General features: G+C 44.2%; 70 protein-coding genes (2 of these 70 running past the window's edge). 68 read left to right on the top strand and 2 right to left on the bottom strand.

Features of this window, described 5'->3' with window-relative positions:
- The 38 genes from LKO28_RS05335 to LKO28_RS05520 all read left to right on the top strand — a co-directional run.
- Positions 1-200 carry the 3' portion of a polysaccharide lyase gene (locus LKO28_RS05335; protein WP_227693671.1) on the top strand. Its footprint begins 1,366 nt before the window's first position, so the window shows 200 of its 1,566 coding nt (coding positions 1,367-1,566); its start codon lies off the left edge, out of view; its stop codon occupies positions 198-200.
- A gap of 299 nt (positions 201-499) precedes the next feature.
- Positions 500-3,628 (top strand): DUF6298 domain-containing protein, encoded by a 3,129-nt coding sequence (locus tag LKO28_RS05340; protein ID WP_227693672.1) that lies wholly within the window; start codon positions 500-502, stop codon positions 3,626-3,628.
- 1 nt (position 3,629) lies between these two features.
- A complete protein-coding gene (locus LKO28_RS05345) occupies positions 3,630-5,048 on the top strand; it encodes a glycoside hydrolase family 140 protein (RefSeq protein WP_227693673.1) in 1,419 nt (472 codons plus the stop codon).
- Between the two features lies 1 nt (position 5,049).
- Positions 5,050-5,973: a glycoside hydrolase family 43 protein gene (locus LKO28_RS05350; RefSeq protein ID WP_227693674.1), complete on the top strand. Its 924-nt coding sequence runs from the start codon at positions 5,050-5,052 to the stop codon at positions 5,971-5,973.
- 93 nt (positions 5,974-6,066) lie between these two features.
- Positions 6,067-7,890 (top strand): exo-alpha-sialidase, encoded by a 1,824-nt coding sequence (locus LKO28_RS05355; RefSeq protein ID WP_227693675.1) that lies wholly within the window; start codon positions 6,067-6,069, stop codon positions 7,888-7,890.
- A gap of 21 nt (positions 7,891-7,911) precedes the next feature.
- On the top strand, positions 7,912-10,692 hold the full coding sequence (locus LKO28_RS05360; RefSeq protein WP_227693676.1) for a glycoside hydrolase family 2 protein: 2,781 nt from the start codon (positions 7,912-7,914) through the stop codon (positions 10,690-10,692).
- 12 nt (positions 10,693-10,704) lie between these two features.
- Positions 10,705-13,449, top strand: a complete 2,745-nt coding sequence (locus tag LKO28_RS05365; protein ID WP_227693677.1) for an alpha-L-rhamnosidase — start codon at positions 10,705-10,707, stop codon at positions 13,447-13,449.
- A gap of 13 nt (positions 13,450-13,462) precedes the next feature.
- Entirely contained in the window at positions 13,463-14,614 is a 1,152-nt protein-coding gene (locus tag LKO28_RS05370) for a sialidase family protein (RefSeq protein WP_227693678.1), read from the top strand.
- Between the two features lie 21 nt (positions 14,615-14,635).
- A complete protein-coding gene (locus tag LKO28_RS05375) occupies positions 14,636-15,787 on the top strand; it encodes an iron-containing alcohol dehydrogenase (RefSeq protein ID WP_227693679.1) in 1,152 nt (383 codons plus the stop codon).
- A 1-nt stretch (position 15,788) separates the two neighbouring features.
- A complete protein-coding gene (locus LKO28_RS05380; RefSeq protein WP_227693680.1) occupies positions 15,789-16,727 on the top strand; it encodes a dihydrodipicolinate synthase family protein in 939 nt (312 codons plus the stop codon).
- On the top strand, positions 16,720-17,748 hold the full coding sequence (pdxA, locus tag LKO28_RS05385; protein WP_227693681.1) for a 4-hydroxythreonine-4-phosphate dehydrogenase PdxA: 1,029 nt from the start codon (positions 16,720-16,722) through the stop codon (positions 17,746-17,748). Before LKO28_RS05380 ends, pdxA begins: the two co-directional genes overlap by 8 nt.
- Before the next feature lies 1 nt (position 17,749).
- Positions 17,750-18,859, top strand: a complete 1,110-nt coding sequence (locus tag LKO28_RS05390) for a four-carbon acid sugar kinase family protein (protein WP_227693682.1) — start codon at positions 17,750-17,752, stop codon at positions 18,857-18,859.
- A gap of 10 nt (positions 18,860-18,869) precedes the next feature.
- Entirely contained in the window at positions 18,870-20,432 is a 1,563-nt protein-coding gene (locus LKO28_RS05395; protein WP_227693683.1) for a sodium:solute symporter, read from the top strand.
- On the top strand, positions 20,429-21,835 hold the full coding sequence (locus LKO28_RS05400) for an alpha/beta hydrolase family protein (RefSeq protein WP_227693684.1): 1,407 nt from the start codon (positions 20,429-20,431) through the stop codon (positions 21,833-21,835). The genes LKO28_RS05395 and LKO28_RS05400 overlap by 4 nt, the downstream gene beginning before the upstream one ends.
- Complete coding sequence (locus LKO28_RS05405) at positions 21,819-22,715, top strand: sugar phosphate isomerase/epimerase family protein (protein WP_227693685.1); 897 nt, start codon at positions 21,819-21,821, stop codon at positions 22,713-22,715. Before LKO28_RS05400 ends, LKO28_RS05405 begins: the two co-directional genes overlap by 17 nt.
- Positions 22,716-22,727: 12 nt before the next feature.
- Positions 22,728-24,182 (top strand): glycoside hydrolase family 28 protein, encoded by a 1,455-nt coding sequence (locus LKO28_RS05410; RefSeq protein ID WP_227693686.1) that lies wholly within the window; start codon positions 22,728-22,730, stop codon positions 24,180-24,182.
- A 493-nt stretch (positions 24,183-24,675) separates the two neighbouring features.
- Positions 24,676-25,443 (top strand): DeoR/GlpR family DNA-binding transcription regulator, encoded by a 768-nt coding sequence (locus LKO28_RS05415; RefSeq protein ID WP_227693687.1) that lies wholly within the window; start codon positions 24,676-24,678, stop codon positions 25,441-25,443.
- Positions 25,444-25,485: 42 nt separating this feature from the next.
- Complete coding sequence (locus LKO28_RS05420; RefSeq protein ID WP_227693688.1) at positions 25,486-26,898, top strand: L-fucose/L-arabinose isomerase family protein; 1,413 nt, start codon at positions 25,486-25,488, stop codon at positions 26,896-26,898.
- The gene (locus LKO28_RS05425) at positions 26,898-27,722 is read left to right on the top strand and encodes a transketolase (protein ID WP_227693689.1); all 825 of its coding nucleotides are present in this window, start codon (positions 26,898-26,900) and stop codon (positions 27,720-27,722) included. The genes LKO28_RS05420 and LKO28_RS05425 overlap by 1 nt, the downstream gene beginning before the upstream one ends.
- Before the next feature lie 11 nt (positions 27,723-27,733).
- Positions 27,734-28,693: a transketolase family protein gene (locus LKO28_RS05430; RefSeq protein WP_227693690.1), complete on the top strand. Its 960-nt coding sequence runs from the start codon at positions 27,734-27,736 to the stop codon at positions 28,691-28,693.
- An 11-nt stretch (positions 28,694-28,704) separates the two neighbouring features.
- The gene (locus LKO28_RS05435) at positions 28,705-29,652 is read left to right on the top strand and encodes a D-ribose ABC transporter substrate-binding protein (RefSeq protein ID WP_227693691.1); all 948 of its coding nucleotides are present in this window, start codon (positions 28,705-28,707) and stop codon (positions 29,650-29,652) included.
- A complete protein-coding gene (locus LKO28_RS05440) occupies positions 29,639-30,298 on the top strand; it encodes a DUF2291 family protein (RefSeq protein WP_227693692.1) in 660 nt (219 codons plus the stop codon). Before LKO28_RS05435 ends, LKO28_RS05440 begins: the two co-directional genes overlap by 14 nt.
- Complete coding sequence (locus LKO28_RS05445) at positions 30,295-31,809, top strand: sugar ABC transporter ATP-binding protein (RefSeq protein ID WP_227693693.1); 1,515 nt, start codon at positions 30,295-30,297, stop codon at positions 31,807-31,809. Before LKO28_RS05440 ends, LKO28_RS05445 begins: the two co-directional genes overlap by 4 nt.
- Before the next feature lie 9 nt (positions 31,810-31,818).
- Complete coding sequence (locus tag LKO28_RS05450; RefSeq protein ID WP_227693694.1) at positions 31,819-32,802, top strand: ABC transporter permease; 984 nt, start codon at positions 31,819-31,821, stop codon at positions 32,800-32,802.
- A 1-nt stretch (position 32,803) separates the two neighbouring features.
- On the top strand, positions 32,804-34,294 hold the full coding sequence (locus LKO28_RS05455) for an FGGY family carbohydrate kinase (RefSeq protein ID WP_227693695.1): 1,491 nt from the start codon (positions 32,804-32,806) through the stop codon (positions 34,292-34,294).
- Between the two features lie 48 nt (positions 34,295-34,342).
- Complete coding sequence (locus tag LKO28_RS05460; RefSeq protein ID WP_227693696.1) at positions 34,343-35,005, top strand: aspartate/glutamate racemase family protein; 663 nt, start codon at positions 34,343-34,345, stop codon at positions 35,003-35,005.
- A gap of 12 nt (positions 35,006-35,017) precedes the next feature.
- Complete coding sequence (locus LKO28_RS05465) at positions 35,018-36,358, top strand: bile acid:sodium symporter family protein (protein WP_227693697.1); 1,341 nt, start codon at positions 35,018-35,020, stop codon at positions 36,356-36,358.
- Positions 36,351-37,604: a ribulose-bisphosphate carboxylase large subunit family protein gene (locus LKO28_RS05470; RefSeq protein ID WP_227693698.1), complete on the top strand. Its 1,254-nt coding sequence runs from the start codon at positions 36,351-36,353 to the stop codon at positions 37,602-37,604. The genes LKO28_RS05465 and LKO28_RS05470 overlap by 8 nt, the downstream gene beginning before the upstream one ends.
- A gap of 11 nt (positions 37,605-37,615) precedes the next feature.
- Entirely contained in the window at positions 37,616-39,001 is a 1,386-nt protein-coding gene (locus LKO28_RS05475) for a four-carbon acid sugar kinase family protein (protein ID WP_227693699.1), read from the top strand.
- 108 nt (positions 39,002-39,109) lie between these two features.
- The gene (locus LKO28_RS05480) at positions 39,110-41,872 is read left to right on the top strand and encodes a family 78 glycoside hydrolase catalytic domain (RefSeq protein ID WP_227693700.1); all 2,763 of its coding nucleotides are present in this window, start codon (positions 39,110-39,112) and stop codon (positions 41,870-41,872) included.
- 4 nt (positions 41,873-41,876) lie between these two features.
- Positions 41,877-42,971: a glycosylase gene (locus LKO28_RS05485; protein ID WP_227693701.1), complete on the top strand. Its 1,095-nt coding sequence runs from the start codon at positions 41,877-41,879 to the stop codon at positions 42,969-42,971.
- A 24-nt stretch (positions 42,972-42,995) separates the two neighbouring features.
- Positions 42,996-45,386, top strand: a complete 2,391-nt coding sequence (locus LKO28_RS05490; protein ID WP_227693702.1) for a glycoside hydrolase family 2 TIM barrel-domain containing protein — start codon at positions 42,996-42,998, stop codon at positions 45,384-45,386.
- 34 nt (positions 45,387-45,420) lie between these two features.
- The gene (locus tag LKO28_RS05495) at positions 45,421-48,537 is read left to right on the top strand and encodes a SusC/RagA family TonB-linked outer membrane protein (RefSeq protein WP_227693703.1); all 3,117 of its coding nucleotides are present in this window, start codon (positions 45,421-45,423) and stop codon (positions 48,535-48,537) included.
- Positions 48,538-48,549: 12 nt separating this feature from the next.
- Entirely contained in the window at positions 48,550-50,292 is a 1,743-nt protein-coding gene (locus LKO28_RS05500; RefSeq protein WP_227693704.1) for a RagB/SusD family nutrient uptake outer membrane protein, read from the top strand.
- Between the two features lie 8 nt (positions 50,293-50,300).
- Positions 50,301-52,808, top strand: coding sequence for an L-rhamnose mutarotase (locus tag LKO28_RS05505; RefSeq protein ID WP_227693705.1), 2,508 nt, complete (start codon positions 50,301-50,303; stop codon positions 52,806-52,808).
- Between the two features lie 7 nt (positions 52,809-52,815).
- Entirely contained in the window at positions 52,816-53,889 is a 1,074-nt protein-coding gene (locus tag LKO28_RS05510) for a Gfo/Idh/MocA family protein (protein ID WP_227693706.1), read from the top strand.
- An 8-nt stretch (positions 53,890-53,897) separates the two neighbouring features.
- A complete protein-coding gene (locus tag LKO28_RS05515; RefSeq protein WP_227693707.1) occupies positions 53,898-55,478 on the top strand; it encodes a sodium:solute symporter family transporter in 1,581 nt (526 codons plus the stop codon).
- 81 nt (positions 55,479-55,559) lie between these two features.
- Positions 55,560-56,918 (top strand): glycoside hydrolase family 105 protein, encoded by a 1,359-nt coding sequence (locus tag LKO28_RS05520; RefSeq protein WP_227693708.1) that lies wholly within the window; start codon positions 55,560-55,562, stop codon positions 56,916-56,918.
- Positions 56,919-56,924: 6 nt separating this feature from the next.
- Here the strand turns inward: LKO28_RS05520 and LKO28_RS05525 are convergent, their stop codons facing one another.
- Positions 56,925-57,716 carry an IclR family transcriptional regulator gene (locus tag LKO28_RS05525; protein WP_227693709.1) on the bottom strand — a complete coding sequence of 264 codons (792 nt, stop codon included), beginning with the start codon at positions 57,714-57,716 and terminating at the stop codon, positions 56,925-56,927.
- Between the two features lie 185 nt (positions 57,717-57,901).
- Between LKO28_RS05525 and LKO28_RS05530 the strand changes: the two genes are divergently transcribed.
- From LKO28_RS05530 to LKO28_RS05620, 19 genes are all read left to right on the top strand, one after another.
- Complete coding sequence (locus LKO28_RS05530; RefSeq protein ID WP_227693710.1) at positions 57,902-61,024, top strand: SusC/RagA family TonB-linked outer membrane protein; 3,123 nt, start codon at positions 57,902-57,904, stop codon at positions 61,022-61,024.
- Positions 61,025-61,064: 40 nt separating this feature from the next.
- A complete protein-coding gene (locus LKO28_RS05535) occupies positions 61,065-62,621 on the top strand; it encodes a RagB/SusD family nutrient uptake outer membrane protein (RefSeq protein ID WP_227693711.1) in 1,557 nt (518 codons plus the stop codon).
- Positions 62,622-62,663: 42 nt separating this feature from the next.
- Positions 62,664-63,836 (top strand): ABC transporter substrate-binding protein, encoded by a 1,173-nt coding sequence (locus LKO28_RS05540; RefSeq protein WP_227693712.1) that lies wholly within the window; start codon positions 62,664-62,666, stop codon positions 63,834-63,836.
- Positions 63,823-64,980: a CaiB/BaiF CoA transferase family protein gene (locus tag LKO28_RS05545; protein ID WP_227693713.1), complete on the top strand. Its 1,158-nt coding sequence runs from the start codon at positions 63,823-63,825 to the stop codon at positions 64,978-64,980. Before LKO28_RS05540 ends, LKO28_RS05545 begins: the two co-directional genes overlap by 14 nt.
- A gap of 1 nt (position 64,981) precedes the next feature.
- Complete coding sequence (locus LKO28_RS05550; protein WP_227693714.1) at positions 64,982-66,124, top strand: CaiB/BaiF CoA transferase family protein; 1,143 nt, start codon at positions 64,982-64,984, stop codon at positions 66,122-66,124.
- A complete protein-coding gene (locus LKO28_RS05555; protein ID WP_227693715.1) occupies positions 66,117-67,340 on the top strand; it encodes an extracellular solute-binding protein in 1,224 nt (407 codons plus the stop codon). The genes LKO28_RS05550 and LKO28_RS05555 overlap by 8 nt, the downstream gene beginning before the upstream one ends.
- Positions 67,331-68,413: a Gfo/Idh/MocA family protein gene (locus tag LKO28_RS05560; RefSeq protein ID WP_227693716.1), complete on the top strand. Its 1,083-nt coding sequence runs from the start codon at positions 67,331-67,333 to the stop codon at positions 68,411-68,413. The genes LKO28_RS05555 and LKO28_RS05560 overlap by 10 nt, the downstream gene beginning before the upstream one ends.
- Before the next feature lie 20 nt (positions 68,414-68,433).
- Positions 68,434-68,886 (top strand): MaoC/PaaZ C-terminal domain-containing protein, encoded by a 453-nt coding sequence (locus LKO28_RS05565; RefSeq protein WP_227693717.1) that lies wholly within the window; start codon positions 68,434-68,436, stop codon positions 68,884-68,886.
- 12 nt (positions 68,887-68,898) lie between these two features.
- Entirely contained in the window at positions 68,899-70,194 is a 1,296-nt protein-coding gene (gene fucP, locus LKO28_RS05570; protein WP_227693718.1) for an L-fucose:H+ symporter permease, read from the top strand.
- A gap of 147 nt (positions 70,195-70,341) precedes the next feature.
- Complete coding sequence (locus LKO28_RS05575; protein ID WP_227693719.1) at positions 70,342-72,501, top strand: alpha-rhamnosidase; 2,160 nt, start codon at positions 70,342-70,344, stop codon at positions 72,499-72,501.
- Positions 72,479-75,790, top strand: coding sequence for a glycoside hydrolase family 2 TIM barrel-domain containing protein (locus LKO28_RS05580; RefSeq protein ID WP_227693720.1), 3,312 nt, complete (start codon positions 72,479-72,481; stop codon positions 75,788-75,790). The genes LKO28_RS05575 and LKO28_RS05580 overlap by 23 nt, the downstream gene beginning before the upstream one ends.
- A 2-nt stretch (positions 75,791-75,792) precedes the next feature.
- Complete coding sequence (locus tag LKO28_RS05585; protein WP_227693721.1) at positions 75,793-79,185, top strand: glycosyl hydrolase; 3,393 nt, start codon at positions 75,793-75,795, stop codon at positions 79,183-79,185.
- A 7-nt stretch (positions 79,186-79,192) separates the two neighbouring features.
- Positions 79,193-81,214 (top strand): glycoside hydrolase family 127 protein, encoded by a 2,022-nt coding sequence (locus tag LKO28_RS05590; protein ID WP_227693722.1) that lies wholly within the window; start codon positions 79,193-79,195, stop codon positions 81,212-81,214.
- A gap of 17 nt (positions 81,215-81,231) precedes the next feature.
- Entirely contained in the window at positions 81,232-82,650 is a 1,419-nt protein-coding gene (locus LKO28_RS05595) for a sialate O-acetylesterase (protein ID WP_227693723.1), read from the top strand.
- Positions 82,651-83,167: 517 nt separating this feature from the next.
- The gene (locus LKO28_RS05600; RefSeq protein ID WP_227693724.1) at positions 83,168-85,504 is read left to right on the top strand and encodes a DUF5703 domain-containing protein; all 2,337 of its coding nucleotides are present in this window, start codon (positions 83,168-83,170) and stop codon (positions 85,502-85,504) included.
- 104 nt (positions 85,505-85,608) lie between these two features.
- A complete protein-coding gene (gene rhaT / locus LKO28_RS05605) occupies positions 85,609-86,682 on the top strand; it encodes an L-rhamnose/proton symporter RhaT (RefSeq protein ID WP_227693725.1) in 1,074 nt (357 codons plus the stop codon).
- A gap of 37 nt (positions 86,683-86,719) precedes the next feature.
- Positions 86,720-88,828, top strand: a complete 2,109-nt coding sequence (locus LKO28_RS05610) for a bifunctional aldolase/short-chain dehydrogenase (protein WP_227693726.1) — start codon at positions 86,720-86,722, stop codon at positions 88,826-88,828.
- A gap of 24 nt (positions 88,829-88,852) precedes the next feature.
- Positions 88,853-90,127, top strand: coding sequence for a TIM barrel protein (locus LKO28_RS05615; protein WP_227693727.1), 1,275 nt, complete (start codon positions 88,853-88,855; stop codon positions 90,125-90,127).
- A 75-nt stretch (positions 90,128-90,202) separates the two neighbouring features.
- Positions 90,203-91,549: an FGGY-family carbohydrate kinase gene (locus LKO28_RS05620; RefSeq protein WP_227693728.1), complete on the top strand. Its 1,347-nt coding sequence runs from the start codon at positions 90,203-90,205 to the stop codon at positions 91,547-91,549.
- Positions 91,550-91,614: 65 nt separating this feature from the next.
- Here LKO28_RS05620 and LKO28_RS05625 read toward each other — a convergent pair whose 3' ends face one another.
- Positions 91,615-95,379, bottom strand: coding sequence for a hybrid sensor histidine kinase/response regulator transcription factor (locus LKO28_RS05625; RefSeq protein WP_227693729.1), 3,765 nt, complete (start codon positions 95,377-95,379; stop codon positions 91,615-91,617).
- A gap of 224 nt (positions 95,380-95,603) precedes the next feature.
- Here LKO28_RS05625 and LKO28_RS05630 point away from each other — a divergent pair, with 224 nt between their 5' ends.
- The 11 genes from LKO28_RS05630 to LKO28_RS05680 all read left to right on the top strand — a co-directional run.
- Positions 95,604-96,668 carry a GntR family transcriptional regulator gene (locus LKO28_RS05630; RefSeq protein ID WP_227693730.1) on the top strand — a complete coding sequence of 355 codons (1,065 nt, stop codon included), beginning with the start codon at positions 95,604-95,606 and terminating at the stop codon, positions 96,666-96,668.
- A gap of 103 nt (positions 96,669-96,771) precedes the next feature.
- Positions 96,772-99,639, top strand: coding sequence for a glycoside hydrolase family 2 protein (locus LKO28_RS05635; protein WP_227693731.1), 2,868 nt, complete (start codon positions 96,772-96,774; stop codon positions 99,637-99,639).
- Positions 99,640-100,823: 1,184 nt separating this feature from the next.
- On the top strand, positions 100,824-102,161 hold the full coding sequence (locus LKO28_RS05640; protein ID WP_227693732.1) for a glycoside hydrolase family 28 protein: 1,338 nt from the start codon (positions 100,824-100,826) through the stop codon (positions 102,159-102,161).
- 8 nt (positions 102,162-102,169) lie between these two features.
- A complete protein-coding gene (locus LKO28_RS05645) occupies positions 102,170-104,056 on the top strand; it encodes a rhamnogalacturonan lyase (RefSeq protein WP_317206615.1) in 1,887 nt (628 codons plus the stop codon).
- Between the two features lie 17 nt (positions 104,057-104,073).
- Positions 104,074-104,832 carry a rhamnogalacturonan acetylesterase gene (locus LKO28_RS05650; RefSeq protein WP_227693733.1) on the top strand — a complete coding sequence of 253 codons (759 nt, stop codon included), beginning with the start codon at positions 104,074-104,076 and terminating at the stop codon, positions 104,830-104,832.
- A gap of 10 nt (positions 104,833-104,842) precedes the next feature.
- The gene (locus LKO28_RS05655; RefSeq protein WP_227693734.1) at positions 104,843-105,628 is read left to right on the top strand and encodes a rhamnogalacturonan acetylesterase; all 786 of its coding nucleotides are present in this window, start codon (positions 104,843-104,845) and stop codon (positions 105,626-105,628) included.
- 206 nt (positions 105,629-105,834) lie between these two features.
- A complete protein-coding gene (locus LKO28_RS05660) occupies positions 105,835-106,995 on the top strand; it encodes a glycoside hydrolase family 88 protein (RefSeq protein ID WP_227693735.1) in 1,161 nt (386 codons plus the stop codon).
- Between the two features lie 24 nt (positions 106,996-107,019).
- Positions 107,020-109,968 (top strand): DUF4982 domain-containing protein, encoded by a 2,949-nt coding sequence (locus tag LKO28_RS05665; protein ID WP_227693736.1) that lies wholly within the window; start codon positions 107,020-107,022, stop codon positions 109,966-109,968.
- Between the two features lie 4 nt (positions 109,969-109,972).
- Positions 109,973-110,281 carry an L-rhamnose mutarotase gene (gene rhaM, locus LKO28_RS05670; protein WP_227693737.1) on the top strand — a complete coding sequence of 103 codons (309 nt, stop codon included), beginning with the start codon at positions 109,973-109,975 and terminating at the stop codon, positions 110,279-110,281.
- Positions 110,282-110,287: 6 nt separating this feature from the next.
- Complete coding sequence (locus LKO28_RS05675; RefSeq protein WP_227693738.1) at positions 110,288-113,029, top strand: glycosyl hydrolase; 2,742 nt, start codon at positions 110,288-110,290, stop codon at positions 113,027-113,029.
- A 218-nt stretch (positions 113,030-113,247) separates the two neighbouring features.
- Positions 113,248-115,343 carry the 5' portion of a SusC/RagA family TonB-linked outer membrane protein gene (locus LKO28_RS05680; RefSeq protein WP_227693739.1) on the top strand. Its footprint extends 1,084 nt past the window's final position, so only the first 2,096 of its 3,180 coding nucleotides appear in the window; its start codon is at positions 113,248-113,250; the stop codon falls past the right edge of the window.

Below are 115,343 nucleotides of genomic sequence, written 5' to 3' on the forward strand. Positions count from 1 at the left end.
TCCCGGTGGATACGGATGGCGATGGTATGCCCGACGAGTGGGAAAAAAAATATGGTTTGAATCCGAATGATCCTACCGATGGGGCTAAGGATGCGGACGGCGATGGGTATACTAACGTCGAAGAGTATTTAAACGGGACGAATCCAACCGAAAAAATTGATTATCGGAATCTGGGTAACAACGTAGATACGATCAGTTAATTGTATCATCTTATGAGGTGTCCAAGCGAGCGCATGACTCTTGATATGAGTTGTGCGCTCTCTTTGTTTAGTCTGTTGTCGATTTGGTCACCCATTGTCGTTTGAGTCGTAAAGTGTGATTTGCCGTCCTCCGACAAAATAATACAATAGCTAGAGAAAATACTACAAACATAGCTATACCCGAATAGCTATGTTTGTATATTATAGATATAGACTAAGATACATCTACTTGCTGTTTTGGATAATTCATATAACTGCTTAGTTTCGAGCTTAGTTTGTCTCTTTTAAACGTTTGACGAGTGAATAATATAAGTACATATGCGCATTTAATTCGGAAGATATCTCCATTGGTGTGTTTCTTCCTATGCTTGAGCTATTTTGTAGGATATGCGCAAGAGGTATCAAAGCCTTTAGTTTGGAAAGATGGAAAGTTGGTTTACCAAAGCGATTCGTTAGGCAATCGTATCCCTGATTTTTCATACGCAGGTTACGCAGGTGGCAACAAGGCGATTCCAGAAGCGGTCGTGAAAATTGTGGTGCCTATTAGATCTGGCGATGCAACTGCACGTATCCAGGCAGCCATAGATTATGTTTCTAGATTACCGATGGACAAACAAGGGCTGCGAGGAGCTGTACTTTTACAGGCTGGTCAATATTTAATCGAGGGATCGTTGAAATTACATACTTCTGGAGTTGTGTTGCGGGGAAGTGGATTTACCGGACAGGGAACTGTATTGGTAGGGACAGGAACGACTCGGGAAACGCTGATTCGTGTCGCCGGGGTGCAGAATATGGTGCGCGAAGAACAGCGCAATGTAAAGGACGAATATGTGCCCGTAAATGCGAAAACGTTTCATTTGGATAAGGTAGAGGGTTTGCAGGTTGGCGATCGCATTCAGATTACGCGGCCTTCGACCGACGCGTGGATTAAGGTTTTGCAAGCGGAGGATTTTGGAGGCGAAATGTCGTTCTTAGGTTGGAAGCCGGGGTTCTGGAATAGCGCTTGGGATCGGGAGATCGTCCGTTTAGATGGGAATTTAGTGGAGGTAGATGCACCTATCACGACGGCATTAGATCAGCGTTATGGTGGAGCGACGGTCGAAAAATATACTTGGGACGGACGAATCGAACAGGTAGGCGTGGAAAACATACAGCTGGAATCGACCTATGACGTGCGTAACCCCAAGGATGAGGATCATCGTTGGATGGCCATCACAATCGGCAATGCGCAGCATGTATGGGTTCGTCGGATGCAGTTTAAGCATTTCGCCGGCTCGGCTGTATATGCCCAGGAAACGGCGAGTAAATTGACGGTGGAAGATTGTATATCCCGAGCTCCGGTGTCTGAAATTGGTGGCCAGCGTCGCTACACATTTTACACGCGCGGTCAACAAACGTTGTTTCAAAGGCTATATGCGGAAAATGGTTATCACGATTTTGCGGTTGGGTTTACCGCTGCGGGGCCGAATGCTTTCGTACAATGCCAAGCAGTAGAGCCGTATAGCTTTAGCGGCACGATCGATAGCTGGGCTTCTGGTGTGTTGTTTGATGTGGTGGATATCGATGGGCAGGCGCTGCGTTTCGGTAACCGCGGGCAAGACGGGAAGGGTGCCGGATGGACGGCTGCAAACAGTGTATTCTGGCAATCGACCGCAGCGTTGATAGAAAATGTACAGCCACCTACAGCACAAAATTGGGGATTTGGCCTTTGGGCGCAATTCCAAGGACACGCCTACTGGACAGAATCAAATAGCCATATCAATCCGAGAAGTTTATATTATGCGCAGCTTAAGGAGCGGATTGGGGATGAAGCGGATAAGAGACGCATTTTGTTGGAAATCGGTACGGAGGCATCCAGTAGTCCGTCGATAGCGGTAGCACAGGAACTCACTGAAATAGCAAAAGATCCAGCGCCTCAACTAAAAGACTTAATCGCTAATGCTTCCGAACGTAATCCTTTGCCCATTGATGTACAAAGTGCAAAGGTGTTAGCGGATAAGGACGTTCCACAGCAGCCGACACCACTGCGTATTGCGGAAATGGTGGTTTCAAACGGTTGGCTGGTCCGTGGTAAAGAAGTATTGACGGGCCGAAAAATGGATGTACAGTGGTGGAATGGGAATATAAGACCTCGTGGGCTAAAAGATGCTAAGCCCCATATCACGCGCTATGTGCCGGGTGAAATCGGAACTGGCTTAACCGATGATCTACAAGAGGTAACAGATAATATGGTCGACCGAAATGTGTTGAGCATAGATCACAATTACGGCCTTTGGTATGATAGACGTCGTGATGATCATGAACGTATCCGCCGTATGGACGGGGATGTATGGCCGCCGTTTTACGAACTGCCTTTTGCCAGAAGCGGACAGGGGCTTGCTTACGATGGCTTGTCGAAATATGATTTAACAAAATACAATCTTTTTTACTGGGATCGCCTTAAACAATTTGCAGATTTGGCAGACCAAAAGGGATTGGTGTTGCTGCATCAAAATTATTTCCAGCACAATATTCTAGAAGCAGGCGCGCATTATACCGATTCTCCATGGCGTACGGCAAACAATATCAACGATGTAGGCTTCCCGGAACCTGTGCCGTATGCGGGCGATAAGCGAATTTTTATGGCGGAACAGTTTTATGATGTTTCTCATCCGGTGCGACGTGAATTGCACCGAGCTTATATTCGTCAATGTTTAGATAATTTCAAGGGAAACACCGGCGTTATCCAGTTGATCAGTGCAGAGTATACCGGTCCTTTGCATTTCGTAGAGTTTTGGATCGATGTGATCAAAGAATGGAAAACAGAAACCGGTCTTCAACCAATTATTGGGCTTAGCACAACAAAAGATGTGCAAGATGCTATCTTAGCGGACGCTGAACGCGCGAAAGAAATCCAAGTTATCGATATCCGATATTGGTATTATCAAAAAAATGGTGAAGCATATGCACCCGAAGGAGGGAAAAATCTAGCTCCGCGTCAACATGCTCGCCAACTAAAATCAACAGGAACTTCGGCAGAACAGGTTTACCGCGCCGTGTCGGAATACCGCACGAAATTTCCAGATAAAGCAGTGGTTTATCACAGTACGAGTTATCCTGAATATGCGTGGGCCGCATTCATGGCTGGCGGATCGATGGCTAATATTCCAAAAGTGGCCCATTCCGGCTTTACCAAAGATGCTTCTGGTATGCGGGCGAAGAGTGGGGGAGAGATGTGGCTTTTGGAAGGAAAAGAATCGGCTATTATTTATAGCCCCTATAACACAGTGTCTGCGGTAGACATTCCTGCTTGGAAAGGAAACTATAAAGCGTATCATATCGATACCAAGACAGGAGAAATTCTTGGCTCAGAACGTGTGAAAACCGGACAACGTGTTACTTTAAAGAAATATAAAAAACCAGCGGTGGTCTGGATAACTAATAAATAATATGATATCTATTTGCAAAAAACTGTTACCATTAGCATTTGCAGGAGCACTTTTTTCCTGTAATTCCACTACACCAGAGGAGGGAAGAGATTCTTCTCAGATGAGTGCGCTAAGCGTATCTGAAAACGGACGATATTTAATGACCGAAGATGGCAGACCTTTTTTTTGGCTCGGCGATACGGGTTGGTTATTATTTAACAAACTAGATCGCGAAGAAGCCGATCATTATCTGGAAGACCGGCGTCAGAAAGGATTCAACGTGGTGCAGGCGATGGTTTTACATACGGTGCCTTCGGTGAATGTGTATGGTGACTCTTCTATTATAAATAAAGATATCTCTCGTCCTTGGGTGACGGAAGGAAATAATCCAGAAGTTGCGGAAGAATACGATTACTGGGATCATATTGATTATATGATTGACAAAGCGGCTGAAAAGGGGTTATATATGGCTTTGGTGCCGGTTTGGGGTACGAATGTTAAAGAGGGGAAAGTTTCTGTTGAACAGACGACGAAATACGCAACGTTTTTAGCAGAGCGTTGGAAAGATAGATCCAATATCATTTGGTTAAATGGAGGAGATATCCCGGGATCAGATTCTACAGCAGTATGGTTGGAGATGGGGAAAACGATCAAAGCCATTGATAAAAACCACTTGATGACCTACCACCCCCGCGGCAGAACAGCTTCTTCCGATTGGTTCCACAACGAACCTTGGTTGGATTTTAATATGGTGCAGTCCGGACATAGAAGATACGATCAGGACACATCGAGCAATGAAAAGAAACACTACGGTGAAGACAACTGGAAGTTTATGGAGGTGGATTGGGCATTAAATCCGGTAAAGCCGTCTATCGACGGTGAACCGTCCTACGAAGGTATTCCACAAGGACTGCACGATGTTGAAGAGCCACGCTGGCTGGATCATGATGTACGCCGTTATGGATATTGGTCCGTGTTCGCGGGTGCTTTTGGATATACCTACGGACAGAATTCGGTGATGCAGATGCATTCAGCAACGGATTCTACCACGGCTTATGGATCGTCCGAACTCTGGACAGAAGGACTCAATGCACCTGGAGCCGGACAAATGCAATACTTGAAAAAACTTATTTTATCGAGAGACGGCTATTTCGATCGCGTACCAGATCAAAGCTTAATCGCTGAAAACGGCGAAAAATATAACCGTTTGCTGGCAACCCGGACTGATGATTATGCGTTTATCTACAACTACAACGGTAGGGAGATGAAAATCAATATGGGGAAAATTAAGGGAGATAAGGTAAAAGCATCTTGGTATGATCCGCGTACGGGCGAATCGACTGTAATTGGAGAAGTGGCAAATACAGGTGTGCAGACATTCAAACCAGAAGGTGGGGAACGAGATGGGAATGACTGGGTACTGATTTTAGACAGCTTGTAAAATGACGAAAGGAAGATTAAATATTTTAGTTGTTGTGTTAATAGCATCCCTCTTGGCATCTTGCCAAAGGGATGTTTATATGTACACCTCTTTTAGAGAGCCTGCCGACGGCGGATTACAGTATCTCTACAGCGAAGATGGTTATTCCTGGACGGCGATCGATGGCATTTTTCTGAAGCCGGAACTAGGCGAGCAAAAAATTATGCGGGATCCTTCGATGGTGCGCGGTAAAGATGGCGTATACCATTTGGTGTGGACCATTGGTTGGCAAGGAAACGAGGGAATTGGCTATGCTTCTTCGAAAGACCTGATAAATTGGGAGAATAAGAAAATCGTTCCGGTCATGGCGCATGAGGAAACGACGGTAAATATCTGGGCGCCGGAGTTGTTCTATGATGAGGATGAAGACCGCTATATCATTATCTGGGCGTCTACCATTCCCGAACGCTTCCCGCGAGGAGAAGAGGAAGAACGCAACAACCATCGGATGTATTACACCAGCACAAAAGATTTTGAGACGTTTACCGAAACAAAATTATTCTCAGATCCTGGTTTCAGCATCATCGATGCGGTGATCGTAAAAAAAGATAAGAACGATTATGTATTGGTACTGAAAGATAATACGCGTCCCAACCGAAATCTGAAAGTGGCTTTCGCGGATAATCCATTAGGACCGTACGAAAACGTATCAGTACCCTATAGCGGATTTAAAACAGAGGGGCCTTCGGTCGTGAAACTCGATGGGGAATGGCTTATTTATTTTGATTCGTATGGCACGATGAGTTATGAAGCGGTATCGACCACGGATTTCAAAACGTTCAAAAACGCTAATCATAAAATTTCGGTTCCGCAAGGACATAAACACGGTACGATTTTCAAAGCTTCGAAAAAGGATTTGGAGCGATTGTTAGCGCGTGATGAGTAATAAGTGACGAGTAAAGCGTAAAAAAAATAAGCATGAAACCGATCCCGATATTATCGGGAGAGTGCTCATCGACAAATAAAATAGGATAATTAAATGAAATCAACAATATTAGGTATCGCCCTGTTATGTACGGCACAGTATGTGACGGCACAAGACACGATGACCTACGTGGGAAAGACCTTATCCAACGTGGATTATCACCATGGACAATTGAAACCTGCTGTGGGTACTCATAATATACAGACCTTTCGGGCAAACAGGGCTTTTCCGGAACGCGCCGGCGGCTTAAACTTTACCTATAATCATCAGCCGTTTCTCGCATATTGGAACGATACCTATTATCTACAATTTTTAAGTAATCCGGTGGGCGAGCACATCGCCGAAGGGATTACCTCCCTACAAACGTCGAAGGACGGTTACACCTGGTCAGATCCGGCGGAGCTGTTTCCGCCTTATCTGGTACCCGAAGGCTTTACGAAACCTGGCCGTTCCGACAAAGCAGGGAAAGATCTGTACGCTATTATGCACCAGCGTATGGGCTTTTATACCGCTAAAAACGGGAAACTCTTAACCATTGGATATTACGGCGTAGCGCTGGATGCAAAAGATAGTCCGAACGATGGGTATGGTGTTGGGCGCGTTGTGCGGGAAATTAAAAAGGACGGTTCTTTCGGACCGATTTATTTTATCCGCTTTAATGCTTCATTTGATCAGAAAAAAGCGAAATACCCCTTATACACGAAAAGTAAAGATAAGGCATTTGTAGAAGCCTGTAACGAGTTAATGAAACAGCCTTTGCAAATGATGCAGTGGGTAGAAGAGGCGGATCGGAATGATCCTTTAATCCCTTATAACCGTCCGTTAAAAGCATTTGCTTATTATACATTAGATAATGGAAATGTGGTCGGTATGTGGAAACACGCATTGACTTCTGTCAGTAAAGATCAGGGTAAAACTTGGGCATACGAGCCGTTGCGGGCGCCGGGTTTTGTCAATAGTAACGCTAAAATTTGGGGACAACGTACAGCGGATAATCGCTTTGCTACGGTTTACAATCCCTCAGAGTTTCGTTGGCCTTTAGCAGTTTCCACCAGTGATGACGGTTTGACATATACCGATTTACTGCTGATCCATGGGGAGATTACGACGATGCGTTACGGCGGAAACTATAAATCGTATGGTCCGCAGTACCCTAGAGGAATCCAGGAAGGCAATGGTGTGACCCCTGATAAAAATATGTGGGTTACCTATAGTGTCAACAAGGAGGACATGTGGGTGTCAAAAGTGCCTGTACCCGTTACGGGGACAGTTGAAGGCAATGTAAACGATGATTTCGCACAAAATGGGGTAGAGGTATTCCAACATTGGAATATCTATAGTCCGCTTTGGGCACCGGTAAAATTGGACAACAATGCCTTGTTGCTTAAAGATAAAGATCCATTTGATCATGCGAAGGCAGAACGGGTGATTCCTTCTTCTACGAGAGTAAAGGTGGCTTTCACGGTGACTCCGAAACAAACGGATCATGGTCGTTTGGAGATTGAATTGGTCAACGATCTTGGGCAAGCAGCTGCACGTCTCGTTTTTGACGAAGAAGGGCAGATCTCGAATAAAGCCGGCTACCGGATGGCGGGAGTGCAAGGCTACGAAGCAGGGAAAACGTATGATATCGTATTGACTGCAGATGTACGCACACGTTCCTATACGATCCAAATTAATGGTGCAGATAAAGGAACACGGTTGTTTTTTCAACCTGTGCACGAAATTAGTCGCGTGACGTTCCGTACAGGGGAAACGCGTCGCTACCCAGATGCGGATACGCCGACGGATCAGCATTTTGATGTGAAAGATGCCGATGGAATTGGGGAAGAAGCTGCATATGCAATCTCCACGTTTCAGGCAGAAAAATTGAATTAAAGATTAACCGAAAAAATGGATATGAAGCATAGTTTTAAATGCGTATGGATGTTGTGTTTGTGGTTGATAGGATTACCGTTATCCTATGCACAAACCACACAAACACAGTATTTATCTGGAAAAGGTAAAGATGATGGCGTGTTGTGGGATTTCTTCGTTACCGATGGAATGAATTCCGGAAAATGGTCTCAAATACCTGTTCCTTCGAATTGGGAAATGTATGGGTTTGGGAAATACAATTACGGGTTTAACAAAGAAGAGAATAAAGGCAAAGAAAAAGGCTTATATAAATATACGTTTACCGTAGACAAAGCTTGGAAAGGTCAAGTAGTTAATCTGGTCTTTGAAGGGGTTATGACCGATGCGGAAGTGAAAGTCAACGGAAAATCGGCTGGAGAAATTCACCAAGGGTCGTTTTACGTTTTTAAATACGATATATCCAAGCTGCTTAATTATAAGGGAGACAATACGCTGGAAGTTACGGTAGCTAAGCACTCGGCGAACAAATCGGTCAATGAGGCTGAGCGAGAGGCGGACTACTGGATTTTCGGAGGTATTTACCGTCCCGTTTACTTAGAGGCGTTACCGCAAAGCCATATAGATCGTGTATCGATCGATGCGAAAGCTGACGGAAAGTTTCGTAGTATAATACAGCAAAGTGGTGGTGCGGATGAAATTCACGTGCAGATAAAGGACGCGAAGGGTCAGCCGTATGGGGAAGTCCTGTCCGCACGCTTTCAGAACGATGTAGCGGAGGTGAACGGACAGTTCGCGGATCCGGCGTTATGGTCGTCGGAATTTCCTAATCTCTATCAGGCTCACATTACGCTACTGAAGAAGGGAAAGGCATTGCATAAGAAAATGCAGAGGTTTGGCTTCAGAACGGTTGAAGTACGGGAACGCGACGGGGTTTATATCAACGGAGCCAAAATAAAGTTCAAAGGTGTCAATAGGCATTCTTTCCATCCCGAATCCGGTCGTACGACGAGTAAAGACATCAGCATTCACGATGTGAAGCTGATGAAAGAAATGAATATGAATGCCGTGCGGATGGCGCATTATCCGCCTGATAACCATTTTCTAGAAGTTTGTGATTCCTTGGGCTTGTATGTAATGAATGAATTGGGGGGATGGCACGGATATTATGATACACCTACAGGCACAAAACTCTTGAAGGAGATGATGGTCGTATCGGAAAATCATCCTTCCATTATTTTTTGGGCAAATGGAAATGAGGGTGGACATAACCCCGAACTAGACAGTATATTTTTTGCTTACGACATTCAAAAACGTCCGTTAATTTATCCCTGGGCAGTATATGGTGGTTTCGAAACGACGCATTATAGGGAATTTAACTATGGTATAGGAACCTATGACCATGGTCGTAATATTGTGATGCCTACAGAGTTCTTACATGGGATGTGGGATGGAGGTCATGGAGCAGGTATTGAAGATTACTGGAAAGCAATGTGGGCGAATCCCTTGTCAGCCGGGGGATTTCTTTGGGATTTCCAAGATCAGGGATTAGTCCGGACGGATAAAAATAATATTATTGATACCGACGGTAATCACGGTGCAGATGGCATCGTTGGGCCTTATTACGAGAAGGAAGGTAGTTTCTATACGATTAAGGAAGTATGGAGCCCCATATTTTTTGAAAGAAGGGAAATGACCCCAGGCTTCGATGGAGCGTTTAATATCGAAAATCGCTATTCATTCACCAACACAAACCAATGTTCATTTAGCTATGAATTGAGAAGATTGGGCCAGTACGGAGAGGATAAAGGCAGTCACAACGGCACAATTGCCGCGCCTGATATTGAACCGTATCACCGTGGGGTCCTAAAGCTCGATTTCCCAGCAGATTGGCAGGAATATGATGTGCTTTACATAACTGCTAAGGATGTTAACGGCTTGGAAATCTTTACCTGGAGTTTCCCCATCAGTCGTCCAAATCAAATTGCGGAACTTTTAAAAGAGAAGTCGGGTTCGCGTATCGCGCTGGATGAAACAGCTTCCCACTTCGTCGTCACCGCAAATGGTGTTACCGTACGCTTTAATAAAGAAAATGGCTTGTTGGAAGAGGTTAAGAATGCCAAAGGCGTCATTCCTTTTCATAACGGTCCTACCATACAAGAGGCGGTAACGAATTTCAAAAATTTCACGGTGAAGCAGGAAGATGACAAAGTCGTTATTGCTTCTACATTCGATCGAAAAGAAAGCTATAACACGTTGACGTGGGAAGTCTATCCTTCGGGGCAGGTAAAAATGCATGTGCAATATTTCCCAGAAGCATACTTCACGAAGTTTGTAGGCGTCAATTTTTCATTTCCGGAAGAGAAGATAAAAGGGGTGGAGTACATGGGTATGGGGCCATACCGGGTATGGAAAAACCGAATGAAGGGAAATCAGTTTGGTGTGTGGAAGAAAGACTACAATGATGCAGCTACCGGCGAGATTCCATTCGAATATCCGGAGTTTAAGGGCTATCACAGTAATATGTATTGGACGAAGTTTATTACCGACGAGCAGTCATTTTTGGTGTTTACTGATCGAGAAGATGTATTCTTACGTTTGTTTACGCCGAGAGAACAAAAGGATACCGACTGGAAAAACATGGAGCCTACCTTTCCGAACGGTGATATCTCGTTCATGAACGGAATTTCCGCGATCGGTACGAAGACGCAGAAGCCGGAAACGACGGGACCCATGGGTATGAAACATGTTTATTACGATTTTGAGAAGGAGCCTTTGCGTGCACTGCATATGGTCTTGTATTTTGATTTTTCTGTTCAACAATAAAAATTGGTCATTATGAGGAGGGCTGGAAAGAGGATAATCGGTTTGCTTGTTTGGTGCTGCTTAAGCTTTGTAGCTTTTGCGCAACCAAACGTAGATATGTTGCGATGTGAGTTGCTCACTAATCCACTAGGGATTGATAAAACCAATCCGCGATTAGGTTGGCAGATACAGGCCGACGAGCGCAACGTTGTACAGACGGCTTATCATGTACTCGTGGCATCTTCAGCCGAGAAGCTTGCCCAAAATATCGGTGATCTTTGGGATTCGGGTAAGCGAATTTCTGATAATTCGATTGCGGTCTTCTACGATGGGAAAGCTTTAAAAAGTGACACCGAGGTTTACTGGAAAGTAAAAGTTTATACCAATAAGGGGGAATCGGATTGGTCCGCTCCTGCTTCTTGGCGGGTAGGATTGTTGTACTACAAGGACTGGAACCGGCGATGGATCGGCCTTGACGGATACTTCGACAGCGACAATAAAGAAGCGGGTTATCTCAGCGCTCGCTATTTCCGGAAGGAGATTTCGTTGTCGAAGAAGGTAAAACAGGCAACGGCCTATATCATGGGATTGGGGTTGTATGAGTTGTATATCGACGGTGAAAAAGTAGGCGATCAAGTATTGGCGCCAGGCTTAACAGACTACACCAAAAATGTAAAATACAACGTGTTTGATATTACGGAGTTGCTGAACGGCAATCAACATGCTTTAGGCGTGATACTTGGGAACGGACGCTACTATGCTGTGCGGCAAGAAAAGCCCTATAAGGTGAAGCATTTCGGGTTTCCGAAGATGCAGATGCAGATTCGGATCACTTATGCAGATGGAAGCCGCCAAACTATTCATACGGATGATACCTGGAAGGGTACCACCGAAGGCCCGATTATTTCCAACAATGAATATGATGGAGAGGTATATGACGCAAGAAAGGAATTGTCCGGTTGGGCGACCGTCGGCTATAACGATGCTGCGTGGATGAAGGCAGCATATGTTCAAGAACCGGGAGGGGAGTACGAGGCGCAGATTAATAGCAATATGAAGGTCATGCAGGATCTACAACCGGTTTCAATTACCCCGCGGGGAAACGGTAAGTACATTATTGACTATGGCCAAAATTTTTCAGGTTGGATCAAAATGCGTGTGCAAGGAAAAGAAGGCACGAAAGTGACCTTGCGATTTGCGGAATCGCTCAACGAGGATGGATCGCTTTTTCGAGATAACTTACGTGCGGCGATGGCCACGGATACGTATATCTTGAAAGGTGGTATGGTGGAGGAATGGGAACCACGGTTTACTTATCACGGTTTTCGATACGTAGAAGTGGATGGATATCCGGATGAGGCGGTAAACGATAATTTTATTGGACGCTTAGTTTACGATGATATGGAGACTATTGGATCATTTAGTTCCTCCAATGCGTTATTGAATCAGATATACCAAAATGCTTGGTGGGGAATTGCATCCAACTACAAAGGGATTCCAGTCGATTGTCCGCAGCGAAATGAAAGACAAGCTTGGTTGGGCGATCGGCCGGTGAGTGCTTATGGAGAAAGTTTTTTGTTCGATAATACAAACTTCTATATCAAGTGGTTAGAAGATATTCGATTATCTCAAAAAGAAGATGGTGCTATTCCGGATGTAGCCCCGGCATTCTGGCGGTATTACAGCGATAATATGACCTGGCCGGGTACTTATCTAATGGTTGCGGATATGTTATATCAGCAGACGGGTGACCGTCGGGTTTTGGAAGACCACTATCCTGCGATGAAGCGGTGGATGTATTATATGCAGGCGCAATATATGAATGAGGAAGGCATTATTACGAAGGATAGTTATGGAGATTGGTGTGCCCCGCCAGTAACGATTGAAGCGGGACGCGGCAAGAGTGCTGATAAAAAATATCCGAGTCCACTTATTTCTTCGGCCTACTATTATTACCTGTTGAACGTGATGGCTAATTTTTCGGATGTAGTAAACAATGGTCAAGATCGTGCTGCATTCGAGAAAGCTGCGGAACAGCTTAAAAAAGATTTTAATAAGCGGTTTTACCACGCGGATGGGTATTACGGTGATAATACCATGACGGAAAATATCTTGGCGATGTATTTTGGTTTGGTGGAAGAGGTAAATAAAGAAAAGCTGGCTGATCGGATTGTGACCATTATCGAAATTGAAAATAACGGACATCTAAGTACAGGTGTGGTCGGAACGCAGTGGGTAATGCGAACCTTGACCGAAATGGGACGTACGGATTTGGCGTACAAGTTGGCGACAAATACGAGCTATCCTTCGTGGGGATATATGTTGGAAAACGGTGCGACCACTATCTGGGAGCTTTGGAACGGAAATACCGCACATCCACGTATGAACTCACAGAACCACGTGATGATGCTAGGTGACCTGTTGGTTTGGTTTTATGAAAACCTGGCGGGTATCAAATCCAAAGAAAGCGGCTTCCAAACGATCGTCATGAAGCCAGAAATGATTAAAGGATTAAACGTAGTGGATGCGAGCTATCACAGTTTATTCGGTGATATAAAATCTAGCTGGACAAAGAGCGAATCTACCTTTACCTGGGCAGTTTCTGTTCCAGCGAATGCAAAAGCAGAGGTATATCTGCCCGCAAAAAATGTATCATCCATTACGGAAGGAAATAGAAAGTTAGAAGACAATAGTGATATTGAGGTGCTATCAGAAGAAGGAGGGAGAGTGCGAGTAGCAATCGGATCGGGTAGCTATCAATTCAAAACTAAATTATAAATACTTAGGGCAAATGAAAAATAAGATAAGTTTATCTGTTATTACCTGTTTTTTATTCCTTTTTGGGGCACAAGCACAGCAAAATGCGCTATACAAATGGCAAAAAGGCATCGTGAAAGACGAATTTATTTATGATAAAGCGGATTTCCCGTCCTGCCATTCGGCAAGTATAGCCGAAACAACAAACGGCAGTTTGGTTTATACTTTTTTCGGCGGAACAAGGGAACGGAATCCAGATGTAGAAATTTATATCTGCCGGTATGAAAATGGAACGTGGACTGCGCCGATGTCTGTCGCCGACGGCGTGCAGGAAGACGGAAGTAGATTGCCAACCTGGAATCCGGTACTCTATCAAATTCCTGACGGCGACTTGTTATTGTTCTATAAAGTCGGGCCGAAACCATCGGAATGGTGGGGTTTGTTAAAGCGTTCGGCTGATGGCGGAAAGACTTGGTCAGCCGCGGAGAATCTACCGGAGGGATTTCTCGGTCCGATCAAGAATAAGCCGGTGCTACTGGACAACGGAAATCTTATTTGTCCGACCAGTACGGAAGGTAACGGCTGGTATATTCATTTTGAAATAACACCCGATTTTGGAAAGACTTGGCGGAAGGTAGGACCTATTGCAACCGGAACGGATAATCTACAGGCGATCCAACCCAGCGTATTAGACCATGGGAACGGCAAATTGCAAATATTGGCGAGAAGCCGGAATTGGGCGTTGGTCGAATCTTGGTCGTATGATTATGGCGAAACTTGGACACCGCTTAACAAAACAACATTGCCTAACAATAACTCGGGTACCGATGCGGTTACGATGGAAAATGGTATGCACGTACTCGTTTACAACCACGTTTTGCCTGGTCCCGAAAATCCGAAAGGACCGCGTACGCCACTGAATGTTGCGGTGTCGAAAGACGGTAAAAAATGGGATGCGGTATTGATTTTGGAGGATTCGCCGATCAGTCAATATTCTTATCCGGCGGTTATACAAACGAAGGATGGTCTATTGCATTTCGCTTATACATGGCGGCGGCAAAAGATGAAGCATGTGGTGGTAAATCCGAAGAAATTAAAGAGAAGAGCAATCAAAGACGGCGTCTGGCCAAGTGTCAAGGGCTACGAGCTGCTTACTTTGGAAACGTACAAAGCAGAAGAAGAATAAATAGATTATCGAAATAAGAATATGTCAATAGATCGGATATTAAAGGTTAGCTTTCCGGGGGCGTTGGTTTTTGGAAATGGTGTGCTGAAGCAGCTGGCCGAAGATGTGGTGGCGCAGGGATATAAAGCGGTCGTTATCATGACAATCAAGCCATTGTTGGGTTCGTTAGCGGATTTGATGGTAGCATTGGAAAGAAATAATATAGCGTTACTGATCGATACCAGTATTGAACAGGAGCCTTCCTTTTCAGATGTGAAACAAGTGCTGGAACAACTTTCAACGTTTCCTGCAGATGCAGTCATCGGCATCGGTGGTGGCAGTGTATTAGACGTGGCAAAAGTGGTAGCTGCACAGCTGGATAATACGCAATCTCTGGAAGATATTGTCGGAAACGGGATGTTAAAGGGAAGAAACAAGGCACTTATTTGTGTGCCCACGACCTCGGGAACGGGAAGTGAGATGTCTCCAAATGCGATTTTGGTGGATGATGATAATCAGAAAAAGGGAATTATTAGTCCTTTTTTGGTGCCCGATAAAGTTTATATCGATCCGTTATTAACTATAGGAGTGCCGCCTACTGTGACCGCAGCAACAGGCTTAGATGCGCTGACACATTGTTTGGAAGCGTATACGAATAAATTTTCACAGCCTTTTATCGATATGTATGCTTTCGAGGGGATGCGGCTGATCGCAGCAAATCTGGAGGAAGCGGTACACAATGGCGCGAACGCGTCGGCGCGGTATAACGTGGCGATGGGTAGCATGTTGGGAGGATGTTGTTTGGGTCCTGTTAACACGGCTGCGGTGCATGCCTTGTCGTATCCCTTAGGCAGTATGTTTCATTTGGCACATGGACTTTCCAATGCATTGCTATTACCCTATGTGATGGAGTATAACTATGTGGCTTCTCCAAAGAAGTATGCCGAAGTGGCGATTGCTTTAGGATGTGATCGCTTAACTACGGATGAAGAGACAGCTCGTGCCGGTATTGCAAAAATAAGAACACTGATCAGCGCTTGCGGTATCCCAGCTCGTTTACGCGATGTGGAAATACCTCGAGAGGCTATTCCTCAAATGGCGGAGGATGCCATGAAGATTACACGGTTGTTGGTAAACAACCCGCGGGAAATTACCCTGCACGATGCCATATCAATATTTAATGCTGCCTATTAAAATGAAAGAAATAAGAACAAAAAAAGAAACGATTGTACCGGTGGTTGCTCCGCTGAAACAAGATTTAAGTTTGGATCAAGATGCTGTAGCCCGTATATTTTCGTATTTGTATGCCAACGGAGCCACGCCATTTATTTTAGGAACGACGGGCGAGTCGGCATCGCTCTCCAACACGTTTAAGGAGGCATATCTCAAAGCAGCCGTTGCCAATAGACCGGAGGGTGAAAAATTATATGTGGGAATTTCGTCGAATATCCTCGAGGATTCCATTTCCTTTGCCGACTTGGCGTTCGATTTAGGGGTGTCCGAGGTGGCGGCGACACTGCCAACCTATTATAAGTTGTCGGATGGACAGATGGAAAAATATTATCTGGATTTGGCTGAAGCGATTAAGCCTAATTTGATTGTCTACAATATCCCCGCAACTACACACATGTCTATACCCCTTAATCTGTTAGATAGGTTAAGTCATCACCCTAAAATTGTGGCTGCAAAGGACTCTGAGCGTAATATGGAACGTTTGGATCAGTCGCTGGAGTTATGGAGGGATCGAACAGATTTTAAACATTATATGGGGTGGGCAGGCGCTTGTGCACATTCATTAATTAATGGTAGCAGTGGGATTGTACCAAGTTCGGCTAATTTTGCGCCAGCAATTTACCGGGATATGTGTATTGCTGTAGAGCGTGGTGACTTGGAAAGTGCTTATGCATTACAAAAACAATCAGATGATTTAGGTGCTTTGTATCAGTCAAATAAATCGTTGGGTGAGTCCTTGTGGGCCCTTAAAATATTAATGAAGCAGCTGGGGCTTTGTGAATCGTATATGATGCCGCCTTTGTATACCTTAGGGCAGCAGGAAGAAGAGCATATTTTAAATGCTTATCAATCATTGATAGCAAAAGATAACATTAAACTGAATTTAATAAGTCATGCATAAACCGATTATTGGTATTACCATGGGGGATCCGGCAAGTATCGGTCCCGAAATAGCGTTGAAAGCATTGTTGGATGCTCGTGTGCAAGCTATTTGTAACCCGATTTTAGTTGGAGATGCGCAGGTTTTTCGGCAAATAGCGGACCTGCTACAGATTCCAATCCGTATTCATGCGGTAAGCCAAGTTTCCGATGCAAAATTTATAGCCGGTGAAGCGGATGTGCTGGATTTAAAAAATACAGATTTATCCAAGGTGAATTTCGGCGAAATTTCGGCAGAAGCAGGTAACGCATCGTTCGAAGCTGTTACTAAGGTGATAGATTTAGCCTTAAATGGTGAGGTAGATGCTACCGTCACCGGGCCGATAAACAAGAAGTCGGTGAACGAAGCCGGGCATCATTTCGCGGGGCATACCGAAATTTATGCGCATTATACGCAAACGAAAAAATATGCGATGCTCCTCGTGGAAGAAAACATGAAGGTTATCCACGTATCCACACATGTATCTTTACGCCAGGCCTGTGACCTTGTGAGAAAGGATCGTATTGTTGAAGTTACCGAGTTGTTACACCAAGGCTTGGTAAGCCTAGGCGAAACGAATCTTAAAATAGGTGTCGCGGGTTTGAATCCACATGCAGGTGACTCTGGATTATTTGGTACGGAAGACGATGCAGAAATTGTGCCTGCTGTTGAAGAAGCGCGCAATCGAGGATATGATGTAGAAGGACCTGTTCCAGCAGACACCCTGTTTTCTAAAGCGGCTACGGGTTACTATGGAGGAATTGTAGCGATGTACCACGACCAAGGTCATATTCCGTTCAAGTTGACGGGCTTTAAATGGAATGCGGAGAAAAAGCAAATGGATAGTGTGAAGGGAGTAAACATTACGATGGGACTCCCTATTATCCGAACTTCTGTAGATCACGGAACTGCTTTTGAAATTGCTGGAAAAGGTGTGGCCAGCCCCGACGCTATGGTGTTAGCGATCGAATCAGCGGTACAATTGGCGCAGAATAAGACATAGTATGGCGATATTGGTAATTGCGGATGACTTGACAGGCGCTGCTGAAATTGCGGGCATAGCCTGGCGGTACGGATTATCGGTGGAAATTGTTCATACTTTAGCAGAGTCGACCACAAAAAAGGTACTCGTTCTAAACACGAATACACGCTCGTTAAAGGCGGATGAGGTGCTCCCGCATCTTCGTATGTTGCTAGCTACGGGTCACGCCGAGCAGTGGGATTGGATCTATCTGAAGTTTGACTCTGCATTACGTGGACATATTGTAACAGAAATATCGTTTTATCGTTTAGCTTTTCAGAAAGATAATGTGTTCTTTTGTCCAGTAAACCTCAGTTTGGAACGTATTATACGAAATGGGGAATATTGGGTAGAAGGAAAACCCATTGCGGATACCGATTTTGCACATGATCCAGAGTTTCCTATATGGCATAGTTCGGTATTAGAAGCTATCGGGGCAATAGCATGGGAACTCGCTGAAGAGGTGCCTTCGAAGCCTGATAAGGATCAGCCGTTCACCGTTGCCGCGGTTGCAAATAAAGAGGCGCTGGATCGTTGGGCCGCTTTGCCCACAGCTTGGGGGCTTTATGCCGGAGCGGCAGCTTTTTTTGAAGCTCTATTAGATCGGCAGATGGGCGGTTTTTCCAGAGATAGGGCGGTCGGACCTCTTCCGAAGCCACCATTGCTCTATGTCTGCGGTTCGAATCATATTGATAGTGTTCAACGAGTGAAATCCTTAGATCCGGAAATGGTGGTTTATTGGCAACAGGTTGGGCAAGAAGATCGATTAGCTAATCTGATTTGCGAAAAAATGAATAAAAATGGGAAAGTCGTATTTGCGGTGGAACCGTCACAGCCCGTGAAAGCTCATACGGTTCGTCAGTCCATGGCGCAAGTGGTGGCGCATATAGAGCAGTCTTGTGTTGTGCACGAGCTGTTAATTGAAGGGGGAGCAACGGCTAGAGCGGTATTGGAGGCGTTACAAATGCATACGCTTCGGCCGGTATGGGAATACGAGCAAGGCGTTCTTCGCACCGTCGTACCGGAAAGGACGGTAACAATAACATTGAAGCCAGGAAGTTATCCTTGGGCAGAAAAATTATGGATGTTTTAGATCAATCCTTATGTTAAGCATATTTGATTACGGAATAATTATAGCTGTTTTACTGATCACCCTATATTTTGGTCTTCGGTATGCTAAAAATCAAAAATCAACGGAAGCGTACTTCTCGGCAAAGGGACGTGTGCCCTCGTGGGCAATTGGTATGTCGTTACTTGCCACCCTGATCAGTAGCGTCACTTTTTTAGGATATCCTGCCGAAGGGTATGCTAATAACTGGATTTTATTGGTGCAGGGATTAATGGTACCTATCGTGTTACTTGGTACGGTATGGTTTATTGTCCCATTGTATCGAAAGGTCATCGGGCTAAGTACCTACGAATACTTCGAAAAGCGCTTTGGTAATTTTGCACGTTATTATAGTTCCATTGCCTTCGTGTTGCGCCAATTTTCGGGTATGGGAACCGTTTTGTACCTACTGGCGGTGGCTCTATCCAGCATGACTAACATCAATACCTATTGGATTATCTTGGTCGTAGGAAGTATTATTGTGATTGTCAATTTATTAGGAGGGATTGAAGCTGTTATATGGCTAGACGTATTTCAAGGCTTTATGCTCTTTGCCAGTGGAATTCTCTGTCTACTGGTTATTATTTTTTCTGTCAACGGCGGGTTTCCGGAAGTGTGGCGGGTCGCCTCGGAAAATGGGCGGACGGGCTTCGGGCCTTATGACCTGGATTTTACCCGTCTGACCTTCGTGGTGATGGCCATTAACGGTGCGTTTTATGCTATCCAAAAATACGGAACCGACCAAACGGTAATCCAGCGTTACCTGACGGCACGCTCGGATAAATCAGCCATCCGTGCGTCTTTGATGGGTATTCTGCTAACCGTTCCGGTATGGTCGCTCTTTATGTTTATCGGTACGGCCCTTTTTGTATATTATACGCAGCAGCCCCTTCCCGATGATGTCGGGCCCAACAGTGTTTTTCCGTACTTTATCATGACGCAGCTACCTGTAGGGGTCGTGGGTTTTATCCTCTCCGCAATGATCTCGGCAGCGATATGTAGTTTGAGTGCAGACCTCAACTCATTGGCAGCGGTGGGTATCGAGGATTATTACAAAAAGCTTCGGCGGGATAAGGTGGACAACGAGTATCTGAGAGCTAGCCGTTGGATGGTCGCTATTGCAGGTGTCATATCCATGTTGATAGGCTTTATATACGTGGAGCTGGGGAGTGAAAGCATCCTGGGGATTATCTTTACACTATATGCCATATTCTCGGGAGGGATAGTAGGTATTTTCTTGTTAGGGATTTTCACCGAGCGGGCGAACCGTCAGGGTATCAATATCGCCATTGTGGTGTGTATACTTTTCACGGCCTATGCATTTTTAACCAGTACCGAGATCGAATTTGGAGGAGAATCGTTCCTTCTGCTCGACTTAGGTGAATTTAACTTTACACATAACAAAATGATGCTGGGGGTGTATAGCCACTTAGTGGTTATAATTGTGGGGTATATCGCCAGCCTGTTCTTTCCAAAGCCGGAGCTGGACTCAAATTTATATTATCGGGGTTGGAAGGCCAACCGTAAATTCGATAGAGAAAGGGGAATTGAATCATGAAAGGAATCTTAGCGATTATCGTGGCATGCTTATGTTGTTCCAGCCAGTTTAGCAGAGCACAAAATTCGGATAACAAATTCCGGATCCCCTTGGAAGACGTTATCGGCATGCTGGAAGAACGATACGACATTCAGATAAAATATGATGAGAACCAAGTTAAAGATAAATGGTTGAATTATGCGAAATGGCGTTTCCGACCAGATGTAGATGAAACCCTTCGAAATGTACTGAGTCCGTTAGATCTAAAGGTAAACAAAGAAGGAAATGGAAAGTATAAATTAAAAGAATATGAATATTATCGCTGGGAACCGCAAGATGGATGGGATTATCTCGATTATCTCGCTTCGCAATACCACGATAAAGGGAGTTGGGAAGATCGAAAGCAGGCACTCCGGGCAGATGTATACGAAGCCTTGAAACTCTCACCACTGCCGAGCCGTCCGGAATCGATGCCCTTGGTTACGAAAAAAAGAAAGTTCAAAGATTATACCGTTGAGAATTTTGCATTGGAGATCTTGCCGGGAGTCTATATCAATGGTTCTATTTATCGTCCGTTGAAGACGAAAGGAGCAGTTCCGCTAGTGATGAGTCCCGATGGACATTGGTTTGGTCATCGTTTCCGCAAAGATGCGCAGATCCGCTACGCCATGCTCGCAAAAATGGGAGCCGTGGCTGTGAGTTATGATCTCTTTGCTTGGGGAGAATCGGGGTTGCAGTTCGATTATAGTGATCACCGCAGGAGCTTAGCCGTGACCATACAAACCTTGGGAGCATTGCGGATATTGGACTGGATGTTGGCCGACAAAAATATCGATACCGAACGGGTAGGGATTTGTGGTGGATCCGGCGGCGGAAGTCAGTCGGTACTTCTAACCGCTCTGGACGATCGCATTAAACTGAGCGTACCAGTCGTGTCACTTTCCTCCTATCACTTTGGGGGATGTCCCTGTGAAAGCGGGATGCCGATACATGCGGCAGCTGGAGGAACTAATAACGTGGAATTAGCAGCTATGGCGGCGCCGAGACCACAATTGTTGATTTCAGATGGTAAAGACTGGACAGCACACATGCCGGAGCATGACTTCCCTTACCTCCAAACGATATATGGATACTATGGGAAAGCGGATCTCGTAAAGAATATACATTTGCCGGAAGATGCTCATGATTTTGGCTATTCGAAGCGGAAACCGGTTTATGATTTTATCAGTAAGCATTTTAACTTGGATACCAAAGGTTTAAAAGATGCTACCGGAGATTATGATGAATCGGGCTGCATCATCGAAGAAGAAACAGCCTTGTATGCTTTTGGGCCTCATGGAGAGAACTTGCCGTCCAACGCCATAAAGGGTTACGAAAATTTGGAAAAACTATTTAAAAAAGAAGCGTATGAATCCATTAAATAGAAGAGCATTTATCGCAACCGCCGTACTAGGCACGGCGGCTCTGATGACCCCTGATACCGTGTGGGCATGGGGCCGAAAAGAACAACGTTATAAAGTCGCAGTTATCGATCTGATGATCTTGAAACGGCAAAAGCTTGGAGCCGTGAAACTCACTCATGAGATCGGCGCAGATGGACTCGAAGTAGATATGGGCGGTTTAGGCAATCGGGATACCTTTGATAATCAGTTTTTTGACGACGCTTTTCGAGCGAACTATCTAAAAGCCTTAAAAGAATATAACATCGACGTAGCTTCCGTTGCTATGACGGGTTTTTATGCACAATCCTTTGCAACGAGGCCTACTTACAAACAAATGGTAGGTGATTGTTTGAAAACTTGTCAGTTGCTCGGTGCTAAAATCGCCTTTCTACCGCTTGGTGTACAGGGAGATTTGGTGCAAAACCCAGAATTGCGCCCAGCTATTGTAGAACGGCTCCGCGAAGTTGGAAAGATGGCTAAGAAGGCGGGTGTCATCGTAGGTATCGAAACGGCTTTAGATGCACGAGGAGACGTGGAACTTTTAAAAGAAATTGGATCGAAGCATATTCAAATCTATTTTAATTTTTCGAACCCTTTAAAAGAGGGAAGGGATTTAATAGAGGAGCTCCAGATACTCGGTAAGAAACGAATTTGTCAAATTCATTGTACGGATGAGGATGGGGTATGGTTGCAAAATAACCAGCGATTGGACATGCCAAAGGTGAAGGCGGCATTAGATAAGATGGGTTGGAAGGGCTGGCTAGTTATTGAGCGTTCGCGCGATGCGAGTTTATCGCCCCGTGCAGTAACCGAAAACTTTGGCGCGAACACAAGATATGTAAAATCAATTTTTCAAAACTAATATTACTTATAGATGAGAACGATATGGATTGGGTTGGTCGTGCTTCTATGCGCTAGTTGTGCATCGAGCTCTTTGAAGGAAAGACTAGACAGTAGCTTGCTGCAATATGATGAAGTAGGGGCCGCAGTTATGCCGGAAGCTATTGCCACCGTGCAATCACCTTTTTTTACACACGATTTCAAACGCCCGACTTTTCCCGAACGTATCGATTCACTGGCTCCTGGTGAAGATGTGATCCAAGCGGGTATCGACCGATTGGCCTCAGCAGGAGGAGGCACATTGGTGTTAACAAAGGGGGACTACTTGTCCGGAAGAATCGAGTTAAAGTCTCATATCAATCTCTATTTCGAAGACGGAGCAGTGATTACGTTCAAAAGTGAGATTGAAGATTTCTTACCCGTAGTATACACGCGAAATGAGGGGATAGAGCTCTATTCGCTAGGGGCATGTATTTATGCGAACGATGCAGTAAATATCGCGATTACAGGTAAAGGTAAACTTATTGGTCCGGGTGAAGGATCGATCCGCGAACGTACCATGACGCACGACGTTATTGAAAACATCGTCAGTAGCGATACACCGATTGGAGATCGTATATACGACGGTAAGACTGCGGAATTTATTTTTCCTCCAGCAATGATTGCGCCTATCAACTGTAAACAAGTTTTTATTGAAGGGCTGACTTTGGAGCGCTCTGCTTTTTGGAATGTGGTACCTACTTTTTGTGAAGATGTGATTATACGAGGTGTACAGGTGTATTCCAAAGGAATTCCTCGCGGGGATGGAATAGATATCGAATCATCCAAAAATGTCTTGGTGGAGTATTGTAGCCTGTATACCGGTGATGATTGTATCGCGATCAAAGCAGGCAGAGGATATGATGGATTGCGCGCAGCCAGGCCTTCAGAGAATATTGTTGTGCGCTACTGCTTAGCAGGTGAAGGCCATGGAGGGATCACCTTGGGCAGCGAAACTGCCGGTATGATTAAAAATTTATATGTGCACGACTGTGCCTTTGACGGAACAGATGTGGGGATACGTTTTAAGACACGTCGTCCACGCGGCGGTGGTGGACAGCATATAGTATTTGAAAATATTCGGATGAATATTGGAAAATCGGCGTTACGCTGGGATATGTTGGGTAGTTCAACACACGTCGGCGCGCAAGCTAGTCGCGATTTTGCCGTGGAAGTTAACGCACTAACACCGAAGTTTTCAGACGTTACCATCGATAACATCCTTATTGAATCGACACGGGATTGTATCCAGGTAGAAGGAATTCCCGAATCACGCTTGGAAAATGTAACAATCTCCAACCTTCATGCTACCGGTAAGCGTTATCTAGCAATCAAGGATGCGAAAGATTTTTTGATCAAAGACAGTGAGATATATTGTGACGACTGTGTTATAGATAGTGTAAATGTAACTGGTTTAGTGCAGCAGAATGTTAACATCATCACACAGTAGGGGCGTATTGATTACGCCCGTTTATGTGAGATATTGTCTTGCGTTTGAACTCATGATACGTAACATGCTTTAAACGAAATGTGTATTGCTTCCGAAGTAAGTGTTTTTTAACTTCAACAATAATTACGTGGATATGTAGCCGACCCGCAACGATTTTTAAACCGTTAACGATGGATTCCTAACAGAGAACTTTTTCTCGTTTTCGCATGAAGCAGCGTCGAATCGCCTTAAAATCGTGTCGTTGCTCCTTTATCCTATAAATATGTAGACGGACATCTCCTTAAATCTAATGGAATTTAAGGAGATGTTCTATTACACTGTCAGTATTCATGACGAGGCTCCTGTGAAGAACGTTGCATTTGGTTCCATGTTACGTAGCGATGAACCTACCTATAACCTGATGTTTTCTTTCGTTTTTTTTCTTTTTTCTTTGTTTGTTTCGTTTTATTTTCGATATTTAGCATATATAAACGAGCAGACTGCTATATAAATTATGTTACCCATCCAACGTAGAGAGAAAATATTAGGTCTCCTGAAGGAAGACGGCGCGGCTAAAGTCATCAGCTTAGCCACACTTTTTAAAGTGACCGAAGCAACTATTCGCCAGGATCTGGAGAAATTAGAAAAAGAGGGGCTTATCTCGCGGGATCATGGGGGAGCCTATCTGCGTAATATTGAAGATCAGGTCCGTACGTTTTCGCTCGCCCACCAACATGAAAATGTGGGCAAAAAAGAAAGGATTGCTGCAAAATGTGTCGAACTAATCGAAAATGGGGATACCATTATTCTAGACTCGGGTTCCACAACGACAGAAATCGCACAAAGGATCAAGGGAATCAAGAATTTGACCGTCATTACTAATGCGTTGAACATCGCCTTATTGCTAGGAGCAGAGCCGGGCATAGAAGTGATCATGACCGGTGGAGAATTTAAACCGCCTACTTTGTCGCTGACCGGACAAAAAGCAGCCGATTTTTTTAAAGGCATTAACGTCCAGAAGCTGTTTCTAGCGACGGCGGGCGTATCCTTGAAAGCGGGTTTGACCTATCCTAGTATTAGTGATATTGTCGTTAAAAAGGCGATGGTAGACGCGGCGGAAGTGACTTACCTCGTAGCAGACTCCACGAAGATCGGAAGAACATCGTTCGCAAGCTTGGGTGCAATGTCGTTAATTGACTTTTTGGTCACGGACGCCGAAATCGAGGAGGGGCACAAAAACGTATTCCGGGATCACGAAATTGAGATCATCATAGCGGATTGAGAGACGCTATATAACTAAAAATAATATAGAGAGAGAAAAAAAATGAATAAAGGAGTGTTAGGTGTAATATTCGGAAATCGAGATTTTTTTCCGGATCATTTAGTGGGAACAGCGAGGAGCGAGGTAATGCGCGCGTTGGAAGAAGCGGGCTTGGGCTATCGGATGCTGCAGGAATCGGATACGGAGATGGGTGGAGTGAAGACATTTGCAGATGCCCAAAAATGTGCCAATCTTTTCAAGGCGCATCGCGAAGAGATTATGGGGATATTGGTTGTATTGCCCAATTTTGGGGACGAAAGGGGAATTGCTGAAACGATTAATATGGCGGGGCTAGATGTGCCCGTACTGGTGCAGGCATATCCAGACGATCTTGATAAATTGGACGTCGCCCGTCGTCGTGATGCCTGGTGTGGTAAGATTTCCGTTTGTAATAATTTATATCAATACGGTATCAAATATAGTTTGACGGAACAACATGTTATTCGTCCAGATCATACTGATTTTGTACAAGAAGTTAAAGACTTTGCCGCGGTGTGTCGGGTAGTTCGTGGTCTGAAAGGCATGCGTATCGGCGCAGTTGGTGCTCGCCCGGGTGGTTTTAACACGGTGCGTTACAGTGAAAAAATCTTACAGCGGAACGGGATTACCGTGGTGACAGTCGATTTGTCCGAAATTTTAGGGCAGGCGAATCGCATTAAAAACGACGACAAGGTCGTGAAAGACCGTATTGATAAGATGTTGAGTTATGCAAAGCGCGGGCTAACGCCAGATGAGGCACTGATTCAGATGGCTAAATTGGACCTGGTTTTAGAAGAGTTTGTTCAGGAGAATGCGTTGGATGCTACAGCCCTACAATGTTGGACTTCCTTACAACAAAATTATGGATGCAACGTCTGTACCTCTATGAGTATGATGAGTGAAAATATGTTGCCCAGTGCTTGTGAAGTCGATGTGACAGGTACGCTGACGATGTATGCTATGCAGCTGGCCTCAGGTACTCCGAGTGCGTTGGTAGATTGGAATAATAACTACGCCGACGATCCGAATAAAACAGTACTATTCCATTGTGGAAACTGGGCAAAAGCTTTCTTGCCAGAGATCGAAATTAGCAATGCGCCAATCTTGGGATCGTCTTTGGGTGTAGAGAACACTTGGGGGGCGTTGGATGGTCGCACACCAGCTTCACCGCTGACATATGGTCGAATTAGTACCGATGATGTGCAAGGTAAGATTAAGGTCTATCTCGGCGAGGGAGAACTGACTGACGACGAGTTAAATACTTTCGGTAATCGTGCGGTAGCTCAGATACCTAATTTACAGGGCCTGATGCAATACGTATGTAGAAATGGCTTTGAGCATCATGTAGTAATGAATGCCTCAAAGACCGGTAAAATATTAGAGGAGGCGTTAGGGAATTACTTGTCCTGGGACGTCTATAATCATGATAAAGTGTAATGGAAAAATCGTTAGCAAAAAAATCTGTTGAATACCGCCAACGTATTTTGAAATATATCTACCAGGCAAAAGCCGGTCACACGGGAGGGAGTTTATCTTGCGTGGATATATTGAATGTGCTGTATAACAGCGTTATGAATGTGAGTCCCTCCAATTTTAATAGTCCCGACAGGGACCGCTATGTGCAGAGCAAAGGACATTGTGTGGAAGCTCTTTTTGTGGTGCTGGCTGATCAGGGTTTTTTCCCGGAGTCGGAACTGGAGACATTAGGGCGATATCGCTCCCATTTCATCGGGCACCCTACCCGAAAGGTTCCGGGGGTAGAACAGAATACCGGAGCATTGGGACATGGTCTTTCCCTGAGTGTAGGTATGGCGATTGCTGCGAAACTAGATCAGAAAGATTATAAAGTCTTCACGCTATTGGGTGACGGAGAACTGGCCGAAGGCTCCAATTGGGAGGCTGCGTTAACCGCAGCTCATTATGAATTGGATAATCTCTGTGCCGTATTGGACTATAACAGGATGCAAATTTCGGCTCCTACTCGTGAGGTGTGTAACACCGATCCAGTGGCTGATAAGTTCCGGAGTTTTGGATGGGATGTGATGGAGGTCGATGGGCACGATGTCGAGGAGTTAGAGCGCATCTTCAAGCAACTTCCTTTGTCGTCTGGAAAGCCCTGTTTGGTGATTGCACATACCATAAAAGGAAAAGGTATCAGCTATATGGAAAATGTATTGAAATGGCATCACGGAGTACCTAATGAAGAAGAATATGAGCAAGCACAAAAGGAATTGGAGGAATCCCTTTTGGCTTTAGATTAAAATGGCTTTAGATGATGAATAAAGAGATAAAAATGGGAAAAGCAAACTTGGAAACTTTCTCTGAAACGCTACAGGGTATAGCAGAGGAGAATAAAAGTTTGCTGGTGGTAACAAGCGATTCCCGCGGATCGGGTAAATTGGTTCCTTTTGCACAGCGTTTTCCAAAACAACTGGTAGAAGTTGGCATCGCCGAACAGAACTTGGTTGGTATATCCGCCGGATTAGCCTCTACTGGTAAACAGGTTTTTGCGGTTTCACCCGCTTGCTTTTTGACGGCAAGATCCTTAGAGCAGATAAAAAATGACGTAGCATATTCCGATAACCCGGTGACATTAGTAGGGATCAGTGCCGGAGTGAGCTATGGAGCGCTGGGTTCTACCCACCATAGTTTGCACGACTATGCGGCTTTACGCGCAATCCATAACCTAGTGGTCTGTGCACCGGCTGATAATTTTGAAACAAAGGAAGCAGTGCGACAAGCAGCCGAGGCGACGCATCCGATATATCTGCGCTTCGGTAAACGGCCGATGCCAGTGTTGAGCGAAGAGGTGCCTTTTGTATTTGGGAAAGGGCGTGTCTTGCGGGAAGGAAAAGATATTGCTATTGTGACGACTGGCGAGCTGTTGCATCCGGCCTTGGAAGCCGCCGCAAGGTTGAAGGAGTCACAGGGTATCGCCGCCACGGTTGTTAGTATGCATACTGTAAAACCGCTAGATACAGATTTGTTGACGAAGCTAGCGGCCACAGGAATGCCTATTTTAACCGTAGAAGAGCATAGTGTATACGGTGGTCTAGGGGAAGCATGTGCTTCATTTTTATTGCAAGCAGGCTTTTCTAATCGTTTCCAGATTATGGCGATTCCGGACGAATATACGGTCACCGGCGCACAACAAGAAATATTCGACCATTATGGTCTTAATGAAGAAGGGATAACGGCGGTTGCGGAACAGCTGCTGGAAATTGCTAAATAAACCTATTTATTATGTATATCATATATAGATATCTGCTTATAGGGGGATTGCTGTCGCTAATTATCGCTTGTGGTCGTGGTGAAAAGAACAACCCTTCGGAAAAACAGATTGCGATCATTGTTTCAACATTGAACAACCCTTGGTTTGTATTCCTAGCCGAAACGGCGAAGGATGAAGCAGAAAAACGGGGCTATGTCGCGCGCATTTTTGATTCCCAGAATAATACGTCTTTAGAGTCAGATCATTTTGAAAATGCGGTAGCACTAGGTTACGATGCGATACTACTTAATGCGACTGATTCAGACGGTTCTGTCGCGAATGCACGTAAAGCAATGGAAGCGGGCGTTCCAGTTTTTTGTATGGACCGAGAACTGAATGATCCGAAAGCAGCAACATCGCAAATTGTGTCGGATAGTTATTCCGGTTGTGTGGAATTAGGGGGGCTGTTCGTCCGTTCATTGGGAAAGAAAGGCAAATATGTGGAATTGTTAGGTTTAGTTGGCGATAATAATACGTGGAACAGATCGAAAGGATTTCATTATGTGGTGGATCATTTTCCAGAAATCGAGATGGTGGCGCAGCAAAGTGCGGACTTTGACAGAAACAAGGCTATGGAAGTATTGGAGTCTATTTTGCAGGCGCATCCTGATATAGATGCGGTCTTTTGTGGAAATGATGCGATGGCCATGGGGGCTTATCAAGCATTGGTAGCAGTAGGTAAAGATGAAAAGATTCAAGTTTTTGGTTTCGATGGTTCGGAAGATGCGGTAGGTTCTATCCAATCGGGTGGACTTTCAGCTACGGTGATGCAATTTCCACAAAAAATAGCAGAGACGGCTGTCGCGTTCTCTGGAGAGTTTTTTGAAGGTAAAACTACCTTTCCGCAAAAAACCTTGGTGGACGTAGAATTGGTTACTCCTGAAAATGTACGTATATATTCGAGCTATGGTAAAGAATGATAAAGGCAAACCGTCCAAAAACCGCAAAGTTTTAAAGTATGGCCTTATTGGCCTAGTCAGCATTTTTTTACTGTATAATTCCTTTTATGTGGTATCGCTGGATTCGCGTATTTCGAAGCAGGTAGATGGAGAGGCTGAGTTATTAGCAGACATGTATCTAACCGAAAGACTCCCAGAGGTGTTGGCGAGTGCGGCTGAACCCTGTGCATTATTGCAGGCATTAACCCAAGAGGATGCGGACTGGGGACAGTACGGAAAGCAGACTAATATTGGGAATCGATATTATTTTTTAGTCCGTGGTGAAGGTATAGTGGAAGAAATTAACGATAGCTTCGTGCGGATAAAATTTGGAGCAGGACCGGAAGCTTGTTCGTTGCGTTTAGCAACCGTTTATATTTTCGGTAATGAGATTCGCGACGCTTCGGGAGAGTTACGATTGGAGGATGTAGGTGAATTGGCTAAGTTTAATGCGATCTCGGAGATTATAAATAAACAAGTGCGGGAACAAGTGGTTCCGGCCTTTTTGGATGCCGTGCAAGTGGGGCAGCGAGTTAGTGTCCAGGGTGCGTTTGCACTAAACAAACGTCTGGGTATAACGGCCGATTTTGAAGTTATGCCGACACAGCTACAAATTATAACGGAATGAGAAGTATCATGGTCTCTTTAAAAAATATCACCAAGCAGTTTAACGGTGTGTATGCACTACGCGATGTTAGCATGGAGTTTCCTGCTGGAAAGGTGATTGCGTTGATTGGTGAGAATGGTGCCGGCAAATCGACGTTGATGAATATATTGAGCGGCGTGTATGGGGACTACGAAGGGGACTTGGTTTATAAAGATCAAGTAATGCATTTCCAGGGCCCTCGGGATGCACAAGATCAGGGCATTACCATTATCCACCAAGAGCTCAATCTGATACCTTATCTCAGCGTGGTGGAGAACATCTTTTTAGGTAGAGAGCTTATGACGCCATGGGGTGCTTTGGACACTGCTCAGATGAAACGGGTCGCCAAGGAACTCCTTTCGCGGCTGAAGTTAGATCTTCATTTGGATACTCCTGTGTCTCAATTGAAGGTTGGCGAATGCCAATTGATCGAAATAGCCAAAGCGTTGCTCGTTGAAAGCAATGTGGTAATTATGGATGAGCCAACGTCGGCTATCAGTGAATCGGAAGTAAACGCATTATATGACATCATCGCGGATCTCAAAGCATCGGGCAAAACAGTGGTCTATATATCCCATAAGATGAAGGAGCTATTCGCGCTTGCAGACGAGTATGTCGTATTGCGGGATGGTCAGGTGGTTAAACAAGGCTTGATGGGTGAGGTAGATGAGCAGCAACTGGTCAATATGATGGTAGGAAGAGACTTGGCAGCACGGGTTAGATGTCCCGATCGAATTACCGAAACGACAGTAATTCGGGTAGATAAATTGTCGCTTGCCCATCCGGATAAGGAGGGGATGCTACTGGATAACCTATCTTTTGATTTGGTGAAGGGCGAAATTTTGGGCGTTTTTGGTTTGATGGGGGCGGGAAGAACAGAACTGCTGGAAACATTGTTTGGTTTACGCGGAAAGCCGTTGTCGGGCAGTTTTTCTTTTGATCAGCATGAAATATCTTTTTTTAGTTCGCCTAATCAAGCGCTTCGGTACGGTCTGGCTCTTGTACCGGAAGACCGTAAAGGAGATGGATTAGTGCTGGGAATGAATGTGCGATCTAACCTATCCCTTTCGGTGTTGTCGAGTTTAGAAAACTTAGGTGTTTTAGCCGATGTGCAGGAAAAGGAACTTTGCCAGCAGTACGTGGAACGTTTGCGTATTAAAACGGCGAGCGACCAGCAGTTTGTGGGTAATTTGAGTGGAGGGAATCAGCAGAAGGTAGTGCTAGCCAAATACCTGGCTACGAATCCGAAAGTACTGATGCTGGACGAGCCTACACGGGGTATTGATGTATACGCCAAACAAGAAATTTATGATTTAATAAGAGAGCAAGCTGGTCTCGGATTGGGCGTTATCGTTGTTTCGTCGGAATTACCCGAATTATTTGCCATTACCGACCGTATTCTGGTGATGTGTGATGGCCGAATTACAAAACAGTTTAAGACAGACGAAGCTACTGAAGAAACGATTTTACAGGCAGCTTTGCCAGATAAATAAGTATACCATATGAATTTAAGTATTGCCCCATATAAAAAAAGATTACAGCAGTTGCAGCCGTTAATTGCTTTATTTTTGCTGTGTTTTATTATCGCCATCTTTTCCGATCGTTTTATGACGGTGACCAATCTTTGGAATGTGATGCGCCAAATTTCCGTGAACGTCTGCATCGCGGTCGGGATGACTTTGGTCATCATATCGGCAGGCATTGATTTGTCAGTAGGTTCTGTACTTGCTTTCGCAGGAGCTGTCACGGCTTCTTTTTTGAGTATGGGTGTGGAACTTCCGGTCTTCGGGGTGTATGCAGGATTTACGACGGTGGGAGCCATTTTAATGGGAATTGTTATGGGAGGTGTTTTGGGCCTGGTTAACGGCTGGGTGATCACCTATTTTAAAGTGCAACCATTTGTGGCCACACTGGCTATGTTAACGATTGCCCGCGGACTTACGATGCTTTGGACGAAGGGATATCCGATAAGTTCTTTAGGAGAACCATTTGCGCAGTTGGGGACAGGCTGGTTTTTAGGGGTACCCATACCAGTTTGGATTGCTGCTTTGGTGACTGTTTTAGCGGTTTTTACGATGAGAAAAACCCGATTTGGTCGCTACATTTATGCGATTGGAGGAAATGAACGCGCGGCACGGTTGTCTGGTATTAAAGTGAACCGTGTGAAGACTTTGGTTTATATGCTAGCGGGTATGCTAGCTGCGGTAGGCGGTATATTGGTCACTTCTCGTCTTGACTCTGCCCAGCCAAATGCAGGTGTTGGCTATGAATTGGACGCTATTGCGGCGGTAGTGATAGGAGGGACCTCCCTGTCAGGCGGACGAGGCCTAATTATGGGCACCGTATTGGGAGCGGTAATTATCGGGGTGTTAAACAACGGTTTGGTGCTGCTGGGGGTGTCTCCTTTTTGGCAACAGGTCGTGAAAGGTATGGTCATTTTGATTGCGGTCATTATTGATCGCTCGCAGCACAAAGATAAAAAATAAGATGAGCAACAAACCATATATTATAGCGATAGATCAGGGAACGAGCAGCACAAAAACCCTCGCTTTTGATACGTCGGGCAAGGTTGTGGCCAAAGGAGCGGCGAAGTTGGATATTCGTTATGAACAAAATTTCGTCGAACAATGCCCCGAAGAAATTTACCAGAGTGTCTTGCAAGCGGTCGAGGCTTGTCGCGATGATCTCGTACAACAGGGCATACATTCGAATCAGATTGCAGCGGTGGGTATCACGAACCAACGGGAAACTTTCGTGCTTTGGGATGCATCGGGAAACGTACTATATAACGCGATATCCTGGCAATGTAAACGCTCTTCAGCCATTTGTGATCGATTAAAGAATAATGGTAAAGAAAATTTAATAAAGACCAAAACAGGCTTACCGATTGACCCTTATTTTTCGGCAACAAAGCTGATTTGGCTAGTGGAAAATGTGCCGGCTATTGCTGCGGAACTTAAGGGGGGAAATGTGTTTTTTGGCACCGTAGATACCTGGATACTGTATAAGCTGACGGCAGGTCAGTGTTATCGAACCGACCATACAAATGCATCGCGTACGATGTTGTTCAATATTTATGAGCTGACTTGGGATGAGGCGTTGTTGAAAGAGTTTGGTTTACAGGGGTTAAGGCTTCCAGAGGTTTGTTCCTCTTCTGATAAATATGCCCTTTCTACATTTGATGGTTTGTTTGATGAGCCTTTGCCCATTCGTGCGGTTATCGGTGATTCGCAAGCAGCGGCGTTAGGCGCGGGGTGCTTTAAGCGTGGAGAAGCAAAAGCTACTTTAGGCACTGGTAGTTCAATTATGATGGCAGTCGGACAGGATTTGCGTTATAAAGGTCAGGATACCGTAGATGCGATTTATTATAGTACGGAACAAGGTGTGGTGTACGCTGCTGAAGGAATTATCGTTTCATGTGGAGCCACGATTACATGGATGCGCGATCAGTTGAGGTTATTTGTGGAGGAAAAAGAGCTACAACAAATTGCCCAAGAAGTACCTGCAAATCACGGTGTGACCGTGATACCCGCCTTTAGTGGAATGGGAACCCCTTATTGGAAAAAGGATGCTAAAGCCACAATTACAGGCTTGACTTTTGGCAGCGATCGTTCGCATCTAATCCGAGCAGCATTAGAATCCGTATGTTTTCAAATAAAGGATGTTATTCTAGCAACGGAGGCAGAGCATCAATTGAAACTATCTCAATTGATGGTTAACGGGGGTATGTCAAAAAACAAGTTTGTCGTACAATTTCTAGCTGACTTGTTAAATAAGCCGGTCGTGTGTGGTGCTATGGCCGATGCATCGGCGTTAGGCTGTGCGCGATTAGCAGGGATTGGCGTGTGGGGAACCTCGCTGGAAGTAGTTTTGCCACAAAACGAAAACAATACGGTGATTTTTTACCCTAGTTCGTCACAAGACGCAACACAGAAGAGCTATAAAAGATGGCGGGATATGGTCGAACGTTTTCTGTAAACCGACATAGCAGTTACGATATATAAAGAAAAAAATAAAAGAAAAAATATGAAAAAGATAGGACTTATCCATACATCGGCGACGCTCGTTCCGGTATTTCAAGATTTGTTTAAAGACAAGGCTGTTCCGGCGGAGGTATTTAATATCGTTGATGACAGCCTCATTAAAGATGTCATTGCAAAGGGTCGATTGGAAGAAGACACAGCCCAACGTGTCATCAATTATGTGACGTCTGCCGAACAAGCGGGTGCAGACCTGATCATGGTGACTTGCTCCTCGATAGGCCGAGCCGTAGAACGGGCAGCGGAAAAGGCAGGAGTGCCGGTTATTCGAGTTGATCAGCCTATGGTAGATCGGGCAGTAGCAGAAGGAAAACGTATAGGTGTTGTGGCCACGTTGCCGACGACATTAGAACCGACTAGTGACCTAGTTTTGCGTAGGGCAGAAAAGGCCGGGAAAAAAGTGGAGCTGACAAGCCGTTTATGCGAAGGGGCTTTTGAAGCCCTTATGGGAGGAGATCCAGTTAAGCACGACGATATGATTATAGCAGCGCTTCGTGAGTTGTCGGGAGAGGTGGATGTGATTTTGTTGGCACAAGCTTCCATGGCACGAGCGGTTAACCAAATGCCCGACAGCGAACGAAACGTGCCAATATTGAGTAGTCCAGGCATTGCAGTGGACCATTTGGCAGCAGTATGCGAAGCATCCTAATAAAAAAGATCGATGATGAGCAATTGGAGATTATGGAGCTTTTGGCTAGGGATGTTTGGGCTCGCGATTGCGGGTATAGGATTCTTTTTTGATATTTTTATTGACTTTCAGCAGGCGCTGCTCTTAGGTAGTATCTTTAGTGCGATTGGTCTTGGTGCTTTCGGTAGTACCAAGGGATACCAATACACCATGTGGATTATTGTAGCCGTTATTGCAGGGATGACTTTTCCAGACCGAATTTTGCATGTTGGTGATTTTGATATGCGAAATAAATGGCTTATCCTAGTGGTCATCCAGTTGGTGATGTTTGGAATGGGTATACAGATGAAAGTGCAAGATTTTACCCGAATCGGGGCTTCTGGAAAAGGAGTCGCTATCGGTTTGGCTACTCAGTTCACGATTATGCCGTTGGTAGGCTTTTTGCTCACCAAGGTCTTTGATTTTGAACCGGAGATCGCGGCAGGCGTTATCTTGATTGGTTGTTGTTCCAGTGGCTTGGCCTCGAATGTCATGGCCTATATTGCGAAAGCTAATTTGGTGTTGTCGGTAACGGTAACAGCACTAACGACCATAGTAGCACCCATCATGACGCCTTTTATGATGAAGGTTTATGCAGGGACGATGGTAGAGGTGGGTTTTTTAGAGATGGCTATGGAAATTATCAAAATCATGATTGTGCCTATAGGTGCAGGGTTGCTGCATGATTATCTTAAGACGGCATCCCCGACGACCTATAAACGCTTGGGCCGGACGTCTATCATCATTCTCCTATTGTTGACGGTTTCGATCGTTAGTTTTCAGCTATTTTTTAAGGATGTCATTACGTCGACGGGAATGGCCATAGTGGAAGCTTGTTGCTTTATATTGGGTGCTATACCGGTCGGGTTTGGCTATCATTTATTGACAAAAAGACTGCCGTCATTAGATAAACGCATGCCCTATTTTTCTATGTTCGGTATTATATATTTTACAGCAGTGACAACTGCTGCGGGGCAAAAATACCTCATGGAAATTGGAGCAGTATTGTTTTTGGCTGCGGTCATACATAATGGAGCAGGTTACTTTTTTGGTTACTGGTTCAGTAAACTGTTTGGTTTGAATGACTACTCTGCTCGCGCCATGGCCTTAGAGATTGGTTTACAAAACGGAGGAATGGCCAGTGGATTGGCCGGCAGTATGGGCAAGTTAGGTACCGTGGGGCTTGCCGCAGCTGTATTTAGTCCCTGGATGAATATATCCGGGTCGATTTTAGCGAATTATTGGAGAAGAAAACAAGAGAAAGAAGACCGGTTGAATGGGCAAGCCGGCGTGGAACAACGAGAAGATAATAAAATTAAGGAAGAGCATGGATAGAATTGAAGCGACTTATTATGTGGAAACCCCGTACCCGTTAGCTGATGCGGCAGCGGTAATGGCAGGAGAACAGTCGTCGGGAACGTTTGTCGCCATACCTGGCGAAACAGAAGAATTAAAAATGCAGTATGCCGCACGCGTTGAGCGGATAGAAGAATTGGAAACGGTGACACACGCTTCGTTACCAAGCGAACAGCTACATTTCGACAAATATCACCGGGGATTGGTGACAATTTCCTGGTCACTTGCCAATTTCGGTGCGAATCTACCGGTGCTTTGTTCTACCGTGATGGGCAATTTATACGAATTGCGTCAGTTTACGGGCATAAAGCTGATGGATATTCAGATCCCGGATAGTTATACGAAGCATTTCCGTGGTCCGAAATACGGTATCCAAGGAACGGCAAACCTTATTTCCCCTGAAATGAAAACACCCTTGGTAGGAACGATTATTAAGCCAAGTGTGGGGCTAACGATACCGGATACAGCAGATTTGGTAAAGCGATTGGCCGAAGCCGGTATAGATTTCATCAAAGATGACGAACTAATGGGCTCTAGCCAGAACTCTCCCTTTGAAAAACGGGTAGAAGCTATCATGAAGGTGTTGAATAGCTATCAGGACAAAACCGGAAAAAAGGTAATGTATGCGTTCAACATTAGTGATGAAATGGATAATATGCTTCGGAACTATGAAACGGTGGTCAAAGCAGGGGGGAGTTGTGCAATGGTTAGTTTATACAGTGTAGGCTTAACGGCAACCAAGCGTATAGCGGATATTGGACAGCTAATCATCCACGGACATCGCAACGGTTGGGGAATGCTAAACCGACATCCTTTATTAGGCGTGACTTTTTCTGCTTATCAGAAATTATGGCGGCTGGCAGGTGTTGATCAGCTACATGTCAATGGTATTCGTAATAAGTTTTGGGAATCTGATGATTCGGTGCTCAAATCTATTAAAGGATGTCTGGCACCGATGGGCAACATACAGCCTGCTCTCCCGGTGCTGTCATCAGGACAGTGGGGTGGACAAGCTATCGATACCTATAGACTAAGTAAGACGACCGACTTTTTGTATTTGGCGGGCGGTGGTATAATGGCACATCCCGGCGGGATCGATAGCGGTGTCAAAGGTATTAAGCAAGCTTGGGAAGCGGCGGTAGCGGGCTTAACTTTAGCGGAAGCGGCGCAACAGTATCCGGCAGTAAAACAAGCTGTCGAAAAATTTGGAGGGAATAAATCGTAAAAATAGGAAAGATGGCATACAGCATAGCTTTTTTCGGGGACGATTTTACTGGTTCTACGGACGCATTGCAAACATTGGCGGAAATGGGGCTTGATACGGTTCTATTTACCGGCGTTCCGACAGTTGAGCAGTTGCAAGCTTTTGGAGATAAGCAGGCTATCGGTATAGCCGGGATGACACGTACGCTGCCGACAGCGGAAATTGGCGAACAGCTCCAAAAGGTGTTTGATCTTTTTTCGGCGATGGATGTAAAACATGTCCATTATAAGGTTTGTTCCACGTTTGACTCTTCTCCGACCATAGGAAGCATCGGTGAAGCTATTGATATCGGAATGGACGCATTTTCTGCCAAGATGGTTCCGTTAGTGGTGGGAGCGCCGTATTTGGGGAGGTATTGTGCTTTTGGAAATCTATTTGCCCGGATGGGAACTGGAGGAGAGGGGGAAGTTTTTCGGTTGGACCGGCATCCTAGTATGGCTAAACATCCCGTTACGCCCGCTAAAGAAAGTGATCTCCGTCTTCACCTCGCGCAGCAAACAGATAAGACAATTGGTTTGATTGATGTAACGCAACTGGATAGCTTGGATGCATCGACCATCGTTCGAAAAATCGACGAGGAAACGCAAGCAGCAGTAACGTTGTTTGATGCGATGACAGAACAGCATTTAGAACGTATCGGAGAGGTGCTGGAAGAACTGTCAACGCGGCAGCAGCACCCACTTTATTCCGTCGGATCTTCAGCCGTGTCAAAGGCACTTTGTGCCGCATGGAACAAGCAAGGAATAGTATCGCCACGGACAGAATGGCCAACGCTTGAATCGGCTAAACCTTTATTGGTGCTTTCGGGAAGCGGTTCGGTAGTTACAGGAAAACAGATCGAATATGCAATTGCACATGGATTTAAAGAGGTGCCTATAGACGGTGTAGGGTTGGCTAATGATCCCGATACCTACGATCTTTCTGCTGTAGTGGAAGAAGTACGAGAACACATGCTGATGGGGCGGAGCGTAATCGTACATACCAGTATTGGTCCGGATGATCCTCGGTTGGGAAAAACAAGAGAAGTTTTGCAAGAGCGGGGATTGTCTTCCTTAGAAATTAACGGGTATACGGCTAGTTTGTATGGTAAGACATTAGCACATATTACGGATCAGGTGGCTCAGGTATTGAAACTGGACCGCGTGGTGGTTGCTGGCGGGGATACGTCAAGTTTATTTGCGCGTCATTTAGGTATTGAAGCCGTAGAAATGGTGGCTCCTGTGGTACCCGGTGCACCACTTTGCGAGATACATGCCCAAAAGCCCCATATTCAAGGCATGACGATCAATTTCAAAGGGGGGCAAGTAGGTGGTATCGATTACTTTTTACGTATGGAAAAGGGAGGAGAGCTTATGTAACAAACAGGACACTACAGGACGGCGGTTTAGTAGTGTTTTGATAGTTTCACCAGAAACTGACGTTTGTTTTCCTTGTGGTTGGAAAGCGTGATAAGATAATATAAGTAAATGAAAATTTTATACAAAATGAAGGGGCTCAAAATTGATCAACATCTATTTTTCTACATATTTGTCACCTTTATTTTAGTAGGTGCATCTAGTTGTTCTGTATCAAAGCGGTTACATGTAGAACAGGTGCAAATCGAAGGACGTGAAAATCCCTTAGGCATTAATACGCTGGTGCCGTCCTTTAGCTGGCAACTCCATAGTAACGGACATAACGTCGTGCAGACGGCATATCGAATCATCGTTAGTAGTCATCCAGATTTATCGAAACAAAAGCATATTCTGTGGAATTCCGACTGGGTGGCTACGGATCAGTCGTTATATAATATATACAATGGACAGCATCTGCAGACGGGAAAAACCTATTATGTACGTGTTGAAGTAAAAGATAATCAAGGAAATGTTGCGAAGAGTATTGTACAAAATTTTCATACAGGACTGTTAGCGGAAGCTGACTGGGAAGGTGCCCAATGGATTACAAAAGAGATACTTCCCGATTCTTTCGTTAACCCGCTTCCGCTAAGCTCGAGTAAGCTCAGGATTGATAAAAGTTATGAATTACCCGTATTTCGGAAGAATATAAATGTAGACAAGAAAGTCGTGTCTTCAATAGGTTACATTTCGGGGCTTGGGCATTACGAATTATTGTTGAATGGTGAGGCGGTGGACAGTGCAGTATTGCAGCCGGGTTGGACAAAATACGATAAAGAAGCTTATTATGTAGTTTACGATTTAACGGATCAGTGGCTTAAAGGCAAGAATACGATCGGTGTGATGCTGGGTAATGGTTTTTATTATATCCCCCCTATCAGCGGAAGATTTCAAAAGCATAAAGTAGCTTTCGGATTACCGAAAGTGAAGATGAAAGTGGTTAATCGATACGATGATGGAACGGAGGAAACAATCGTAAGTGATGATACTTGGAAAGTACATCGTTCGCCGATTACATTTTCTAGTATGTACGGTGGCGAAGATTACGATGAACATGTGCTTTCTAAAGATTGGAGTGCACCCTATTATGATGATAGCGCATGGGATAATGCGTTATTGGTCGATGGTCCTTCACTGCGTGTACAGGAGACAGAGCCCGTTCGTATTATGGAGCGCTTTGCGTCGAAATTGGTAAAATCACTGGAGAAAAATATTTACGTGTATGATTTTGGACAGAATGCGTCGGGGATTGTACATGTAAAAATGAAAGGTCAGCAAGGCGATACCGTTCGGATTTATCCGGCAGAGTTGTTAACGGATGGAGGACGTGCAAACCAAAAGCATTCCGGAAGTCCTTACTATTATCAATATGTCTTTGCGCAAGATGGGGAAGTAAGTTGGCGCCCGCGTTTTACGTATTATGGATTTCGTTATGCCGAAGTGCGTTTAATGCCGGCAGGTAACAAGGAAATTGAGATTAAAGAACTTACTGCAGAGCACATTCGGAACGGAGCTCGACAGATTGGAAGCTTTAATACATCAGATACTTTGTTTAATCAAATACATACGTTGATAAATTGGGGTATAAAAAGTAATATGGTGAGTGTATTCACCGATTGTCCACATCGAGAGAAATTAGGTTGGCTGGAGCAGTTACATCTGATGGGGCCTTCTGTTCAATATAACTTCGATGTAGAACGTTTGTTTGCGAAATCACTCCGTGATATGCGACAATCTCAAACGGCGGAAGGCCTAGTGCCTGAAATCGCTCCCGAGTATGTTCACTTCGATTGGGGAGGTGATGTGTTCCGAGATTCTCCAGAATGGGGATCGAGTTCGATTTTACTAGCTTGGTATGCCTACCAATGGTATGGAAATAAAGCGCTTTTAACCGATAATTATGAGATGATGAAAAAATATATGCATTATCTCCACGGAAAAACAAAAGACAATGTGCTTTATCACGGGTTAGGCGATTGGTATGATTTAGGTCCGGAACGTCCTGGTTTTTCTCAGTTGACAACTCCCGGTATCACGGCAACCTCCATTTACTATTACAACCTCCAAGTAATGAGCAAGATTGCTGATCTTATGAACGATGAAGCCTATAAAACGTATGCAGACTCCTTGCAAAAGGTCGTATATCACGCTTTTAATGATACTTTTTATAACGAAGATACCGCATTGTACGGTTCAGGCAGCCAGACTGCACTTGCTATGCCTTTGTATATGGGACTTGTAGGGGAGGCCAACCGTGAGAAGGTGTTAGCAAATCTTATTCAAGACGTTGTAAGCAGGGATACTAGCTTTACCGCAGGCGATATTGGACACCGTTATTTACTCCAGGTGTTACAACAGGCTGGGCGGGATGATTTGATTTATGCGATGCATAAAGACGATAGCCGGCCCGGGTATGGATATCAGATCCGTCAGGGAGCGACCGCGTTAACCGAGTCCTGGGCTGCGTTGCCAACGGTTTCTAACAACCATTTTATGTTAGGCCACCTAATGGAATGGTTTCACACGTGTTTAGGAGGGTTGGGTCAACAAGAAGGATCCATAGCCTATAAACATGTTTGTATAGCCCCTAAATTGTTGGATGTTGTTCAACAAAGATCGGTGGCCTATGAAAGTCCTTATGGCTCGGTGAAATTTGAACAAAATGGCGATATTTTCCAGATAGAAATCCCTGCGAACAGTAAAGCGACCTTGGTACTTCCTGAATCTCGGAAATATCGAGTGAATGGTGAACCGTTCGAAGTTTACAAGCATGAATTGACAGCGGACGGCCTGGCAATAGAATTAGGATCGGGAGAGTATGAAATTAAACAATAAGGTAATGAAGAGAATAACGCTATTGTTGTGTCTCCTTTGGATAGGGAAAATGAGTATTGCACAACCACAAATGGTTTCCGATGCTGAAATGGAGCGTATTTATCAAGAGGTGAAAACTCCTTATAAATACGGGTTAGTATTGACTCCCCAGCAGAAAGGTGACCTTATGGATTGTCCGAGTGTATACCGGATAGGAAAAAAATGGTACATGAGTTATCTTGTTTTCGATGGAGAAGGTTACGAAACTTGGCTGGCCGAGAGTACCGACCTCTTAAATTGGACAACATTAGGTAAACAAATGTCGAAAGAAAATAGTGATAAATGGGATAGCAAACAACGTGCTGGATACAACGCCTTAATAGACACCAAATGGGGTGGAACTTACAAGCCACATACATATGATGGTAAATATTGGATGTCGTATTTTGGGGGTGTCTCGGTAGGGTATGAGCCCGAGCCGTTGGCGATCGGGATGGCGTACACGACCGAAAGACCATCGAAACCTATGGAGTGGGAACGACTTGATAGTCCCGTTTTAACTAGCGAGGATGAAGATGTCCGTTGGTGGGAAAATAGACATAAGCTCTTCAAGAGCTATGTGATTGAAGATAAACAGCGAAATACAGGTCATCGTTTTATTATGTACTACAATGCTGTGGGTGATTCCTTGGAAAACAATAAACCCACAAGATGGTACGAACGGATAGGAATGGCTGTCTCCGATGATATGAAAAATTGGAAACGTTATTTAAAAGATCCTGTGGTACATCATCCGGTGGGTATCACTGGTGACCCAATGATTCAACGTATCGGGAAAACCTGGGTGATGTTTTATTTCGGTGCCTTTTGGAAAGACAGGGCAGGTGCGTTTAATCGATTCGCAGCTTCTAAGGATCTTATCCATTGGACCGATTGGAAAGGGAATAATCTAATAGAATCCACGGAAGATTTTGATAATCAATATGCTCATAAATCCTTTGTTATTAAGCATAAAGGCGTGGTTTACCATTATTATTGTGCGGTGGATAAAGAGGGAAATAGAGGCATAGCGCTAGCGACCTCAACCGATAAAGGGAAAAGTAAAGTAAAGTTTAAATAAGAACAAGTAAATCTCATCATAATTATGTTTAAGAAGTTAGTGTCCTTTCTAGTTCTATTCGTTACATTTTTGTTCGGTATAGCACAACCTCGGGAAACGGTTGATTTTAATGGCGATTGGTCTTTTACTTTAGAAGATGACTTGCAATTTCGACGGGCAGATTTCGTGGCAGCAAATTGGCAAAAAATTGCCTTACCACACGATTGGAGTATAGGATTCGATTTTGGTGAAGAGTATCCTGCAGGCAATGCAGGCGGAGCATTGCCGGGTGGAGTTGGTTGGTATAGGAAAGATTTCTCCTTGCCGGAGGAGGATAAAGGTAAACATATTGTGTTGCATTTTGGCGGAGTTTACCGATACGCTGAAGTTTGGATCAACGACCGGTATTTAGGTAAAAATATAAATGGATATTTGTCGTTTGAGCATGATCTGACCCCCTATTTACACTACGGAAATAAACCTAACGTTGTCGCGGTGCGCGTAGATAATAGTTTACAGCCCAATTCCCGTTGGTATACCGGATCGGGAATATATCGGGATGTGAAATTGGAGAAGCGGTCGTCTGTGCACCTACTGCGCGCGGAGACATTTATTACGACGCCAGAGGTTACTATAGAGAAAAGTACGCTCCGTATACAATCTGCACTTAATAGAGCAACGGCTAAACCCTCCAGAATATTGGTAAAACTGCAGGATAAAAATCAAAAGCTGCTTGCAGAGAAAGTGGTAACGATAGCGGGTGACCAATTTGAAGACGAACTTCAGTTAGGTACTTTGTCCTTATGGTCGCCAGAGAATCCAACTTTGTACGACTTACAAATTGTTTTATTAGATAATGCTAATAAAGTACAGGATGCGTTGACTTATCAAGTAGGTTTCAGGCATTTTCATTTTGATGAAAAACAGGGTTTTTCTTTAAATGGTAAACCCTATAAATTATTCGGGGTCTGTTTACACCATGATCTTGGCGCATTAGGGGCCGCCTTTAATAAATCAGCAGCTAAGCGCCAGTTGCTCATCATGAAAGATATGGGCGTTAATGCTATCCGAACCGCGCACAACCCCCCAGCGGAAGAATTTTTAGATTTATGTGATGAGCTCGGTTTTTTGGTGCAAAATGAGGCTTATGATATGTGGGCCAAGCGTAAAAATAAATTTGATTACCATATCGATTTTGAGCAGCATTACATCGATGACCTTGTAAGCCTTATCAAGCGTGATCGTAATCACACCTCTGTGTTCATGTGGAGTATTGGCAACGAAATTAGAGAGCAATTCGACAGCACAGGTATCGCTTTGACTAAAAATATGTCAGAGGTGGTTAAAAGGCTAGATCCAACGCGTCCTGTTACTGCTGCCCTGACAGAAACAAACTACGACAAGAATTTTATTGCACAAGCACGCTCTTTGGATGTACTCGGATTCAACTATAAATATTTTGATTACGATAAATTGCCAGTAGAATTCAAGGGCTTTCCTTTAATCGCATCAGAAACGACGTCAGCATTGCAGACTAGAGGGGTGTATGATAGCGTACATGATACGATTCAATTGTGGCCGGCTTCTTCACAAGACAAATTTGTCACAAATGGAAATCCCGATTTCACGGTTTCTGCATACGATAATGTGGCCGCTTATTGGGGCACAAGTCACGAACGTGCTTGGTTGGAAGTGAAGAAACGAGATTTCTTGGGTGGTATTTTCGTTTGGACGGGCTTCGATTATTTGGGAGAGCCGGTACCTTACCCATACCCTGCACGTAGTTCCTATTATGGTATTGTAGACTTAGCAGGCCTACCAAAAGATGTGTATTACATGTATCAATCGGAGTGGACAGATACAGAAGTGTTGCACCTTTTGCCGCATTGGAACTGGAAGGAAGGCGAGACCATCGATGTATGGTGCTATTATAATTATGCAGATGCGGTTGAATTATTTTTGAATGGACGTTCGCTCGGTCGGAAATCCAAAACCGACGATCAGTTGCACACCGAATGGAAGGTACCTTTTGAGGCGGGAGAGTTAAAGGTGGTAAAAATAAAAGATGGCAAGGTAGTGCAGGAGGTGATAAAACGAACGGCGGGAGAACCCGTAGATATTAGAGTTGATGTGGAGCACGATCGCTATGCGGTAGATGGCTTAACAGACCTTCATTTTCTGACGGTATCTTTAGTTGATGAACGAGGCACGATTGTGCCCAATAATGATGTAGAATTATCGTTTGTGCCGAAAGAGAATATCACTGTCGTTGGAACGGACAACGGTTATCAAGCAGACCTAAATTCATTGAGTAGTCCAAAACGGAATACTTATAAAGGGTTGGCTGTCGGCATACTGAAGAAGGAAAATGGTGATAAACCAGGAAAAATTGTAATCAAAACAGCCCAATTCGAAAAGGAAGTGACCATTAAATAATAAGTAATTACAAGTTAAAACTAATCCAAAATTTATGAAAAGCCTACATTTTACCAACACATGGAGATTGATACATCGATCAATCATCATGTCGCTGATGATGCTGGGATGCATCATTATGCTACCGATTGAAAACACGTTAGCAGCCGTGCAAGCACAGCAAAGTGTTAATGGGACTGTATTAGACGAGAACGGAAAACCATTGGCAGGTGTTACAGTATCTTTGGAAAATGCCACTGTAAGTACGCTGACAGCGGACGACGGTTCGTTCTCTATTCGTTTGGCCACTCCAACGGGAACTTTATTGTTCACAGCAGTAGGCTATTTAGATTACCCTTTAGCAGTGAAGGCGAATGACCAAGTAACGGTTTCTCTGCAAGTTGATGATCAACAGCTGGATGAGGTTGTTGTTATCGGTTACGGAACCGTTCGAAAGCGCGATTTGACGGGATCAGTTACCTCTGTTAAATCGGAGGATATTGTTCGTTCACCAGCGCATAATCCCTTGGAAGCTATTCAGGGACAAGTGCCTGGACTAGATATTACGCGGACCTCAGGTAGTGCAACTTCTGGAGTCAATATGAATATTCGTGGGAAAAGATCGTTGTCTACGGCTCAAGATGAATATGGTAATGCGATAGCAAATAATCCTTTGGTAATCATTGACGGTATGCAAGGTGGCAATATCAGTGATGTTCATCCGCAGGATATTGAATCGATAGAAGTGTTGAAAGATGCATCTTCTACGGCGATTTATGGTTCGCAGGGTGCAAATGGTGTTATTATTGTAACGACCAAAAGAGGGAAAACCGGTGCGCCTAAGATCAATTTTAATACCTATATAGGTGTTAATGGCTGGGCACAATATCCTGAGATGCGTACAGGCGACGATTATGTTCAGCTTCGGCGCGAAGCCGCGATAACGTCGGGACAGTGGAACGGCCCTGCGGACGACCAAACTTTATTCACGGTAGGTGAGTGGACAGCTTTACAAAACAACCAGTGGGTTAATTGGAAAGATGAAGTATTTAAAAATGGAGTAGTCCAGAACCATCAGTTATCGATTAGCGGAGGTACTGATAATACAACAGCCTTATTGTCTGGGGGATATTACAGGGAATTAGGTTCTTTTAAAGATGATGCTTTAGATAAATATAATCTGCGCTTAAATGTGGATCATAACATTGGAAGTTTCGTAAAAGTGGGAACATCCAGTCAGATAACGCACTACGACGGTAGTGAGCGTGCAGATAATGTTCTCTGGCGTGCAGCAACTAATGTGCCCTTAGGCTTGCCATATGACGATGAAGGAAATGTGATTTTATGGCCATTGGGTCGTGAAGGGAAAGTAAGTCCCTTAGCTGATGAAGCGACACCATATACTGCTCAGCATCGTATTGCAAACACCAATTTAATTACTAACGGATTTGCTGAAATAAAGCCCTTTAAAGGATTTACTTTCCGCTCTAACTTGGGGGTAAACTTATTTTATCACAACAATAAAGACTTTGACAGTGAAAACTCTATTGATCGGGCAGGAGAATTTCCTAACTCTTTAGCGTCTATCTTAAAAACGGATAAGTCCTTTATCTCATGGGATAATATCATCAATTACAACTATGAAACGGGTGCGCATAATTTGACATTGACGGCTTTAACTTCCTGGACGCAGTCAAAATTTAATTCTTCTTATATGGAAGGAACGGGACAGTTAGTGGCTGAGCAGTTATGGCATAATATAGGGGCTAATGATAAAGACTCTTATGTTATTCGTTCGGGATATATACAAAATCAAACGATGTCGTATGCATTTCGTGCGAATTACTCCTACCAGGGAAAATATTTATTAACAGTATCTAATCGCTGGGATGGTGCTTCCCGTCTTTCTGTAGATAACAAATGGGCGATGTTCCCATCTGTTGCTGCGGCTTGGCGTATGAGTGATGAAAATTGGTTCAATCTACCTCAGGTAGACGATTTCAAACTTCGTTTGAGTTATGGACAAACTGGGAATTCGGGTATCAGTCCATATGGCACACAATCTGGGTTGACCTCTTATGCTAATGCGGGTTTTCAAGACCAAGGATTCACCTATTATGCATATAACACATTAATCGGAAACCGCAATTTAGGCTGGGAGAGGTCGGCAGCATGGAACTTAGGAGCAGATCTTCGTTTGTTTGCAAACCGCATCAACTTAGTAGTCGATGTATACGACACCAAAACGACCGATATACTATTGCCTAGAACATTACCGACGTCCATGGGATCAGGTAATAATACACCGTTTCAAATTTATCAGAATATCGGAAGCTCTAGAAACCGCGGAGTCGAGGTTGTCTTAAATACCAAAAATATTGATAAGACTTTTAAATGGAACACGGACTTCACCTTTGGAGCAAATAAGGAGGAAATCCTAGATTTGATCGATGGAAGAGATATCATCGGAGCGACCACTAGGGAAACGGAGAGCTTATTGATTGGTCGGCCATTACAGTCGTTTTATACATTCAAGCGATTAGGAATTTGGCAGACTGATGAGGCTGCGGAAGCGGCGACTTATTTTAAAGATGCAGCTAAGACGCAGCCTTTCAAACCGGGCGATATTAAATTGGCCGATCTGAATGGAGATAACGTGATTGACGATCTTAATGATGTGGCCTATATAGGAACAACATCTCCGCGTTGGACATTAGGTTTTAATAATAATTTTACCTATAAAAACTTCGACGTTAACATCTATACGATCGCACGTTGGGGACAGATGATGGAGTATGATTTTACTGCTTCCTATGATCCACAGGGGAAAGGTAACCATCCGGCTTATTTAGACTATTGGACAGCGGAAAATCCAACCAATGACTTTCCTCGCCCGGATTTGACTAATTTCTATAATTACCTCGGATACCAGTCGTACAGCTACGTAGACGGTTCATACATCAAATTGAAAACGGTAACAATAGGATACCGTTTGCCGAAATCTTTTACAGATCGTGCGCACCTAAATGGAGCGCGGTTGTACCTTAGCGGGAACAATTTGTTCTCATGGTCGAAAAGTGACTTAGTACAAAATTACGATGCAGAACGTGGAGGCTCAGCGAAAAGCCCGTTATTGCGTCAATTTGTATTCGGTATTAATTTAGATTTTTAAGGAGGAATTATCATGAGAAAAATATATAAATATATTATAGGAATAGGCTTAGTTAGTACACTAGCAGGCTGTACTTTAGAAGAAAATAATCCTGGAGGAACAACTGCAGAGGTCGTGTTTTCAACGGAAAATGGTATTAATGCACTGGTAAATTCAGCGTACGTGTATTTCGGTTCCCAATTTTACGGTCGGGAAGACATCTTGATGTTAACCGAAGGAGGTACCGATCTTTGGATTAATATCGCTAATACCGGCTATGGTCGACAAATGACAAAATATGATGGTTTAGTAGCCACAACTGGACAGATAAGAAATACCTGGAATCGGTTCTACGAAATTGTAAACTACTGTAACGCCGGTTTGGAGCGTATTGGGGATGTTTCGTTTACAAATGAGGAAGAAAAGAAAGCTCGTATTGGGGAGCTATCTTTCTTACGCGCATATGCGTATTGGCACTTAGTAGAGCAGTACGGTGATATCGATTTGCGCACAGAAGAAACAAAAGCGGTAGTACTTACAGCACAACGTTCTCCTGAGCTCGCATTTTACGATTTAATGTTGAGTGATTTAGAAGTAGCGATCGCAAATTTGCCGGTTCAACCGATTCCAGCTACTGACCAAGGACGCGCAACTAAGAAAGCGGCTTATGGGTTAAAAGCACGAGTTGCTTTGACGCGAGTAGCTTACGAGTCTGCTACGTCGGAAAAAGATAAGTATTACAGAATGGCATCGGAGGCCGCCCAATATGTAATTAATAACCAAGCAGCATTACAAGTGAGTCTTTATGATACGCCAGAGGAAGTATTTCGTCCAGCTAATAATAAAAACAACAAAGAGGCGATGTTTTTTATTACGCATTCTACCATTAATTCCTTGAATCCACAGCCTAATAATCCGAATAGACTTCATATTTGGTTCAAAGCGAAATATTCCGAAAAAGCGGGGATGGTACGTGACCTGCAGTATGGTGCCGACCGTAATTCGCAATCAGGTATGTGTCTAATGCCTACCAGACATTTGCTGGAGCTTTACGATGAAGAGGTAGACAGACGTTATCGTGATTGGTTCCGGGAAGATTATTATCTAAACGTGGATAGTTATACCTGGAAAGCTGATGATCTTGCAGCATTTGAGAAGCCTGACAGTTTGGCGGGTACCCAATTGAATCGAGGAGATTTAGCACTTCGATTTACAAAGAAAAAAGTGACGGGCGAAAAAAGAGATCTTCCCTATGCTTTAGTCGATATTGACGACACCTATGATGGGGAACGTGTATCAACCAACGCGCGGTTTAATGTACACTTTCCAGCACTGATGAAGTATGATGATCCGGATTTGCCAGAAGCAGGTTCGAATGTAGGCTCTAAAGATGTGATTGTTATGCGGTTGGCAGAAATGTATCTTATCGCAGCAGAAGCAGAGACATTGATGGGGGGGGGCAATAAGACATTAGCAAAGGATCTAATGAATGTATTGCGTGAAAGAGCCGCTGTAGCTGGTAAGGAAAATGATATGTTGATAACCGAAAGTGATTTGGATATCGATTTTATTTTGGAAGAGCGTGGCAGAGAACTCTGTGGAGAACATATCAGATGGTTTGATTTGAAACGGACGGGTAAATTATACAACTATGTGCAAGCCTATAATAAAGATATTACGACAATGCAACCGTATCACGTAAATCGGCCTATTCCACAGCAATTTTTAGACGTAATTACCAATCCATTAGAGTTTGGACAAAATAATGGATATTAATACAAAACATGAATATAACTAGGAAAATCGTTTGGTTGATCGGAATGCTTTGCGCCGCTTTTTCAGTAAGCGCCGCAGACATTTACGTAGGGAAAAATGAAGGACAAACGCGTAGCGATGGTTCGGAAGCACATCCGCACCATTCTCTGGAAGATGCTATTCGGCACGCCAGGGAACTACGTCGATTAAATGATCCAAGTATTTCTGAGGGTATAAATATTTGGATTAAGCCAGGTGTTTATTTCCCCGAGCAAACGATTCGGCTCCGTCCGGAAGATAGTGGTACCGCTACTAGCCCGACACGGATACGTCCATTAGCGGGAAATGTAGTATTCTCCGGTGGAAGATCGATCGACGGCTGGAAGAAATTAGGAAACCACAAGCATATACCTTCGGCGGTAGCGAAACATATTTATGTTGCCGATGCACCCAAAGTTGGCGGAAAACGCGTAAACTTCCGTCAGCTTTGGGTAAACGGTAATAAAGCGGTTCGTGCGGAAAGCCACGGGGATATGGAGCTACCACGAATATTAGATTGGAATTTCACGAAGCAAACGGCGGTTATTCCAAACGTATTCAACGATTTTAAGTTCGTGCCGGGTATGGAGTTCTTTATCCATCAATGGTGGGCGATCGCGCAGTTGCGCGTAAAAGATGCTATCGTTCATAAAGACAGTATCGAACTCTATTTCTTTCAACCAGAAAGTAAAATACAAAGTGAACATCCTTGGCCCAAGCCTTGGTTATCTAAGGAATCTGGAAATTCTGCCTTCCGTCTGGTGAACGCACTTCAATTTTTAGATAAGCCGGGCGAATGGTTTCTAGATGAAGACGCAGGGAAAGTTTATTATTTCAAGCGAGCGGGTGAGGATCTAGAACAAGCAGATGTTATCTTCCCTTATTTGGAAACTATTTTGTCCATTGAGGGAACGCTTGAGTACCCCGTTGCGCATGTAGAGGTAGAAAATTTATCTTTTGAACATGCGGCTTGGTTTCGACCGAACACACACGGACATGTGGCGTTGCAAGCAGGTATGTATTTTCATGAAGCTTACAAATTAAGTAAGCCAGGAACACCAGATAAGAAAGGACTGGAAAATCAGGGATGGGTAGGCCGGCCGGCCAGCGCAGTGGTGCTTAAAAATACGCAATATGTACATTTTACAGGTTGTGGGTTTCGTCATCTAGCATCAACTGGGTTTGATTTTTATGCGGGAAATTATCGAGATCGTTTGGAAGGTAATTCCTTTTACGATATCGGCGGAAACGCGGTGCTTATCGGTACTTTTTCAGATGATCAGTTCGAAGCACATTTACCTTACGACCCTAAAGATGAAAGGCAGCTCACCCGGGACGTTGTCGTTCGGAATAACTTGATCCATAATACAGCTAATGAAGATTGGGGTGCCGTAGGGATCGGCGCCGGGTTCGTACGTGGTGTTGATATTTCGCACAATGATATCAGCGACGTTGCTTATTCCGGAATCAGTTTAGGTTGGGGTTGGACCCCGACGATTAACAGTATGAAAAATAATACTGTGGAACGGAATAGAATCACCCGCTATGGTAAATTCATGTACGATGTTGCTGGTATTTATACACTCTCCGCACAGCCTGGTACAAAAATAAGGAACAACGAGATTGACAGTATCTATGTATCTCCTTATGCCCATATTCCTGACCATTGGTTTTATCTGTATACCGATGAGGGATCGGCTTATATGGATGTTACCAACAACTGGTTCCCCGAAAACAAAATATTAAAAAACGCAAACGGGCCGGGAGTAATTTGGAAAAACAATGGTCCGGAAACGGATAAGCAAGCACTTAATGCAGGTTTAGAAAAACCGTATCGGAATTTGCTCCGTTGGAAGCAACCGGTCAAAGATGGATACACATTTAATCAACACGTTCCTTTTGCTAAACCGGTATTTGTGCAGGTTTATGATCCCAAAAAATCCTTTTCTAAGGAAGCGTTTTCGACTTTTGCGGAGGGACAGGGCATTGCTCAAGCGGAAATTTATAATTGGGGGGATTATCTGTTGCTAATGACGGACGACGAAATGGCGAAGAAATTAACAAGTGCCATGATTGCCAATTTCCCGGAGCTGTCTGTAAAGATATTTAACGATGTGTTTTATACATTCGATCAGCAACATTGCGCCGTTACAAAGAAATCGGATGACGTAGATTTTGTATTGCTAACAACACAATTGGTAGCAGATGAATCAAAACAAGCCGAATATTTCGCTTATCATGAAAAGCAGTTTGACGAATGGCCGGAAGTTGCCGCTGGTTTCTGTAATGCACGGTTTCAAGAGGTGTTGCTGTATAGAAGCGGTAGACAATTATTATTGTATATTTCTTTTCCTAAGGGAAAAGACTTTTCAGAAATAGACGCACTCACGACGAAAGACAATCCAAGAGTTTTGAAATGGAACGAATTGATGGGTACATATCAAGAGGGGATCTCCGGGACTGCGGATAATGAAACATGGATTTTTTATAAGAGATAACAGAAAAATGGAGAAATTAAGATTAGGTATTCTGGGGCTAGGCGAAGGCAGAAGTACCATGTCGGGTGCGCTGCAAAGCGAATATATCGATTTAGTGCAAATTTGTGACTTAAACGAGGATTTAGGTCGTAAACGAATGAAAGAATTCGATTTTCATGCGTATACAAATCGCTATGAAGATATGCTCACAAATCCAGCTATTGAAGCTATTGCGATTTACACGCCCGATCATCTACATGCTACACATATTAAACAAGCATTGGAACACGATAAACACGTTATCTGTACCAAACCTTTTATCGATAACTTAGCCGATGCGAACGAATTGTTGGCTTTAGCTGAGCGTACGGGCAAGCGGGTCTTTGTTGGGCAGAGTTCCAGATTCTTTGAACCCATGAAAAAACAGCGGGCAGACTTTGATGCCGGCTTGATCGGAGATTTAATTACAATTGAGGGTTATTACCACGCAGATCATCGGTGGTTTTTGGAGAAACCTTGGTCTTTACAATCCTCTTTTAAATGGCTGTACGGAGGTTTGAGCCATCCGGTTGACTTTATCCGCTGGTACCTTCCTAATATTGAGGAAGTGATGGGATATGGGATGCTTAGCGCAAACGGTCGTAAAGGCGGTTTGCAAAATGCGGATACCATGCATTTTATCCTGAAGGCAGAAGATGGCCGAGTAGCCCGTGTTAGCGGCGCCTACACAGGACCTGTGCAGCCAGTTACCCGGGATAGCGAGATGAGTTGTATTCTACGCGGTACCGAAGGATGTAGCCAGGCCGACTACATGGACCTGCGCTACGCTATTACCGACCGTACAGGAGAGGAAAGAATGCTGACATGGGAACACAAACTTAAACATTATTTCCGCTTCGAAGGAAAGAGTCACCACGCTGGCGAATATCAAAATTATCTCGAACATTTTTCCAAAGCGATTAGAGAAGGTGCTCCTGCATTCCCCGACATGAAAGAAGGAATTGGAACAATTGCGTTACTGCAGGCAATGGATGAGTCATTGTCTACGGGTAAGCCCGTTCGTCCGAATGACTTATTAGCAAAATACGGCGTAAACTTGTAAAGGATAACATGAACAACCTGTTAGACAAATTGACGATATACGATTATGTAATCGTAGTCGTATACCTCATTGCTCTCATTGTCATAGGGCTTGTTTCATCGCGCAAAAATGCGGAAGGGGCCGAGCACTTCCTGGCCGGGAAATCCCTAAGTTGGTATAGTATTGGTTTCAATATGTGGGCAACCAATGTAGGCCCTTCCATGTTGTTAGCTTTCGCCACTGTAGGCTACACTACAGGAATCGTTGCGGTAAATTTTGACTGGTATGCTTTTGTATTTCTTTTCTTGCTGGCTGTCGTATTTGCACCACGTTATTTATCCTCTGGTGTGCGCACCCTCCCTGAATTTATGGGGAAACGATACGGATCGGATACGCAGACGATTTTAGCATGGTATTCGCTGGTAAAAATGATGATATCATGGTTATCTCTTGGTCTCTTTGCCGGAGGTTTCTTAGTCCGTCAAATTTTAGGTATCCCAATGTGGCAATCGGTGATCTTTCTGGTCGCATTAGCAGGTTTATTTGCCTATACCGGTGGTCTCCGAACCGTGGCGAAGATTAATATTTTTCAGATGATTTTGTTGATCATTGTGTCCGCTTTATTAACCTTTCTAGGATTGTCGAAAATAGGAGGAATAGGGACGCTCTTCGAAAGCACGCCTCAGGGATACTGGTCTTTGATTAAGCCCGCAGGCGACCCCGATTATCCGTGGTATGCCATTGCGTTGGGCTATCCTGTTGCGGCTATTGCCTTCTTCTGCACAGATCAGGCAATGGTTCAATCCGTTTTAGGGGCAAAGAATCTAGAGCAGGGCCAACTGGGGGTAAATTTCATTGCTTGGTTAAAAATCCTTTCACTACCACTGTTTATTTTAACAGGTATTATATGTTATATCCTATTTCCGGGATTGGACGATCCTTCGCTGGCTTACATGACGATGGTAACGAATTTATTTCCCACTGGATTAAATGGTTTGATTATCGTGGTGTTAATTGCTGTACTCGTAGGTACGATCGGCTCGTCACTTAACTCTTTGGGAACGGTTTATACGATGGATATCTACTTAAAGCATGTTAATCCTAATGCTGATAGTAAAAAAATAACGCAGGTAGGGCGCTATACGATTGTTGTAGGATGTGTACTGGCCGTATTGGTAGCCATCGCAATCGATCAAATAAAAGGCCTAAACTTATTCGATGTATTCCAATCCATTTTAGGTTTTATTGCACCACCGCTCGCCGTCATCTTTTTGATGGCGGTTCTGTGGAAACGTACTAATAAGGCAGCTGTTAATACACTGCTGACTTTTGGGGCGGTCCTTAGTCTAGGCACGGGCGTCTGTTATCTATGGGTATTCCCGAAAGATGTCTATACGTTTTGGCCGCATTACCTGATGCTATCTTTTTATTTATTCGTCATTTTGTTGGTATTAGGTATTCTTATATCCCTAGTTGTGCCTAAGTCGAGCTACGAAAAAGAAAATGAAACCGCGTTTCAGCTTCAGATGGAAAAGCCAACTTTGCGCGTCAAATGGGCATGGGGAGTGTTATTTGTTGTCATGCTGCTATTATATATAGTCTTCCGGTAATAGAAGAGACTATCGCCAGGATGTTACAACGGAAAAAGAAAGTTTATTGTATTTTAGAGGATATTTGATAAGTAGCATAACATGAAAAAGTATTTTATACTAACCATACTGCCTTTTTTATTAATTGCATGTGGTAAGCAAAGTGAAGATAATCCGGTAATATGGTCACAGAAAATGGTAGAATCCCACGGATTGGGTGATTTTTATTGTAACAGGCATTATCAATCCACACTGGATTCAACGGGGTGGGACTACGTATCCGGACTTGTCGCCGGTGCGGTGCTGGAAACCTGGAAACGTTATCCGGAGCAAATAGCATATTACGAGTCGGTAAAAGCGTTTGCGGATTTGAACTTGAATGAAGACGGGACTATGATTCTTAATAGCAAAGGAGGATCAGCACTGCGTCCGAGTAATATTGACGATTTGCCGGCGGGGCGTATCTATTTTACCCTATATGAAGAGGAATTGCGAAAAGGCAATACTAAGGACGCCGAACGTTATAAAAATGCGGTCGATTTGATACGAAATACGCTCAAATATAAACATTCCAGGATCGCGGAAGACTTACCGGGTGCTGGAGGATTTTTTCACAAAGCTATATATCCGAATCAAATGTGGTTAGATGGGCTTTACATGGGATCTCCGATCTATGCCCAGTGGGAACATACTTTCGGGAAAGCGAACGCGTCGGAACAAATGGCCAGCTGGGATGATATCGCCTTGCAATTTTTAACGATCCATGAGAAGACCTACAATGCCGAAAAGCAACTCAACTACCACGCTTGGTCGGCCACTCCGCTTGATTCTAACTCGTTTTGGGCGAACGCAGCAGCTCCTTATCTAGGCGCTAGCCCTGAGTTTTGGGCGCGCGGTATGGGTTGGTATTTCGCTGCATTGGTGGATGTGCTGGAGTTTTTTCCAAAAGAGCACAACGCTCATGCAGATTTAGTAGAGATTACCAATCAAGTGGCCGCTGGGCTTAAACGTTGGCAAGACAAAGAGTCTGGACTATGGTATCAACTGTTACAGTACGATGGCAGTATGACCGCCGACGGTCAGGGTGATCGCGTTGGAGACAAAGTCTATAACGTGGGAGATGCGGCGAATTACTTAGAATCCTCGGCCTCTTGTATTTTCACCTATGCTTATTTAAAAGGTCTGCGATTAGGTGTGCTAGACCAGAAATCGTACCGTTCCGTCGCAGAGAAAGCCTATCGGGGAATTCTAACAGCATTCTTGCGTGACAATCCGGACGGCAACCGAGTTGACATTATACAGAGCTGTGCTTCGGCCGGGTTAGGTCCTGCTAAAGACCAATCTCGTACGGGGACCATCAATTATTACCTAGCAGGAAAAGATGTGACAGTCGTCGAGAATGAAGGAAAGGCGATCGGAACCTTTATCCTCGCATCGTTAGAATATGAACAGCTGAAATAAGCGCCATCATTGTATCTTAGGAAGGGAAGCTAAGCCAAGGTTCCCTTCTATTTCTTTTTTGCACCTCCTCATGGTCGCAATAATCTCTTGGTGAGAAACGGTGTTTTCATCTTGTACGAGAAGCAATTTGGAGACCGTTAAGCAAGCTGTGATAGCGCCGGAAGTATCACCTATGGGCACAGCAAAGTTCACTATGCCCTGTGCATAAGTACTCGACATCTCTACATAGCCTTGTTTTTTTATCTGTCGAAGTTCATTTTCAAATTGTATTTGTTGTTTGTCGGAGAACCGCTGATATTGTTCATTGTTCATCAAAATATTACTGCGTTCGTTTTCCTCTAAAAAACTAAGTAATATTTTCCCAGACGCAGTGGTCAAAATGTTATACAAATTACCTTCCTCAATCATTACTGCGATGGGGCGCGGGCTTTTGCTGTAGGCCACAACGAGCACCTTGTCATTAAATATTACCGCCAGATGGCAAGGTTGCTGTATCTCTAATGAGGTCTGTTTCATTGGCTGTAAAGAGGCCGATCGTAGTTTTTCAATGTAAGAATGTCGATGAGAAAGGTAATATAGTTTGAGCGTAAGCGCATATTTAGAAGAGATCGGATCTCGGAGGATGTAACCCCGTGTTTCCAGGGAGGCTAACATACGATAAATTTCATTCGGGCTTCTATTTAGGCCACTTGCGATTTCCGATTGTGATTGCGGCGCAGGTTGTAACGCTAAATATTCGATAATCTCAAGCCCTTTCTCTAAGGCGGGCGCTCTATATTTATCGAAACTGTTGGACATAATATAATATTTAGGGATAACTGTTAAAGATATAAAACTATTTGGATGAACAACAGTCTTTCTCCGGCAAAAAAACAATGAAAACATTTTTATATTCAAATTATGTATTTATATTTGAATATTATATCGTCTGTTTTTATTATGCGAGAATGGACAAAAAGTAGTGAATTATAAACAAATCAATTATGGTAACACCAAAAAAACGATGGCTTTTGTATGCAACATGTGCTACAACGTGGTGCTTAGCTGTCCCTGTACTCGGTAAGGCTGACAGTGCTTTTGAGTATAAACAGGAATTTATTAATGTCAGTGGTCAAGTGCTATCAGCAGATGGTACAGCAGTAGCAGGCGCTACTATTTTGTATGGTGGAGCAGAAGCATCTGCCGATCAAAATGGTCGTTTTTCCATTCGCTTGGCAGCTGCTGGGAATGTAGTTTTCTCGTCGATCGGATACGAACCCAAAACTATCCGGGTTACCGAAGATGCGGTACTAAACGTCGTATTGGATACGGATCAATCTACTTTAGATGAAGTCGTGGTGGTAGGATATGGCGTCCAGCGGCGATCCAATGTATCGGGATCCTTAGCTACCGTAGACGGGAAAACGCTGAACGAACGGCCAGTGCCGAACGCAGCGAATATGCTACAAGGTAGAATCCCTGGTTTGCAGGTAACACAACCTTCCGGTGAGCCAGGACGGGACAATCCAAATCTTTTAATAAGAGGGCGTGGAAGTTTTGGTGGGAGTACTGGGCCGTTGGTATTAATTGATGGGGTAACCGGTTCGCTGGAATCTCTCTCTCCTGGTGATATAGAAAATATAACGGTTTTAAAAGACGCGTCTTCGGCAGCAATCTATGGTTCTAGAGCAGCGAATGGCGTAATCTTGGTTACGACCAAAGGTGGTAAAAGAGGAGCGACATCGGTCAATTACCGGGTGAATGTCGGCCGCCATACTCCAACTGCTTTGCCTGATTTTATTACCAATTCGGCAGAGTATATGGAAATGTATAACGAGGCCGCAAGTCGATCAGGGATTTCATTTAGATTTGAAGAGGATCAGATTGAAGCCTATCGTAATGCTACGGATCGTACACAATATCCGAACTTTGATGCCGTAGATTATTATATTAATCCGGCCACGGTACATGACCATAACCTATCGATCAACGGAGGAGGAGAGAAAAATACCTTTAATATTTCTTTAGGCTATCTAGATCAGAAAGCCATGATTAAAGGCTACGATTTCAAACGTTATAATGCTTTATTAAATTATACGAATCAGCTTTCAGATTATGTAAAAGTAGGGACTATCGTGAATGCAACGTATCGCGATCGTAAAGAACCACCTTTTACCGGCGAGAACATGGCGTTGGCGATCTATGCCGCAGGGCCACTATATGGAGCTTTCTTGCCCGATGGTAGCGGTCGAGTAGTTTCTAAAGCTTACGAAGGAGAAGGACGGAACCGTAATCCTCAAGAATATTATGCGATGGGAAATCAGTATACAAAGGATTACCGCGTAAATGCCCAAGCTTTTATTGATATTACTCCCTTCAAAGATTTAACGTGGACAACGAAATTTGCGGTCAATTACGAAGACCAATATTATAAAATGCATCAAGTTCCTTATGATGCTTTTTTATTGCAGGAGCGTGATGCAGTAACAGGCGATTACAAGCGATCGACATTCGGACCTGATATAGTTGGGGTTACTGATCAATATGCCAAGACGTTGACTCCGACGATTTACTCTGTTTTAAACTATAATACACAGTTTGGTAGCGATCATAATTTTTCTGCATTAGCCGGTTATGAGCAGGTGTCTTACCGTACACAGAGTCTTCGTGGACGGAGAACATCCAGTGTTTATCCTGATTTGCAGGACATCACGGGGTATTTGCCGTCTGGCGAAACTTTATATTTCAGTCATCCACGGCTGCCGGGAGTAATCACACCAGCTGAATGGGCGTTACAGTCTGTGTTCGGTCGAGTAGGCTATAATTACAAAGAAAAATATTTTGTAGAGTCCAATCTTCGGTATGATGGAACTTCTAAGGTATCTCCAGAATATCGTTGGGGAGTATTCCCTTCGTTCTCTGGGGCATGGATGGCATCTAAGGAAGACTTTGTACAAGAGATAATGCCTTGGGCTTCTCAGTTGAAATTTCGTGCATCCTATGGTATTTTGGGTAATCAAGATATCGGAACCTATTTATACCAAAATAACTTAGATATCCGCGATATCTACTATTCCTTTGATAATGAGCAGTTGAGTTCCGGTGCAGTTGTGAATGTATTTCGTGACCAAAGTTTGCGTTGGGAGTCTACGAGCATATTTAACCTCGGGTTCGATTTTGCTTTGAAAAATAGATTGTTGGAAGTAAACTTCGATTGGTTTAATAAAACGGCTTATAATATCTTGGCGGAACAACCGGTGCCGGCAAGCTTAGGGTTAGGAAAGCCGACTACTAATGATGGGAAAATGCGTAATAAAGGAATTGAACTGGCGTTAGCGCATCATAACCGTATAGGTGAGGTGAGTTATAGTGTTAACGCAATGATATCTACTGCCCGTAATGAACTTTTACATATTCGCGTACCGAGTTATGGAACACGTATAAAAGAAGTGGGACAAGCTTATGACGCACATTACTTGTATGTATGGGACGGTATTTTCCAGGAAGAAGATGTGCTTCCTGGTGCTAACGTGCCTTCACACGAGCTAAACCCCAATCCACAAGCAGGTGATCTGAAAATGAAAGATGTCAATGGGGACGGTGTCGTAAATGCGAATGACCGTGTCGTCGTTGATGGAGCTTATCCGAAATATACATATTCTTTTGGAATGAACGTAGGGTACAAAAACTTTAATCTAAGCGCATTTTTCCAAGGCGTGAACGGGTTGAAAAATAGAGTGGAGAACTGGGGGATTGACCCGTTTATGCAGGGTACTGCACCGACGACGGAGTGGAGAAATGCCTGGACACCAGAAAACAGAAGTAATGAGCTTCCGGGAATATACGTGGCGGGCTACCAGGGCGTTGCCAATTACAAAGGGTCAACGTATTATTTGCGTGATGCGACCTATTTGCGTTTGAAAAATGTCATGCTTTCTTATGATGTACCATCGGATTGGATTCAATCTGCGAAGTTAAAAGGAGCGCAGGTGTATATATCTGCCGATAATCTCTTTACGATTACTGATTATAAAGGGTCCGATCCAGAACGTGCATCGACATCAGGAAATTACGCGCAATATCCACAAGCGAGAATCTTTAATATTGGAGCGAGTATCAGATTTTAAGTGCGACAAAGCATAAGATTTATTTAAAGGAATTTTTACCATGAAAGGTTTTAAAATATTAACATGCGCAGCGGCCGCCTCAATGATTTTGTTAGGAGGAAGCTGTAATAAGGATTTTTTAGACAGAAATCCAGAAAATAGTGTGTCCGGCGAAATTTTTTGGAAGAGCCAGACTGATGTAGAGACAGCATTGGCAGGTGTATATTACCGGCTACAAGAGAATTTTTTGGGATATGAAAGGGTCTACTTCGATGCCTTGACCGATAATGCTTTCCCAGACCCAGGCAACAATACCCAACCAAATTTGGGATCCATGACGATTGGAGCTATTTCTCCTGGATTAGGCGGAGTAATGGATAATTTGTATAGTACGCCTTATAAATTAATAGCGAGTGCGAATTATTTTTTAGACAATGTCGACAAAGCTAGTCTACCAGAGGAAACCGTCAATGTCTATAAAGCGGAAGTGCGCTTTCTCCGTGCCTTGGCATATTTTGATCTTGTACAATCTTTTGGAGGGGTAGTTGTTTATCGCAATTTCTTTTCTAAATTGGAAGATGCGCGCATTCCCCAGTCTTCTGAAGAGGAGGTATATGCCTTTATCCACGAAGATTTAGATTTTGCCATTGCCCATTTGCCAAAAGCGGTCTATACCGGTCATGCCGTCAAGGGCAGCGCCCAGGGAATCAAAGCGCGCGTGTATATGACACAGCAAAATTGGAGCGCAGCACGTACTTTACTAGCAGAAATTATTGCGGATAACAATTTTGGTTTGGCGGATAGTTACGAAGATCTTTTCACGACTACCGGACAAGCAAAAGCCTCGGTAAATCGGGAGATTATGTTCGCGACCCAATATCTGGCGCCAAATAGTGTGCACCGCCTGCGTCCAGGGGCTGGCGGATTAGATATTGAGCTAGGCTGGTATGCATTGATGCAACCCTACAAAAACTTAGTTGACGATTACGAAATGAAGGACGGGAAACGTCCTGCTGATTCCGATCTATACGATGCAGCTAAACCTTATGAAAACCGTGATCCACGACTGTATGCCACAGTAAGATTACCGGGCGACGTTTGGACAAATCCGAGTACGGGAGAAACAGGGCCGATTTACAATACCTATACCGGTTTCCATACCAAAAAATGGGTAGATTTGCGCCGTATACCGTTTACAGCCGCGACGGCATCCCAATCGGATCAGGATTATATCCATTTACGTTATGCGGATATTTTATTGATGTACGCAGAAGCCGTTAACGAATTGGATGGAGCGGTTAACACGGTATATGAGCAACTCGATTTGGTACGTGGAAGAACCACGGTAGGTCTGCCGGCCGTCGATCGCGCTGTATATAATACGAAAGAAAAACTTCGGGAGTATATTCGTCATGAACGGCGTATAGAGTTTGCTTTAGAAGGACACCGTTATAATGATCTAAAGCGTTGGAAAATAGCACATACCTTATTACCAACGTTGAAAAATCCTTCTGGTGTATCATACGTGTTTGAGGAGCACAATTATCGATTACCATTTAGTATTACGGAATTAGATAATAATCCACAACTCGATCAGAACATCGGATATATTAAATAAGCTTTATTCGGATAATACGAGAAATAATAATAATTTTAATACATGAACAGAGAGAAAATCCAACTGAAAGGGATTACATGGGGGCATACAAGAGGATTTGTGCCGATGGTTGCCACAGCGCAGCGTTATGAAGAGTTACACCCGGAAGTCGAAATCATTTGGACAAAGCGTTCCCTTCAAGAATTCGCAGACAAATCCGTAACGGATTTAGCTCGGGAATACGATTTGATGGTTATCGATCATCCCTGGACAGGACATGCCGCCGCAGAACGGATGGTTATTCCTTTTGATGATTTTTTGCCAGAAGCTTTTTTAGCCGATCAACGCGAAAATAGCGTAGGACAATCTTATGCGAGTTACAACTTCGAAGGCAAACAATGGGCGCTTCCGATAGATGCTGCAACGCCAGTGGCGGCAAGTCGACCAGATCTTTTACAGGAACTCGGTTTGGAGGTTCCGAGCACCTTTGAAGACCTTTTAGCCTTGGCAAAAAAAGGACGTGTTGGATTTTCTCTCATACCTATTGATGTATTAATGAGTTTTTACATGTTTTGTTGTTCATTGGGAGAATCACCCTGTCAACGAGACAATGAAGTTGTCAGCTCACAAACGGGCGTGACAGTATTAAAACTTTTTAAATCCCTTGCAGATCATATAGATCCACGATTTTACACAAAAAATCCGTTTAAGGTTTTTGAGGATATGACCCAACAAGACGAGATTGTTTATTGTCCATTTGCGTATGGATACTCCAATTATTCTAGACCGGGATACGCGAGAAAGTTGTTGCATTTTCATGATTTAGTGTCCATGGAAAAAGGAGGTACACCGCTTATTAGCACATTGGGAGGTGCGGGGCTCGCTATTTCGTCCCAAAGCAAGCATTTGGATGTCGCGGTGGATTATGCTCGTTTTGTGGCTTCAGCCGAAATACAACAAACATTATATGTGGAGACAGGAGGGCAACCGGGGCATTTAAAAGCTTGGGAAAACGAAAATGTTAATGCGGCTACAGCAAATTATTTTAAGAATACTTTGCCCACGTTGCAACGCGCTTACCTTCGTCCACGCTACGACGGACATCTTTATTTTCAAGACCACGCTGGCGATATCGTTGTAAATTATTTAAAAAATGGTGGGGATGAACTTGCGGTATTGGAAGAGCTTAATAAAATGTATCAGGAATCATTAGCATGGGAAAATGTCAATGGATAACAAGCCTTTAGATGGTTTATTGGTGTTGGAATTCTCGCAGTTTATGGCGGGACCAACTGCTGGTTTACGACTAGCCGATCTCGGTGCACGTGTAGTGAAAATCGAACGCCCGGGAAAAGGTGAAGGAGGAAGACAAATAGCCATTAAAAATATCTTTGTAGACGAAAGTAGTCTGGTTTTCCATACGATCAATCGAAACAAAGAATCCTACGCAGCAGATTTAAAAAATGCAGCGGATTTGGCAGATATCAAAGCATTAATCAAGAAAGCGGATGTGATCACCCACAATTTTCGTCCAGGAGTGATGGAAAAAATCGGTCTCGATTACGATAGCGTGAAAGCGCTTAACCCGAAGATTATTTACGCAGTGGTCACCGGTTATGGGAATGAAGGTCCTTGGGCAAAAAAACCTGGACAAGATTTATTAGTACAATCGTTATCAGGTCTTTCATGGCTTTCGGGAAGTAAGGGCGACGGTCCGGTTCCATTCGGTTTAGCGGTGATCGACATGTATTGTGCGACACACCTCACGCAGGGAATATTAGCAGCGTTGCTCAAACGTGCTCGCACACAGGAAAGCGTATTGGTGGAGGTGAGCCTTATGGAGTCGGCCTTAGATATGCAATTCGAGGTGCTCACAACCTACTTCAATGATGGTGGTAAGTTACCGCAACGATCAGCCGTGCGTGGTGGCGGACATGCGTATTTAAGTGCGCCATATGGATTGTATAATACCGAAGATGGTTATCTGGCGCTAGCGATGGGTGATTTACAAAAAATTGGAACTCTTATCGGCTTACCCGAAGATTGCTATCAGGATCCATCCACTTGGTTTTCGCAGCGCGATCAAATTATGGAAGAGCTTGGACTAGCGCTTCGCGCAAAATCAACCACAGAGTGGGTAGCGTTGTTAGATGCAGCAGGCATCTGGTGTGGCGCTGTACTTGATTATAAGTCCTTCCTTGGAGAGCAAGGGTTTGTACAAGCTGGAATGCTGCAAGAAATAGCTTTACAGGATGGCACGACTTTACAAACTACACGTAGCCCATTCGGGATCGACGGCCATTATCTGTACGTGGATAAGCCTGCGCCGAAAGCGGGCGAGGATAACGAAAAAATTATACACGATTATTTGAGACGTTAATATGTTGCCGTTAGCAGGTTATACAGTAATAGATTTCAGTCAATTTCTCTCAGGCCCTTTAACGAGTCTCCGTTTAGCAGATTTAGGTGCTCGAGTTATCAAAATAGAGAAGCCCGGCATAGGTGATATCTGCCGACAATTGTACACATCCGAGACGGTATTAAATGGGACATCTACGGTGTTCCACGCGATTAATAGAAATAAAGAAAGCATCGTTTTAGATATTAAAAATGATGCAGATCGTCGCGTTATCAGTGACTTAATTGCCAAGGCGGATGTAGTGATACATAATTTTCGTCCGGGCGTTATGGAACGTTTAGGGTTCGATTATGCGCATGTTCGAAATATAAACCCGACGGTTGTTTATGGCGAAATTTCCGGATATGGAAAAGAAGGAGTATGGGCTGGTCAACCCGGGCAAGATCTGCTATTGCAATCGCTTACAGGGATGACTTGGCTTAGTGGTAATGCCGATAATGGGCCAGTTCCAATGGGCTTATCAATTGTAGATATGTTTGCGGGAGGTAACTTGTGCAGTGCCATTTTAGCTTGTTTATATCGACGAGCCGTACAGGGCATAGGCGCACATGTGCATGTGAGCATGCTCGATTCGGCAGTAGACATACAGTTTGAAGCGGTAACGACCTATTTTCGAGACGGTCATTTATTGCCTCAGCGCAGTGAAGTAAGTAATGCGCATGCCTATTTGGCTGCTCCCTATGGGGTATATCGTACCGCAGATGGTTACCTCGCACTTGCAATGGGATCTATTCCCTATTTGAGTGAATTGTTAGCATGTCCTGCATTAGCAAATTTTGAAGATGGCGAACAAGCATTTCAAGAGCGTGACACGATTAAAAAAGTGCTGATGGAGCATTTAGTCACTAAACCAACTGGGCATTGGTTAAACATTCTGGAGGCGGCCGATATATGGTGTGCGGATGTGTTGGACTGGAATAGACTGACCGCGCATGACGGTTTTAAGGTATTGGAGATGGTGCAGGAAGTTAACATGGGGGATAATTTTGAATATAAAACCACCCGCTGCCCTATCCGTATTGACGGCGAGTTATTGAGCTCACGAAAAGGCTCACCAAAACTAGGTGAGCATACAGAAAAAATATTAGCAGAGTTGTATGAATAAATTAAGGTTTGCTGTCAGGAAGTTTGATCCCTTCGAACAAGCGTTGGAGAAATGCTGGTCGGCTTATCAACAGCTGTATCCTTCCAATGTAGAGATGGAGTTTGTCCCTCTGGATTTAGAACAGCTAACAGAAGCATTTTTCGAAAAACAGGGGCTGCAAAACGGCGATTGGGATATTGTGCATATCAATACCGATTGGATAGCACGGGCTTATGAGTCAAAAGGACTACGTGTTTTAAATGATCTCATCGCACAAAACCCACCAGAAGATTATGACCATGCTTGGCCAGACAGCCTTACAAACTTGCAGCAATTTGAGGACCGTATATACGGTCTTCCTTTTCATGACGGCCCAGAATGCTTGGTCGTGCGGAGAGATTTATTTGAGAATAAGGATGAGCAGACCCGTTTTCAGGAACTCCATGGAAAGCCATTAAAGGTTCCGACCACTTGGGAAGAGTTTCTGACCGTTGCCGATTTCTTTACCAGACCGGAAGAAAATCTATACGGGACTGTATTTGCCGGTTATCCAGATGGACATAACGCGGTGTTCGATTTTTGTATCCAGCTCTGGTCTCGCGGAGGAGAATTGACCGATGGAGATAAAGTCGTCCAATTGAACCAGCCCGTGGCAGCAGAAGCCTTGGATTTTTATCGCGCATTGTTTCAAAACCAATCTGGTCTGCATCCGCAGTCCGCAGCCTACGAATCTGTCCAAGCCGGGCAGGCTTTTGCCCGGGGAGAGGTCGCCATGATGGTTAATTGGTTTGGCTTTGCATCTTGGGCACAGATTGATGAAGGATCAGCTGTAAGGGGAAAAGTGGACATTGCTCCAATTCCTTCAAAACCTGGACAGATGTCTCCTTCATTAAATGTATATTGGTTATATGCTATCGCGCAGGGTAGCCAACATGCCGCATTAGCTTACGACTTTATCCGTTTTGCGGTAAGTAAAGAAAACGATAAACAACTAACATTAGCAGGAGGAGTGGGGTGTCGGTATTCGACATGGCAGGATGAAGAAATCAACCAATCCATTCCTTTCTACAACAAGCTCGCAGCTTTGCACGAGACAGCGCATACGTTGCCTAGATTGGCGAATTGGACACAGATTGCCCATATAATCGACGAAACGGTTACAAACGCCGTGCGAAGTAGCCAAAGCAGTCTGTCCTTATTAACCGAAGCACAAGAAAAAATAAACAAATGGATATGATCCCAATTGATTATAAAACGAAGTTACCCCAAGTTTCACTGCCCATTATTATTATTGGCGCAGGAGGAATTGTGAAAGATGCCCATCTACCGGCATACCGAAAAGCAGGGTTCAATGTACATGGTATTGTAAACCGTACGAAAAGCAGAGCGGAAGATTTAGCACAAGAATTTGGGATCCCAAATGTTTACGATAGCGTTTCAGAGGCAGTTGCACAAGCACCCGAAAATGCCGTATATGATATTACGATTATGCCGAATACGTTTATCGAAACGTTGGAAGCCCTACCAGACGGTGCCGCCGTGTTGATTCAAAAACCAATGGGAGATTATTATCCGGAAAGCCAAGCTATTTTGGAAGTCTGCCAACGGAAGAACTTAGTAGCGGCCATCAATTGTCAACTTCGTCAAGCACCTTTCGTTAATGCAGCACGTTGGCTTATTGAACAAGGATATATCGGTGAAGTATACGACATGGAGGTACGTGTAAATTTACATACACCATGGCAGCTTTTCCCACATGTAATGGTGCATCCCCGTTTAGAAATTTTGTATCATAGTGTCCATTATATCGATCTGATCCGCTCGTTTTTGGGGAATCCTCATTCGGTATATGCAAAGACATTGAAGCATCCCGCCAAAGAGCTATCGTCCAGCCGGACGACGCTTCTTTTTGATTACGGAGATACCTTGCATGCTGTTGTCAATACCAATCATGATCATGATTTCGGCCCGAAACACCAAGAAAGCTATATCAAATGGGAAGGGACGAAAGGCGCTATCAAAGCCACGATGGGGGTGCTCATGGACTATCCTCACGGCGTTCCCGATGTGTTTGAATATTGTATTAAGCCAACCGACGGAAGCGCTCCGCAGTGGGTGGAATTTCCGATCGAGGGCACGTGGTTTCCTGACGCTTTCATCGGAAGTATGGGAAGCTTAATGCGCTTTAAACTAGGTGAAATAAAAGTATTGCCCGCGGCGGTCGAAGACGTAATACATACGATGGCTGTCGTAGAAGCTGCTTATGAAAGCAGCGCGCGAGGTGGGCAGTCTATTCCTTATCATTCTTAACTTATTTATCAGATCATAATATGCATTTTGAATCTATTTTTTTTGAAGACTATATCTTACAAGATAAACGAACGACACTCGGGCGCACCATTACCGAAACCGATTTTGTCGTACACGCAGGGCATACCGGAGACTTTTTTCCACATCACATGGACGCCGAATGGTGTAAAACCCAACCCTTTGGCCAACGGATTGCCCACGGCACGATGATATTTTCGATCGGTATCGGCCTCACCGCTTCGGTGATCAATCCCGAAGCATTTTCAAAGGGTTACGATCGCCTACGGTTTGTGAAACCGGTGTTTATTGGCGATACCATACATGCAGAAGTGACTATCTCCGAAAAATCGGACGCAAAAAGACCGGAATTCGGAACCGTGGTTGAACACGTAGAAATTATTAATCAACATGGAGAAGTAGTTTTGGTAGCAGACCATATCTTGCTAGCGAAGCGCAAAAATATGGAAACCTAACCTATTCGACTTATGGAACTTGGTACACAAACAAACGCAAAACTTACAAATGGAGGGGGCAGAAACTATTTGCTCCCTTTCGTGCTTATCGTCAGCTTATTTTTTTTATGGGGGATGGCCCATAACCTAAACGGCGTTTTAATTCCTCACTTAAAGAAGGCCTGTCAGTTAGATAACAGCCAATCCGCCTTAGTAGACACGTCAATTTTTTTAGCCTATTTTATCATGGCGCTTCCGGCAGGTTATCTCTTGCGTAGATGGGGGTATAAATTGTCTATTATCATGGGATTGATCGCTTTTGCTATCGGAGCGTTCTTATTCATTCCCGCTGCGGATTACCGCATGTACGAGCTCTTTTTATTAGCGTTATTTATTATCGGATGTGGCCTGGCGGTATTGGAAACCGCTGCGAATCCTTATGCGGCTATTTTGGGTAAGCCAGAAGCGGCGACTCATCGGTTGAACTTGGCAGCGTCTTTCAATGGATTAGCAGCCATGGTCGCACCTATTGTAGGAACTGCTTTTATTTTATCTGGTAAATCGTATACAGACGTCGAACTTCAGGCAATGGCCGAAGCAGAGCGATTGGCTTATCTTACGGAAGAAGCAGCTTCCGTTAAAGCCCCGTATTTTGTACTCGGCTTTATATTGCTGCTTGTGGCGGTAGTTTTTATGTTTGTTAAACTTCCCGAAATAAAAGAAGCTGAAAATGAAACGGAGAAAAATGAGAAAACGAGCCTGTTTTCGGTACTTCGACATAAGCATCTTGCGTTCGCGGCAATTACACAGTTTTTCTATGTAGGCGCACAAGTGTGTGTAACGAGCTTTTTTATTCGGATGGCCCAACAAGGTGCCGGCGTCGACGAAAAAACGGCGGGTTACTATTTAGGCATCTATGGCTTACTGTTTATGGGAGGACGTTTTGTAGGAACATTTTTATTGCGTTACACGACTGCTGACCGTTTATTAGCGCTTTATGCATTGGTTTGTGGCGCATTGGCGGCGGTAGCGGTACTTGGGTCAGGGATGGTCGTATTATATGCTTTAGGTGGTTTAGGTTTCTTTATGTCCATCATGTTTCCTACTATCTTTTCGTTAGGAATTGCCGGTTTAGGAAAAGAGACCAAGCAAGCTTCATCTTGGCTAATCATGGCAATCGTCGGCGGCGCAATCTTCCCCTATATTACGGGTGGGATTATTGACTTAGCTGATGATAATACACAAATGGGATACGTGGTGCCATTTGTATGTTATATCGTCATTCTGTGGTTTGCCCGCAAAGGCTGTAAACCGGCTTCTACCACCTAGAGGCAACATAATATAATAGCTGGAGAAAATATTATAAGGTCTCCTTTGACATTTGGACTATGTTTGTAGTTGGCGCTATATAGTGTTGACTCAATTGTGTATGCGCTTTAACATCAAGCACTTTCTATTAATCATAACAGAAATAAGATGAATAAAATTATTTTAATTGTAGGTTGTATCCTCGCGGCTGCAACATCCTTCGCCCAACAAGCAAGTACTTGGATATGGTATCCGGGAGATTTCGAAGTTTGGTTGAGTAATGATATGCAAAACCGCAGAACGGAGCGAGGAACATTTTTTCCGCCTTTTTGGAAAATGGATAGCCATTATGTTCTCGTTGAGTTTAACAAACAGTTCGATTTACCCGAAGCAGACGAAATCACCATTTATGCAGAGGGGAAGTACAACGTTAAAGTAAACGGTAAAATGTTACCAGGTATGCCATCCAAGGTTAAGTTGGATAAGGGCAAGCAACAGATTAATATTAAAGTATATAACCAAGCTCATGTGCCGGCGCTATATGTTACCGGCAAGTATGTGCAGACTGGTAAAGAGTGGTTGGCCACGTTTGAAGATAAAGAATGGATTGATGAAACAGGAAAAGCTTCGGATGCCTCCGGTACGACTTATGTTAAAGTAGGCTATTGGAATATGGACAATCCCAATGAAAAACCGTCCCAATTCAGACTACCTACCCGCCCAGAACACGCTGTAAGTAAAACCGCACATGATAAAGGCTTTTTAGTAGATTTTGGGAAGAATACGTTTGGTTTTCTCACGTTGCATAAATTACAGGGAGAAGGAAACTTAGCGATTTACTACGGCGAGTCGAAAGAAGAAGCCTTGGCAACAGAAACCTGTGAAACCTTGGATTTTCTAGATGTCTCAACATCTTCGGCCCAAGACAGTACCCTGGAACTTTCCAAAGCTTTTCGCTATGTATACATAGAGCCTACTGGAAATGTCCAATTTGACGAAGTGTCGATGCAATATGAGTATTTGCCGGTAGAAGATCGTGGAACCTTCCGCAGCTCGGACGAAGAATTAAATAATATTTGGGAAGTTGCTAAATATACGATGGAATTAACGTCCCGGGAATTTTATATCGACGGTATTAAACGAGACCGTTGGATCTGGAGTGGCGACGCTTACCAATCGTATGCGATGAACTACTATCTTGGCTTTGATTCTGAAACCGTGAAGCGTACCATTTTGGCGTTGCGCGGTAAAGAGCCCACCATTACGCATATCAATACCATTATGGACTATACGTTCTATTGGTTCTTGAGTATATATGACTACTATCATTATACGGGAGACAAAGAATTTATTGAGTCTGTTTACCCCCGCATGCAGACACTGATGGAGTTTTGTTTGAACAGACGAAATAAGGATGGATTAATGGAAGGTTTGGCCGGAGATTGGGTTTTTATTGATTGGGCAGAAGGATTAAGCAAGCAAGGAGAAGTGAGCTTTGAGCAGCTCTTGTTGTGCCGTAGTCTAGAAACCATGGCTCTTTGTGCAGACTTACTCAACATTCCAGAAGATCAAAGCTTTTATGCAAAAGAAGCGGCAGACCTAAAGCGAAAGTTTTTCCAGTTCTACTGGAATGATCAAAAGCAAGCGTTCGTCCATAGTCGTATTGACGGCAAGCAAACAGATGAAGTAACCCGTTACACAAATATGTTTGCGATCTTTTTTGACTACTTATCTTCTGATCAAAAGCAAGGCGTTAAAGAAAACGTCCTATTGAACGATGACGTCAAAAAAATCATGACACCCTATATGCGCTATTATGAATTGGAAGCCCTTTGTGCATTAGGCGAAAAAGATTATGTGATGAACCAGATTAAAAGCTACTGGGGAGGTATGTTAAAATTAGGGGCAACAACTTTTTGGGAAGAATATAACCCAGAGAAAAAAGGTGCAGAACACTATACCATGTATGGCCGAGAGTTTGGTAAAAGCCTTTGCCACTCCTGGGGAGCAAGTCCGATTTATTTGTTAGGTAAATATTATTTAGGCGTAGAACCCACTGCTGCAGGTTATGAGACATACACCGTTGAGCCTTATTTAGCTTCACAGGAATGGATGGAAGGGAAAGTTCCAACGCCGGAAGGCGAGATTGATCTTTTCGTATCCAAAAAGAAAATAAAAGTAAAATCACCAATCGGTACGGGCACCTTGAAAATCAAAAGTAAATCTTTACCGCGTACCAACCATGGAACGATAAAACAGGTAACGAAAGGCATTTATACACTAGAAATAGAAAAAGAAATTCAGTATGAGGTTGAATACGCTGGGTAATATGTGGTTAAAAAAATCAGCTGTTATCTTTAGTCTGTGGGTCGGCTTGTCGTCCATATCGGTGTATGGGCAGACAGTCGACGGAAAACCGGCGGTTATTCCGCCGATACCCGACGGTAAAATTGCTACGGCATGGGAGGATCCCACCATAACGGCAATCAATAGAGAGCCTGCACGCGCGACCGCTTATTCCTATGCGTCCGTCGAAGAAGCACTTAAGAACGATCGCGAAGCCAACAAACGCCTGCTGCTGCTAAATGGACAATGGGATTTTAACTTTGTCATGAAGCCCGCGGATGCACCAAAGGATTTTCATTTAAAAGAAGTGACCGGCTGGGATAAGATTGAAGTTCCTTCGAACTGGGAGATGAAAGGATATGATATTCCTATTTATCGCTCTGCCGTATATCCTTTTTTACCCATTGATCCACCACGGATACCACAAGATTATAATGCGGTAGGTTCTTATCAACGTACATTTGATCTACCGTCGGATTGGCAGGGAATGAATGTAACCCTTCATTTTGGTGCTGTCTCGTCGGCTTACCATCTTTGGATAAATGATCAATACGTTGGCTATGCAGAGGATTCTCATTTGCCATCCGAGTTTAACGCGACACCCTATTTGAAAGCTGGGAAGAACCGCATTTCGGTACAGGTTATTCGTTGGAGTGATGCCTCTTATCTAGAAGATCAAGATCATTGGCGCATGAGCGGTATACATCGAGACGTTTTCCTCATGGCCGAACCTAGCGTCCGGATCGCCGATTTCCATTGGCAAGCCACCTTAGACGCTGCTTACGAAGATGTTAAATTTTCGTTGCGGCCGCGTATTGATAATTTCTCAGGCGATAGTATCAACGGATTTGTCGTAAAAGCGCAGTTATACGATGAAAATAATAACCCTATCCTGCCTCAGGAACTGAGACGGGATGCCGGAGAGATTTTTGACGAGATATATCCACGATTAGATAATGTGAAATTCGGGTTGTTGGAAACCAACATTACCAATCCAAAAAAATGGTCGGCGGAAGATCCGAATCTTTATCGGTTGGTGGTTACCTTGTATAACAAACAAGGAAAGTTATTGGAAGCGAAAAGCTGTAATGTGGGCTTCCGCAGCATAGAAATTTCCAAAGAAACAGGGGCTTTTTTAATCAACGGAAAGTCTACGAAACTCTATGGTGTTAACCGCCATGATCATCATCCCGAACGTGGAAAAGCATTGACGCGGGCCGATATGGAAGCTGATATCCGGCAGATTAAACAATTTAATTTTAATGCGATCCGCACATCACACTATCCAAACGATCCATACATCTATGAACTGTGTGATCGTTATGGTATAATGGTGATGGACGAAGCGAATTTGGAAACCCATGGGCTAGGCGGGAAATTAATGAACGATCCAGCTTGGATCGCCGCACATATGGAACGTATTACCCGATTGGTGGAGCGAGACAAAAATCATCCGTCCGTTGTGATCTGGTCTCTAGGAAATGAGTCGGGCCGCGGTCCTACCACGGCAGCTATGGCTGCTTGGGTACATGATTTTGATATCACTCGTCCGTTGCATTATGAGCCGGCAATGGGTAGCCATCAATTACCGGGCTATATAGACCCATCCGATCCGAGATACCCGAAATCCAACGCGCACGCGTATCGTTTACAAAATATTCAAGATCAGTACTATGTTGATATGGTGTCCCGTTTCTATCCGGGAATTTTTACACCACAGCTGTTGTTGGATCAGGATAATGGTGACAATAGACCGATTCTTTTTGTAGAATATTCTCATTCCATGGGAAATTCTACCGGTAACATGAAAGATTTTTGGGATATTTTTCGCTCTCACCCTCGCCTAATCGGTGGTTTTATCTGGGATTATAAAGATCAAGCGCTTGTTCGGCAAGATTCGATTTATGGTAAAGTATTAGCTTACGGAGGAGACTTTGGTGAAAAAATTCATAATGGAGCCTTTAGTCTCAACGGTATTGTAGATGCTTGGAATCGGCCCAAAGCTGCGATGTACGATAATAAACGAATCTATCAACCAGCAGAAGTAACACTTCTGGATGCAACGAAAGCACGCGTTAAGATCAAAAATCGTGCGGTAGAAACCAACCTCGATTTTTACCAGCCCGTCATGATTGTTCGGGAGAATGGAGAAATACTTCGAGAAGTAATGTTGGATGCCATCGAACTTGCACCGGGAGATTCGACCGAAATTGATCTATTGTCCGCTATTCCGATAAAAGCAAAAAAAGGAAAAGAATACCAGTTGGATATACAATTCCGGTTGAAGCAAGCAACATTATGGGCTTCCAAAGATTTTGTGGTTTCGTCCTCTCAAGTACGTTGGCACGAGCTAGGGAGTATCATGAAACCTATAAAAGCACAGGGGAAGTCGTTGAAAGTTGATGAGGCTGCAGGCGACTATCATATTAAAGGGGCCGCTTTCGAAGCTGTTTTTGACAAAACCTCTGGAGCTTTGAGCCAGCTTGTTTACCAAGGACAGGAAGTGATCTCGGGAGACCTGCTACCTAATTTTGTTCGTCCAGCTACCGAAAATGATCGCCGGGGATGGAAACCAGACAGAAAACTAAAATACTGGTATGGCGATACCAAACTGACTGATATGAGTCTGCGCCAAGAAGGAGCAGAAGTGCATATCGAATCTGCTTATACATTGTCTGGTGATTCCGCACAGGTAGTTGTTCGTTATACGGTGAAGCCGCAAGGTATTGTTTCGGTAAGTTATGATTTACAAGTGAAGCCAGGATTACCTAATATTCCTAAAGTAGGTTTGCAGATGGGAATTCATCCTAGTTTCGAAAGCATTGCATATTATGGCCTCGGCGAAATGGAAAGCTACCCCGATCGTGCTTACGGGTTCGACTTAGGCGTATATACGATGGATATCGATACGTTTATGGAGCCATACTTAGTACCTCAAGAGAACGGTAACCGCATGGATGTACGTTGGTTCAGGCTGCAAAATAAGAACAAGAGAGGGCTTCTTGTCGTAGGAGATCAGCCACTGTACACGAGTGCATGGCCATTTTCACAAAAAGCCATCGAAGAAGGCAAGCACTGGTTTAAATTGGAGAAAGAAGATGAAATCACGTTGAATATCGATTTTAAACAGATGGGCGTAGGTGGGAATGATAGCTGGACAGACGTGTCGGCTCCTTTAGAGAAATATCAGGTACCCGCGGAAAACTATCATTATTCGTTCCATTTAATACCGATGGACGAAAAATCAGATGTGCAACAGTATATACGTTAGTGATGAGATTGAGAATTTATATTAGTATTGGGATTTTGTTAAGCTGGTGTATGAGCCAAGCGCAGATAAAAGGCATTCCGTCCCATATTGTTCCATTTGCCGCGGATTCTTACGAAAACGCAAAGCCGTGGGTGGTTTGGTATTTTATGCATGCCAGCTATTCGAAAGAGGGCATTACCGCCGACCTAAAAGCCATGGCTGAGCATAATATTGCGGGGGCATACTTTACGCCGATAAAGGCTCAAACAGATCCACCTTTATTTGATCCGCCAGCAGAAACATTAACGCCGGAATGGTGGGAGATGTTTCGGCATTTGGTAGCAGAGGCTAAGAAATATGGTATACAGATCGCCATGTTTCCGAACGACGGTTTTGCAACAGCCGGAGGACCATGGATCACTCCGGAGAAATCGATGCAAAAAGTGGTGTATGCGGATACAACCATCGTTTTAAACCGCAAAAGCAAGGTTCGTGTGGCGTTACCGCAACCGGAAAAGTTATACGATTATTACGAGGATATTCAGCTGTTTGCCATACCAGTCGCCCAAGCATATAGACGTAGCGACGAAGCATCCCCGAAGGTGACTAGCAGTTACGACGAGGACGTACAGCGTTTAGCGACAAAAGATAACAAAGAGCGTTTTGCTACCTCACAGGCAGGTTGGATCCAATATGCATTCGATCAGCCTTTTCCGGCCAATGCATTAAAAGTAGACCGGCGGACGAATAACTATGGTTCGAGCAGGTTAAAAATATTAGTGAGCGACGATGGCGAAAATTTTGAGGAGCTTACCCAGTTGACTTCCCCCCGGACGGGCTGGCTGGATTGGGATAACGGCGTAACACACACAATTCCTTATACCGTAGCTAAATACTATCGTTTCGTTTTCGATCCGGCTAACTTTGAACCAGGAGCAGAAGATTTAGATGCCGCAAAATGGAAACCATCCATCAATATTATAGGCCTTACGTTGTTCGAAGAACCCCGTATCCATCAATTTGAAGGGAAAACCGGCGAAATTTGGCGCGTTTCTGAGCCTACTAATAAAGCAGACCTGAAAGAAGGTTATATGCTAAATAGCAAAAATATTATTCGGTTACCCGCATCCACCATCCAAGGAGAAAATTTAGTGACAGAATTGCCAAAAGGTACGTGGAAAATCCTGCGAGTCGGACATACGACTACTGGCCATAAAAATGAAACCGCAGGAGCAGGCAAAGGCTTGGAGTGTGATAAATTAAACGCAGAAACAGTAGCCTTCCAATTCGAGCAATGGTTTGGAAAAGCCTATGAAATGGTGGGGCGTGAGTTGGCAAAAGATGTCTTGACCGTTTATCATATTGATTCTTGGGAGTCTGGAAGTCAAAACTGGACAAAACGAATGCCGCAGGAATTTAAAGCCAGAAGAGGATATGATCTTACGCCGTATCTTCCGGTATTGGCGGGATATATAGTGAATAGCGTGGAAGAATCCGAAGGCTTCTTACATGACTTTCGTGAAACGATCGGCGAATTATTGCAGGATCAAGGTTTCCAAACACTCCGTCGGAAATCAGACGAATATGGCGTAGAATTCACTGCAGAGATGACCGCTCCGATCATGTTAGGGGACGGTATGCAGCATTTCGGTTGGACGGATAGACCGATGGGCGAATTCTGGTTCCGCAGCCCATCACATGATAAACCGAATGATATTTTAGACGCGGTTTCTGGTGGACATATCTACGGCAAGAACAACATCATGGCGGAGGCGTTTACGCAGATCCGTATGGAATGGGATGAACATCCTCGCCTCTTAAAATCCCTGCAAGACCGAAACTTTGCATTAGGAATTAATAGCTTGGTGTATCATGTGTACGTACATAATCCGTGGATGGATCGTAAACCAGGGATGACCCTAGATGGTATAGGGCTTTATTTCCAACGCGACCAAACCTGGTGGAAACCGGGGAAAGCCTGGGTAGATTACGCTATCCGTGCACAGCAATTGCTACAGCATGGTAAGCCAGTACGCGATATCGCGGTCTTCAGCGGCGAAGAAATGCCCAGACGTTCCATCCTGCCGGATCGCTTAGCAGAAACATTGCCCGGGATAATAGGAACCGCGCGCGTTGAGCGGACGGATTCATTGAAACATAATGAAGGATGGCCCACGCAGCGCATCGCGAGCGTGACGACAAGTGCCAATATGTATAACCCTGCCGATTGGGTGGATCCCCTTCGCGGATATGCTTATGACTCTTTTAATCCCGACGTATTACTGCGTCAGGCAAAAGTCGAGAATGGCGCTGTCGTTTTTTCCGATCACATAGCCTATCGTTTGTTAGTTGTACCGGGTAAACATGCCTTAAATCCCACGCCTACTTATTTTTCGCTAGATGTTTTGCAAAAGTTTGTAGACTTAGTTGAGCAGGGGGCAACCGTCTTATTTAAAGAAAAGCCAACTACCGTACATGGCATCGTTTCTAAGCAAGACTCCATTGCTTTTAACGGATTGGTGAATAAGCTTTTTCACAACATGGAAGCTAACAACAGCCTACAGCATAAGTCAGTCGGTAAAGGACACGTGTATTTGGGAACCTATCAAGAAGACAGTTTTAGTGCATTGGGCATAGAAGAAGATGTTATCATTGCGAACAAAAATAATACATCCATTTCGTGGAACCATCGGAGCTTTAAAGGCGGAAGCAGTTATTTTGTGGCCAACAAAGATAGTATTCACCGTGAAGTAACTTTTTCTTTCCGTACCACAGCAGCGCATACTTACCTGTATGATGTTTTGCAAGATAGACTATTACCAATCGATGTCCTCCAGCAGCATAATCGAACAGAATTGACCTTGTCTTTTGCGCCATTTCAATCGTTCTTTGTGTTATTTAGTGAGGAAGCCGCCGAAATATCGGAATGGTCTGTGACTAAAACAGTGCCAGTTGAAGGGAATTGGACCGTACAGCTAGACGAGGTAGCACATCAGCCGATAAAGCAAAAGCTGCCAGATTTCTGGACAACATCAACCGTCGATGATGTTCGTTATCACTCCGGCTCCGGGACCTACACACTCGCCTTTAATCAACCTGCGAAAGTACAAGAGGAGCGCGTTATGTTGCAACTAGAGCGCGTAGAAAGCATGGCGGAGATTATATTAAATGGCGAATTTGTAGGCGTAATATGGGCAGATCCATTGGAAATCGACGTCACGAAACATTTGAAACGTGGCAAAAATAAATTGGAAATAAAAGTTTACAATACCTGGGGCAACCGTTTCGGATACGAAAATAGTAACGAGTCTGCAGAGAAGCGCGTTCAGACGATAGCGACTCCGAAATACCTGAAAGAACTTCAACCAGCGGGATTGCATGGAAATGTTTACTTAAAATGGTACCAAAAAAAGTAAAGTACAGATGAAAACGAAAAACAACATATTGTTATGGGCGTTGTCCGCGCTATTTGCGGGAAACGTGACAGCGCAGGACAAAGCGATAACCAACACGAGTGAGAGTCCATTTGCGAAGCAGCGGGCAGTAAATATGGAAGATGTTTCCTGGACGAAGGGTTTTTGGGCCGAGCGTACCGAAACTTGTTACGACCATATGGTACCACATCTTTGGGAAGTATATACGCGAGCAGATATTAGCCATGCCTATCGCAATTTTGAGATTGCTGCCGGTCTACACGAAGGCGAGCACAAAGGGCCCTCTTTTCACGATGGAGATTTCTACAAAACATTGGAAGCGGTATGTGCATTGTATGCGCAGACGAAAGATGCAAAATTACTTCAAATGATTGATGAAGTGATTCCAGTTATCGCAAAATCCCAGCGTGCGGATGGCTATATCTATACCAAAGCAACGATAGACCAACGTAATTCTGGAGAAAATATCGAATTTCAGGATCGATTAAGTTTCGAAGCGTATAACATCGGTCACTTGATGACGGCCGGCTGTATACATTACCGGGTCACCGGAAACAAAAGCCTCCTAGATATTGCCGTAAAAGCAGCCGACTATCTATATGGATTCTATAAAAAATCAAATCCAACCTTAGCTAGAAACGCCATCTGCCCGTCCCACTACATGGGGACCATTGAACTCTACCGGACGACAAAAAATCCAAAATATCTAGAATTGGCGCAACACCTCATTGATATCAAAGGAGAGATCGAGGATGGTACAGACGATAACCAGGATCGAATTCCATTTCGCCAACAAAACAAAGCCATGGGGCATGCCGTAAGAGCGAGTTACCTGTACGCTGGTGTTACCGATCTTGTCACGGAAATACAGGATACCACCTTAAGCAATCGTCTTTTTGCCATTTGGGATGATGTAGTAAAGCATAAGATGTATATTACAGGAGGATTAGGTTCATTATATGACGGAACATCACCTGACGGTACGTCATATGATCCTTCGGATGTGCAGAAAATACACCAAGCCTTTGGAAGAGATTACCAATTACCGAATTTAACTGCGCATAACGAAACCTGTGCCAATATTGGAAATATGTTATGGAATTGGCGTATGGCCACATTGACCGGTGATGCGAAATACATTGACGTACTTGAGTTGGCGCTTTACAATAGTGTGTTGTCAGGGATCAGTCTAGATGGGGATAAATTTTTATACACGAATCCATTGAGTTATTCGTCCAATTTACCCTTCCAACAACGTTGGTCTAAAAAACGAGTGCCTTACATTTCTCTTTCTAATTGCTGTCCACCCAACGTCGTGCGTACTATTGCCGAGGTGAACAGCTACGCCTATAGCGTTTCGGATGACGCCGTATGGGTGAATCTATTTGGAGGAAACGTACTGGACACCAAGTATAAAGGACAACATATAAAAATTAAGCAGGAATCTAACTATCCTTGGGATGGCGATGCTTCATTTGTGATCGAAGAAATTCCAGCGGATTACGTACTTAAACTGCGCATACCAGGATGGGCGGCAGACGCTGAAATTACCAGAAATAACAAAAAAGTAGCATTTCAAACAGAAAAGGGATATGCCATCTTAGCGGGAAATCTAAAAAAGGGCGATCGCATAAGTCTACGTTTACCGATGTCGGTAACCTTTATGGAGGCTAATCCATTAGTTGAAGAAGCACGCAACCAGGTAGCTGTAATGCGTGGTCCAGTAGTCTATTGCTTAGAGAAAGAAGACATTCCTGCAAATGTGGATCTTTTCGATCTTAAAATTAACGCTATGGATACCTTTAAACCGGTACAGGAATCCATTTTAGGACAATCCATCGTATTTCTGCAAGGAAATGCATATACCGATAATACAGAAGAATGGAACACCTTATACCGTAAAGTTGCTGTCGATGAGCAGCAAACTGTACCGGTACGCCTTGTTCCCTATTTTGCGTGGGGTAACCGGACGTTTGGCGATATGGCAGTTTGGCTACCCCGAAAAAAATAAGAAAAGATTGTTAGCATATGAGGTATTTAGTTATTGCCCTTCTATTATGTACATGTCTCGTTCTGCAGGCTGAGATACGTCTTTCTTCTATCTTTACCGACGGCATGGTTCTACAACAGCAGCAGTCTGTCCCCCTGTGGGGACGGGCGGAGAGTGGTGCATCCGTGCAGATAACAACTTCTTGGGATCAACGAAGCTATGATGTTAAAGCTAATAAGGCCGGCGTTTGGCGCGTTTTCGTACAGACACCGGTAGCAGGCGGTCCGTACCGTATCCAGTTCACGGAAGAGAAAACCATCGTATTAGAGGATGTGCTGATAGGGGAGGTGTGGTTGTGTTCCGGGCAATCGAATATGGAGATGCCCTTAAAGGGATATCCCGGTCAGCCGATTATCGGCAGTACAGAAGCTATTTTGACGTCTCGAGATGAACAACTACGCATCTACACCGTTCCACGTAACCCTTTATTGAAGCCTGCAGAAGACAGTAAGCCCTCTAGCTGGAAAAAAGCGAATCCGCAGGATGTCGCAAATTTTAGTGCGACAGCTTACTTTTTTGGACGCAGACTGCGGCAGGTACTGGACGTTCCCGTTGGACTAATCCACAGCAGTTATGGCGGATCGAACATCGAAGCTTGGATGGAAGCGGCTTGGTTAGCCGATATAGAAGGCGTAGAGATCCCACAAGAAGAGGAAGGTCTTAAGAATAAAAACCGGCAGCCCACGATGCTGTATAATGGTATGATCCATCCATTGATCGGTTATGGGATTAAAGGGATCATCTGGTATCAGGGAGAATCTAATTATGAAACTTCGGATCGATACGAGATTCTGTTTCCGAGAATGGTAGAAAAATATCGGACACTATGGCAAGACGACACTATGCCTTTTTATTTCACACAGATTGCGCCATTTGATTACGCGTCTCTACCACCCTATTACGTTGGTGGGAAGTACAATTCGGCTTTTATACGGGATGCACAGCGTAAATCGCTCGCGAACATTCCCCATTCGGGGATGGCCGTGACGATGGACCTCGGTGAAAAAAACTGTATTCATCCTGCTCGTAAACAAGAAGGTGGTGAACGCCTAGCGCTACTAGCACTTGGAGATACCTATGGCATAGGCGGATTGAATCATCGGAGTCCCGTTTACAAAAGTATGAGCGTGCAAGATGGTGCAGCAATCGTGGAATTTGATGATGCCCCACTTGGCTTAACATCCTTTGGGCAAGCCATACAAACATTTGAAATAGCGGACGAAAGTAAAGTATTTCATCCTGCACAGGCCCTCATACGCGGTAAAACCGTGGTGCTGTCATCTCCCCATGTTACAAAGCCAGTTGCCGTACGCTATGCTTTTAAAGATTTTGTACACGGAGACTTGTTTGGCGTTAACGGACTTCCCGTAAGTTCCTTCCGTACAGATGATTGGTGATTTTTTCTTTTTTCCCGCAAAAAAGAAACAAAAAACTCGTCACTTCGGATATTTGACAGGTAGGGATAGTACTAAGGATGAGTTTGTTCAGTCGTCAAATATCCGGAGGTGACTTGAGGTGTTAACTAGGGATAGTACAATGTGCAATGTCTGACAAATAGAGCGTAAACACGAAAAAAGAAACAAAACCGAACAAAGTGAGCTCCTGGATACTAGAATAAACAGGGAGATGATGCATAGGCGTAAATAAACGCGATCAATATTGCCTCACCGTTATGCGGGTTAAAACGACCTTGCGCTTTTTTGCGCCCATTTTTATGAAGGCTATTCCGTTAAAAACAAAATTTGTTTGAAGCGAAGCAAGTTTATTTTGTTTAGGAATAGACGAATAAAAACAGCAAAAACGTGCACAGTCTTGATTTTTTTGCTTCGTTTTTTTATCAAGAAAAAAATGAAGGGAGTACAATGTGTGATGTCTGACAAATAGAGCGAACAGACGCAAAAAAATGAAATAAAAATGAATAGATTAGCTTATAGTGCTATAGTATTATTGATCGGCTGTGTGCAGCTTAGCAATAAGCTCCGTGCACAGGAATTCAAGTGGGAAGATTATTATATCACCTGGGATAAACAAAGTAAACACTCGGGAGAATCCATGCCATTAGGAGGTGGAGATATTGGCCTGAATGTGTGGGTAGAAGAAGGTGATGTTTTATTTTATTTAGGTAAATCCGGCGCTTTTGATGAGAATAATACCCTTCTCAAACTTGGACGCGTTCGGTTACAACTTTTTCCAAACCCATTTGAAGGCACCGTGTTCAAACAGCAATTGCTGCCAGACAAAGGGCAAGTGGTGATTTCGGGGAAACATAACGGTGTACAAGCAAAATTGACACTGTGGGTGGATGTAGAACATCCTAATATTTATGTCGATGTCGAGGCGAATAAAAAGATAACGGTCGAAGCCGCCTATGAGAATTGGCGGCATAAAGAACGCTTTCCGAAAAAAAGAGAGAACAATGCGAACTCTTGGAAATGGGCGCCTCCACATGAAATCGTCACAAAAAGAGATAGCGTGTATGCGCATGATAATCAAGTTACGTTCTTTCACCAAAATACCGATAGTACGGTTTTCGATATCGTCGTTCGGCAACAGGGTATGGAAGCGGTCAAAGACTCACTCTACAACCCCTTGCTAGATTTGATATCTGGAGGAATGATGTATGGCCAGCATTTTCATTTTAAAGAAGAACGGTCGGGTACCTACATGGACACCGACTATAGCGCTTGGGTGTTGAAAAGCAAAAAGCCGGAAACAAAGCACGAATTACAGATCGCATTGCATGTCGCCGGACCCGCCACGGTGGCTCAGTGGAAACAAGAAATAGCCGCATTGTCTGCTACACGGGCATCACGGGCAAAGATTAAAAATAGAAATCTTGCTTGGTGGCGTAATTTTTGGGACCGAAGCTATATCCGCATACAACCTGCGCAGCCCGCGGAAGCGCATGAAGGTTGGCAGGTCGGACGTAATTACCAGCTTTTCCGTTTTATGCTTGCCGCAAATGCGTATGGCGATTATCCGACAAAATTCAATGGAGGACTATTTACCTACGATCCGTCGACTATCGACAGCGCCATGACTTTTACACCCGACTTCCGAAACTGGGGAGGAGGGACGCATACGGCGCAAAATCAACGTTTGGTGTACTGGCCAATGCTGAAAAGCGGCGATTTTGATATGATGCCCGCACAATTTAAGTTTTATCAGCGTATTCAAAAAAATGCAGAATGGCGGTCTAAGGTTTATTGGAACCACGACGGTGCTAGCTTTACCGAACAATTAGAGAATTTTGGGTTACCAAATCCGGCCGAATACAATTGGAAGCGTCCTGACACCCATGATAAAGGGCTGCAGTATAACGCTTGGCTGGAGCATCAATGGGATACAGTGCTTGAATTTTGCATGATGATGTTGGAAACAAAAAATTATGCCGGAGCAGATATCCGACCATATATTCCTTTTATAGAAAGTTGTCTGCGCTTTTTCGACGAACACTATTCATACCAAGCCAAGCAACTCGGTAGTAAAATTTTAGACCAGAATGGGCACTTAATTTTTTATCCAGGATCTTCTGCGGAAACCTATAAAATGGCATACAATGCGTCTACCACAGTAGCCGCTCTACAAGTAGTAACTGCTCGATTGTTAGCACTCTCTACCGACGAGGTGGATGATCGTTTACGCAGCTATTTGGAAGAATTTCAGCAAAAAATACCGCCCTTACCGGTTCGTGAGTTGGACGGAAAAAAAATGTTGGCACCAGCGGAAATATGGTCTCGCCTCAACAATACCGAAGCGCCCCAATTATATGGCGTTTATCCGTGGGGAATTTACGGCGTTGGTCGCCCGGATATAGAACTTGCGCTCAACACCTTTCATTATGACCCTGATGTACTAAAATTTAGAAGCCATGTGGGGTGGAAACAAGATAATATTTTCGCCGCTCGGTTAGGACTGACGGAAGAGGCCCAAAAGTTTACGACCCTCAAACTAAAAAATGCAGATCGTCGCTTTCCGACATTTTGGGGTCCCGGTTTTGATTGGGTTCCGGATCATAACTGGGGAGGTTCAGGGATGATCGGCCTACAAGAAATGTTGCTGCAGGCAGTGGATGATAAGCTCTATCTATTTCCCGCTTGGCCTAAAGCTTGGGATGTAGATTTTAAGCTCCATGCTCCGCAACAAACAACCGTCGAAGGCCGATTACGTGACGGGAAAATAATTGATCTACAGGTCTTTCCAAAAGAGCGGGAAAAAGATGTCGTGAACCTCCTTGAGAAGGGGACATGACAGGACATAACAGTTTTTTAGGATATTCGTATTACCTTACGCCGTCAAAGCCGATAAGGAGGCAAATTTTATATAAATAATCGATATTATTTAAAACATAATTTATGAATGCATTAGCAGGAGTTCTTTTCCACTTTATCGGTGGTTTTGCATCAGGAAGTTTTTACGTTCCTTACAAAAAAGTAAAAGATTGGTCTTGGGAGGCCATGTGGATTTTAGGAGGCCTTTTCTCTTGGATTATCGTGCCGCCAATCGCTGCGTGGTTAACAATTCCCAATTTTTGGGATATCCTTACGGAGGCAGGTGCTTCTACCCTAGGATACACCTTTTTGTTTGGTTTGTTGTGGGGAATCGGCGGGCTTACCTACGGTCTAGGTGTAAGGTATCTCGGCGTGTCGCTAGGAAGTAGCGTTATGTTGGGCTTAAGTATGGTGTTTGGGTCATTAATGCCCGCCATCTATTATTTCTTCAATCAAGCGCCCGGCAAGCAAGGAATAGATTATTTCTTCACCACCAATGCTGGTATTTGCGTGATGATTGGACTAGCTGTATGCGTTATTGGGATTTACCTTTGCGGACGGGCCGGTTTCTTAAAAGAGAAAAGCCTGTCGTCGCTTTCTACAGAAGCTAAATCAGACTACAATTTTGGCGTCGGCATTGTCGTTGCCATTGTATCAGGTGTGTTAAGTGCCTGTTTTAACTTTGGCATTGAAGCCGGGAAACCTATGGCGGAGGTGGCCAATGACCTTTGGAAAGCAGCAAATCCCAATCAAGGGGAATTTTTGTATCAGAATAATGTAACCTATATCGTGATTTTATGGGGTGGATTTGCGACCAACTTTATTTGGTGTCTTTATCTCCTGTTAAAAAACAGAACATTTTCTGACTACCGTAAAGCGAGTGCTCCTTTAAGCAAGAACCTGCTATTGTGTGCGGTTGCGGGGACAACTTGGTACTTGCAGTTCTTTTTCTACGGGATGGGCGAAAGCCGTTTAGGCAACGGAGCCAGCTCTTGGATTCTCCACATGGCATTTATTATTTTAATAGCCAATGTTTGGGGGGTGATCCTCAAAGAATGGAAAGGCGTCAATAAATCGACTTATGCGGCAATTATTTCGGGAATCGTGATTATCATGTTATCCATTGGCATCGTCGGATTTGCAAAAACTTTAGAATAAAATTAGCATAAAAAAATAACATCAAAATTTTACAGCCGTGAAAGAATACAAACATGTAAACTATCTATGGGACGAGCAGAAAGCAGCAGCACTAGCAGGAGACGAAGTTGCATTATTGCTTTATCGCTCTAACCTTTTAGGGTCAGATTTAAGAATTACAAACTACGGCGGTGGTAATACATCGTGTAAGACAATGGACAAAGATCCGTTGACGGGTGAAGAAGTGGAGGTCATGTGGATTAAGGGCTCTGGTGGCGATATCGGTACATTGAAGAAATCTGGATTGGCTGCATTATACGTAGAACGTTTACGGAATCTAGAAAACGTATACCGTGGAATTGAGCATGAAGACGAAATGGTCGAGTTGTTTAACCATTGTATCTTTGATTTGAATTCCAAAGCGCCTTCTATTGATACGCCATTGCATGGATTTCTTCCATTCAAACATATCGACCATTTGCATCCTGATGCAGCGATAGCAATTGCTGCTGCGAAAGATGGAAAAAAGATCACACAAGAACTTTTTAACGGGACTATCGGGTGGGTAGAATGGCAAAAGCCAGGTTTCGACTTGGGATTGCAATTAAGAGCCTGTTTAGAAGAAAATCCAGGTATTCGTGGGATCATGTTGGGTTCTCATGGTTTGTTTACCTGGGGAGACACCGCATACGAAAGCTACGTGAATTCCTTGGATGTTATCGAAGCTTGTGCGGAATATTTGGCACAGAATTTCGGAAAAACGAGACCGGTTTTTGGCGGTCAAAAGATAGAAAGTTTACCTGCTGACGCAAGGAAAGAGCAAGCCGCTCAAATCGCACCGATTTTAAGAGGTTTCTGTTCGAGTGAACGTCATATGATCGGACATTTTACCGATGATGAGAAAGTTTTGGAATACATCAACTCGAACGATTTGGAGCGCTTAGCACCCCTCGGTACAAGCTGTCCAGATCACTTCTTACGCACCAAAATCCAGCCGCTTATTCTAAACTTAGATAAAGACGCTGACTTGAGCGATGTAGAAGCTGTAAAGAAACAGTTAGAACCACTTTTTGAAGACTACAGAGCGATGTATACGGAGTATTACGAGACGTGTAAGCATCCAAATAGTCCGGCGATACGCGATAGAAATCCAGTAATCATCCTGTTCCCAGGTGTGGGTATGTTTGCTTTTGCGAAAGATAAGCAAACTGCGCGGGTTGCTGCTGAATTTTATATCAACGCGATCAATGTCATGAAAGGATCGGAAGCTGTCAGCGAATATACTTCCCTTCCAAGACAAGAGGCATTTAATATCGAGTATTGGTTGTTAGAAGAAGCGAAGCTTCAGCGTATGCCAAAACCTAAATCCCTATCTGGTAAAATCGCATTAGTAACCGGAAGTGCTGGTGGAATTGGTAAAGCAATTGCAAAGAAATTTGTGCAAGAAGGCGCAGTAGTTGTTTTGAATGACTTAAATGCAGAACGTCTTGCGGGTGCAGAGCAGGAGTTTATCGAACAATTTGGTAAAGATTCAGTTTCTACAGCACTATTAGACGTAACCAATCAGGAACAAATCGAAGAGGCGTTCAAAAAAGCCGCATTAGCTTTTGGTGGTGTGGATATCATTGTAAATAATGCCGGCTTATCGATTTCTAAATCCATAGAAGATCATACCCAAAAAGACTGGGATTTATTATATGACGTATTGGTGAAAGGCCAGTTCTTGGTTACACAGGGCGCTACCAACGTATTGAAAGCACAAAATATCGGTGGTGACGTGGTGAACATTGTCAGTAAAAACGCGTTAGTAAGTGGTCCGAATAATGCGGGTTACGGTAGTGCAAAGGCAGCACAACTTCATCTTAGCCGCTTGAACGCAGCGGAATTGGGAGCAGCGAGGATTCGTGTAAACGTCGTGAATCCAGATGCGGTTATCTCCGATAGTAATATTTGGGCTGGCGGATGGGCCGAAGGCCGTGCAAAAGCTTACGGTATCACCGTAGAAGAGTTACCAGCATATTATGCTAAACGTACCTTGTTAAATGAAATTATTTTACCAGATGATATCGCAAACGCGTGTTTTGCTTTTGTCGGAGGCGGTCTAAATAAGTCAACGGGTAACGTACTTAACGTGGATGGCGGTGTCGCCATGGCATTCGTTCGGTAATTTTAGTAGTAAAAAAATAAAAACATGAAGTTAGACAATCAAGTAATAGAACAACATAACCAGCAGTTAACGGAGAAGCACCAGCGTGCTTTCTCCTATACCGCTGAGAATATCCCAAACGTAGAAGCGATATTGGGAAAATTGCAGGCGTTCAACATTGCTATCCCAAGTTGGGCACTAGGTACCGGCGGCACGCGTTTTGGTCGTTTTTCGGGCAAGGGTGAGCCAGGCACATTAGAGCAAAAGATTGAAGATGTTGGCTTGCTACATGCGTTGAACCGCTCGAGCGGCGCTATTTCTCTCCACATTCCTTGGGACATTCCGAAAGATGCCGAGAAAATTAAAGAACTCGCGGCTTCCTACGGCTTGGCTTTTGATGCGGTTAACTCCAATACATTTCAAGATCAGCCAGGCCAAGAGCATAGTTACAAATTCGGTTCGCTACAACACGTAGATCCAAAAGTGCGCAAACAAGCGGTTGATCATAATATCGAAGTGATTAAGCAAGGTGTCGCATTGGGATCTAAATCGTTGACCGTTTGGTTAGCCGACGGTTCTTCATTCCCGGGGCAGCTTAACTTCCGCGAGGCATTTCAAAACACCTTGGAAAGTTTGAAAGAAATCTATAATCATTTACCGGAAGACTGGAAAATGTTTGTGGAGTATAAAGCGTTTGAACCGAATTTTTATTCGACAACGATTGCTGATTGGGGACAATCCCTATTATTGGCAAGTAAGTTGGGCGATAAAGCGTACACATTGGTCGATTTAGGCCATCACTTACCGAATGCGAATATCGAACAGATCGTTTCGTTGTTACTTATGGAAGGAAAGCTAGGTGGCTTCCACTTCAATGATAGCAAATATGCAGACGATGATTTAACAGCTGGCGCTATTAAGCCCTATCAGTTATTCCTTATTTTTAGCGAGCTGGTAGACGGTATGGATGCACGTGGAATTGACCACGCTAGCGGACTAGGTTGGATGATCGATGCATCGCATAACCTGAAAGATCCGTTGGTAGATTTATTACAGTCGGTTGAAGCCATCAAGATTGCTTATGCGCAAGCACTCCTTGTAGACCGTAAAGCGTTGAAAGAAGCACAGCAACAAAACGACGTGGTACGTGCACAGGAAATTCTACAAGACGCTTTCCGCACGGATGTACGTCCGTTAGTGGCCGAAGCACGTAAACGTGCGGGTGGTGCTTTAAATCCAGTTGGCCTGTTTAACGAGTCGAATCTTCGGGATAAACTGGTTGCAGAGCGGGGTAACAATACCATAGCTACAGGATTGTAGTCGCCTATCACATTTCGATTTACAACTGATCCGCCGAAAGGCGGATCAACTTTAGTTAATTTTAAAAAATTTAAAATGCGTACACCTGTTGTCGCTATTTTCGATGTAGGGAAGACGAACAAAAAGCTGTTTTTGTTTGATGAGCGTTACAACATTGTTTTTGAGCGCTCCGCGAGATTTTTAGAGACGGTAGACGAAGATGGAGACCCATGTGAAAATCTGGAAAGTTTACGGCTCTCCGTATTTGACTCCCTTCATGAAGTTTTTCGTTTGGGCGAGTTTGATATCAAAGCAATCAATTTTACTTCTTACGGTGCCAGTTTTGTCTATCTAGACGAGAGCGGGCGGCCATTGACGCCGTTGTACAATTATCTCAAAACCTACCCTAAAGCGTTAGAGGATCAACTGTACCATAATTATGGCGGGGTAGAGGAGTTTTCTTTAAAAACAGCATCGCCTGCATTAGGTAGTTTAAATTCAGGCCTGCAGGTTTACCGTCTACAACAGGAAAAACCTGAGGTATACGAAAAGATGAAATATGCCGTACATCTGCCACAATACCTCAGTTTTCTGGTATCTGGGCAGATATATTCGGATATGACCAGTATCGGTTGCCACACGGCACTGTGGGATTTTGAGAAGAACGATTACCATCAATGGGTAAAAGATACGGGGATCGCACAAAAGTTAGCTCCCGTCGTGAAGGGAGAAGAAGTGTTCTCCGCTGCTTTTCCAGGGAGTACCTATAAAGTAGGCGTCGGATTACATGACAGCTCGTCGGCGCTCATTCCGTATCTGCTCAACTTCCACGAACCTTTTATTTTGATTTCTACCGGTACCTGGTGTATTTCATTGAATCCGTTCAACGATGATGAGTTAACGAAAGAACAACTGGAGAAAGACTGTCTGTTTTATATGACATATGCCGGCACACCCGTAAAGGCATCCCGATTGTTCGCAGGGTACGAGCACGACGTGCAAACAAAACGTATCGCGGAACATTTCCATGTTCCTACAGGTCGATTTAAACAGATTGAAATCGACTGGGATTTAATAGATAAGCTGACTGCAGGCAGAGAAATCCCCACAGAACTAGCCGCATTTGGGCAGGTGGATCTGCAGGAATTCACGGACTATGTGGAGGCTTACCACGCGTTTATGATCTATCTTGTCGCAGCGCAGGTAGCATCTACCCGATTGATTTTAGCAGAAAAACGAATTCAGCGGATTTTTGTGGATGGTGGTTTTAGCAAGAACAATATCTTTATGAACCTGCTTGCAAAAACATTTGGCAATATTGAGATCTATGCCGCATCCATGGCACAAGCTACGGCGATCGGTGCAGCATTAGTTATACACGATCAGTGGAATAGACAATCCGTTCCGAGTGATATTATCGAACTACGCTACTACAGGGCGTAGCCAATAGCTTTTATTATACAGTGTTTATTTTTAGGGCGTGTAGACGTAAAGTCTGCACGCTTTTTTTAGGTATGACCTTCCGAGACATCTGATGAACAGACCTGTTTGTTTTTAGCATAAGCACTCGGAGAACAGCCAAATTTTGTTTTAAATGTCTTCCTAAAATATTCCGGATCGTTGAAGCCAACCATATACGCTACTTCGTTGATCTGGAATTTATTGTCTTGGAGTAATTGTTGTGCGCGTTTTAGACGGATCTCCTTCACGAGATCATTCATCGTATACCCCGTGAGGGCTTTCATTTTTCGATAAAGCTGTGCCCTGCTCAGCCCAATCGCCTTACACACATCTTCGATCTTTAAATCAGAGTCTTGAATATGGCGCTCAATATAAGCTAATACCTTTTGTAATAGGGCTTCATCGGGTGATTGCGATGTTATTTTAGACGGTTCAATCGCAATAACCTGCTGTTTGAATTTCTCCTGTATATGGAATCGGGTTAGGAGCTGGTTTCGTACCTTTAAAGCCAAGACAGGAAGATGGAAAGGTTTGACCATGTAATCATCGGCCCCAGTTTCTAACCCTTCTACCTCATATTCTACCCAAGTTCGCGCGGTAAGGAGAATCACCGGAATATGCCGCAGTAAAACATCAGACTTTACCTGACGGGTAAATGATATTCCGTCGATTTTAGGCATCATTACGTCACTGATAATCAAGTCCGGTACATGCTTGCTTGCAAGAAGCAATCCTTGCTCACCGTTCGGTGCTTCTAATATATCATAGTCAGGCCGAAAGAATTGAGCCAAATATCCGCGCATTTGATCGTTGTCTTCCACGAGGAGTAACGTGCATCTACGTGAAAGCGCGGGCAGCCTTTCTGCGGCATCGTTTGATGGAGCCGCCGTGGAGGCAGATACCAGAGACTCGGGCGACTCATCCGCTAGGTCGGTTCCGCGGGTATCTAATGCGGTATCCTGCTCGATGGGCAATAGGACACGAAACAGTGTTAACTTGTTCCGTTTAGTGTGCGGACGGCTTTCCGCTGTCAGCTTTCCGCCATGCATCTCTATTAGCGCTTTACTATAACTCAGCCCAAGTCCGGTCCCACCCGGAACAGTCGATTGGCCTTGTAAAAAGGGTTTAAAAATACGTTCGAGGTCCTCGGGAGATATACCTCTTCCGTTGTCTATCACATCAATTTCCAATTTTTTATCCCGTTGTTGTACCCGCACTTTAACCATGCCGCCGTCCGTAAACTTGATGGCATTGGAAAGTAAGTTGTAGAGCACTTTTTCCATCTTATCCGCATCTAGTGTCGCGTATATTTCTGGTTTTGATGCGGCGACTTTCAACCGGACTTTCTTTTGGCGTGCTTGTTGTGAAAACGAGTCAACCACTTTTTGAACCAGTGAAATAAGCTCTGTTTTCTCGAGATGGAGTTCTTCATTTCCCGTTTCGAAACGGCGTATATCCAATAATTGGTTTACCGTTTTTAGGAGATGCTGACCGTTCATTTCCATGGTTTGGAGCTGCTCCTGTATCCGAAAATCCTGTTTTCCCCATCCCTTTAGCTGCTCAATCGGAGAGAGAATTAACGTAAGGGGAGTTTTAATTTCGTGAGAAATATTAGTGAAAAATTGCACCTTATTTTCGTGTAATTCCCGCTCCTTCTCGCGCAGAATCGCTTCGTAATTAAGCTTCGATTTCAGTTTAGTGTAGCGGATCAAATAATAATAAAATGCACATAACATAAGTAAGAAAACCGCCGTATAAATTGTGTAAGCGCCCGAACTCGCCCACCACGCTGGGGCTACGGACACCGATAGTTCTGCCGGGTCTGTCGTCCATACGCCATCACTGTTCGATGCTTTTACTTTAAAGGTATATTCCCCGGGCTCTAGGTTAGAATAACTCGCCACACGTTTGTGAGCATCCACGTAAATCCAATCTTGATCGAACCCCTCCAGCATATAAGCATATTGATTGCCAGCAGGGTTCACGAAGTGTAGCGCCGCGAATTCAATACTAATGCTTTTATCTTCATGGGTAAGATCAATGGAAGAACTCAAATATAGCGGACGTTGCAGTACCTTCCTTCCGTTGATCTCTTGGTTTACCTCGACCGGCTGATTCAGGATGCGCAGTTCGGTAAGAACAACTTTAGGCGGCACGTTATTGGTGCGTATGCTGTCCGGACAAAAATAATTTATCCCCTTATTCCCTCCGAAATAGAGACGATTTTTTTCAACACTTTTATAGACGGCTCCATCGGCAAACTCGTTACTTTGCAGACCATCTTGTTTGGAGAAGGTACGGATGTCCAGATTTTTTTTGTCTATGCGGGAGATGCCTTGTTTATGGCTGATCCACATAAAACCATTATTATCCTCCGTAATGCCGGCTATGGTTCCTTTCGGCCAAAGATTGCCGAGCAAAGAGAGCTGTTTGACTTGTTTAGACTGCGGGTAATAGCAATCAACGCCGTTGCCTGTACCTATCCATATCCGGTTTTCGCGGTCTTCAAATATGCTATAAATACGGTCATCACTTAAAGCAGTAGCGCCCGAGCTGTCATGATTTAAAGTGCGGAGGAGGGTGAGTTGGCCAGCGGCGTTTTCCTTAAAAATGAAGATGCCGCCGCCTTCCGTCCCGGCCCAAATTTGTCCCTTGCTATCGATAAAGATGGTCCACACATGTTGTTCGGTCAGCACGGCGCTCAGGTCGAAGGTTTCGATTTTATGGTTGTGTCGGTTAAACTTGGAGATGCCATTCCAAGTAGCCAACCATATGTCACCATCCGCATCTTCTACCATACCATATACGCCCGTATTTAAAGCGGAGGAATCGTCGTCCATACGTTCGATTTTCTCTTGACGAGGATTATACCGATCCAGACCATTCTGACTTCCAATCCAGATATAGCCCTCGGAGTCGCAAAAAACTTTCTTGATATAGTTGCTTTGGATGGAGTTTTCCGACGAAGGCTTATGTTGAAAATGTTGATATTGCCCGTTTTTCCGAATGAGTGTTACCCCCTTACTGCGGGTGCCGACCCAGAGATTACCATCATTGTCCTCTGAAATGGAGCGGACGATGTTCTCAATGAGGGAATTTTCACGATCGGGATAATGGTGGAGATAATGAAATGGACTGGCGTCTAGATAGCTGCGGTTGATACCATTGCTATATGTGCCGAGCCAGATCACTTGTTGATCGTCCAAGAAAATATCACTAACATAGGCGTCGTTGATAGACCACGGATTCCCAGCATCGATCGTATATGTCTTCTGTTTTCCAGTCGGGAGGTGTGTTTCCACTAAAGTTGTCGAAAGATTATCCAGATGCCAGCGGGTCTGTTGATAGCTGAAGTTTACTTGCAGGCGATGGTTACGTCTGTTTATTTTATCTTTTAGTTCTGGTGGACAATCTAATATCGGTAGGCGATCAAAGTCGTCCGTCTCATAATTGTATCGACACAGCCATTCCTCATCGAAGGTAGAAATCCATAAATTACCCTTATAATCCGACAGCACGTTATGTATGCGGTTATTGATCAGGCTCCTTGGATTGTTTGCTTCGTAACGATAAACACGTATATTATAGCCATCATACCGGCAAAGTCCAGACCAAGTGCCAAACCACATAAATCCATGTTTATCTTTTGCAATACCATGTATGGTACTTTGAGGTAAACCATCTTCCGAGGTAATGTGGTCAAACTTAAGTTGTAGAAATTGGCTGTAACTATACAAACCTATACTCATCCATAAGATAAGAACACTTATGCGGGTCATTGCGGTACGTAAGGTTAGCCTAGCCTTTAACATAAAATCTAAAGTACAAAAAAAGGTTTATAAAGCCATTCTGTCCGATCCGGAAGTTTCTGCTGACCGCTGTTTTTTATGCTGTGCGGTGATTTGAGACGTTTTTACAGGGAATTTGAGACGATTTTACTGCCTAGGGTATGCTGTCGAGGATAGCTTTGTAAAACGCTACATATTATAAGAGATAAATTAATTGGATTTGTTGACCAACCTTAAATTATAGTAACATGGAAACGTTGTATATTTCATCACGAGCACGGGGTACGATTAACGCAGCATTAATCAAGATCATCAAGATTAATGATTTTTCGGCCACGCCGAAATATGTGCAAGTAGCCGATGCCATTGTGGAAGCAATTAAGCAGAAAGTTGTTGAAGTTGGAGACGCCCTTCCATCCATTAATGATTTGAGTTATCAATTGCAGATTGCGCGTGATACCGTGGAAAAAGCCTATCGCAAACTGCGTAAAGAAGAAATCATAAAATCATCACCCGGGAAAGGTTACTTTGTAGCCCGGGAACAAACCTTTCACTTGCGAATAGCGGTATTTCTAAACAAATTAAGCTCCCATAAAAAAATTGTTTACGACGCGCTGGCAAGTAAATTGGGTAGCGATGCCGCTATCGATCTTTTTGTGTATAATAGCGATATTACCCAATTACGTACGCTGTTGCAAAATCTATCTCAACCCTATAACCATTATGTAGTTTTTCCCTATTTTAAAGAAGGAAGAGAGAAAGCGGCAGAAGTATTGTCCACTATTCCGGCAGATAAGTTGTTGTTGTTAGGACGCGATGTAGAGGGAGTTACAGGCAATTTCCCGATAGTTTGCGAAAATCACGAGAAAGATATTTATGACGCTTTAGAGTCCATCCGGGAGCAGCTTTCCAAATATAGTATGCTCAAGCTGATATTTCCAGATAATAGCGACTATCCGAAAGCCATCATCAAAGGTTTTTACCGATTCTGCCAAGATTATGCATTCGATCATCTTTTGATCGGAAATCTACAGGAAGAGCACATAGAAAGCGATAGTTGCTATATCAATTTGGCTGAAGACGATCTTTTTCAGCTCTTGGATAAGGTGAATAACCGGGGGCTTGAAATCGGGAAGGACATCGGCATTATTTCGTATAATGAAACGCCGCTCAAAAAATTTATTTTAAATGGTATTACAACCATTTCAACCGATTTTCGGTTGATGGGAGAATACGCCGCCACCAGTATTTTAGACGGCCTTAAAAGTCGTTTAGAAGTGCCGTTCTATACCGTGTTACGCGCCTCGGTTTAGACCTATACACAACTGTGCAAGCAGCTGACAGGATGCCGCAGGATGCAAAATGTAATTTTGTTTAGTAGTTTCGTCTTACTTTTAAAGACAATGAATTTAACCTATGTTTTCACTTAAAAAAAACACCTTTATCGCTTGTATCATACTGTTATGCGTTACCTTCCACGGTTATGCGCAATCGGTAAAAGAAATACAATATCTATCCGGAATCGATAATGAACAGACGGTAGATTGGGATTTTTGGGTAACCGGAGGTAGAAAAGCCGGTGCCTGGTCAAAGATTGCTGTTCCCAGCCATTGGGAACAACAAGGCTTTGGGAATTATAATTACGGACGTGATTACGTTACCTATGGCAAGAACTTTCGGTTTCACGACGAAAAAGGAATTTACCGCCATACCTTTGCCGTGCCAGCAAGTTGGAAGGATAAAAAAGTCTCCATCGTTTTCGAAGGATCGATGACAGATACCGAGGTTAAGATAAACGGGAAATTGGCAGGAGACATCCATCAAGGGTCATTCTATCGGTTTAAGTACGATATCACCGATAAGGTTAATTTCGGCAGCGAAAATAAACTGGAAGTGACGGTATCCAAGATGTCAGAAGACAACACCGTGAATAATGCGGAGCGTCTTGCGGATTACTGGATCTTTGGGGGTATATACCGTCCGGTTTATTTAGAAGCGACTCCTCAACAACACATAACCTGGACAGCGATCGATGCCAAGGCAGACGGTTCCTTCCGAAGCAATGTTTATGTAGAAAATATCCAAAAAAATACGACGTTACGGGTAGACCTGAAAGATGTCGAGGGGCGTGTCGTAGGAACAAAAACCGTTGATCTGCAACCCGCAGACTCGGTGAAACTCGTAGAACTAGCTGTCAAACAACCAAACTTATGGACCGCCGAAACACCCCATCTTTACCGTGCGACATTTACCTTACTGAACAAAGACGGTGCGCAATACCAAACCAACGAACGTTTTGGATTTCGTACGGTCGAGGTACGTCAGGGAGACGGCATATATGTCAACGGCGTGAAAGTGAAAATGAAAGGTGTGAACCGCCATGTTTGGTGGCCGGAGACTGGCCGGTCTGTTAACCGCCGACTGGATCTTAGTGATGTGAAGCTTATCAAAGAAATGAACATGAATGCCGTGCGCTGTTCACATTATCCGCCGGATAAATCGTTTCTCGAGTATTGCGACTCTTTGGGGCTTTATGTGCTCGATGAACTCGCCGGATGGCAAAAGGCGTACGGTACACCCGTCGGTAAGAAGCTTGTCAAAGAGATGGTGATGCGGGACGCTAACCATCCCTCCATTATACTCTGGACCAACGGTAACGAAGGTGGTCATAACAAAGAGTTAGTGGAAGAATATGCCAAGTATGATTTATCTGCTCGCACAGTAATCCACGCACACCATCGCCCAGGAAATGCTATTAATGGTATAGACGGTAATCATTACGAGGATTATTACTCCACCCAAAAAATATTGGAAGGTCCAAATATTTACATGACGACCGAATTTCTGCATGCACAGGATGATGGCGGTGCAGCGGCCGGGCTAGCAGACATCTGGGAGCTGCATTGGGAAGCGAAACTAGGCGGCGGTGGTTTCATTTGGAATTTTGCGGACGAAGGGATCGTACGGACAGATTTCAACGGTACAATCGATGTTAATCGGGTAAATGCACCTGATGGTATTTTAGGGCCTTACCGCCAAAAAGAGGGAAGTTTCTTTGCCATCAAAGAAATTTTTTCACCCGTCCATATCAAGATGAAGAAGCTGCCACCCGATTTCGAGGGCAGTATTGCTGTAGAAAACCGCTATCACCATACCGACCTTTCTGCTTGTACTTTTGCCTATAAATTGGTGCGGTACCAACCACCCTATGCAGATGCGAAGGGCATATCAGAACAAAAAGACTATAGCATAGTGACGCCAGCGATCAAGCCGACAGAAAAAGGCTCCTTAAAGCTCGATTTGCCGAGCGATTGGAAAGCTTATGACGCACTTTTGTTAACAGCTACAGATCCGCACGGTGAAGAAATCTATACATGGTCGTGGCGCGTACGTGATCATGCAGCGATTACACAAGATATCTTACCGATTAAAACGGCAACCGCCGTCGAATTTTCGGAAGATAGCGCACATTACGTGTTGAAGGCCAACGGCATTTCTGCATTCATTGCAAAAGAAACAGGTTTGTTGGCCGATTTAGCAAACGATTATAGCATGAAGCTTGCTTTTGGAAACGGTCCGATATTGATCGACGGGAACTATACGTTGAAAGATGTAACCACCCGTTCCGACGGCGACAACAAAGTGGTGGAATTTGTCTTCGACGGCCAACTGGATTATATTCGTTGGACGATGCGGCCGGACGGATGGCTCCAACTCGATTATCGTTATGCGATGGAGGGCGCGCGGCCATACGCTGGTGTCAGCTTTAATTTTCCGGAAAACTACATCATTTCCGCCAAATGGTTGGGGAACGGACCGTATCGTGTATGGAAAAATCGTCTACAGGGCGTTACGCTGAACACTTGGGAGAATATGTATAACGATTCACATGCAGGCATTGGGCCATGGGAGTTTCCAGAGTTCAAAGGATACTTTTCAGATGTAAGCTGGGTACAATTTAATACGACACAAGGTAAGTTTCTCGTCGCTACGGATCAGGAAGACATGTATCTGCGTTTATTTGAGTTTTATGGGGTTTCGGGTCCGCAACATTATCCTAAGTTACCCGAAGGCGATATCTCGTTCCTCGATGCTATCCCAGCAATCGGCACCAAACTAGCGATGGGGATCAATACCAGACCCCAAGTTAACGGTCCAGCCGGTGAAATGACGATATTAGATAAACCGGTTTCGCGAACACTCTATTTTTATTTCGGTACACCGCGCGGTGAAAAAGAAAACACACAGTTTGTGATGCCCAAAGAGAATATTCTCACCGATTAAAAAGAGCATGCAAACTTTTAAAGGACTCTTTTAGTTTTGTTAAGTTGGGTTGGTCAACGTTTAGCGTTGACCAACTTTTTTAAATAGACTTTTGACGTTCAAAGTCTAATAAAGAAATTAATATTGCAACAGTAGCGTTGTTTTGCCAAGGAATAATTCGATTAATGCCTCCATGATTGTTTATTGCAGTAAACAATTTTGATTGTACGGTAAACATGGATAACGAAGTTGGTCACTTCTGAAATATAAGCGAACGTGGACTATCTGAATGTAACCTTTTGTGATTTTCGGCGGTCTGATGCCGATGGGGCAATTTTGTGACAAAAATAGGGGTTCCCCGAAAAAAAATTGTCACAAAATTGCCCCATGAGATGGTCTTTTTTTTTGCCTTTTCGTTCTCTAAAACAATGTTTAAACGGTTTTAAAGCTGCTTTTTTTGGAAAATTAGCGAGTTGTAATGCGAAAGCACAAACGCATTACAATGGAAAAAAATACTCCTACAATAGAAAGAAGTACGGCTCTTTTTTGGGGAAGATGCGATACAATTTCTTTTTATACTGTTTTGGTGGAAATTTTTAGTGTTTGTTTTTCTTTTTGTAGGGATATTGTCTTGTAAAGGATAGTTTCTATGTGGCATCTTATCGCTAGGTAGGTTATTAATAGGGGTATTTTCCTATATAGTAAAGGTACTACGCCAAATCATCAGCGTAGTAAACAAAAAAGTATAGATACTATTCCGTAGAGTAAGGATACGTCGCAAAAAAATAAGATTCCTTTTTTGGCTAATACTGATCTCATAGAGCATGATACCACTATAATTGGGCATGATACTGCTATAGTAGGGCGTGATACCGCTCGTTTTTCTGTATGTAAAGCTAGTAAACTGAAAAAGATCGTTTCGGTATGGCAAAACTCCAGAGCCATCGTGATCACTTTTCTGTATGTCTGTGCCACGGAAAGTAACCATAACAAAGTTTTTACACAATACGAAGAAAGAAATAGAAAGGCTTTTCCTCCAAAAATAGTCCATTAAACATACATTTTCTGGGGGAGTACAGGACACTACAGGTTGCCTGTCCTATCAATTGTTAATAGTTTAGAGCTATAAAACAAGTGCATAAATTAAGCTAGCAAGCTGCAGAAGCGCAGAAGACCTGTTTAAGCCAAACAATAAATAAAAATAGATGAATCGTAAAATCTTTATAATTGCCCTTTTAATGATCGCTGTTGGTGCAGCGAACACTGTTAGATCGCAAGATCGTTTCCCGGATGGCACACCTGTATCCGATTGGTTTAAGAAAGTGGAGCCGACCCGGATCGAAACGCTAGGCAAAGCCTATCGGATCACCGATTTTGGTGTAGTAGCAGACAGTACCATACTCCAAACCGAAAAAATTCAGGCCGTTATCGATCAAGCACACCAAGGCGGTGGCGGTGTCATCATTATACCGAAAGGTACGTTCCTCAGCGGTTCCCTGTTCTTTAAACCGAAAACACATTTGCATCTGGAAGAAGGCGGAGTACTCAAAGGCAGCGACGACATCAGCCATTTTGAGCTGTTAGAAACCCGCATGGAGGGGCAAACGCTCAAATATTTTGCCGCTTTAGTAAATGCCGATAAGGTGGATGGCTTTACGGTATCGGGTAAAGGAACTTTAGATGGAAATGGACTGCGCTATTGGAAAGCATTTTGGTTACGTCGCGGGTTTAATCCAGACTGTACCAATATGGACGAAATGCGTCCCCGCATCCTGTATGTTTCCAACAGTAAGGATGTTCAGGTATCGGGCATACATTTAAAGAATTCACCATTTTGGACATCCCACTACTATCGTTGTGAGAACTTAAAATTGGTCGATCTGCGTATCACGGCCCCGGAAAAGCCCGTCAAGGCACCGAGTTCTGATGCGGTAGATTTAGATAACTGCCATAACGTATTAATCAAAAATTGCTACATGTCAGTCAACGATGACGCGATCGCCTTGAAAGGCGGAAAGGGTCCGACGGCAGATAAAGATCCGAATAATGGCCCTAATTACAATATTATCATTGAAGACTGTACGTTCGGTTTTTGTCATAGTACGCTTACCTGCGGTAGTGAGTCGATCCATAGCTATAATGTAATTTATCGGAACAACACCCTAGATGGTGCTAAACGGATGCTGCAACTTAAAATGCGTCCCGATACCCCGCAGGAATATGAAAATATTCTGATCGAAAACGTGAAAGGCACCGCCGATATTATGTTATTTATCCGTCCGTGGACACAGTTTTTCGATCTAAAAGGAGAAGAAGGAATTAAGCTTTCGTATGCGCGGAATATCACCCTGCGCAATATTGAACTCGAGTGTAACGTGCTATTTGATGTAAGCAACTCGAATCAATATGAGTTGTCCGACTTCACGTTCGAGAATATGAAAATCAAAGCGAAAAGACCCCACATCAACCAAGATTTTATCACGAACTTCACCTTGAAGAACGTCATGGTGAACGGCAAAGAAGTATTGCAAAAACAGCGATAAAAAACGAGATGAAGAACGCAAATATACGTACAGGTTACGCCACCAAGGTGCTCAAAGGAGTATTTATAGCAGCATGTGTGCTGCTTATATCGGTACCGCTTTCGGCACAGCGCCGCATGGAGTACTTGGATCGCGGGATGGTAGGTATCAAGACCTCGCATAACAGCGTCTTCATCAGTTGGCGTCTACGTGCCACAGATCACGAGAGCGAAGCTTTTCACCTTTATCGGCAATACGGAGGTGCGGAAAAAATACGGCTTACAGACGAACCGTTGCGCAAAGGAACAAACTTTGAAGATACACAGGTCGATCTAACCCAAGATGTAAACTATACCTTAGTGAGTCTGCAAAACGAGCAGGAAAACGTGGAAGCCCAGCTTAATTTAGCCCAGCATAGCCCGGTAAGACCGTATTTAGAGATTCCATTACGGACGCCACCCGGTTATACACCTGGGGATGCTTCCGTAGGCGATCTGGATGGGGATGGTGCTTATGAAATTATTATACACCAAACCGGTAAGGGACACGATAATGCGCATAACGGTATCACGAGCGAGCCAATTTTTCAGGCATATAAATTAGATGGTACTTTTCTCTGGGAAATTAATCTTGGAAAAAATATTCGGGAAGGCGCCCACTATACTCAATTCATGGTCTACGACCTGGATGGTGACGGATGTGCAGAACTGGTATGCAAAACGGCCGATGGGACGATAGATGGACTCGGCAAGGTCATCGGAAATGCCAGCGCTGATTGGCGAGATACAGTTTCTAATTCGTCTACCTATGGCCGTATTCTCGAAGGTCCTGAGTACTTGACCGTATTTGATGGTCGTACCGGCGCGGCCATCAGTACGGTGGATTATCTCCCCGTAAGAGGTGATTTACGTAGCTGGGGGGATACGCGGGCGAACCGCTCCGAGCGCTATTTGGCGGGAATTGCTTACCTAGACGGGGTTAACCCCAGTGTCGTCATGACCCGCGGATACTATGAACGGACATCGTTGGCCGCCTGGGATTTTAAAGATGGTCAACTCGTGAGCCGCTGGGTTTTCGACACCCAAACAGGAAGACATCCCTATGCCGGACAAGGCTATCATAGCTTGTCCGTAGCCGATGTAGACCAAGATGGAAAAGATGAAATTATTTTTGGTGCCATGTGCGTCGATGACGATGGTACCGGATTATACACCACTGGATTAGGACATGGTGATGCGTTGCATGTAACCGACTTAGATCCAGACCGGCCGGGCTTGGAAGTGTTCGGTATCCATGAACTGAAAGGCGGGCGTAAAGGAGTAGGAGCAGCGCTTCGTGATGCTCGGACAGGTGAAGTACTCTTTAAAGGAGCGATCGATCAGGATGTGGGAAGAGGGGTAGCCGCTAATATCGACCCCCACCACCGCGGGGCTTACATGTGGTGGTTAGGATCGCAGGGTGTGTATGATATGCAGGGGAACCGCGTAAGCGAAGCCCCCCGTTCGGCCAACTTCCTTATCTGGTGGGATGGGGATCTGAGCCGGGAATTATTAAATAGTAACTATATAGAGAAATATAAAGAAGGCGTTATTTTTAGAGCAGAAGGTGCTTCATCGATAAACGGGACAAAGCGTACGCCGAACCTAAGTGCTGACATCTTGGGCGACTGGCGAGAAGAACTGATACTACGCTCGGAAGATAACCAGTCTCTACGAATTTATACGACGACGATTCCGACAGATCACCGCCTATATACGTTGATGCACGACCCGGTATACCGCCTCAGCGTAGCTTGGCAAAATGTAGCATATAACCAACCGCCGCATACCGGATTTTACCTAGGAACAGGAATGACACTGCCTGTTAAGGCTCCGGATGTACGTATCGTCAAGCCTGAACAACACTTAAAAAAATAAAATAAACCGGTAAACAAATGGTAAAACAGTTAGCATTCATTGCTTTAGTATTGGGATTATTTGCATTTAGTACACCAGACAAACCTACAATTTATTTGATTGGGGACTCGACGGTAAGAAACAGCAACCAAGAATATTGGGGCTGGGGTTCGCTGTTGGGTGAGTTTTTGGACAGTAGCCGGATCGCGGTGGCCAACCATGCCATGGCCGGACGGAGTACACGCACATTTCGAAAAGAAGGGCGTTGGGATAAAGTAAAAGAAAACTTAAAGCCCGGAGATTATCTTTTAATTCAATTTGGACATAATGAAGGAAGCAAACCTGATACCACCCGTCAAGGTTATCGAGGGGTTTTAAGAGGAATTGGCAAAGATTCCGTGGTGCTGGATTGGGGAAACGGAGAGAAAGAAATTGTGCGTACCTATGGAGAAAATCTACGTCGCTTCGTCAAAGAAGCCAAAGAACTGGGCGCTCATCCGGTCCTGTTATCAATGATTCCGCGGAATCAATGGGATGAACAGGGGAAGACCAAACGCGCTCATAACGATTTTGGATTATGGGCTAAGCAGATCGCAACAGAAGAACAGGTTCCTTTTGTAGATCTGAATGAAATCACCGCCCAAAAATACGACGGAATTGGACCTGAACAAGTGAAAGCAAAATATTTTCCGGGGGACCATACGCATACGAATTACGCGGGGGCCATGGAAAACGCAGCCTCTGTCATAGAAGGCTTGAAAAATATACAGCATCCATTAGTAAAATATATCAGATAATATGAAATATATGAGCAAAGTAAGTGCGGGTTTAATCCTCGTAACTTTATTGATCGGTTTATGTTCTTTTGTAAGTAAAAAGGAAAAACCCACCTTGTTTCTCATTGGCGACTCTACGGTGAAAACTGGGAGAGGTGACGGGTCCAACGGGCAGTGGGGATGGGGAAGCTTTATAGGAGACTATTTCAATCCACAGCATATCGATGTACAAAATAAAGCATTGGGTGGCACCAGTAGCCGGACATTCTATAATAACCCCAAGTTATGGCAACAGGTATTAGATAGTATTCGCCCGGGCGACTATGTGATGATGCAATTCGGACACAATGATGGAAGCCCTATTGTGGACACGCTCCGTGCGCGAGGTACGATTAAAGGAAATGGTGATGCCTATCAAGAAGTGAAAAACCCCTTATTAGGACAGAACGAAATGGTCTATAGCTATGGCTATTACTTACGGCTTTTTGTGAAAAATATTCAGGATAAAGGGGCAACTGCCGTTATCTGCTCACCCATTCCACGCAATCGTTGGGAGGGAGATAAGGTCATCCAGTCGGATTATGCGATATGGGCGAAAGAAGCGGCCGAACAGGCGGGGGCTTTTTTCATTCCGTTGCAGGACTTAGTTATAGATGACTACGAGAAAAGAGGAAAAGAAGAGGTAGGCAAACTCTTTTTTGGACCGAAAGATCATACCCATACCATCAAAGCGGGGGCGGAAGTGAATGCTTCTCTTATCGCAGACTACCTCGCCAAAAATCCAGCGATCGGGTTGAAGAAGTATTTGAAAAAGTAAGCAGGTACCCAAACACGCTGTCGGTTATAGAAAAACCTTGCGAACTCAGCTGTAATAAAGGTTTTACAAAACCTTTTGTATATCGATTACGTGTGCTAAAGCCCGGTTTGTACCCGTTTCTCAGGATGCCACAGGTTGCCCGCTAAGAAATTATGCGGTATTATAGTTGCAAGAAATGAGGATCTACTAATTTTTTCAATAATAATATGAATAGAGGAAAAAAAACAATTTATAGTCTACTGGTGCTAATGACTGTTTTACTGAGCGCCTGTGCATCTAAAAAGCAATTGGTATCGAAACCTGATGCGAAACAGGAAGTCTTAGAGGTTTTGCGGCGAACCAATGATTATTTTATGGACAAATGGCCAGATACAAAAAAGCCCATCTACACGACGCGCTGGCGGCCCAGTAATATTTGGACAAGAGGTGTGTATTATGAAGGGTTGATGGCCCTCTATAAAATAGATCCGGATAAACGCTATTATGATTACGCTGTCGACTGGGGTAACAACCATAACTGGGGATTACGTAACGGTACGGAAACGCGAAATGGAGATGACCAAAACTGTGGTCAAACCTATTTGGATCTTTACGAAATAGACCCACAGCCTGAACGGATTGCCGATATTAAAGAGAATATTGATTTTGTGATCGCTTCCGGAAAAGTAGATGATTGGACTTGGATAGATGCTATTCAGATGGCAATGCCGATTTACGCAAAATTAGGCGTCATGTATGAGGATGAAAATTACTTTGACTACATGTACAAACTGTATGTACACTCACGTGATGTTGAAGGAGGTGGACTTTACAACCGAGAAGATAAACTCTGGTGGCGAGACAAAGATTTTGTTCCACCTTACAAGGAACCTAATGGCGAAGACTGTTATTGGTCTCGCGGAAACGGTTGGGTAGTCGCTGCTTTGGTACGTGTGCTGGATCTTATTCCCGAAAACCAAAAACACCGCGCAGAATATATCCAGGATTTTAAAGATTTGATGGAAGGTGTTTTGGCTACCCAGCGAGAAGACGGTTTTTGGAATGTAAGTATGCACGATCCGACCAATTTCGGCGGACGCGAAACGAGTGGAACGGCACTTTTTGTATATGGGATGGCTTGGGGAATAAACGAAGGTTTATTGGATGAACAAACTTACGGCCCAGCTATGGAGAAAGCTTGGGATGCTATGGTAAAAGAGGCCGTACACCCCTCGGGTTTCTTGGGCTATTTGCAAGGAACAGGAAAAGAACCGAAAGATGGTCAGCCGGTGAGTTACGCGAGTGTGCCCGATTTTGAAGATTACGGCTTAGGTTGCTTTTTACTAGCTGGTGCTGAGGTCTATCGTTTGTTGGATAAAAATCAATAGAAATCACAAAAATAGCCTATAGAAATGATGAAGTTTTGGGGTACGATATGCATGCTGTTATGGTGTGCGGTGAGTTTTGCCCAACCTCGGCAAACCCTCAGTTTTAATGCCGGCTGGAGAATCCACGTCGGTGATCTGCAGGAGGCGCAGCAGCCGACGTTCGACGATTCGGAATGGCGGCCGGTTACTTTGCCGTATGCCTGGAATGAGGACGAAGCATTTGCAAAACCTATACACGAACATAGTACCGACGTGGTTTGGTATCGCAAAACGTTTGTGTTACCCGATGATGTTCCACAGGAAAAAGTGTTTCTGGAATTTGAAGGCCTGCGTTTTGGTGCGGAGTTTTATCTGAACGGCACTTGGATAGGTCGTCATGAAAACGGTGTCATGGCAGCAGGCTTAGACATCTCTGAGGCCTTGTTGAAAAACGGTGAAAATGTACTAGCGATCCGCACTGATAACGATTGGCGTTACCGCGAAAAGGAATCCAATAGTATTTTCCAATGGAACGATAAAAACTTTAATGCCAATTACGGCGGTATTCCGAAGAATGTATGGATTCACTTCACCGGAGGGACATATCAAACCTTACCCCTATACGCTAACTTAGGGACTACAGGCGTATATGTCTATGCACAGCATATCGATATCGCGAAAAAACGACTGGATCTCCATGTAGAATCGGAAGTGAAAAATGAAACGCAAGCGGCAGTGAAAGGGCAGTTTGTCGTCGAGGTGCGTGACGCATCTGATGCCGTTGTTCACACCTTTGAAACGCCTTTTGGAATGGCAGCCGGCGCGACCGAAACAATCCGTGCACAATCCAAATTAGAGAAGGTAAATTTCTGGAACTGGGGATATGGTTATCTATATACGGTAACAACGAAATTGGTGGTCGGGGGGCAACCTATCGATGCGGTGGATACCCGTACCGGTTTTCGGAAAACGGCGTTTCGAGATGGGATGGTCTTTCTGAACGACCGCGTGTTGATGATGAAAGGATATGCGCAACGGACGAGTAATGAATGGCCGGCCGTAGGACTGTCGGTAGCACCTTGGTTAAGCGACTATAGCAATAAGTTGATGGTAGAAAGCAATGCGAATCTGGTTCGTTGGATGCACGTAGCTCCTTGGCGTCAAGATGTAGAATCCTGCGACCGCGTCGGACTGATGCAGATGTTGCCCGCAGGTGATGCGGAACGCGATGTGGAAGGACGTCGGTGGGAACAACGCACAGAATTAATGCGCGACGCAATCATTTACTACCGGAATAGTCCGAGTGTCCTTTTTTGGGAAAGTGGAAATGAATCTATCTCCGAAGAACATATGGCTGAAATGATTGCTATCCGGGATCAATATGATCCGCATGGCGGACGGGCGATCGGATCCCGCGAAATGCTGGATAGTAAACTAGCGGAATATGGTGGAGAAATGCTTTATATCAATAAGAGTGCAAAGCACCCGATGATCGCGACGGAATATATGCGGGATGAAGGTTTGCGGAAATATTGGGATGAATATACATATCCCTTCCATAAGGAAGGCGAGGGGCCGTTGTATAAAGGCAACGATGCCAGTGATTATAACCGGAACCAAGATCAGCACGCCATGGAGGCCGTTCGGCGGTGGTGGGAATACTGGAAGGTTCGTCCGGGTACCGGAAAAAGAGTAAGCTCAGGCGGAGTAAATATTATTTTCTCCGATTCCAATACCCATTATAGAGGTAAAGAAAATTACCGAAGAAGCGGCGAGGTGGACGCGATGCGTATCCCGAAAGATGCGTTTTATGCACACCAAGTTATGTGGGACGGCTGGGTAGATCCCGATCCCCAAGGACTTCATATTATCGGTCATTGGAATTACCCAGCGGATACCAAAAAAGATATACAGGTGGTTAGCGCTGGAGAGAAAGTCGAATTGTTTGTGAACGGGCAAAGCCAGGGCTTCGGCGAACGTTCTTACCAGTTTCTGTTTACCTTTCCAAAAATAGCATTTGCGGCAGGAGAATTAAAAGCGCGTTCCTATGATGAAACGGGTAAGGTCTTGAACGAAAAAGTAATCCAGACTGCCGGCGAGCCGCATCGTGTCAAGTTACATTACATGCATGGGGATAATGGTCTGTATGCAGACGGGAACGATATGGTGCTCGTGGAGGTGGAAGTACTGGATAGGGAGGGACGTCGTTGTCCGACGGCAACCCATATGATCGATTTTAGCTGGGACGGACCGATGGAATGGCGTGGCGGAATAGCACAAGGCCCGAACAATTACATCCTTTCGGAATCATTGCCCGTAGAGACCGGCGTAAACCGCGTCCTGCTGCGCACCCGGTTTGGAAAAGCAGGTCAGATGCGACTTAAAGCCCAAGCCAACGGACTTTTAGCAGATAGTCTCACGTGGGAAGTTTCTCCAGTTGCGGAAAAAAATGGGTTGTTCGTGAAGCAAGCAGGAATTGGCCTTCCGTTAAATTTTGACAGAGGCGAAGGCTTGCAGGGCGAACCGTTAAAACAACAACGCATAACCTTACCGATACAGCACGTTCAGGCTGGGGCAAATCAAGCGATGGCATCAGCATCTTACGATGATAATGAACTGACGGATTGGGTGAACGACGGATCACTTCAGAACGCTTGGATCGAGTACACCTTGGCAAAAAAATCCGCGATTGATGAAATTGAGCTGAAATTGAATAATTTTAGATCAAGAAGTTATCCATTGCAGGTTTTTGTAGACGATAAACTGGTGTTCGACGGAAATACCCAAACCACATTGGGCTATTATACCCTTGAGATTCCACGTACGGAGGGGCGCCGGGTGAAAATCCAATTAAAGGGGACTTCCGTTATTGCAGCAGAAAATCAACACGCCGAAATTGGTGGGAAAAAGTTGGATGATGGCGTTGCACGCGATGATATTGGGGCAAAAGGTAGATTAAGCATCATTGAAGTTGACATCCATAAAAAATTATAAAGACATGAAAGTAGGGTTCAAAATGAAATTAAAGCCGGGGATGAAGGAGGAGTACGCAAAACGACATGCCGCTATCTGGCCGGAGTTGGTAACACTATTGAAAGAAAACGGCATCGCTGATTATACGATTTTTTTGGATGAAGAAACAGATACGCTGTTTGCCGTACAACAGTTAACAGGAAGCTCCTCTCAGGAATTAGGGAATACGGAGATCGTACAACGCTGGTGGAAATATATGGCTGATATTATGGAGACAAATCCTGATTTTTCGCCTATCTCGATACCTTTAACGTCTGTATTCCATTTAGATTAAACGAAAATGAAAAAGAGATTTTTAGCAATATTGATTGGTTGCGCAATGGCCAGCTCATCCGGATGGGCACAACAGTTATGGCCGGAGGTTACTAAAGAAATGAAACCTTGGACGCGTTGGTGGTGGTTAGGCTCTGCCGTTGACAAACCCAATTTATCTAGAGAGATAAAACTTTTAAACGAAGCTGGTTTCGGCGGCGTCGAAGTAACGCCTATTTATGGGGCTAAGGGATATGAAAATCGCTATATTCCATTTCTGTCCGACAAATGGATGGATATGCTGGCGTTTACGGTAGACCAAGCAAGAACCCACCAAATGGGGGTAGATATTAATTTAGGGACGGGCTGGCCGTTTGGCGGGCCCCAGATCGAAGCGCAGCATGCTGCAACCAAATTATTCTTGGATGAAATTAAATTAAAGAAAGGACAGGAGATCGCATTCCCATTGGGGGTGAGTGATACCAAGCAAAGCTTCAGTAAGCTGCAGGTTCTCCGCGCCTATAAATCGGACGGCGAAGAGATTAATTTGGATGAGCAGATGCACCGGCAGTCGGGCAGTTGGACAGCTCCGGAAGATGTTACCGTAATTGCTCTTTTTTCCGGACGAACGCGGCAACAGGTTAAGCGTGCTGCGCCGGGAGGCGAAGGCTTTACCTTAGATCATTTGGGGAAAGAGCCTGTTCAACATTATTTCGCGCGTTTTCAAAATGTATTTCAAGGAAAAGAATTGGGCATTCGTTCCTTCTTTAATGACAGCTACGAAGTATACGGTGCCAACTGGACGGACAGTTTTTTGGAAGAGTTTGAAAAAAGAAAAGGATATAAACTACAAGCCTATTTATTAGACTTTGCTGGAAAAGGAACGGACAAAGAACAGGAAAAACGTGTGAAATCTGATTACCGATCGGTCGTAAACGACATCCTTAGGGAGAATTTTTTGATTCCTTTTACCTCTTTTGCGCATCAGCATGGAGCGTTATCTAAGAATCAGGCACATGGATCGCCGGGGAATCTGATCGATTTGTATGCCAGTACAGATATTGCCGAATGTGAGACTTTTGGATCCAGCTTCTTTGCGATTCCTGGTTTGAGACGGGACAGTGCAGACGTGCGAAATGTTGATCCAGATCCGATGATGTTCAAATTTGCGTCTTCCGCAACTCATACATCAGGAAAAAAATATACCTCCTCAGAAACATTCACCTGGTTGACGGAACATTTTAAAACTTCCCTCGCACAAGCTAAACCGGAAGTAGAACAGTTGTTTTTAGCGGGGGTAAACCACGTTTTCTATCATGGTACGACCTATTCGCCGGAGGATGTAGCCTATCCGGGTTGGTTATTCTACGCCTCGGTGAATTTTACTACAAATAACTCTTTTTGGTCACACCTTCCGGGGTTAAACACTTATATCACCCGGGTTCAATCGATCCTACAAACAGCGCAGGCGGATAATGAACTCCTAATTTATTGGCCAATATACGATGTTTGGCATGATACGAATGCGCCGTTCAAAACATTAGGCGTGCACCACGTCGACAATTGGTTGCACCCTACAGAATTCTATAAACAAAGTAGGCATTTGCAACGTTTAGGCTATAGTTTCGATTTTGCGAGCGATGCGATCTTGGCTAGATCAAGTGTTAAGGATAATAAGATCGTAACTGCAGAAGAAGCGCGCCCCTACCAGGTGATTTACGTACCGACCACTCAATATTTTTCTGAAAAAACGTTGGAAAATTTGTTGAACTTGGCGCGGGATGGGGCGACGGTTATCTTTGAAACACTACCACAAGATGTGGATGGATTAGCCAACCTGGAAACACGGCGGAAAAAGTTGCATGACCTCTTAGAGACCTTGAAGTTTGCAGCAGATGAGCCGAACCAATACACGGCGTATGGTAAAGGGAAAGTATACTTGACCAAAGACGTGCATTCTGCTTTAGAAACGGAACAGCTATATGCGGAACGTTTAGCTCGGACCGGATTGAAATTCAACCGACGCGTGACGGATAAAGGAACCTATTATTATATTGTGAACCACACCGATAAAACCATAGACCAGTTTGTTCGACTAAATAAGGAGGGCGAGCATTACACGTTGTTGGATCCGCAAACGGGTGCTATATTTAATCTTCCGGCCGAAAAACGCGATGTTCGGCTGCAGATCCCGGCAGGTTATGCGTGGGTAGTTTATGTGTCAGATCAGGATAAAGCCGAGGTCGCTTACCGATATGCTGATAATTTACAAGAAGAGCGTGTTTTTTCAGAAAAATGGAAGGTAAGTTTTCTCAAAGGTGGAGCACAATTGCCAAAAGGGCGGACATTATCGACACCGGCTTTTTGGACGGCTTGGAACGATGAAGTAGCCAATAAGTTTGCGGGAGAAGCAGCCTACGAGACTTCGTTTATGTTGGCGAAGCAAGGTGATAAGGGGTATCAATTGCACTTAGGCGCCGTGGGGGAAAGTGCCCGCGTATGGGTAAATGGAAAAGATGCCGGTATCGTATGGGCGAATCCTTTCGTAGTCGAGATTGGGGAGTTGTTGCGAGATGGTAAAAACGAAATCCGTATAGAAGTAGCCAATTTAATGGCTAATCGGATGCGTGATCTCGATCAGCGGAAAGTGAACTGGCGTAACTATCATGAAATTAATTTTGTGAATATCGATTACAAAGCATTCGATGCGAGCCAATGGAAGGTGATGGATAGTGGTTTGGGAGGCCCCGTGAAACTATTCAGCTATTAAAACCGCTTATATATGTTTGGAAAAAGACCATTTTGAAAAAAATGGTCTTTTTATTTACAGAAGATTTATTGCATATGCAATTGAGTGCCAGTTTGTTGGTCGGTGTATCGGGTGCGGTAACTTATTTAACCATGTAAGTGCATAACAGTTTTGTGACATAAGCTATCTAACTTGGTTCTAGCTAGTATAAATCTATGGTATAACAAGTTGATAAATCTATGAAAACAAAAATCTTTTTTTACAGCCTGCTTACCCTTCTGCTTGGTACCGGTCATATATCGGCCGCACAGGAAATCCTTAGGGGGAAGGTCGTGAATGCATCGCAGGAACCTGTAGTAGGGGTTTCGGTGCAAGTGCTCGGAGATGAGAGCCGATCGGCTTCGTCGGGAGCAGACGGGACGTTTAGCGTCTCGGTTAACGTGGGGGAAACGCTGCGCCTTACTTCCGTAGAATACGATTCCCAAAATGTGGTTGTGCGCACGTTACAGCCATTGACGGTTACTATGCAAACGAAAGACGAGGTGTTGGACGAAGTTGTGGTAATTGGATATGGAACGCAGCGTCGTTCGGATGTTATTGCGCCAGTTTCTAAGTTTAATGCGGAAGGTCTAGAAGAAAGACCTTTAGTGCGGGTGGATCAAGCGTTAGTGGGTCAGATGTCGGGTGTCCGTGTCAAACAGACCACGGGTGTTCCGGGCAAAGGCTTTAGTGTGCAGGTTAGGGGATCCGGATCGATTACGGCGGGTAGTGAGCCGCTGTACGTCATTGACGGTTTCCCGTTGGCGACAGCAGCACCGAATGGGTCAGGAAATTATGCGTCGGGTAACCCTTTGGACAATATCAACCCGAACGATATCGAATCGATTGAAGTGTTGAAAGATGCCTCGGCAGCTGCTATTTACGGCTCACGAGCGGCGAACGGAGTCGTATTGATTACCACCAAGCGTGGGAAAACGGGTAAACCAAGTATTACCTTCAATACCTATTTAGGTGGATCAACGCCTTACCGGAAATTGGATATGCTGAGTAGCGAAGAGTGGATAGACCGTTCGATAGAGATGATCAATGGGCAGTGGGTCGCTTCGGGAGCCGGGCGCACGGCTTCGCAGAGCATGGACGAACGTCGGGCAATTTTAGGCTTGAGTCCAGGAACCTATAATACGAGTTTTATGTATGACGAACGGTGGTTACAAGACGGCTACCCCGGCTTACATTTGATCGACTGGCAGGAAGAAGCCTATCGAACCGGACTGGTACAGAACTATCAATTGGGGGCATCGGGCGGTACGGAGTTCGTGAATTACTACATCTCGGGCAATTACATGGACCAAAAGGGGATTGTACGTGGTGTAGATTATAAGAACTACGCATTGCGGGCAAATGTGGATGTGCGACCTACCAAAAAATTAGCTTTCGGCATGAACCTCGCGCCGACGTATTCCGAAGCGAATGATCCGGGAGTCGAAGGTAAAGACAATATCATGCACCAACTATATTCTATGTCGCCGGTTCAAGAAAATCCCGCAGGTATGGTCAATGTGTTTGATAATGCCCGGTACCCTTGGAGTACGTCAACAAACGACCCCATTGCAAAATTAAATCATTACGATGGGGAGAATAAAACCGCTCGTATTCTAGCGACTTTATACGGACAGTATAACATCCTAGATAATCTGGTTTTCAAAACTACCGTCAACTTGGATCATACTGACTATAAGGCGTTCCGGTATCGGCCATACACCGTTGGAGGAGATTTGCCCCAGCGTACTACCCGCCCGAACTTTGCCACTTATGGGTCGAATAGTACCTATCGTAAACAGACATTCGTTAACGAAAACACCTTAACTTATAATTTGGAAAGGGATAGGCATAACTTGACGGCATTATTAGGTCATGCTTATAATTACGACAGGTTCGATGGTTCCTCCATTACCTCACAAGGAGGTTATCGAAACAGCAACGTAAAAACCTTGAATGCGGCGGTCGGAACGACGGCTTCTACCGATGCGACCAAAAACCTCATGTTATCTTATTTTGGACGGGTGCAGTATGCATTTGATAGTAAATATTTGTTGTCTGCCAGTATGCGGCGTGATGGGTCATCCCGCTTTGGGGCAAACACCAAGTGGGGATGGTTTCCCTCTTTATCAGCAGGTTGGCGCTTGTCGGAAGAGAACTTTTTACAATCGGCCGATTTTCTGCAAGATCTGAAAGTTCGCGCAAGCTACGGTGAGTCCGGAAATAACAATATCGGTGACTACAGCAGCGTGGCCGTTCTGAGTGCCGCCAATTACGCTTGGGGCGGAGCAGCGGC

The organism is Sphingobacterium sp. FBM7-1 (genome assembly GCF_020687765.1).
Taxonomy (GTDB): Bacteria; Bacteroidota; Bacteroidia; order Sphingobacteriales; family Sphingobacteriaceae; genus Sphingobacterium.

Excerpts from the sequence above, each read along its gene's own strand:
- LKO28_RS05350 (WP_227693674.1), top strand. The coding sequence starts at position 5,050 with ATGACGAAAGGAAGATTAAATATTTTAGTTGTTGTGTTAATAGCATCC.
- LKO28_RS05425 (WP_227693689.1), top strand. The coding sequence starts at position 26,898 with ATGGAAAAATCGTTAGCAAAAAAATCTGTTGAATACCGCCAACGTATT.
- LKO28_RS05500 (WP_227693704.1), top strand. The coding sequence starts at position 48,550 with ATGAGAAAAATATATAAATATATTATAGGAATAGGCTTAGTTAGTACA.
- LKO28_RS05585 (WP_227693721.1), top strand. The coding sequence starts at position 75,793 with ATGAGATTGAGAATTTATATTAGTATTGGGATTTTGTTAAGCTGGTGT.
- LKO28_RS05360 (WP_227693676.1), top strand. The coding sequence starts at position 7,912 with ATGAAGCATAGTTTTAAATGCGTATGGATGTTGTGTTTGTGGTTGATA.
- LKO28_RS05555 (WP_227693715.1), top strand. The coding sequence starts at position 66,117 with ATGAATAAATTAAGGTTTGCTGTCAGGAAGTTTGATCCCTTCGAACAA.
- rhaM (WP_227693737.1), top strand. The coding sequence starts at position 109,973 with ATGAAAGTAGGGTTCAAAATGAAATTAAAGCCGGGGATGAAGGAGGAG.
- LKO28_RS05395 (WP_227693683.1), top strand. The coding sequence starts at position 18,870 with ATGTTAAGCATATTTGATTACGGAATAATTATAGCTGTTTTACTGATC.
- LKO28_RS05530 (WP_227693710.1), top strand. The coding sequence starts at position 57,902 with ATGGTAACACCAAAAAAACGATGGCTTTTGTATGCAACATGTGCTACA.
- LKO28_RS05495 (WP_227693703.1), top strand. The coding sequence starts at position 45,421 with ATGAAAAGCCTACATTTTACCAACACATGGAGATTGATACATCGATCA.
- LKO28_RS05525 (WP_227693709.1), bottom strand. The coding sequence starts at position 57,716 with ATGTCCAACAGTTTCGATAAATATAGAGCGCCCGCCTTAGAGAAAGGG.
- LKO28_RS05665 (WP_227693736.1), top strand. The coding sequence starts at position 107,020 with ATGATGAAGTTTTGGGGTACGATATGCATGCTGTTATGGTGTGCGGTG.
- LKO28_RS05635 (WP_227693731.1), top strand. The coding sequence starts at position 96,772 with ATGTTTTCACTTAAAAAAAACACCTTTATCGCTTGTATCATACTGTTA.
- LKO28_RS05540 (WP_227693712.1), top strand. The coding sequence starts at position 62,664 with ATGAACAGAGAGAAAATCCAACTGAAAGGGATTACATGGGGGCATACA.
- LKO28_RS05465 (WP_227693697.1), top strand. The coding sequence starts at position 35,018 with ATGATGAGCAATTGGAGATTATGGAGCTTTTGGCTAGGGATGTTTGGG.
- LKO28_RS05455 (WP_227693695.1), top strand. The coding sequence starts at position 32,804 with ATGAGCAACAAACCATATATTATAGCGATAGATCAGGGAACGAGCAGC.
- LKO28_RS05430 (WP_227693690.1), top strand. The coding sequence starts at position 27,734 with ATGATGAATAAAGAGATAAAAATGGGAAAAGCAAACTTGGAAACTTTC.
- LKO28_RS05655 (WP_227693734.1), top strand. The coding sequence starts at position 104,843 with ATGAGCAAAGTAAGTGCGGGTTTAATCCTCGTAACTTTATTGATCGGT.
- rhaT (WP_227693725.1), top strand. The coding sequence starts at position 85,609 with ATGAATGCATTAGCAGGAGTTCTTTTCCACTTTATCGGTGGTTTTGCA.
- LKO28_RS05490 (WP_227693702.1), top strand. The coding sequence starts at position 42,996 with ATGTTTAAGAAGTTAGTGTCCTTTCTAGTTCTATTCGTTACATTTTTG.
- LKO28_RS05410 (WP_227693686.1), top strand. The coding sequence starts at position 22,728 with ATGAGAACGATATGGATTGGGTTGGTCGTGCTTCTATGCGCTAGTTGT.
- LKO28_RS05380 (WP_227693680.1), top strand. The coding sequence starts at position 15,789 with ATGAAAGAAATAAGAACAAAAAAAGAAACGATTGTACCGGTGGTTGCT.
- LKO28_RS05675 (WP_227693738.1), top strand. The coding sequence starts at position 110,288 with ATGAAAAAGAGATTTTTAGCAATATTGATTGGTTGCGCAATGGCCAGC.
- LKO28_RS05625 (WP_227693729.1), bottom strand. The coding sequence starts at position 95,379 with ATGTTAAAGGCTAGGCTAACCTTACGTACCGCAATGACCCGCATAAGT.
- LKO28_RS05580 (WP_227693720.1), top strand. The coding sequence starts at position 72,479 with ATGAGGTTGAATACGCTGGGTAATATGTGGTTAAAAAAATCAGCTGTT.
- LKO28_RS05505 (WP_227693705.1), top strand. The coding sequence starts at position 50,301 with ATGAATATAACTAGGAAAATCGTTTGGTTGATCGGAATGCTTTGCGCC.
- LKO28_RS05645 (WP_317206615.1), top strand. The coding sequence starts at position 102,170 with ATGAAGAACGCAAATATACGTACAGGTTACGCCACCAAGGTGCTCAAA.
- LKO28_RS05470 (WP_227693698.1), top strand. The coding sequence starts at position 36,351 with ATGGATAGAATTGAAGCGACTTATTATGTGGAAACCCCGTACCCGTTA.
- LKO28_RS05390 (WP_227693682.1), top strand. The coding sequence starts at position 17,750 with ATGGCGATATTGGTAATTGCGGATGACTTGACAGGCGCTGCTGAAATT.
- LKO28_RS05435 (WP_227693691.1), top strand. The coding sequence starts at position 28,705 with ATGTATATCATATATAGATATCTGCTTATAGGGGGATTGCTGTCGCTA.
- LKO28_RS05640 (WP_227693732.1), top strand. The coding sequence starts at position 100,824 with ATGAATCGTAAAATCTTTATAATTGCCCTTTTAATGATCGCTGTTGGT.
- LKO28_RS05565 (WP_227693717.1), top strand. The coding sequence starts at position 68,434 with ATGCATTTTGAATCTATTTTTTTTGAAGACTATATCTTACAAGATAAA.
- LKO28_RS05345 (WP_227693673.1), top strand. The coding sequence starts at position 3,630 with ATGATATCTATTTGCAAAAAACTGTTACCATTAGCATTTGCAGGAGCA.
- LKO28_RS05450 (WP_227693694.1), top strand. The coding sequence starts at position 31,819 with ATGAATTTAAGTATTGCCCCATATAAAAAAAGATTACAGCAGTTGCAG.
- LKO28_RS05480 (WP_227693700.1), top strand. The coding sequence starts at position 39,110 with ATGAAAATTTTATACAAAATGAAGGGGCTCAAAATTGATCAACATCTA.
- LKO28_RS05510 (WP_227693706.1), top strand. The coding sequence starts at position 52,816 with ATGGAGAAATTAAGATTAGGTATTCTGGGGCTAGGCGAAGGCAGAAGT.
- pdxA (WP_227693681.1), top strand. The coding sequence starts at position 16,720 with ATGCATAAACCGATTATTGGTATTACCATGGGGGATCCGGCAAGTATC.
- LKO28_RS05630 (WP_227693730.1), top strand. The coding sequence starts at position 95,604 with ATGGAAACGTTGTATATTTCATCACGAGCACGGGGTACGATTAACGCA.
- LKO28_RS05445 (WP_227693693.1), top strand. The coding sequence starts at position 30,295 with ATGAGAAGTATCATGGTCTCTTTAAAAAATATCACCAAGCAGTTTAAC.
- LKO28_RS05660 (WP_227693735.1), top strand. The coding sequence starts at position 105,835 with ATGAATAGAGGAAAAAAAACAATTTATAGTCTACTGGTGCTAATGACT.
- LKO28_RS05370 (WP_227693678.1), top strand. The coding sequence starts at position 13,463 with ATGAAAAATAAGATAAGTTTATCTGTTATTACCTGTTTTTTATTCCTT.
- LKO28_RS05650 (WP_227693733.1), top strand. The coding sequence starts at position 104,074 with ATGGTAAAACAGTTAGCATTCATTGCTTTAGTATTGGGATTATTTGCA.
- LKO28_RS05375 (WP_227693679.1), top strand. The coding sequence starts at position 14,636 with ATGTCAATAGATCGGATATTAAAGGTTAGCTTTCCGGGGGCGTTGGTT.
- LKO28_RS05365 (WP_227693677.1), top strand. The coding sequence starts at position 10,705 with ATGAGGAGGGCTGGAAAGAGGATAATCGGTTTGCTTGTTTGGTGCTGC.
- LKO28_RS05440 (WP_227693692.1), top strand. The coding sequence starts at position 29,639 with ATGGTAAAGAATGATAAAGGCAAACCGTCCAAAAACCGCAAAGTTTTA.
- LKO28_RS05415 (WP_227693687.1), top strand. The coding sequence starts at position 24,676 with ATGTTACCCATCCAACGTAGAGAGAAAATATTAGGTCTCCTGAAGGAA.
- LKO28_RS05520 (WP_227693708.1), top strand. The coding sequence starts at position 55,560 with ATGAAAAAGTATTTTATACTAACCATACTGCCTTTTTTATTAATTGCA.
- LKO28_RS05485 (WP_227693701.1), top strand. The coding sequence starts at position 41,877 with ATGAAGAGAATAACGCTATTGTTGTGTCTCCTTTGGATAGGGAAAATG.
- fucP (WP_227693718.1), top strand. The coding sequence starts at position 68,899 with ATGGAACTTGGTACACAAACAAACGCAAAACTTACAAATGGAGGGGGC.
- LKO28_RS05475 (WP_227693699.1), top strand. The coding sequence starts at position 37,616 with ATGGCATACAGCATAGCTTTTTTCGGGGACGATTTTACTGGTTCTACG.
- LKO28_RS05400 (WP_227693684.1), top strand. The coding sequence starts at position 20,429 with ATGAAAGGAATCTTAGCGATTATCGTGGCATGCTTATGTTGTTCCAGC.
- LKO28_RS05420 (WP_227693688.1), top strand. The coding sequence starts at position 25,486 with ATGAATAAAGGAGTGTTAGGTGTAATATTCGGAAATCGAGATTTTTTT.
- LKO28_RS05620 (WP_227693728.1), top strand. The coding sequence starts at position 90,203 with ATGCGTACACCTGTTGTCGCTATTTTCGATGTAGGGAAGACGAACAAA.
- LKO28_RS05515 (WP_227693707.1), top strand. The coding sequence starts at position 53,898 with ATGAACAACCTGTTAGACAAATTGACGATATACGATTATGTAATCGTA.
- LKO28_RS05590 (WP_227693722.1), top strand. The coding sequence starts at position 79,193 with ATGAAAACGAAAAACAACATATTGTTATGGGCGTTGTCCGCGCTATTT.
- LKO28_RS05535 (WP_227693711.1), top strand. The coding sequence starts at position 61,065 with ATGAAAGGTTTTAAAATATTAACATGCGCAGCGGCCGCCTCAATGATT.
- LKO28_RS05405 (WP_227693685.1), top strand. The coding sequence starts at position 21,819 with ATGAATCCATTAAATAGAAGAGCATTTATCGCAACCGCCGTACTAGGC.
- LKO28_RS05600 (WP_227693724.1), top strand. The coding sequence starts at position 83,168 with ATGAATAGATTAGCTTATAGTGCTATAGTATTATTGATCGGCTGTGTG.
- LKO28_RS05595 (WP_227693723.1), top strand. The coding sequence starts at position 81,232 with ATGAGGTATTTAGTTATTGCCCTTCTATTATGTACATGTCTCGTTCTG.
- LKO28_RS05575 (WP_227693719.1), top strand. The coding sequence starts at position 70,342 with ATGAATAAAATTATTTTAATTGTAGGTTGTATCCTCGCGGCTGCAACA.
- LKO28_RS05545 (WP_227693713.1), top strand. The coding sequence starts at position 63,823 with ATGTCAATGGATAACAAGCCTTTAGATGGTTTATTGGTGTTGGAATTC.
- LKO28_RS05560 (WP_227693716.1), top strand. The coding sequence starts at position 67,331 with ATGGATATGATCCCAATTGATTATAAAACGAAGTTACCCCAAGTTTCA.
- LKO28_RS05355 (WP_227693675.1), top strand. The coding sequence starts at position 6,067 with ATGAAATCAACAATATTAGGTATCGCCCTGTTATGTACGGCACAGTAT.
- LKO28_RS05615 (WP_227693727.1), top strand. The coding sequence starts at position 88,853 with ATGAAGTTAGACAATCAAGTAATAGAACAACATAACCAGCAGTTAACG.
- LKO28_RS05460 (WP_227693696.1), top strand. The coding sequence starts at position 34,343 with ATGAAAAAGATAGGACTTATCCATACATCGGCGACGCTCGTTCCGGTA.
- LKO28_RS05550 (WP_227693714.1), top strand. The coding sequence starts at position 64,982 with ATGTTGCCGTTAGCAGGTTATACAGTAATAGATTTCAGTCAATTTCTC.